A 112,173-nucleotide genomic window follows, 5' to 3' on the forward strand; every position below is an offset into this window, starting at 1 on the left:
CGGAGACGACGGCGGCGTGCAGGCGATCCCCGCTGTAGTCGACACCCTCGGTGAGGGTCCCCCGGAGCGACGTGACGAGCACCTTCGGCGGACCTTCGAAGAACTCGGCCTTGAGCCGCTCGGTGGCCTCGTCGGCGCTCGGCTCGTCTAGCAGGACCCGCTTGTCCACGTCCGCCGCTCCTCTGAGAATGCCCGCGGCCCACTCCGCCTCCGCGTAGGAGGGCATCCCGACGAGGACGTTCCCCGGGAGGGCTGCGACCTGCCGGATCGCGCGGGCGTGGGCGTCCCGGACCCGGTTCGACTCGCCCGGCGGCCCCCGGTTCCCGTAGGTGAACTTCGGGGCCTTCACCGCGAACGAGGCGCGGTTCCCCTCGGGAAAGTCGAGGCCGTAGACCCGTTCGACCACCGGCCGCCCGTCGTCGGCGAGCGCGTCGAGGCCCGTCACCGCCCGGAAGACGTCGAGCGGTTCGAGCGTCGCCGACATCAGCACCCCACCGCCGAACGTCCCCAGACGCTCGCCGATGACGTCGCCCGGGACGCAGTTGTGGAGCGCGAACCGGGCGCTGTACGCCCGCCGCCAGGAGTCGCGCGGCGCGGCGTCGTTCCACGTCCGCTCGAGTTCGACTTCGCGGAAGAACTCCGTGTGGTCCGCGCGGTTCCAGGCGGCGAGCGTCCGGCCGACGCCCGGTGCCAGCCGACGGCTCTCGCCGTCGTCCCCGTCCTCGCCGACGTCCTCGACCCGATCGAGCACGCCGGCGACCGTCGCGCCGACCGCCTCCGCTTGCGCCCAGTCGTCTGCGGTCCACCCCGCGCGCTCGGCCCACTCCGTCAGGTCGTCGACCGCCGGCTCCTCGGGATCACGGAGGGGGATCTCGTCGTCGGGCAGGTCGGCCATCGACTCGCGCCACTCCGGGTGCTCGGCGTCGAGGTGCTCGACCACCCTCTCGTCGAGGTACTCGCGGAGATCGAGCAGGAACTCGCGGGTCCGCTGGAGGTCCTCGACGCCGACGCTCGACTCCTCCAGCTCCGCGCGCACCTCCTCGACCGGCCCCGTCGCCCGGCCGGTCTCCTCGGTGAACGTCAGCGGCTGGACGACCTGGGCGATCTCGCCCGCCGCGTCGCGGAGGGCGGTGTCCGAGACGGCGTCGCTCACGAGATCCCGTACCCTGGGTTCGAGCATGTGCGCCTCGTCGCAGACCAGGAACGTCTCCTCGTCGAGCAGCGCGCCGGTGAACGACTCCACGGTACGAGGATCGAACGCGTGGTAGTAGTTCCCGACGACGACCTCGACGCTGGGGAGCAGCGCGCCCATCACCGAGTGTGGACAGGAACCGGCCTCGACGGACAGCCGGACGAGGTCGTCGGGTTCGACGAGGCCGAGCTCGGTGTGGTCGAAGGGGACGGCCTCGACCGCATCACCCTCCTCGGGGAGGTCGTCGAGGAACCCCGCGTAGAACGGGCAGAACTCCGTATCCTGGGGACCGTACTCGGGCATCTCGCGGGGATAGGGCGATATCCCGCCCGCCGATTCGAGGTAGGTCGCACCGCCGTCGGTCCCCGAATCCGCGAGGCCGACCTGCTGGCTCCGGGCCTCCTGGGCCAGCGCCCCTGCGGTCGTGTCCTCGGTCAGCCCCCGTGTCCGCTCGCGGAGGCTCTCACAGCGATCGTAGACGTTCGTATCGTCGATGCCGCCCGCGCCCTCGCGGTTGTACGGGCAGACGTCGGCCTTCCCGACCAGCGTCAGCCCCGACACCGGCCGCCAGTCCTCGGGGAGGTTCGCGTTGATCGTCCGGAGGTCCTGTTCGAACTGGCGGAGCTGCTGTTTGACGCTCGTCAGGACGAGCACGCGCTCGAACCGCGAGTCGGGATCGCGGACGAGATCGATGCCGGCGGTGAGCGCCAGCATCGTCTTCCCCGTCCCACAGGCCCCTTCGAGGGCCGTGAAACCCGCCTCCCGGGCGGTCCCGACGACCGTCTCGATCCCCTCTGCCTGGTCGTCGTACGGCTCGTCGTGGCCGAACACGTCGCGCCACGCCGGGCTCTCCGCCTGATCGCCGTCCGCAGTCACGTCGGGTGGTCGGGACGCGCCGGCCATAGGACTGTCGAACGGTGGTCCCGCTATCGGACTTGAAGGTTCGTATCGGTCGGGTCGGGGTGTTGGGATACGCAAGAGAAGAATCGGTCGACAGTACCACCTCGACAGCGTACTGGCCGATGCAGTTGATCGGAAGCACACCGGCGCACCCGATCGCGAGATAGCCCATGTCTTCTCCCTGCCGACCCGACAGCCTCATACTCGTCCCGGGAGAACAGGTGCGTCGTGCCGCGGTTCGCATACCCGTGTCCGGGCTGTCGGACGACGAGCAACGTCCACGACGCCGCCTGCGACCACGAGGGGACCGATCGGGCGGCCATCGAGGGGGCGTACCTGGACGTCCTCTCGCGGCTCTCCGCCCGGTCGCTCCCCGAGGACGGACTGAAAGGAGCGGTCGAGGAGTGGACGCCGCTCCACGAGGCCGCGCTCGGTCGACTGCGCGGCGACCGCCGCGTCGAAGAACACGAGAACCAACTCGGACTGTTGACGACCGAGGAGTACAAGGAGCGGGTCGCCCGTCCGACCGCCGAGCCCCTGCGGACCATCTACGAGAAGGGCTCGGTACCGGGTGCCCACGACAACAGCGTCTTCGCGCTGGTGGCGTTCTACGAGATGGTCGGGCTGACCTGGCCCGAAGCCAGGGAGCGAGTCGTCGAGTGGCTCCACGACTCGGGGACGTGGGCTCGGGGCGGGTTCGAGGAGACCTCACCCGAGGAGCTCGTCGACGCGAAGAAGCACGTCTACGACCAGGGGTACGGCTGGAAGGAGAAGGCCCGGGCCGCGAAGGCGGTCATCGACCGGTCGCTGTGACGGTGCTCCCCGACTCACCCGTGCGGGTCGCACCCGGGACCCGTCGCCGCGCGCTCCTGGCGGGGGCGCTCGTACTGCCGCTCACGCTTCTCGCTCCCGCAGCGGTCCTCCTCGTCCCGCTCGCCGTCGTGCTGACCGTCTGGTTCAGCCGGGACCCCTCGCGCACCGCTCCCCGGGAGGGGTTCGTCTCGCCGGCCGACGGCCGGGTCTCCGTGCTTCGCGAGGAGGACCACGGCGGCGAGACCCGAGTGAGAGTAGGGGTGTTCATGAACGTCACCGACGTCCACGTCAACCGCGCGCCCGCCCCCGGCACGGTCGAGTCCGTCGAGCACACCCCCGGCAGGCACCTCCCGGCGTTCACGAAGGAGTCCGACCGGAACGAGCGGGTGGACGTGGACTGTGGCGACTACGAGGTGAGCCTGATCGCGGGTGCCGTCGCCCGGCGGATCCACCCGCTGGTCGCTCCCGGCACCGACCTCGACCGGGGTGACCGCATCGGGCACATCACCTTCGGCTCGCGGGCGGACGTGCTGTTCCCGCCGGGGGTATCGCTCGCGGACGTCCGGGTCGAGCGCGGGCAGAAGGTCCGGGCGGGAGAGACGGTGCTGGCCGACGACTGACGCGTACGTGGAGCCGCCGAGAACGGGCAAGGAGGGTGGAAGGAGGGTACCGCGGGTTGGTCCGGGGTGAGCGCCGTCGGCGTTCAGTCGCTCTGAATGCGTGGGGCTAACATATACGTTACCTGCCCTTTCGCCTCGGCGATGTCGAAGTGGAGCTTGACGGGGAACTCCTGGCCGAGTTCGATCTCGACCTCGGCGTCCTTCGGGATCGCCTTGTTCATGTCCTTGAGGTAGTCGAGCGAGAACAGCGAGCGGGCCTCGCCGGCGACGAGGTCGATGAGGTCCTCGCGGGTGAGTTCGAGGTGGACGTCGTCGGTGTCACCCTCGGCGTCGACGTAGAAGACCTCCTCGTCGGGGTCGACGCCGAGCGCGATGTGATCGCTGACCATGTCCGCGGCCTTCACCGCGCGGTCGATGTCCCGCCCCTCGACGACGATCGTCGCGGGGAGATCCAGGTCGGGGATGTCGGGCTCCTTGCGGATGGACTCGGGGTCGATGAGCGCGAGCGTCCCCTCGAGCCCGTCGATGCGGACGTGGAGCTTGCGGGTCTCCTCGTCGAGTTCGAGCTGGACGAGCTGGTCCGAGTCGGCCATCCCGACGAAGTCCTCGAGCCGGGCGAGGTTCACGCCGATGACGCCGCCGTCGGTCTCGTAGGACTCGAACGCCTCGACCTCCAGTGTCAGGTCGACCATCCCGACGTTCGCGGGGTCGACGGCACGGATCGCGAGCCCGTCCTCGTTGAGGTTGATCTTGCACTCGTCGACCAACACGCTCACCGAGTCGAGCGCCCCCCGTAGCGTCTCGGCGCTCACGATAGCCTTGAACATACGGGGCGTACGAAATGACGTGTTAAAACGATTCCCGTTCGGCGCTTCCAGGTGCCCTCGGGTGCTTCGAGCGCCGTTCGGGCCCGCGGGTCGATCCCCAGTTTCGGCCCGGACATTGCAGGGTCAAGGCCTATCCATCGGACGGGGCTAGCCGACGCCGATGACCGACGACACCTCACGGCCGGTCTCCAGGCGTGGCGTCCTCCGTACGCTGGGTGCGGGCGGCGCTGTCGCCGTCGGCGCGACGGGCCTCGGGGCCGCACAGTCCGGCGGTGCGGACTACACGGCACGGATGGTGGTCCCCGGGGCCGAGGAGTTCACCGACGACTACGCCGGCCTCTTCGTCTACGTCGAAGCCCAGAGCGAGTCGGAACTCACCGCAGAAGACGTCTCCGGCTGCGAGTTCGAGAACTGGTCGCCCGACGGACTCGACTCCTTCACCGGCCGGCTCGTCGACCAGATCGACGACGACCACAGGGATATCCCCACCCAGATATTCACCACGGCGGACTCCGGCATCGAGGCGGGGGCGCTCTACGTCGTCAACCGCGCGATCCCCTGCCCGGACGCGTACGTCGGCCTCGAGGTCGAGCAGATCCGCACGGAGAACCTCGACCAGGGGACGAACGAGGACCCGGAGACCGCGGCCGGCACGACCGGCGGCGACGGTCCCGGGTTCGGCGTCGCGGGCGCGCTCGCCGGCGTCGGTGGACTGGCCGGGCTCGCCCGGGTCCTGCGCGACGGCGAGGAGTGACGACTGTCAATACGACCGTTCGGCGACCGCGTTCCCCTCCGCGTCCCTCACGGTGACGGTGTCGCCTCCGTTGTTCCAGACGGCTCCCGACCGGCCCCAGTAGACCGACGTCGCGGTATCGGAACCGCGTCCGGTGTGGAGGGTGACCCGATCGCCCGGTCCGAGGGTGAACTCGCCGAACGTGTACCGGTGGCCGGCCTCGTCGGTCACCGTCCACCCCGAGAGGTCGAGTGACTCGGTACCCGTGTTCTCGAGGACGACGTACTCGTCGTTCAGGTTCTCGTTGTCGTCCCCCTCGGCGTCGGCGTTGATCGCGACGATCCGGAGCCGCCCGTCACTGCTCCCCGTCTCGGGCGTCGAAGTCACCGTCGCGCCGGCACTGGTGTCCGCCGCACAGGTCCACAGCCCCGCTCCATCCGTGCGAGCGGTCGATTCGATCTCCTCGAACCGCTCGCGTCGGGTGAACGAGGAGTCGTACACCCGGGCGAGACCCTCCTCCAGTAGCTCGCGGTTGAAGTTCTCGCCGTCGACGACCAGGTAGCCCAGCAGCCGGCCGTAGTAGCCCCGCCGGTCGGACTCGGGGTCGAACCGGAGGAGGACTCTCTCGCCGGTGAGGCGCTCCTCGGCGAACGTGCTCGCCCGCTCGCCGTAGCGACGGAGACAGTTCTCGCCCGCCGGCGTCTCCGGGACGCCCTCGAACTCCTCTGGCGTGTTCGCCGAGTGGACCTCCGGAGTGTCCACGCCCAGCAGGCGGACGGTGTCGGCGGTTCCGTTGCCGTAGCTGATCTCCACCGTGTCCCCGTCGACGATCCGGGTGACCGTCACGCGGACGCTCTCGCCCGGAACCGTCGGCGTCCCGACCGGTCTCGCGGTCGTCCCGTCGTCCCCCGGGACTGGCGTCGAGACGCCCGTCGAACACCCGGACAGCACCGCGAGGCCGACGAGACAGAGCGAGAGTACGGCCAGTCGCCGGTCCATGAGGACGGCTCGGCCGCCCGGCGGGTAAACCCGCCGAACGGCTCCCACGGGCGAGCCCGTCGTCTCGTGGGGTGTCCGTTTCGTTCGCCGTCCGCCGTTCGACCGCTCTGCTCTTCGGGGGATCGAGAGCGGATCGGTAGCGAAGGGGGACGTACCGTCGCTCAGACGCCCCGTCCCTGGAGCTTCTCCTCCTCGGGCATGTCGGTGTTCGACTGGCCCTTCATCCCCTTGCCCGTGTTCGTGGCGATCTCGGCCAGCGTCTCGGGGTCGTCCCAGCTGTTGACGGCCTCGACGATGGCCCGGCCCATCGCATCGGGGTCCTCCGCGCCGAAGATGCCCGATCCGACGAAGATGCCGTCACAGCCGTGGTGCATCATGAGCGCGGCGTCGGCCGGCGTGGCGATGCCGCCCGCGGCGAAGTTCACCACTGGGAGCCGGCCCATCTCGGCCGTCTCGTGGACGAGGTCGGCGGGCGCTTCGTGCTCGCGGGCCCACTTCTCGCGCTCCTCGAACGTCTTGCCCTCGAGTTCGCGGATGGCGCTCTTGATCGCCCGCTGGTGGGTGACCGCCTGGTTGACGTCGCCCGTCCCGGCCTCGCCCTTCGTCCGGATCATGGCGGCACCCTCGTCGATCCGCCGGAGCGCCTCGGGGAGGTCCCGGGCCCCGCAGACGAACGGCGAGGTGAACTCGCGCTTGTCGATGTGGTACTCGTCGTCGGCCGGGGTCAGGACCTCGGACTCGTCGATCATGTCCGCGCCCGTCGCCTCGAGTATCTGGGCCTCCTTCGTGTGGCCGATGCGGGCCTTCCCCATCACCGGGATGGACACCTCGTCGATGATCTCCCGGAGCGCGGCGGGGTCGGCCATCCGGGCGACGCCCCCGCGCTTGCGGATGTCCGCCGGGACCGCCTCCAGGGACATCACGGCGACCGCGCCGGCGTCCTCGGCGACGCGGGCCTGCTCTCGCGTGACGACGTCCATGATGACGCCCCCCTTCTGCATCTTGGCGAACCCCCGCTTGACGAGGTCGGTGCCGCGACGCAGTTCCTCTATGTCCGTGGCCTCTGACTCGCTCATACACGAACGGTAGGAACGGATCCACTTAACGGGTGTCGTTCCGGTGGTTGGATCCGCCGACTGCGGCGGTCTCGGCGTCGATATCGCGTCAGGGACGACATTCGGCCCTCGGGTTCGTCCGGACCGAGCGGCGTCTCGGGATCCCCGGCGATAACCCTCGCCCCGGCTGCGGGGCGTGCAGCCCGGCCGGACCCGCGGCGTTTTAGACGACGGCACCGGAACGAGGGGTATGGCAGGCACCGGTGGCGGGGGTCGTACGGGGACCGCACTCGGTCGGCTCCGGCGGCTCTACGACCGACGGTTCCCGCCCGACGACCTCCCGCCCCGCGAGTCGCTCCCGTGGTATCTCGCACCGCTCCCGGGGCCGCTGGAGGACTTCGGCCTCCGGCTGGTCTGGCTCGTCGTCGCGGCCAACCTCGTCGGAACCGCCTTCGGGTTCTGGTTCTACCGCTTCCAGTTCTCCATTACCGACCCGGTGATGTGGCCGCTCACCCCGGACTCGCCGCTGGCGACGCTGTTCATCGCCCTCTCGCTCTCGCTCTGGAAGCTCGGTCGGTCGAACGAGTACCTGAACGTGCTCGCCTTCTTCGGCTGTATCAAACTCGGCGCGTGGACACCGTTCGTCCTCCTCGCCTTCCCCGCCGAGTACCCCTCGGGGTCGTTCGCCGCCCTGGGGCTCGTCGGGTTCGTCTGGGAGTACGGCCTCTACGCCTTCCTCGTGACGAGCCACCTGGCGATGGTCGCCGAGGCGTTCCTGATCCACCGCTACGCCGCGTTCTCCGTGGGTACGGTGGCACTCGCCGCCGCCTGGTACGCGCTCAACGACGTCGTCGACTATCTGGTACCGATCGTCGGCGACCCCCACCACACGCTCCTGAACGTCGAGCCCTACCTCGGTCCCGGTCGCGGCTTCGATCACACGGTGCCGGCACACGACGTCGCCGCGGCCGCGGCCGTCGTCCTCACCGTCGCCTGCGTCTTCCTCGCCCTCGCTACCCGCGTCCACAAGGTGAGGAACGCCAACGCCACGGGGAGGACGTGAACGGGATCCTGTCCACAGCCCGTACCGAACGGTACCGCCCGCGAGCGCATCCACGGAACGTCCCACCACGGCGCGCGTCCGTCGCTCGCTGTCGCGTGCGGCCCCGGTGACGATGGCGACCGATACCGAGACGACGGCGAAGTAGAAACTGTTCAGGAACAGTGCGGGGTCGTTCCCCTCGGTCGCGTAGACGAGGACGACCGCGCCGACGAACAGGAACAGCCCGTTCAGTGCCGCGACGGCGAACGCCAGCGGCCACAGCCGATCGAGGGCGGCCCGGGCACGGTCCGGCAGGCGGTGGGCTCCCAGCGAGCCCTCGATACCGAGACCGGCGATACCGGCCAGGACGCCGAACGCCGACGCGACGGACTACAACGCGCTCGAATCGGAGTCATCCCCGTGCATGACAGCTCTGCCACTCCCAGAGGGCGTGCTCGGGCTAAACCGTTGTCCGTGGGGTACGTCGGGAGATCGTCCCTCAGGACGTGTCGACGCCGGTGAGATCGAACCGGGCCCCGCCCGCTTCGCTGGCGGTCACGTCGATCTCCCAGCCCTGTGCATCGGCGACCTCGCGTGCGATCGCGAGACCGAACCCGGTCCCCTCCCGGTTCGTGGAGTAGCCCACCTCGAACACCGCATCCCGCTTCTCGGGGGGGATGCCCGGCCCGTCGTCGGCGACGTAGAACCCGTCGTCCAGGTCGCCCACGGTCACGGTCACGTTCGTACCACCGTGGTCGACGGCGTTCCGTATCAGGTTCTCCAGGAGCTGCCGGAGCCTGCTGGCGTCGGCGTGGACCGTCCGCTCGGTATCGACGACGAGCGTGGCCCCGCTCGTTTCGACGTTCTCCCAGCAGCCCTCGACCATCCCGGCCAGCGCGATGGGCTGAACGTCCATGGCCGTCTCTCCCTCCTGGGCGTACCGTAACAGGTCGTCGATCAGCACGCGCATTCGGCGATGGGCCCTCTCGACGTCGTCGAGGCGGTCGTTGTCGAAATCCTCGCGAGCCAGATCGAGCATCCCCTCCGCGACGTTGAGGGGGTTCCGGAGATCGTGAGAGACGACACGGACGAACTCCTCCAGGCGCTCGTTCTTCCGTTCCAGTTCCCGCTCGTGGCGTTTGCGTTCGGTGATGTCGCGGCTGATCACCACGAACGGTCCGTCCTTCCCTTCCCCGAGTCGCTGGAGGTGGACCTCCGCGGGGAACGTCAGTCCGTCCCGGCACCGATACGAACCCTCCAGTTCGTGGCGCTCCCCCGACTCTATCGTGTCCCACAGCGCGGCGGCGTTCTCGGGGTCGATCGTCCGGTCGATCTCCCAGACTCGCATCCCCCGGAGTTCGTCCTCGGAGTAGCCGAGCTTCTCGCACATGCGAGGGTTGGCCTCGACGATGGTTCCGTCGGCATCGTGGATGTCGATCATGTTCGGGGAGTTCTCGAACAGCGCTTCGAGCCGGCCCGCGGTCCGTTTCAGGTCGCCCCTGATCCGCAGGGCGTGGCGGGCGTGGGCGATGTCGGCTCCCAGATCGATCAGGATCGACCGGCCGGATCCGTCGAACGCGCCGGGGCGAGCCGCGTACACGTTCAGTACCCCGTGGTCCTCACTCTCGTGGACGAGCGGGACGGCGGCGCTCGACCGGAACCCCCGCTCCAGTGCGAGCTCGCGCCACGGCCCGCAGGGGGAGTCCTCCGCGTCGTGTACGACCCGGATCTCTCGAGCGTCCAGTGCCTCCACGGCGGGGTTCCAGTCGGCCTCGTCCTCCATCGCGGCCGAGAGTTCGTCGGCGAGGCCACCCCCACCTGTGGGCCGGGCCCGTGGCGTGATCCGTCGGGATCCCGGTTCGCGGTCTCCGATCCAGACGAAACAGTAGGGATCGGCGTCGGCGATCACGTCGCACACCCCCTGGTCCAGTTCCTCGCACGTGTCGGCTCGGAGGAGCACTCGACCGACGTCGCGGACGACACCCAGGAGGCACCGGCGCTCGACGGCTTGCCGCCGATCCCGGTACCCCCGAGCGGCGTCGAGGCACCGACCGGCGAGGCGGCCGGGGTTCTCGGTCACGGACCGTTTCGGGAGGTACTCCGTGACCCCTGCCGAGACCGCCTCGCTCGCGACTCCCTCGGAACCGTCGTCGGTGTAGAGGACGAACGGGAGGTCGCCGTGCGTCTCGCGGACGGCCTCGAGGAACTCCAGTCCGTTCCGCCCGGGGAGGTCGTAGTCCGAGACGACGCAGTCGATCGGGTCGCCCGCGAGTCGGCCGAGCCCCTCGTCGACGCTCCGTGCGGTGACGACCTCGATCCGATCGTCAGCGCGCTCGAACGCGCCGGTGACGACCTCCACCGAGTCCTGCTCGTCGGTGACGTGGAGAACTCGGATCGCGGGCGAACGGGCTCGGGTGTTCATGGCCGTGCTGGTAGCCGCTCCTCGTGGAATACGAATACGTGTTCGTCGAATATCGAGAGGAGAACCGGGACGAGGGCGCTGCCTTCGGTGGTCCCACTCTGCCAGGGTCGAACGACACCGTCGGAGCGGCCCACGCGGTCGGTACGCCCGGCGACGAGCACGACGGGAGACCGTAGACGGCACACACGACCGATCGAGGTGCGGATGCGGACCGACCCGCGAGCGTGCGGACGAGGGTTCAGGCCAGTTCCTCGGGGGCGGCGTCGGCGTGGGCGCGCACCCACAGCCGGCCGATCCGCGAGAGCCTCGTTCGATACGAGTTGCCGTGCTCCTCGCGCTCGACGTACCCCTTCCCGCCCGGTCCGAGCCGGTCGACGTTGTAGATCACCTTCGAGCGGAACGCGTCGGTGTACTCCTCGCCGAGCTCCTCGGCGAGCGTCCCCGCGAGCTCGCTCACGGACTCGAACTCGCCGTGCTCGCCGAGCGTGAACAGGACGAGCTCCTCGAACGGCTTGACGTTCGAGAACGGCGCGACGGGCAGTTCGACGACGTGCGAGCCGTCCACCTCCTTGGCCCCGATGGTCGTCCCGCGCTCGTCGAACTCGGCGAGCAGACTTCTTACGGAACGGAGCCGCTCGCGGATCCGCTCGTCGTCGACCGGCTCGTCGGTCAGGAGCGCCTCCAGCAGGTCGACCCCCGCCCGGAGCTCCTCGGCGAGTTCGGTCTCCAGGTACTTCTCGGGGACCGTGTAGTAGGTGTGGACGCGGTCGCGGTCGGCCTCGCGCTCGACCATCACGGAGTGGGCGGCGGTGGCGAACGCGAAGGAGACGGTTCGGGGCATCGCGCTGACGTTGACCCACACCTCACCCCCCGAGTCGAGTTCGGCGTTGATCAGCGAGTAGGCCTGCTCGAACGCCGCGTCGTAGTCGTAGACGTCCTCGACGACGAACCGCTCGGTCTCGGCACCGAGCAGGTTCGAGAAGTCCGCCTCCAGCTTCTCGGCAAGTCTTTGAGAATACTCCACGTTCGTCTCCGAACCCACCGCCCCCTCCAGCAGGACCACCCGGTCCACGTCGACCCGGTCGCGGACCAGCGGCGCGATGAGCCGGTCGTAGTCGAAGCCGACCGGCACGACGTGGGTCTGCATACGCTATACGGGGAGGCTGTGCTTAAATAAGCTATCAGACTCCATAGAGAGCAAAAGCTCGAGTCGGTCATCCTCCACCCAAGTCTGCCCGAGCGAGTACACACAAACGACAACTATAGACGACCTCCTATCGCGTTCCATACTACCTTCTGTGTTCACTCTCCCTGCAGTCGTCGTAATTTCTCCTGTGCCAATTCGCGCACGTGTTCTGTTTCGTCATCCTTTGCGAGTTCCCGAAGCATATCCATCGCAGTTTCGTCCCCAATTCGAGACAATCCCTTTACCACTTGGCGGCGAACGTCAGGGCTGTCATCATCGGCTTTCGAGACGATGAGTTCACGCGCATCTGATGTCCCGATCCGCCTCAGCGTAGAGACGGCGGTAATCCGTTCTAGTTCGGTGAGTCTCGGGAGAACGGATTCGATCGTGTTCACCGCGTCGGTCTCCCGGTCTGGCCACTTGCCCAGGGCATAGAGAGCCCGTCGTCGATAGGTCGTTGATGTCTCCTCGTTCTCAATCAATTCCTGAAAGGTTCCGAAGTCCTCGGGGTCGCCCCGTTCGATGATCTCCTCCAATTCTTCCGGGTCATCCGCTTCGAGCGCGAGCCTCAGGTCCTCTGTTATTCTTACCATGATCTTGGCCCTCTAACAGCTCTCCATATGTTTGTCATCATGAATTCGTTCGCACTGTTTGTCGGTCAGATCGGGCGGAAGGTCCTGGATCGCGCCCGTGTTCGTGAACATCAGATTTTTTGTATCATTCTTTCTGTGTCCATTTCTGCCAACTATATGTGTCAGCTCGTGTATTAGTGTCCACCGGGTAGCGGAGGAACCCACCCAGAAGCCAAGCCGATTTTTCGGATGGGCTGCACAGCCACGGAATCCTGCCATGTCGCTATTGATGTAGTAGCCCACGATTTCGGCCCCCATGTCTCGTCCGAGATCGAAGAGCGCGTCCTCCTCGTCACTGACACTGTGCCCGCTGGCCAAGCAATCGTCCTGATCCAGTTGCACTAAATCACCCAGGAAATCCGTACTGATGACCCGACTTCCCACCGGATACACCCACACACCACACTCATTCTGATAGACGATGTTCGCGCTATCGATGTCGCGCTGTAAATTCGCGTTCTGATCTGCCGGTGAACCGGTTGGCCGAACGGTCACCAGGGCGATCCGAATGAACGGCTGGGTCTGAATCCGGTCCAACCGTTCGACAACCGAGCGGGCCTGAGGATTATCATCCCCGTAAACACCTAGCACGTCTTCACGTACCGAAATGGTTTCACCCGCTTCGCCTTTACCCAGACAGTCCTGAACGACTGTTCGTAAGCTAGTCATCTCCTTCTATCCTGCTTCTTTGTGACGAAATCGACCCTACGGTCGGAATCATCGCTACCGTATAGTCGCCCGTCGAACTCGTCGTGTTCCAACGAGCTGTAGCACTCCCCCCTTTTTGTATCGATAGTCGACATGTATGGGATTATTCGCCTCCATTGAGCGCGGCGAGTTGGTCTTGTAAGTCGGCGACTTCTTGCTCCAGTTCCTGAATCTTTGTTACTAGGCTCTCGATTGGTCCGACAGAAAGATCGCCGCTTTCCCCGTCGATGCTGACCCGTTCATTATTATCACCGTCGCGTAAGGTTAATGCCCCCCCTTGTCCGTCACCACCTAACCGGACACTACCGCTTTCTCCATCTACGTACGCCCGTACCTCGTCGGCTAAGGTCACGCCACTTCCATCGATGCGTACTCTGGGCTCGTCGTCTTCTCCTTTCAGCACGATGTCCCCAGCTACGCCGTCTCCACCGAGCCCGAGACTAGCCGATGATCCATTGACATAAAAGCGGAGATTCCTGTAGAAACTGGCGCGTCTCTCGGCGTCTTCGGGAGCTATCGCCTCCTCCCGGGACGGGGTTATCACGTCTTCGAAAAGTGACGGTCTAATCATGTCCATTACGGACCACTGGGATTCGGCAACCCGACTCGTCTCACGTTCGGTGCCGGGATTGGCTTCCGTACCACTGCTCCGGATCCGGTCTACATTAGAGTTCCAGACTAGACCGAGGACGCTGTTCGATTCAGAAGCCCTCTGGGCGGCCGGTATCTCTTTACCCCCTTCCAGGTACAGCCGCGTGGCAGCCCCTTCGTCCGTCAGCATGAGGCGACCATCTACGCTGTCATCGCCGAGTGTGGCGAGGCCATAGTACCCCCAGAGCGTTATCGGTTCGAGCCCACTTCTATGCCCGTCCGGCTTGAAACGAATTGTTCCAGTAGCCTCGACGTCGTCGTTCAGTCGAGTTTTGCCAATGATGTCGATCTCGTCCTCATCGAATATTATGTCACTTGGCATGAGTTGGCATATAACACAGTTAGTAATTGGAGTCTCTGCATGGCACACAATGAGACTCAAACCATCCGCTGAATTCGCGCCCTCTATTCATCAGAGGGAAACGGTTCCTGTCACCGAATACTCTCTTATCGAACCCCTTCGATTCGGTCTCTGGATCGTGTTTCTCCGGATTTCGGGAACCTCTACCCCAGTACCGATAGTAGCGATATTGTCTACAGAGACGGGTTCAGAGGTAGAGGTAGGTGAATGCTGGACACCACATTTCGATCGTTACGAGCTGCTACCCCGATAGATTCGAGAGCGATAGCATGATGACCCCGAGATCGAACCGATGACGGACTCTGTGTCTACAGATCGGAGCTTTCGAACCCGGTGAATGATCTCTCCGTCAGTGTGGAATCATAGTCCCTGCCGAGGGAGACATGGACATCGTTCCCACTAATTCGGGGGTTACTCTACCGTCGGTTCTCTCGTCTCACCCCTAATACGAGATCTCCGGTAACGCCGTGCACCAATATTCTGTATCGCTCTGTCGTCTGGGGTAGGTCGGGGGGTCGATATCGGGTGTCATACTCGCCTCTACCCCAATGGATGGAGTACGGGGAGAACCGGACATCTGCCGTATCTAGATGTTATACGCCCAATGTCCGGTTTCGGGAATTATGTTTCATTATGTACTGTCGCAAGTGACTTCAGACTAACATCCTTAGGTTCGGGGCTACCGTGTCGCCAACTCAATCACCCTCAGAGACAGTAGTCGTACCAACAGGTGGCGGCCTCTGTTTTCACAAACAAGGATGGTTGTGCTTCGATGCGGCGTGTAAGACGACGTTTCGACGACCGGTACGGGAGATCCCTCTCTCCAGAGCTAAGGAGGAAGACTTTGAGCCCTGTATGAAACCGCCCTGCTTCGGCTAGACCGTTACCGATGAAAGGGTAGAGTGCACCCTCCCCTTCAGTATAAACCCAGGTGTTCGGGAAGATAAGCGTTTAGAAAGGTAGGGGTTCCGAGATGGTAGATATCGACAGATAAAGAGAAAGTTGAATTTGAAAATTAGTATTTAAATATGGGCGTGTACCGATGTTCCACTTCGGTGTAACCCGAAAGTAGCACCTGGCCTGTCGGGGTCAATTGAGAATGTGCACTCACTCCGGCCGGACTACCTCACCACAGGCCGGACACTCGGCCCAGATACCGGTTGTTCCATCGTCTTTTTCGTACTCAATAAGCGCATACCCTGATGGGATCTCCTCGACACACTCCGGGCATCGGCCGAGTATCGACCTGTTCCGGCTCATGGGCAGAGAAGGGTGAGCAAAGCACCCTTTGTTCAATAAACTCTGATGTACTTGTAAATAAGCATTTTGCGTGTCTGGGGGCCTGAAACGAGTGATAATAGATGAATTGGATAGATATGAATTAAATTATTAGTGAATGAAATATATGAGAAGAACTCCATTTCCCAATTCAATTCATTTCTCCAGGCTCGCTCAACAGAACGATCCGTGCAATAGTCGACATCGCTTCAAGAGGTAGAACGTCTCCAAGGCAGGGCCCGTAACATCTTTTTTGCTAAACGGCTCTCGCCTCTGGGTATCGAGTTCAACCGATCTCTGATTCAGTACTGGATTTTCGGGTTTTCTCGACGGATCCTCATCTTATAGAGACAAGTTCGCGCTCACCGCACCCGTCACCGCCGCCTGCCGGGAGGTCCGAGTAGCGGGTCGAACGCCTCCAGGTTGTACTCCAGTTCCGCGTCCTCGGTCGTGACGTACGGGACAGCCTGCTCGTGAACCGACCCGTGGCTCCGGAGGTCGACCCGGTCCTCGGCCCCCCCTTCGACCGGCCCGAACACCGACTCTCGGGTGCCGAGCACCATCGCGTCTCCGATGCGGTCGGTCGGGAGGCCGAATCGTTCGGCGGCCTCGGTGGCCGAGAGCACCTCGTCGACGCCGTCGACGGACGCGAGCCAGCCGAGGTCGTCGCCTCGGTCCTCGCGACGCTCACCGCGCAGGTAGACGTACGCCGCGCCGCCGAGGTTCTGGTGGTGGTAGGTGTGATCGTCCCGGATGAGTCGGACGACCTCGGCGTCGTAGCCCTCGCGTTCGAGGAGTGCGTCGAGGTCCACGCGGTGGGTCTTGTGGTTCATCCCGTGGTCCGCGGTAGCCACGAGGTCGACCCCGCGATCGAGGAGCGCGCCGAGTCGCTCGTCGAGTGCGCGAACCCACTCGCGGGCCGCCGGCTCGTCGGGGGCGTGCTTGTGGGGGACCACGTCCGTCGTCGAGACGTAGAGGACGTCCGGTGCGGCGTCGTCGAGCACGGAGAGCGCCGCGTCGAGCAGCCACCGGCTCGCCTCCCCCGAGTAGATCCCCGGGCCCTCCCCGATCTCATGTTCGATCCAGTCGGGAGCGTCCTCCGCGCTCAGGGCGACCGAACAGCCCCGCCCGACGATCCGTTCGAGTTTCCGCTTGGCGACCAGGGCGGCGACCGACCCGCCCGCCGCCGCGAGCCCCCGAAAGCGGGTCTCACAGCGCAGGAACGACGGGTCGTTCATGTACACCAGGCCGTCGCCGTCGGGGTCGTAGTAGCTGTTCCCTGTGATGCCGTGCGTCGCCGGGAACGCGCCGGTGACGATGCTCACGTTGTTGACGTTGGTGAGGCTCGGGACGACACAGCGACACTCACCGGACGTCCCCGCGTCGGCGATACGGTCCCAGTTTGGGGCCTCGACCGCGTCCAGGTAGTCCGGGTCCAGCCCGTCGAGACAGACGACGACGCGCGCCATTTCGAGTGGAGCGTCTCCGATGGCGGTTTGACATCCTCCCCACCCTAAAGGGCGAGGATTCCCGACCGCGTTGGGATATTACGGTTCGCGGTTAGCGGCCTGTTCTCGTGGGGCGAAAACACCTTCACTACGGTCGAACAAGTGAACCGCTGGCTGTGCCAACCAGCCGTTATCCCTATCTTTCTTCAAGGAGAGAATCCCACCGTTTACGGCGGGCGTGAATCCGACAATTCCTCCACGGACCACGTTCTGACGCTAATATGGATATTTAAGTAACCTCACATCGTAGCATGACGTACACCGAGGCGGTCTCACCGCCACCTAAATGCACAATATCGGGACGCCGAGAACCAGAATGTTCGAGACACCCTCTCGAACCGCTGTGGTGTCTCGGTCAAGATACCTCCGAGTCCCCTGCCGGGGATAGGAGTAACGGCGGTGTGGCCCCGCCATCGGCTCGTCATGCCGACGAGTCGTCAACCAGTAAATATCCCAAACCAGCGGTGCGGTGCCGTGGGAAGCCCCGTCGTTTACGACGGGGAGGAGGTCACCTCCCCCATCGCAGGCGAGATTCGGGAGTACCTTTTGCCGAATATTCTCCGCGCCGTTCACATCCGCGTTCGCAACTGTGTCACACTCGTCACAGACGTATAGGCCACGCTCAATCCGCTGATTGTCGTTGGTGTGGCCACACGCCGAACACGACTTCGACGTATCTCGCTCCGAAACCAAATCCACCTCGATACCTTCGGCTTCCGCCTTGTAGTCGAGTATCGAGGTGAAGCGGTCGAACGCCCACCCGTGCAAGTCGAGATTCCCGTGGTCGCCCCAATTCCGAGGTTCGCCGTTCTCGTCGTCTTCACGGATTCCGCCAAGGTCGCCAACGACAAGCGTCCCAACACCTCGTTCGACACACTCGTCTACGATTGCTTTCGAGAGTGTGTGCAAGAAGTGTGTCCGACGGGCGATGCGTTTTCGATCGAGTCGCTTCGCTTCGTGTGACGCCGAATCGTCCGTCTCGGCACGCTTCTTGGCGAAGTAGTATTCGTCCTCTTTGAGTGCGCCACCGGGGTACAACACCGACTCGCCACCGAAGGAGACGGCGGCGAAGTTGCAAATCCCGAGGTCAACACCAGCCACCTCGTCGCCCGGCGGTTCCGGGTCAATAGTGGTTCGACAGACGAATTGAAGCCGCCATTCGTCGCGCTTGTAGACGGCGCGAACCTGTTGAATGTCCCACTCGGTCAGGTCAACATCCGGGCGGGTCTGGTACTCGCACAGGATGAAATCTGAACGGTGTTCCTTGAGGTTGCGGCCTTTCGAGAGACGAACGCGGTTGAACTGTGCGTCCTGCTTGAAGCCAGCCGCTTTGAACGACACAGTTGAACGCGGGTGGGCGTCTCCGTGTTTGCGGTAGCCGGGCGGTCGGGCACGGTCGTCGCCGTTCCGACGCTTGCCGAACCAGCCGTTGAACGCTTCAGCGAGTTCTTCGAGAACGCGCTGACTGGATTGCGAATGCAAGTCCGTGTAGCGTTCGTGACTTTTGAGTTCGGCTTTGAGTTCCCCGTCATCGGGAATCTCGCCCGTTTCGTCCCACTGTTCTTGCGTGTAGTAGCGACCGACGTTCCAGAGTTTTGAGGCGGCCCATCCGAGCTGGTCGAGGTCGTCCCGAACCTGTTGTTGGTTCGGTATGGTGGCCTCAAAGGTTCGGATGGTCCGGCCCATTTCTGGCTTCATAACTGGTTATGAACAGCGTTCTCTTAATAGAGTCGGTTGGCGTGGAATATCCGGCCTTGCCATCGACGGTGGATTGTGTAGGAGTTGTCGGCTGTATCCCCGCCCTGAAGGGCGGGGTTTTAGCCTTGACACTGCAATAAACTCCTCCGGTGGTCCGGTCCGGTCCGGTCCGGTCCGGTCCGGTCCGGCTACGGCCGCCGTCCGAGCGCGAACGTCACGCCGCTGAACCGGCGCTTCACCCGCGCGTCGGTGAACCCCGCCTCTTCGATCCACCCCGTCACCTCCTCGGCCGGGTAGGTGTGCGCGCCGAGCGTCAGCCGATAGGTGGGGTCGACGAAGCGGACCGCCGTTCGGGGGATCGGTGTCCTGCCGTCGCCGGTGAACTGGTCGAGGACGGCGACGACCCCACCGGGGCGGAGGACCTCGAACATCCGCTCGAGGAGCGCGCGGTTCGTCGCCGCGTCGTGGGCGTGGACGACGTTGAACAGGAGCGCGACGTCGTAGCCCTCGCCTTCGACGCTATCGTCGAGGGCGTCTCCGAGGTAATCGGCGGCCCGGAACGCCACACGGTCGGCCACGCCGGGGGCGTCCGCGAGCGTGGCCTCGAACGACGGCTCCGCGGCGGGGTGGTCGAGGACCACCGCGGAGAGATCGGGGTACTCCTCGGCGAACGCGGCGGCGTACAGGCCGTGCCCCCCGCCGACGTCGAGTAGCCGGGTCGCTCCCTCCGGGACCGGGACCGCCGCGAGGGCGTCCTCGCGGGCGAGGCTGGCGGTCGCCCGGAAGCCCGCGTGGAGCGTCGACGCCCGATCCGGGTCCGCCGCAGCCCAGGTGTAGACGTCCGTCGAGGGCTCGCCCTCGCGGAGGACGCGCTCGAACTCCCGCTCCCAGAACGGGAAGACGACCTCGTTCCACGCGGTCAGCCACGGGGCCATGTTCGTGTCGCGGGCGTCCGTGAGCCATCGGGTCGTCATCGCGGTGTTCGCGTACCGGTGGCCGTCGCGCTCGAGATAGCCGGCGGCGGCGAGGAAGGCGAGGAACGATTCCAGCGTATCGGGATCGGCGTCGAGGTCGTTCGCGAGGTCGGCGGCCGTTCGGGGTTCCGCGAGCGCCTCGAACACCCCGAGGTCGACGGCCCGGACGACGGCGTGGAAGCTCCCGGCGGCGAGAAGGTCGAGGAGCGGGCCGGGACCGCGGTTGAGCCGGAGGAGAGCCAGCCGCTCGACGGCGTTCGGGACGACGGGCATCAGGCTACCTCCGGGATCGGCCCGTCCCCGAACAGGTGCCACGCGAGCGGTACTGCCGCGAACGGGGGCTCTCCGGTGACCCTCGCGACGGCGCTCGGACGTCTCGGTACTCGGACGGTTCGGATCGGCGTGGCACGGGGATCTGACATCGTGGTCACTGACTCCGACGAGTCGATTCACGAGATGTCACTCCGGAATAAGAACCTGTCGTGAGGCGGGTCTCGGGCGATCGTGGTCGTCCTCGCACTCTCACCGTCGAGCAACGAACGCCCGAGGACGATCCAGGCGAGATCGAGCGGGCCGCCGAACGCGAGCCAGGCGGCGTTGTAGCCGACGACGCTCGCGAGGGCGTTCAGGACGATGACGCCGCCGACGATGCCGGCCAGTCCCGCGAGGCGGCCCCCGTCGGCCGACCGAAGACGGATCGGGCGGGTTCGGCCGCCCGTAGTTGTCGACGTGTATCTCGGGACTCTTGATAGCAGAATCACCGTCCGGAGGTCCGCCGAGATATTAAACGCGTCAGCTCTCGGGACCGGGACCCGTCACCAAGCGGTACCGACGCCCGCCCTCCCGGGTCTGAGGCGACCAGCGGATTCATATGGGGGCCTCTCAGAGGTGGAGCATGAACGAGTTCGCGGGCGAAACGGGCGGCTGGGAGGACGACGACGAGGGAACACCGGCGGACGAGGTCGTGCGGGTCGTCGCCGAGAGCGAGGGGACGAGCGCGCGGGGCATCGCCACCGCGCTGCGCTACCCCGTCGAGGAGATCGAGGACGTCCTCGAGGACCTCAGAGCCAACGGTGAGGTCGAGAAGGACTCCGAGGGGATGTGGGTGGTACCCGACGCGGCCGGGCCGGACGACCCGTACATCTTCTGAGCCGCGGCGTTCGAGCACTCGTACGGACGGTTGTAGTCTCTTACCGGTGACCGCCGACCCCGTCCAGACGAACCGTCCGTATCAGTCCGCCCGGAGCCCCTCGAAGTAGACCGTACGGTCCTCCCCGAAGGCGGGGGAGGTCAGGAGCGAGACGCCCACGGTGAGCACCAGCCCGAGGACCATCCCGACGACGCTCGCCTGCCAGCCGCCGAGGTAGGTCCCCGGAACGAACGGGAGGAAGACGCTCGCGAGGTAGAACGCCTGGCTGCCGCCGACGCCCGCGAGCATCCCCGTCCTGGTGGTCCTGGCCCAGTAGAGCGCCACCATCACCGGGAGCGCGAGCTGTGCGAACCCGCCGAAGGCGGTGTTGCCGATCTCGACGAGCGTGCCCGGCGCGTAGAGCGACGCGACGAACGAGATCGTGGCGAAGACGGCGACGCCGGCCCGGGCGACGAGGTCCTCTCGACTGGCGTCCGAGACGAGGGGTCGGTAGATGTCCCGCGTGAGGTACGAGGAGCCCGAGAGGAGCATCGAATCGGACGAGGACATCATCGCGGCGAGCGCGCCGGCGATGACGAGCGCGGCGAACCACGCCGGGGTGTACTCGTTCAGGAGTGCGGGGACGACGTTGCCCCCCTCGGGGACCTGCACGCCGAGCCCGACGGCCCAGGAGCCGAGCATGAACGCCGGGACGAACAGGAGCAGGACGAGGACGGGCCAGAGGGTGAACGTCCGCTTGAGGACCGTCTTCGAGCGGGCGGCGAAGAACCGCTGGTTGATCTGCGGGAACATCGTGACGCCGAAGGCGATGCTCACGGCCGTCGAGATCATCCACTCGGGCGAGTAGAGCCCGCCCCCCAGGCTGAGGAACTCGGGATTCGCGTCGGCGAGCGCCGCGGTCGCCTCGCCCGCGCCGCCCACGGCCGAGAGCACCCAGGCGACGGCACCCCACACCAGGACGAGCATGAACGCCCCCTGGAGGGTGTCGGTCCAGGCCACCCCGCGCATCCCCGACACCGCCACGTAGATCACCATGAACAGGGTGATGCCGCCCGCACCGACCCAGAACGGGACCGCGCCGTCCGTCAGCCCGACGAGCGCCTGTCCGGCGCCCATCTGCTGGAGCATCACGTACGGGAAGAGCCAGAAGATCGAGATGGCGGCGACCAGTAGCCGGAGGGGTACGGAGCCGAAGCGGTCGCCGAGCATCTCGCCGAGCGTGACGTAGCCGTGCTTGCGGCCGACGAGCCACTGCTTGTAGCCGACGACGTACCAGAGCAGGGCGAACAGCACGCCGTCCATCAGCCCCATCACGAGGATCCACTCGGGGCCCGCCGAGTAGGCGAGGTTCGGCCCGCCGAAGAACGTGAACGCCGACAGCAGCGTGGCGAACGTCGTGAACAGCAGGACGACCGTCCCCAGGGTGCGGCCGGCGAGGTAGTAGTCCTCGGCGGTGTCGGCCGTGAGGCGGTAGGCCACCAGTCCCACCGCGAGGGCGACCAGGAGGTAGCCGCCGAGCACCGCGACCTGGACGAGTAGCTGGTTCATCTACACGCCCTCCTCGATGCCGATACCCCACGCACGGTTCGCGAACAGCCCGAAGACGGCCGCCGCGAGCGCCATCCACCCGACGTGCCACCAGAGCCAGACCGGCAGGCCGAACGCCACGCTCGCGTCGCGCCACATGAACCACGGGATCGCGAACGCGACCAGGACGAGGGCCACGACGCCCCACAGGGCTTTCTCCGTGTTGCTCACCATGTTGGTGGCGTGTAATTGTCCATCATACCTAAACGTTGCTAAAACTTTGACCTGGTGGCTATATTGAAGAAAAATATTCTTCGAAAGGCCGGTGGGTCCTGGGGGGCGCTGGCGGGAGAGGCCCCCTGAAACAACCCTCCGGTCAGTACACCCGGGAGCCGTCCGGGACCTCGCGTTCGGTCGTGAGGTGGACCACTCCTCCGTCACCGTCGTCGACGCCCGTGACGAGACACTCCGACTCGAAGCCCGCCACGGTCACGGTCCCGAGGTTGACGACGGCGACCACCTGCGAGCCGACCAGCTCCTCGGGGTCGTAGTGGTCGGTGAGTCCGGCGGCGGACTGCCTGATCTCGGTGCCGAAGTCGACGCGGAGCCTGTAGAGGTCCTTGCGGGCCTCCGGGAACGGTTCGGCTTCGACGACGGTGCCCGCGCGCATCTCGACGTCCTCCAGGAACCGACCGGGGTCGATATCGGGTTCGTCGATGCCCATGCCGGCCGGTCGGGGGCCGGGGACTTGATTCGCCCCCCGGCGGGTGACCGGCGTGACCGCGACGGACGGAACGCTCCGAAAAAACAGTCCGTGCGCTTTAACCGTCGAGCGTTCCTCCGTATGTGATGACCATGCGTTCACTCATGGTCGGATCACGATACACGCCCCCCGCGGGGCAGTTCACCCATGCACGACACAGCGAAATACCTCATTCACGCGGACATCACGGCGGACGGGGTGGTCGAGCGCAACGACGTGGTCGGAGCGGTCTTCGGGCAGACCGAGGGCCTCCTCGGCGACGAGCTCGAGATACGGGACCTCCAGGAGTCCTCGAAGGTCGGTCGCATCGACGTCGAGATCGCCAGCGAGGGCGGTCAGTCGTTCGGCGAACTCACCATCGCCACGAGCCTGGACAAGGTCGAGACGGCCATCCTCGCGGCGGCCCTGGAGACCATCGATCGGATCGGTCCGTGCCGGTCGATGGTCGAGGTCCGGAACATCGAGGACGTCAGGTCGGCCCGCCGACGGGAGGTGGTCGACAGGGCGAAGCGACTCCTCCAGGAGTCCTTCGACGGCGCGGTGATGACCAGCGACGAACTCATCGATGAGGTCCGTCAGTCGATCCGTGTCGAGGACATCACCGAGTACGAGGGCTACCCGGCCGGTCCGCGCGTCGACGAGTCCGACGCCGTCATCGTCGTCGAGGGGCGTGCGGACGTGCTCAAGCTCCTCAAGTACGGCGTCAAGAACGCGGTCGCCGTCGAGGGGACCGACGTCCCCGAAGTGGTCGCGGATCTCACCCGGGAGAAGACGGTCACGGCGTTCCTCGACGGCGACCGCGGCGGTGACCTCATACTGAAGGAGCTCGCACAGGTCGGCGACATCGACTTCGTGGCCACCGCCCCGGAGGGCCGGTCGGTCGAGGACCTCGACCGCCACGAGGTGATGGCCGCGCTGCGCGAGAAGGTGACCCACGAGGAGTTCATACAGCGACGCGACACGGAGACAGCCGAGGGGTTCGCCGCGACCGACGGGAGCGCCGTCCCGGCACCCTCGGAGGACTCGTCGGTCGAGAACAGGGAGACACCGGACACGACGGTCGACCCCGGCGGGCCGTCGACGGACGACGATCCGAAGGAGGTGACCGACGGCGCGGAGACGAACGGGAGCGCGACGGGCGAGGGGGCCGAGCCGTCCGGCGAGCAGTCCGGCGAAGGGTCCGCCGAGGAGGCCACGGGACCGACGTCCTCGTCCTCGGACGGGGATCAGGCCGAGGAACCCGAGACGCTCCGGGGACACGTCCGAGCGGTCGTCGAGGGTGGATCCGGGCGCGCACGACTGCTCGACGCGGAGATGGTCGCGCTGGCCGAGGTGGACGCGGACGAGGCGTTCGACCTCGTGCGGGACGCGGAGCGCGTCCCGTCGGTCCTCGTGCTCGACGGCGAACTCGGCCAGCGCGTCCTCGACGTCTGTGCCCAGCGCGGGGTCGAGCAGGTCGTCGCCCGGTCGGAGGGTGACTTCGTGAAGAAGCCCACGGGCGTCCGGGTCAGGACCGCGGACCGGCTCCTCGAACCGGCCGACGCCGACTGATACGGACGGGTGTCGTCTTTTACCGGTGACCGCCCGGCCCGGATGATCACCGGCAAACCGTTACAACAACCCGTACGAGCCTCAGAGCTGCCGACCGTACAGCACGCCGTCGCCGTCGGCGTAGTGGTCCGGAAGCTCCTCGACGCGCTCGAACCCGCTCGCCTCGTAGAACGATCTGGCGCGCTCGTCGTCGGCTCGCGCCGTCAGCCTGAGCTCCCGGTGCTCGGCCACCCGATCGAGGACCGCGGACAGCAGCGCGGAGCCGTACCCCCGCCGTCGGTAGTCGGGGGCGACGGCGAGTTCGGCGAGGTACGCCACCTCACTCTCCCCGTCGCGCATCACCAGCGCGTAGCCGACCGGTCTCTCGCTCACCGTTGCGACGAGCACGAGACCGACGCCGCGGACGGCCACGTCGAGCAGGAGCGGCGGGGTCTCGCGGAGCGACGCCGCGCGTATCGCCCGAAGCCGCGGGAGGTCGGCCGCCCGGGCCTCGCGTACGGGTGGGGACGGCATGGGGAGCTACACCGAGAGCGGGATCGAGAGCGACAGTCGGACGACGCCGACGGCCACGGCGAGAAGCGCGCCGGCGACGGCTCCACAGAGCGTGGCGAGGAGGTTGACCGACTGGTTGCCGAGGGTTCGACCCTCCAGGGTGGCCCCGAGGAGGCTGTCGACGGTCATTCCGATCACCCCGCCGGCGACGACGACCAGCGCCGCCGTCGTCCCGAGGTCGAACGCGACCGCCGCGATGCCGGCGATGACGACCGAGCCGACGATACCCGCGAGTTCACCCTGCCAGGTCACCGCGCCGTCGGTCCCCGGCTCGACCCGTTCGAGCGTCGTCAGGAGCCGGGGGCCGTCGTAGAGGCCGCCGATCTCCGAGGAGAGCGTGTCGGCCATCGCGGCGGCGACGCTCGCGGCGTAGGCGAACAGGAAGAGCGCGGGGGGAAGCCCGACGCTCCCGGAGGCGGCGAACGCGAGGACGGCCACGAGCGCGACGGCCGCGTTGGCGAGGACGTTCCCCGATCCCCGCGCACCCTCGTTGTCCTCGGCGATGCCCCGCGTTCGCTTCTGCTCGTAACGGAACTTCGCGGAGAGCCCGCCGAGGCCGAAGAAGGTTATCAGGAGGACGAACCAGCCGTAGCCCCCGAGCACGACGGCGAGGAAGGCCAGGAGAACGCCGGTGAGCATCCCCTGGATCGAGGCGGTCTCCAGGGCGTAGGCCACGTAGCCAAAGAAGACGCTCACGGCGAGGCCGACGAAGACGCGGGTGGGCTCGACCGTCGGGCCGAGTTCGACCAGCCCCCACAGGAACAGCGAGACCGACAGGAGGACCAGCGGGTCGTCCCGCTCGAACAGCATCGACCGGAGGAGGGCGGCGAACAGCGCCCCCGAGGCGGCGAGGAACAGCAGGGGCTCGACGGGACCGACGGATACAGCACCGCTCGTCGCGAGCGTCTCGCCTACGAGGTGCCCCGCGACACCCCCGAGCGTGCCGCCGACGGCGAACCCGGTCGTCGCCACGAAGGGGTCGCCCGAGCCGACCGTCGCGCGGACCGACTCCTTGGCGAGGTTGCCGACCACGAGGAGGGCGACCCCGGCCACGAAGACATCGGGAGGGAGGCCGAACCGGGTGGCGAGGAGCGCGAGCCCGGCACCGGCGAGCGCGAACCCCGCGAGGCCGTAGAGCCGCCGCTCCTCGTAGTCGCCCGGGCGAGCCAGGAGGTCGAACAGCCGTCCCCCGTCGATCACGTAGAGCGCCACCACCGCGACGAGGACGAACGGGAGCGTCGCCACGGCCATCGCCACGAGCGGGCTCGCTCGACCGGCCACGGCGGGGGAGAGCAACGAGAGCGCCCCCACGGCCACGAACGCCGCCGCCCGCGGCACGTTGCTCGTCACGACCCGCTGATTCCGGCGAGGCGCACTTAACCGTCCCGATACCGCACCTCTCGCCGTCCCGGCGAGACGCCTGGCGCTCCGGCCCGACCGTACGACTTAGGACCCAGCCACACGCACCCCCCCTCGTGGGTCTGTACGACCGGTACCTCGGGTCGCGCATCCGGTTCAGCGACGCCGAGACCCCAGACAGCGTCGTGCTCGTCATCACCGAGCGCGACCTGCTCGAACCCGGCGCGTACGACACGCTCGCGGAGTTCCTCCGGTGGGCGTTCGAGTTCGGTGCCGAGCGGGTCACCGTCTCGGTGAGCGTCCTCGACCAGTCGGTCGTCCCGACGCTGCGGCGGGCGTTCGCCGAACTCGACTCCCCGCGGGAGGTGGCGATCCGCTCGCCCGGGGACGACACCGCCGCCGCCGCCCCGGTCCAGGTCTCGATCGGACTCGGCGGGAAGGCCGAGTTCGTCGCCGCCGTCCGGGGTGTCGCCGAGGAGGTCGCAGCCGGCGAACTCTCCGCCGAGGAGGTCGACGCCGAGGACATCGAGTCCGAGCTCGTCTTCCCCGAGGACCCCGATCTCGTCGTGAAGACCGGTGCCGAACGGCTCTCCGATTTCATGATCTGGCAGTCGGTCTACTCCGAGCTCTACTTCACCGACGTCAACTGGCGTGACTTCAGGCGACGGGACTACCTCCGCGCGCTCAGGGACTTCCAGGAGCGCCAGCGGAGGTTTGGCCGCTAGGCCAAACCCCGTCGGGAAGCGAGGGGCGAGCGGACCGACGATGGTTTGGCCGCTAGGCCAAACCCCGTCGGTCGAGCGTCAGCGAGTCCGACGACGGTTCAGCCGATAGGCCGAAACCCACCGGACGAACGGTAGCGAGCCCGGCTCTCCCCGACCGATAGCGACGGGGGAGCACCCGACGGAGCCGGGGGTCTCTCGTACGGTCGTGCGTAACTGCTTTCGACCGTCTTCGTGACGGTCGGCGTTTCGGGACCGAAGGAGGAACTCGGAGTCGAGAGGCGGGGGGGGAACTACGTACGATCGTCTCAGTCGGCCGGGTCGGGATCGACGGGTTCCGTCCGCTCGGGTTCGACGGGCTTCTCCTGTTCGAATTCGCCGCTCGGGAGGTACTCGCGGAACCGCGAGAGGACGCGCCGCGCCTCGGCGAGTTCGACGTCGCCGAACGCGCGGACGAGCGCGGCCGCCCGCTCGGCACGGCTGCGCCGCCAGGACTCCCGGCGGTGCTGGTAGGTGCGGATGGCCCGGAGGAAGTCGACGCGTCGGAACTCCGGCCAGTACGGCGAGCAGAAGAAGACGGCCGCCTCGTTGCCGTTGGCGTGCCACGGGAGGAAGTTCGAGGTCCGTTCGTCACCCCCGGTGCGGATGATGAGGTCGACGGCCCGGGCCGGACCCTCGTAGAGCCGCTCCTCGACGACGCCGACGTCGACGTCCGCCGGGTCGAGGTCGCCGCTCTCGACCGCCCGGGTGACGTCCCGGGCGGCCGAGAGCAGTTCCGCACGGCCCCCGTACGCCAGTGCGACGTTCAGCGTGAACTGGTCGTACTCCCGGGTCCGCTCCTCGGCGTAGTCGATGGCTTCGCGGACCCGTCCGGGGAGGCGGTCGAGTTCGCCGATGGCACGGATCCGGACCTCCCGGTCGTGGACCTCCTCGCGTTCGGCGAACGTCCGGAGCTTCTCGGCGATGAGGTCGAACAGCTGCTCGCGCTCCTCGGGCGGCCGATCGAAGTTCTCCGTCGAGAACGCGTAGAGCGTGAGTTCCTCGACGCCGAGGTCGGCACACCACTCCAGCATCGCCTCGGTCGTCTCCGCGCCGGCGTAGTGGCCGTCGGTCGCATCCTCCCCCCGGCTCCGGGCGTACCGTCGGTTGCCGTCCTGGATGACGGCGACGTGGGTCGGTCCGCCCGCGAGTTCTCGTTCGAGGAGGCGTTCGTAGACCCGGGTGCCGAGCCGGCTGACCCGTCGGAGCATCTGTCGGGGCCATCTCCGCCGACGCATATGTGCCTTGTGACCGACGACGCGCCGGATATCCGTCCACACGGACGACCCGCAGTCCGACCGGATGCCGGTCCGACACCCCCGGAATCCGGTGGCTCGACGGGTGAGCCGGCGACGGTCCCCCAGGAGACACCAGCTCCGTCGAGCGGTTCCGGGGTCGTTCCGCGGTGGTTCCGAGCCGCTCTCGCTTTCATCCGCAGAGTTTTTATAAAGGCACGTCCTCTGAGGAGCTGTAATGGCGACCGGTACGGTTGACTTCTTCAACGACACGGGCGGTTACGGCTTCATCGAGACCGAGGACGCGGACGAGGACGTCTTCTTCCACATGGAGGACGTCGGCGGTCCGGACCTCGAGGAGGGCCAGGAGGTCGAGTTCGAGATCACGCAGACCGACAAGGGTCCGAGGGCGACGAACCTCACCCGCCTGTAGAGATGGCGACTGGAACAGTAGCCTTCTTCAACGACACGGGCGGTTACGGCTTCATCGAGACCGAGGACGCGGACGAGGACGTCTTCTTCCACATGGAGGACGTCGGCGGTCCGGACCTCGAGGAGGGCCAGGAGGTCGAGTTCGAGATCGTGGAGGCCGACAAGGGTCCCCGCGCGCAGAACCTCACCCGACTGTAACTCACCCGACTGTAACGCTCCCGGCCGGGCCGCGGCGTTCTTCGACCGCCGCGCCGGCCGCGGGGACCACTCCACGTTCGATCAGCCCCGGCCACGTCGTCCACCGCGAGCGGTATCGGTAGCGGTAAACCGTCGCGCGACCGGGGTCTCACATGGTCGATACGATCGACGAGGACCTCTACCAGCGGACGCTGGCGCTCCTGGAGCCCGGCGAGATCGAACTGGTCGGTAGCATCGTTCACACGGAACTCGGAACGGATTCGGAGCCGACGCTCCACCAGGTGACGCTCGAGGTCGGCGACGTGATCGCCGAACACGCGGGGTTCGATCCGGCCGACACGTACGTCCACTCCGGCAACGACGACCCCGACTTCGGTCTGAACCAGCACCAGGGGCTCACCCTCGACGGTGACGAGTTCGTCTGGGAGTGCCAGCAGCTCCTCCGCGAGGGCACCTACGACGTGGTGTTCTACTACGAGGCCTCGGCCGACCAGGAGGGGATCGCCGAGGCGCTCCGCGCCGAGGGGCACCGCGTCACGTCGGTTCCCTGAACGTTCGCTCCGGGAGACATACTTATCTACCAATAGATCGTACCAACCACGTGTGAACAGCCCGGCCGCCGCCGCGTCCGTCTCGACGGGAGGTGAGTGAGCGGTGTCGGACGTGACCGGTGGATCCGATGGGCCCGACGTCGGCGAGTCGGAGGCGGTCCTCGTCACGACCCCGATCACGGACCCGGCAGCGACGCTCGATGCGGCCTCGGTCGGCGCGCCCGGCGGTCCCGTTCTGGCGGTCCTCGCCACCGTCCCCCGGGAGCGGTTCGAGCGGGGGATGATCGGGGCGGGGTACGATCCCGAGACGGTCCGTAGCGTCGAGTTCGGTCCGAACGTCGACACGAGGGAGGGGACGGTACGGGGCGGTGGCGGGAAGCCACACGGCGACATCGCGGGACTCTCGATGGAACTCGTCGGCAGGCTGGACGGACTGGGCGAGAAGGGTGGCGTCGTCTACCTCGAATCCGTCGGGTCGTTCGTCACCGCGGCGGGTCTCGAGTCAACGTTCCGGTTCCTCCTCATCGTCGCGGCGAGGGCGCGGGCGGCCGGGATCCCCCTCGTCGTGCGGCTCGATCCGGAGTCCGCCGGCTCGGGGGTGGCGGAGACGCTGGTGGAGGCGTTCGACCGGACCGTCGATGGGCTGTCCGGCGGGTCGGGCGGCGGGACGGGATCGAGCGGCTAGGTGGGTCGAGACGCCGAACACGTCGAACACGTCGAGGTAACGCCCGCGAACGCGAGCCTTATGCCCGCACCGGCCCGACGTGGGGTATGAGCGAGACAGTCCGTCTCGACCGCGTCGACCGGGCCGTCGTCAACGCGTTCCAGGGGGGGTTCCCGGTCGCCGAGCGGCCGTTCGAGCCGGCCGCTCGCGCGCTCCGCGAGCGCGGGATCGAGGTCACGGCCGACGAGCTCGTAGAGCGGGTTCGACGGCTCGACGAGGAGGGCGTCCTCTCCCGGTTCGGGCCGCTCGTGAACGCCGAGGCCATCGGCGGGACGGCGACGCTGGTCGCGATGCACGCCCCGCCCGAGCGGTTCGACGAGGTGGCCGAGACGGTCAACGCCCACCGCGAAGTGGCGCACAACTACGAGCGCGAGCATCCGCACCTCAACATGTGGTTCGTCCTCAGCGTCGCCGAGCCGAGCGAGGTCGGCCGCGTGCTCGCGGAGATCGAGGCCGAGACGGGCCAGGAGACCTACGACATGCCCAAACAGCGGGAGTTCCGCGTCGAGGCGAAGTTCCTCCTCGACGGGCCGATCTCGTCGGGTGACGTCGACCTCTCGGGGCTCGGTCCGGAGATCGAGCCCACGGACGCGGCGACGCTCACCCCCGCCGAGCGGGACCTCCTCCTCGAGGTCCAGGACGGCCTGCCCATCACCCTCACCCCCTACCGCGACGTCGCCGACGGGCTCGGGGTCGACGTCGAGTGGGTGATCCGGACGCTGAAGCGGTTCGTCGCGGAGGGGAAGATCCGGCGGATCGGCGTCGTTCCGAACCACTACGCGCTCGGCTACACCGAGAACGGGATGACCGTCTGGAACGTCCCCGACGAGATGGTCGAGGAGGTCGGCCCGGCGATCGCGTCGCTGGATTTCGTCACGCACTGCTACGAGCGACCGCGCCACGAGGGGGTGTGGCCGTACAACTTCTTCGCGATGACCCACGGCCGGAGCGAGGCCGAGAGCGAGGCCCGCATCGAGCGCGTGCGCGAGGAGATGAGCGAGTTCTGGGACGTCGGGGAGGACGACTGGGACACGCTGTTCTCGACGCGCATCCTCAAGAAGACGGGCATCCGGCTGGCCGAGCGCGCGGAGGCGAACACCGATTCGGACGCCGGGGAGTGATGGGTGGCTATCAGACCGCCGTAGCGAGAGGGGCCGAGAGCCGGGGCCGGAGTCAGAGCCGACACCGCCTCGGAAGCCCTCGGCGTCTGCACTCGCGCGGACCCCCTGCGCTCCTCGGTTCGGTTCACGGCTCGCTTCGCTCACCGTTCACTATCGAGGCCTCCCTTCGGTCGGCCTCGCACTGCTCACCTGCGGTGCTCGGGGGCTCCGGGCGTCGTGCGGACGCCTCGCCCTTCCAGTCCACCAGGGCCGCGACAGCAGTAGCCACACGCCTCCCCAGCCGACTCCCTCGGTCGGCTCGCTCCCCGTGGTCGCTCGCCTCTCTCGGTCGTCCCTCGCGCGGCGCTGCTCGCCCACGGGCGGGCTCGCAGCGCGCGCCCACTGTTCGAGCTCCGAGATCGACCCAGAGACACCCCCGTTTCCCGTCGAACGCACCCACCGAGAGCGAGGACGGTCGCGCGTGATCCCCCTGCTCCACGACTTCACGGGGGAGGTCGTGCTCGTCTTCGGCGGCGGGCCGGTCGGGGCGCGCAAGGCGAGGCGATTCGGACAGGAAGCGCGCGTGGTCGTCCTCAGCCCGGCGTTCGCCGACCGCGAGTTCGAGTCCGACGAACGCCGCGACCCGGATGCGGGCGTCGAACTCGTGCGGGCGGCACCCGCTCCGGACGAGGTGGGGGTCTGGTTCGACCGCGCAGAGCCGGCGCTCGCGGTGGCCGCGACGGACGACGAGGCGGTGAACGAGGCCGTCGTGCGGGAGGCGCGCGAACGCGGCATCCTCGTCAACCGGGCGGACCGGTCGGGCGAGCGCGAGGCGGGGAGCGTCGTCGTCCCGGCGACGGTCCGCGAGGACCCCGTCGTGGTGGCGCTCGCCACCGGCGGGTCGGCACCGGCGCTCTCGCGGCACCTCCGCGAGCGGGTCGGCGAGGAGATCGACGGCGCGGGCGAGCTAGCGTCGATCGTCTCGGAGATACGGACGGATCTGAAGCGCCGAGAGGTCCAGCCGGAGGCACGCCGTGCGGCGGTTCGGGCGGTCGTCCGTGACGAAAACGTATGGAAGCATTTAGGTTCGGACACCGACAAGGCCCGACGAACGGCGGACGGTATCGTCGCCGACGAACTGGACAACCCACAATGACAACGCCGACCGGACTACTTGCGGGCGTCAGCGTCTCCCACCGACGGGCGGGCATCGACGACATCGACCGGGCTTCCGACCAGTCGCAGGCCGAGACGGTCGCGTCGCTGCTCGAGCGGGAGGGGGTCCGCGAGGCGTTCGTCCTCCAGACGTGCAACCGGGCCGAGGCGTACGTCGTCGCCGCCGACGCCGAGACCGGGCACGAGGCGCTCTCGCCCTACACCGACGGGATCCCAGGGGAGTCGGTGCTGGAACTCGACCACGAGGCGGCGCTCCGGCACCTCCTCCGGGTCGCCGCCGGCCTCGAGTCGCTCGTCGTCGGCGAGGACCAGATACTCGGACAGGTCAGCACGGCCTTCGAGGACGCACGCGAGGCCGGGGGTATCGGCCCGATCCTCGAGGACGCGGTGGTGAAGGCGCTCCGCGTCGGCGAGCGGGCACGGAACGAGACGGCGATCAACGAGGGCGTCACCTCGCTGGGGTCGGCCGCGGTGGCGCTCGCGCGGCGCTCGTTCGACGCCGACCTCGCCGAGACGACCGCGCTCGTCGTCGGTACCGGCGAGATGGGGACGCTCACCGCGCGCGCCCTGGAGGGGTCGGTCGAGCGTATCCTGCTCGCCAATCGGACCACCGAGACCGCGGAACACCTCGCCGGGACGCTCGATACGGACACCGAGGTCCTCGGGCTCGGGGAGTTGGACGGGGCGGCCCGGCGGGCCGATCTGGTCGTCACCGCGACGGGTAGCGGGACGCCGATCCTCGACGAGGAGACCCTCGCGGAGGCCGGGCCCACGCTCGTCGTCGACCTCGCCCAGCCCCGCGACGTCCCGGCCTCGGCCGGAGAACTCGAGTCGGTGACGCTCCGGGACCTCGACACGCTGGAGTCGGTCACCGACGAGACGCGCGCCCAGCGCCGGGCGGCCGCCCGGGAGGTCGAGGCCATCGTCGAGGAGGAACTCGACCGGCTCGCCACCCAGTACAAGCGAAAGCGCGCCGACGACGTCATCGCCGCGATGTACGAGGGTGCCGAGGAGCTCAAGTCACGCGAACTCGACACCGCCCTCTCGCGGCTGGAGGCCACGGAGGGGGAGTTCTCGGCGGACGAGCGGGCCATCGTCGAATCGCTGGCCGACGCCCTCGTCGGCCAGCTGCTCGCGCCGCCGACGCGGAGCCTGCGCGACGCCGCCCAGAACGACGACTGGGCGACCATCGACACCGCCCTCGAACTGTTCGGCCCCGGCCTGCGCCCCGATCCGGATCAGGTGGCGCGGTTCCTCGACGGCGTCGACGAAGCCGACGACGGCGGCGAAGCCGACGACGGAGCCGGGGCCGAGAGCGGGGAGCCGGACCTCCCGGTCGATCTGCCCGACGACGCCTCCCCGGAGGACGTCCCCGAGAGCGTCCGACGGCGGATGCCCGCGTCGGCGCTGGAGCGACTCGAGGACTGAACTGCACCCAACTACGGCCCGACTCACCGGATCCGACAGCTCCGGGCAGGCCCGTACGGTCCCAGTGTCTCCGCATGGATTCCGGCGGGGCGAACGCCCCGGCCGACCGTCGGCCTACTCCCGCCCCTGTCGCTGTCCCCACCAGCGGAGCCACTCGGCGACGTGGCCGCGCATCCCGTCGACGCTGACGCGGACGCTGCCGTCGAGCCCCCACCGTGCGTGCTCGGCGTCGTCGCCGTAGCTGAGCGGGACGTCGATCGTCAGGTCCTCGAAGGTCGCCTCGAGGTCAGCCTCCTCGTCGATCGAGGCGTCGATCACCTCCTCGATGGCGTCCATCCACGTGTACCGCTCGGCCGGGAGGTCGGTCCGAACGGTGGGGGACTCGGAGCTGTTGGACATGGTCGCTGCCGGGGTGTTGACTACCCACGGGGTAAACCGTTTCGACGGTTCCTCGATCGCGGGAAGAGACCGAGAACGGCGCTCGGAGCACCGAACGGGACGCACTCGTCCCGTGGAACGGCGCGGGGAGCCCACCTCGGGGCGGAGCGGAGAACGGACCGTCCAACCTCGTGGGCGGTCTCCGGGACGACTCCGAGATGGGGGCGGGGAAGGGCGATCAGAAGGAGACGTCGCTCTCGGACTCCATCCCCTCGGTCGCCTCCTCGAGGCCGTCCTCCTTCACGTTGGAGGTCATCTGCTCGGAGAGCTCGGCGTCGGTGAACTGGTCCTCGAACTCGGCGCGGAAGCGGTCGGAGACCTGCCGGGCCTCGTGCTGGGCGCGGAGCACCCGGCGGTAGCGCCGGACGGTCGACTCGCTCGCGTCGAGCTCCTCGGCGATCTCGGAGACGGGCACCTCGTCGACGAGCAGGCCACGGAGGTCGGCCATGTCGAACGGGGCGTCCGTGTCGCGGTCGCGGAGCAGCTGGAGGTCGAGCCGGGCCCGGAAGACGTTCCGCCGGTCGGTCCCGATGGCCTCGGCGATCTCCGTGTCCGAGTCGCCCTCGAAGTACCCCCGCACGACACGGACGAACGCCTCGTCCCCAAGGTCGGTATCGAACGTGTAGCGCTCGCGCATCTCCCCGACGACCGACCGGATACCCGCCTCGACGTCCTCCTCGGACTGTTCGTCCGCGAGCGACCCGCGACCCTCCTCCTGACGCTCGGTCACGGTGTCCTCGTCCGTGACGTCCATGAATATGTCGCGGAGCTCCTCGGTCTTCTCGTCCATGTCGCTAACCATGAGTCGGTATGGCTATTTCAACGTTTGGGGCGCAGCTGCCATTGTCGGCGGCCCTGCGGGCCGCTACGGTGCATTATCACGGGTACCGCATCCCGCGGCGGATCGTCAACCGGTAGCTTGAGGTGGGTTTACGAGCACCTCGAAGCCATGAGCACGGACACCTCGCAGGTGGACCTCGTGGGCGACGCGGTGGTCGAGAACGTCGCGCGCGCGGCGCTGCTCGCGGCACTGACCGGCGCGTTCGCCTACGTCTCGTTCCCGAACCCGATCCCGGCGGCGGGCGTCCCCGTCACGCTACAGGTGCTCGGCGTCTTCCTCGCGGGTCTCCTCCTCGGACCGGTGTGGGGGGCGACGTCGATGGTGCTCTACCTGCTGGCCGGGGCGGTCGGAGCACCCGTGTTCGCCGGCGGCTCGGCGGGACTCGGCACGCTGCTGGGATCCAGTGCGGGCTACCTCTGGTCGTACCCGCTCGCGGCGTTCGCCATCGGCTACGTCGCCCACGGGGGGCTCGACCTCGCCGACCCCGCCGACGCGGGCGTCGGTCGACTCGTCGGAGCGACGCTCCTCGGTACGGTGATCATCTACACCCTCGGCGTCGCCGGCCTGATGGTCGTCCTCGGGCTCGGCCCCGTGGAGGCGTTCCTCGCCGGCGCGGCCTCGTTCGTCCCCGCGGAGGCGTTCAAGATCGCCGCCGCGGTCGGCATCGTCCGGAGCGACGCGGTCGCCGCGGCCTGACCATGATCGAGGTACGGGACCTGATCCACCGCTACGGGGAGGAGCGGGCGGTCGACGGCGTCTCGCTCGAGGTCGCCGACGGGGAATGTCTCCTCCTCGCGGGCGCGAACGGATCCGGAAAGACGACGCTCGTCCGGCACTTCAACGGCCTCCTCGAACCCGACGAGGGATCGGTGCTGGTCGACGGGCGCCCGGTAGCGGAGGACGCCGTCCGGGCGCGGACGCGCGTCGGGATGACCTTCCAGGACCCGCGGGACTCGTTCGTCTCGGCGACCGTCGGGGCCGACGTGGCGTTCGGGCCCGAGAACCTCGGACTCACCCGCACGGAGATAGACCGGCGGGTGCGCGAGTCGCTCTCGGCGGTGAACCTCGACGGCCGGGAGGAGGCACGGATCGACGCGCTCTCGGGCGGCGAGCAGGCCCGCGTCGCCGTCGCGGGCGCGCTGGCGATGGAGCCCGACCACCTGGTGCTCGACGAGCCGTTCGCGGGGCTGGACTGGCCCTCGCGCCGGTCGGTCGTCGAGCGCCTCCGCCGGCTACACGCCGACGGGACCGGATTCGTGGTCGTCACCCACGACCTCCGTGATCTGGGATGGGCCGACCGGGTGGTGGTGATGCGGGACGGACGGATCGCCGCCACCGGTGCGCCCCCGGAGATCGAGGAGCGGCTCCCCGACCTCGGCGTTCGCCCGCCCGGCTGGAACGAGGGGGAGGGATCGACCGGCGTCGGCCGTGAGGACGCCGCCGCCAGGTGAATGGTCCTCCGGTACGACCCCGGCGACTCGCTCGCCCACGCGCTCGATCCGCGGACGAAGCTCGCGGTCCAGCTCGCGTTCGCCGTGGCCGCGTTCTCTCACACCACCGTCCCGGGGCTCGCGACCCTGACCGCCGTCACGGGGCTGGTGCTGTACGGCGCGCGGACCGCTCCCCTCCCGGTGCTCCGGGAGGTGTGGATCCTCCTCCCCGTCCTCGTCGCCGGACCGCTGCTCCAGGGGTTCACCCTCTCCGCGCCGTACTTCTCGGTCGCCGAGGCCCGCTTCCCGGCGCTCGCGGCCTACCGTACACTGCTGGTCCTGCTCGTCGCCGCCGCGTACGTCCGAACCACCCCCGTCCGGGAGTCCCGTGCGGCCATCCAGCGGACGATCCCCGGGAGGGCGGGCCAGTTCCTGGGGATGGGCGTCGCGTTCGTCTTTCGCTTTCTCCCGGTCCTCAGGCGGGACCTCTCGCGGATACGCGAGGCCTCGCGGGCGCGGCTGGGCAACCGTCGTCGACTCGACGAGCGGATGCGGGTCGTCGCCCTCGGGGGGCTGTCCCGCGCCTTCTCGCGGGCCGACACGTTCGCGCTCGCGCTCCGGACCCGGTGTTTCGCCTGGAACCCGACGCTCCCGGCGCTGTCGCTCTCGCGGGTCGATCTGTCCGGGCTGGGACTGGCGGCCGCGCTCGGCCTCTACGCCGTTCTCTGAGGCGTCGTCGGCACATTCGATATCTCGATTGATACGTATAGGATGCTCGCCACGTACTGTACGGCAGATGAACGGTTTCCGGTTCGTCCACCGGTGGGATCGGCCTCGTTTCCGGGAGACGGCGCGGCGACTGGGGTATGCGGACCGTAACAAAACTTAAGCGCGTCCCTACCCGCGTTGGGGTATGTCCACGACGCTCCCCCTGCAGGCGGGCGAGCCGGTCACGCGCGAGACGTTCTGGGGTATCTCGCCCGTCGGCGAGGTGGTGTTCTACTTCCTGGCGGTCGTGACGATCTGGGTGTTCGCCTACGGGGTCTACAAGCGGTTCGCCCGCTACACCGAGGGCAGGAGCGACCCGATGGACCGTCTTGAGGACCTCCCCGGGCGGGTGCTCGAGGCGGCGAAGATCGCGGGGTCGAACCAGAAGCAGTTCAATCGCGACCTGTTCGGTGGGCTGATGCACGCGTTCATCTTCTGGGGGTTCCTGACGCTCCTCATCGGGACGACCATCCTCGCCATCGACATGGACTTCTACCGCCGGCTGACCGGCGAGTCGTTCTTCGTCGGCGACTTCTACCTCTCCTACTCGTTCGTGATGGACGCGATGGGGCTGCTGTTCGTCGTCGGCCTCGGTGTCGCCATCTACCGGCGGTACATCCGCAACATGGATCGGCTCTGGGGCAAGCACACCTCCTGGGAGGACGGCTTTCTCGTCTGGTCGCTGTTCCTGCTCGGCGTCGGTGGCTACCTCCAGGAGGGCCTGCGCATCCTGGGGACGAGCGCCGAGCGCGACGTCTCCTTCGAGACGGTCTCGTTCGTCGGCTGGTTCGTCAAGGACGTCTACGAGTTCGCCGGGATGACCCCCGAACTCGCCGGGGCGATCTACCCCGTCGCCTGGTGGTCACACGCTCTCCTCGCGTTCCTGTTCATCGCGGTCATCCCCTACGCCAAGCCGTTCCACATGATCAGCTCGTTCGCGAACGTCGTCACCCGCGACGAGAAGGCCGGCCAGCGCCTCCCCGGTGTTCCTTCGGACCTCGATGCGACCAACGCCGAGTCGATCGACGACTTCACCTGGCGCGAACTGCTCGACCAGGACGCCTGTACGAAGTGCGGGCGCTGTTCCTCGGTCTGTCCGGCGAAGGCCTCCGGCCGACCGCTCGACCCACGCGACGTCATCCTCGACCTGAAGTCCTACCGTGAGTCGGTCGACGACGGCGGCGAGGAGAAGCCGATCGTCGCCGACGGTGGGGGCGTCATCGACACCGAGACGATGGAGTCCTGCATGGCGTGTATGGCCTGCATGGACGCCTGCCCGGTCGAGATCGAGCACCTCAACTCCTTCACGCGGATGCAGCGACAGATGACCGACGAGGGGATGATCCCCCCGAGCCTCCAGGACGTCTTCCAGAACGTCATGCAGAAGGGCAACACGTTCGGCGATCCCAACCGCGATCGGGGGAACTGGACCGAAGAGTTAGACTTCGAGGTGGCCGACGCCCGCGAGACGAGCGTCGAGTACCTCTGGTACGTCGGTGACTACCCGAGCTTCGACGACCGGAACAAGAAGGTCGCCCGCTCGCTCGCGAAGATCTTCGAGTACGCCGACTGTGACGTCGGGATCCTCTACGACGAGGAGGTCTACGACGGCAACGACATCCGCCGGGTGGGCGAGGAGTTCCTCTTCCTCGAACAGGCGGGGACGCTCGTCGGCTCGTTCGAGGAGTGCGACTTCGAGAAGATCGTCTGTACGGACCCCCACTCGTACAACACCTTCCTGAACGAGTACCCGGAGGTCGACTTCGAGGAGTTCGCCGACGACCCGATGATGCCGTTCGAGCGTGAGGAGCCGTGGAACCCCGACGGCGAGATCGGGATCTACCACTGGACGCAGGTCGTCGAGGAGCTCGCCACCCGGGGGGCGCTCGGCCTCCGCGGGAACGAACTCGACTACACGGTCACGTACCACGATCCGTGCCACCTCGGCCGGTACAACGACGAGTACGAAGCACCGCGCGAACTCGTGCGGATGACCGGCTGTGAGCTCCACGAGATGCCGCGCAACCGCGCCGACTCGTTCTGCTGTGGCGGCGGTGGCGGCGGCCTCTGGCTCGACCACGACGAGGACGTCAAGCCGAGCGAGGAGCGCCTGCGTGAGGCGCTGGAGGACACCGACGCCGGCGCGAGCGTCGAGAAGTTCGTCGTCGCCTGCCCGATGTGCATGACGATGTACGAGGACGGTCGCAAGACGGGTGGTTTCGAGGAGGCGATCGAGATCGTCGACGTCGCCGAACTCATGGTCGAGGCACTCGAATCCGGCGACGCGACCGTGACGACGGGGGCGGACGACGCCGCGGCACCCGCCGACGACTAGCCACTTTTTCCTCCTCGGGTTTCCTCGGCCGCGCGGAGCGCGGCCTGCGGAACCACTCGTCGCAAAAACATGGGGAAAAAGTGCGCCCCTCGGCCCTTCGGGCCTCGGGGCGGGTGGGTGTGCTGGTATCTACCGCGGTCAGCACCGCTCGCGGGAGTATCCTGTACGATAGTGGTGCTTCAAATCTCGACTTGTGAGTCCATCCCCTTGGTTAGCCGTGAAGAACCCCGCATTCTGATAGAAATGGCCTGCGAGATATTGAGGGTACATCTCGCATGGAGACCTCGTTTATACAGTCTCATCGGTGCTTGACTAACCGCTCAAGTAGGATTGCTTAGGTACCGGCCGAGTAACGACCGTACTGGTAGGCGAGCCACAGGAGGACCGCCGGGATTGCAACGAATTTCACGACGTCGAACAGCAGGCTATAGAAGACAATCGTCCCACCGATTGATCCAAGCTCAGGGAGCCACACCGGGAACTCCGCCGATCCGTGGCGAACACCATCGACCGCGATCGTGAGCAGCCGCTCACCGATCAAGACCATGGTCAGTAGGCCGAGAAGGGCGATTCCCGGCCGACGGAGGGACGGTTCCTCACGGAACGACGCTATCAGGGCCATCGGAGTAAAAACGGTCATCTTTCGGGATGTGCTTTGTGGTGCTTCTATCGTTCTTCTCATCCCGATGGTATCGCTATGGACTGTACTGAACGATTCAGTTCGGTCACGTCGAGCATAGAACCGCTGACCGAGGCGCGCGCTACATCTTGCACGCCTCAAAAGACGCGCCTGCTATTCGACAGATGAGAGGTCGACTCGGAACTCACAACTCTACGGTTGAAGCACCACTAGTGATCGACGGGACCCGTCCAGTCGTGGTGGACGGTTCTCGACTGCCCACAGCTTCAAGTATCGGAACGGGGCCAGACCCCCCGATGCACGCCTTCACCGACCTCGAGACGGCGGCCTACTGCCCCCGCAAGCTCTACTACCGGCGGATGCGCGGGGACGAGGAGCCCCCGGCCGAGGCGGCCGAGGCCGCACGACGGGTCCGCGAGGTCGCCCTTCGGTACGCCGAACTGCTTGAACCGGGGAACGAGCTACCCCCGGAGGTCGAGGCCACGCCCACGCAGTTCCGAACGCGGCTCTCCTGTGCCCGCGCCCGGTTCGACGGGGACGTGTGGGCGGGGCTGATCGATCCCCGCGCCCGCGACGTCTTCCTCGAGGGGAAGGAGGCTCGCGGAATCGCCCACAAGCTGTTCGGCGACCCGCCCACCGTGTCGCTGGTGTTCGCCGGCGAGCCCCCCGATCGGGGTATGTGGGAGCCACAGGGTGTCCGAGCGGTCGCGGCCGCGAAGGCGCTCGCCTGGGAGCGCCAGCGACCCGTCGAACGGGCGTTCGCGGAGTACCCCGCCCACGGGATCGTCCGGGAGGTCAGGCTGACGACCCGCCGGAAGGCCGCCTACCGGCGGGCGATCCGAGCCATCGAGTCGATGGACGGCCCGCCGGCCCGCGTCGAGAACGACGCGAAGTGCCGGGCGTGTGAGTACCGGGCGACCTGCGGGACGCGGACCCGCTCGTTGCGCTCGCTGCTCGGATTGTGACAACAGCTAACAGGGTCTGCGGGAGAGAGGGGGGTATGCCCTCGCTGGAACACCGGCTCAGGGACTTCGTCGAACGTCTCCGTCACCTGCCCGAGACGCCGCTCGCCTCGCTCAGGCGCTCGATCTGGTGGATCAGAAAGACCTTCTTCACGAGGCCTCGACCGGGGAACGCCGGCTACGTCGTCCCGCTCACGGAGGCGGAGGCCACCCGGCTCCTCGGGCGACACTACTTCGATCCCGGCTGGGAGTTCTCCTACTCCTACCGTCACGAGATACTCAACCTCAGGCGGGTGGAGTTCTACGACCACCCCGACTACCCGGAGTACGAGTGGTGGCAGGTCCACGTCCGCGGGTACGACCACCCCGACGGCATCGAACTCACCGCCCACTTCGAGACGGAGCCGACCGAGAACCCCGACGCCCACATCGAGGAGGTCGGACTCGAACTGGACCGGGGGATGGACGCGCTCCGGGGAGTGCTCGAGGACGGGGGGATCGAGTACCACCTGCGGGATACGGGAATCGGGACCTAGTCGCGGAGCCACTCCCGAACGTCGTCGGCCACCGCTCCCTCGCGTATCACGGGATCGGCGAGCGAGGGGTCGACGACCGTGCTCTCGGTCCCGGGGGTCTCGCCGGCGTCGAGGACGACCGCCGCCTCCCGGACGGAGCGGTCGATCTCGGCCACGGTGCGGGCGCTTCCCTCCCCGGAGCGGTTCGCGCTCGTCGCCGTCACGGGGCGATCGGCCGCCCGGTAGAAGGCGAGCGAGACGTCGTGGTCGGGGATCCGTAGCCCGACGCGGTCACGGCCGGCGGTCAGGGCGTCGGGGACCGGCTCCCGTCGTTCGACGACCACGGTGACCGGCCCGGGGAGGAACGCCCGCATGAACCGCTCCTCGCGGTCGGTGGGGTCGGCGTACTCGAGCGCCGTCTCCACGTCGGGGACGCCGAGCGACAGCGGCCGATCCCGCGAGCGGCCCTTGGCCTCGAAGACCTGCTCGATCGTCTCCGGATCGAGCGCGTTCGCGCCGAGGCCGTACACCGTGTCGGTCGGGTAGACGACCAGCCTGCCCTCCCGGATCGCCTCCCCGGCCCGTTCGATGGTCTCGGCGCCCACGCTTCCGTCTGGCCGATCGGGCATCCTACAGCGACTCGACGGCCGCCTCGACCTCCTCGTACCGTGGGAAGTCGGGGTACTCCGTTGCGGCCCAGGCGTACTCGATCGTGCCGTCGGTCCCGACGACGAAGACGGACGGTCGGGCCTCGCTCACGCCCGCCATTCCGTCGAGGTCGTGGACGACACCGTAGGCCTCCGCGACCCCGTTACCCGGATCCGAGAACAGCTGGAACCGATCGAACCCGCGCCACTCGCGGAGGAACGTCTCGTGCTCGTAGGGGGTCGAGACGCTCACGCCGACGACCTCGGCGTCCCACTCGTCCCAGCCGCGATCGCGTATCTCCTGCCAGGTGTAGGTCGCGGGGAAGTCCCCGTCCATCGCGTGGAAGACGAGCACCACGGGCCCGTCCTCGAGGAGTCCCGAGAGCGAGACGTCCTCCCAGTACTCCTCGTTGACGAGCGGGCGGGTGAACTCGGGGGCCGTCTCGCCGGCCTCGACGTGGTCGGTCGGTCCGAGTTCGGTCACCTCGAAGTCGAGCCCCATCGAGGACATTCAGTCACCACCGCCCGCGTGTGTGGCGGCCTCCTCACCCGTCGCCCCGTCGCCCGAACCGTACGTCGCTTCGAGGTACTCGACGATGTTGGCGCTCTCGGACATCGTCACGCCCGTCCGCTCGTCGACCAGCGCCGGGACCGTCCGCTTTCCGGACACCCGCTTGACGACGTCCCGCCGGGAGTGCCGGGCCTCGACGAACCGCGAGCGGTACTCCAGCCCGAGGTCGTTCAGCTTTCGGATCGCCCGCTCGCAGTACGGGCAGGCCTGCAGTCGATAGATCGTGAGGTGTGGCTCCGGTGATTCGGACATACCAGCGGGTTCGGCCGACACGTGCCTAAAGCTTCTCCTCGCGTGCGTCGGTGGGGCCCGGCGGTCCACGACCCCCGACCACCGGCCTGAGCGGGACCGTCGCTCCGATCCCGGGGAGGAACGCGGGACGTGAGCGCCGGCCATGACAACTCTTAATCCCCGGGACGGACAAGACAGGGTGTTACAATGGGTATACAGGCGTCAGTGCTGCTCTCTACTGCTCCGATCGTGCCGGCACAGGTCGATATCCTCGGCTTCTTTTCCCTGAGCGAGACGGCGTTCGTCGCCATCGGCGCGTTGACCATCCTTCTCCTCATCGGGCTCTCGGCGTTCTTCTCCTCGTCGGAGATCGCGATGTTCTCGCTCGCCGAGCACCGCACCGAGTCGCTCGCCGAGGAGGGCGCGCCGGGAGCGGCGACGCTCAAGGCCCTGAAGGACGACCCACACCGCCTGCTCATCACCATCCTCGTCGGGAACAACCTCGTCAACATCGCGATGTCCTCTATCGCGACGGGGCTGCTGGCGATCTACTTCACCCAGGGAACCGCGGTCGCAATCGCGACGTTCGGCATCACCGCGATCGTCCTCCTGTTCGGGGAGTCCGCGCCCAAGAGCTACGCCGTCGAGAACACCGAGTCGTGGGCGCTGACCATCTCCCGGCCCCTGAAATTCGCCGAGCAGGTGCTGCTCCCGCTGGTCGTGCTGTTCGACTACCTCACCCGGATCGTGAACAAGGTCACCGGCGGCCGGTCGGCCATCGAGACCTCCTACGTCACCCGCGACGAGATACAGGACATCATCGAGACGGGCGAGCGCGAGGGGGTCATCGAGGAGGACGAGCGCCAACTGCTCGACCGCGTCTTCCGGTTCAACAACACCATCGCCAAGGAGGTGATGACCCCGCGGCTCGACATGGACGCGATCGGCGTGGAGTCCTCGATCGAGGAGGCCATCGAGACCTGCGTCCAGTCCGGACACGCCCGTATTCCCGTCTACGAGGGGTCGCTCGACAACGTCGTCGGCGTCGTCAACATCCGGGACCTCGTCCGCGACCTGAACTACGGCGAGCGCGAGAGCGACATCCGGCTCGAGGACCTCATCGAGCCGACGCTACACGTCCCCGAGTCGAAGAACGTCGACGAACTCCTCGCGGAGATGCGACAGAACCGGATGCCGATGGTCATCGTCATCGACGAGTTCGGCACCACCGAGGGGCTCGTCACGACGGAGGACCTCACCGAGGAGATCGTCGGCGAGATCCTCGAGGGCGGCGAGGAGGAGCCGATCGAGTTCGTGGGCGACCTCGAGGTGCTGGTCCGCGGCGAGGTGAACATCGAGGAGGTCAACGAGGCCCTCGAGATCGAACTCCCCGAGGGCGAGGAGTTCGAGACCATCGCCGGCTTCATCTTCAACCGCGCGGGACGCCTCGTCGAGGAGGGCGAGGTCATCTCCTACGACGGCATCGACATCCGGGTCGAGGAGGTCCAGAACACGCGCATCATGAAGGCCCGCATCACCAGACCCGTCGAGCCCGAACCGGAGGCGATCGAGGACGAGGAGGCCGTCCCCGACGAGGTCGAGGTCGACTGACCGCGCGGGTCGAACGCGACCGTTCCCGGCGACCCGCCCGAACCCGCCCGTCCTATAGTCGCGTTTGGAACCGATGACACACGCCGGACGGGGACGTTCCCCCGTCGATGAGTAGGGACTTCCAGACGCTACATCCACTGGGAGAGCCCTCGTGGTTCCTCTACGACCGACCGACGCGCTCCGATGGATCCGATAGCGCCGGCCCGGTCGGCACCTCGATTCCCGCCCGCACCGGCCGTGGCTCTCCGGGGAAGTGTACGGAGCAAACGGGGGCTACGACCGCATCGTGGGCGACCGCCCGGTCCGGCGTCGAACGGTGCCATAACGCTTCGGGATCCGTGAACTGGACGGCTCCGAGTGGCCCTATGCGGTCGACTCCGTCCCCGACGGCGTCTCGGACTCGCTCTCGCTTTCGCCCGTCCGTCCATGCTGGATCGCGCTCTCGATGGTGTCCGCCAGGACCTCGTACTGTTCGACGCCCGGTGCCTTCACGACGTGATCGGTGGCACCCGCCCGTTCGGCCCGGTCGGCGACGTCGGCCCCGCGCTCGCTCGTGAACAGGACGACCGGCAGGTCGGGGTGTTCCTCGCGGATCCGCCGACAGAGTTCGAACCCGTCACACCGGGGCATCCGCACGTCGCTGACGACGCAGTCGACGGTCTCGGCGTCGAGCCTGTCGAGGACGGTCAGCGGGTCGGTCTCGCTCCGGACGGTCACCCGGTCGTCGAACCGTTCGAGGAACTCCGCCGTGAGGTCGAGCAGCGCCGGGTCGTCGTCGACGTGGAGCACCCGGAGGTGACCGGGCGGCGTGACCGAGCCGGCGCACCTCGCGGTCCGCGACACGGGGATCACCCCTCCTCCGCCATCTCGCGCTGGATGGCCTCGTGGCACGTCTCACAGAGGAGTACTGCCTCGTGGTTGTTGCTCCGCACGAGCAGGTCGTACGGTTCGGCGTCCGGTTCCCCACAGTTGATACATCCCCCGTCACCCATACCCGGTCGAACGGCCCGTACCCATATATAAGCGGAGCAGCCTTTTCAGATCCTGAAGAGACGACGAAAAGTACAACTAACGAGGGCGTCCGTGTCGTCGTGCCGCGTTCTCCGGATGGTCGGTACGGATTGTTGTAACGACTTGCCGGCGATCACCCGAACAGGGTCAGTGATCGCTGGTAAAAGACTACAACAATTCGTAGGATCGCTACGCGACCGCCGTCCAGAGGCGGTACGCGCCGTAGCTCACCCCGCCGGCGAGCGCGAGCGATCCGAGCCACGCCAGCACGGTGTATATCATCTTGCGTCCGGAGACGCCGGCCCCGCCCGCGGCGTAGCCCGACCCGATGATGGCGCTGACGATGATCTCGTTGAACGAGACGGGGACGCCGAGGAACACGGCGGTCTGTGCGATGACGAACGAGGGGATGAGCGCGGCGATCGAGCGGCGCGGGCCGAGCGAGGAGTAGTCCTGTGCGAGCGCCTTGATCATCCGTGGAGCGCCCGTCCAGGACCCGAGCAGGAGGCCGACACCGCCACCCAGGAGCAGCGTCGTGAGCGGGATCGCGAACGGGCCGTCGTCGAGCAGCGGGAGCAGCGGCCCGAGCGCGAGGCCGACCTGCGAGCCGCCGGCGGAGAACGCGACGAGACCGCCCATGACGAGCAGGAACCGTCGCTGGCCGCGGGCCTGGTCGCGGGTCATGTCGCCGTAGAGCGCCACGGCGACGACGGCGGCGAACAGGACGGACACCGCCGCGACGGCGATGGGTCCGCCGGGGAGCCCCCCGGCGGCCACCGCGGCCAGCGAGGCGCTCTCGCCCGCCGGACCGAGGAGGACGAACTCCACGTTGGCGAGGACGAGGCCGACGACGCCGGCGAGTAGCGGCACCGCCACCCGCTCGGGGACGCCCTCGGTGCGGAGGAGACGGGCGGTCCCGTAGGCGATGCCGCCGCCGACGAACGGCACGGCGACCCAGAGCGCGACGATCTCGCGGTACTTCGCCCACGCCGGATCGCCGCCGAGGGCGAGCCCCACGCCGACGACCGCGCCGGTGACGGTGAACGCGGTGGCGATGGGGTAGCCCGTGAAGACGCCGATGGCGACGAGTATCGCGGCGGTGAGGAGGCCGACGATGGCTGCGGTCGGCGAGAGCGTCACGCCCCGGATGAGCTCGCGACCGACCGCCTCGGTGACGTTCGCGCCCTGGAGGACCGCCCCGGAGAGCCCGAGGACGCCGACGACGAGCGCCGCGCGCATCACGCCGATGGCGTTCGCGCCGACGGCGGGGGCGAACGGTGTCGACCCCGAGGAGCCCGCACCGATGGCCCAGGCCATGAACAGGGAGGCCAGCGCTGCGACCGAGAGCGTCACCAGCGTCGTCGTCGCGACCATCTGCCGGACACTGGCGGTCACCGCCGATAAGTCCCCCGTCAGCGGCGCGACGACGTCGCCCGGTAGCAGAGTACATGCCCGCTCGGGGAGCGTGACGCGCCGGCCCGGCGAGAAGCAAGGCTTGTTACAGCCCGTGCCGCACGACCGGACATGATACTCCCGGGGTCGGCGTCACAGTCGCTGGGGGCGGCGCTGGCGGCCGAACTCGACGAACCACTCGCGGCGGTCGAGTACGACCGGTTCGCCGACGGCGAGCTACTGGTCCGCACGACGGAGCCGTCGTCGACCGACAGGGCCGTGATCGTCGCGAGCACCGTCTCGGGCGACGCGCACGTCGAACTGCTCCAGCTCCAGGACGTCGCCCGCCAGTACGCCGAGGAGGTCGTGACGGTCCTCCCCTACATGGGCTACGCGCGGCAGGACGACGCGTTCCGCGAGGGGGAACCCGTCTCGGCCCGCGCGGTCGCCCGCGCGCTCTCGCCGGGGACCGACCGGGTGGTCTGTGTCGATCCACACGAGCCGTCCATCGAGGAGTTCTTCGACGTCCCGTTCGAGGCGGTCTCGGCCGCCGACCGCCTCGCCGCCCCGCTCCCCGACCTCGCCGACCCCCTCTTCCTGGCCCCGGACGCCTCCGCCCGCGGGCTCGCACGCGAGGTGCGGGACGCGTACGGCACCGGGACCGTCGATCACTTCGAGAAGCACCGCGACCGCGACACCGGCGAGGTGTCGGTCGCCCCCTCGGAGACCGCGGCGAGGGATCGGGAGGTGGTGCTCGTCGACGACATCGTCGCCACCGGCGGGACGATGAGCGAGGCGATCGTCCAACTCGACGGCCCCGCGAGAGTGTTCGTCACGTGCGTCCACGCGATGCTCGCCGGCAGCGCCCGTACGCGGCTGGCCCGCGTCGGCGTCGACCGCGTGTACGGGACCGACACGCTCGAACGGGCGGAGAGCGCCGTCAGCGTCGCTCCCACCGTCGCGGACGCGCTCTGAGACCGCGGACCGCGCGCGATCGCGCTTCCGGCCGCTCACGACCGGACGTCAACGCTTTGTCGTCGGATACGCTTCCCCCGGGTGACACTCCCATGCTCGGCTCGCGGTTCACTCCGATCGACGGGTCGCCCTGGAGGGACGTCGCCGCCGTCGCGGCGGTGCTGTTCGTCGGGTCGGCCCTTCCAGCGCCGTTCGGCCGACACCCGGAGTTCGCGCGGTTCGGCCCCGACAAGCTCCTCCACCTCCTCGGGCACGGCGGGTTCGCGGCGGTCGTGGCAGATTCGCTCGGCTCCGGTCGGCTCGACCCCCGGTCGGCCTGCACGCTCGCGGCCTGTCTCTCGACGGGCTACGCCCTCCTGCTCGGACGGCTCCAGGAGTGGATTCCGGGGCGGGAGCCCGAGCGGGCGGACCTCGCGGCGAGTACGGTCGGATCCGTCCTCGGGGCGGTCTGGTGGTACCTGTCCGTCGAACCGTCCCCTCCCGAGGCGTGACCGCTCGCGGAACGGGCCCGAGGCAAGCAGTCGTCGTGCGAGGCGGGTGGGACGAGCGGTCAGTCCGAGGCCGACGGCGCGGCGAGCGGCTCGACGGCGATCTCCATCGTCACGCCCTCGACGTCCCACTCCTTGCGGTGGCCGTCGGTCACCTCGCCGAACTCGGCGGCCCGGACCTCGCCCGCGATGAGGTCCTCGTGCCGGCGGACGAGGTCGGCGACGCGCTCGTCGCGCACGTCGAGTTCGACGCGGACCTCCGCTTCGAGGTCGAGGTCGAGGTCCTTTCGCATCTCCTGGACCCGGCGGATGACCTCACGGGCGTACCCCTCGGACTCGATGTCCTCCGTCAGCGCCGTGTCGACGTAGACGACGCCGCGCTCGCTCCCGTCGACGCGGAAGGTCGTCCCCTCGACGCCCTCGGGGGTGCGGGTGACGAACTCGACCATCTCGTCGGTCAGGTCGACGTCGCGGCCGAGCGACTCCGACACGGCGTCCTCGAGGGCCGCCACGGACTGCTCGCCGACGCTCGCCTCGTTGAGCGCGTTCATCACCTCGCTCGCCTCGCTCCCGAATTCGGGTCCCAGGACGGACATGTCCGCGCGGGCCCCGTAGGCGAGCTCCTCCCACGCCTCGCCGGGCTCGACGAGTTCGATCTCGCGGGCGTTGAGCCGGTCGCACAGGAGGTCACGGTGGCGGTCGACGGCGGCGGCCGTCCCGTCGTCGTCGGCCGCGACGACCACGCGCGCGACGGGCCACCGGAGCTTCCGCTCGGCCTGCTGGCGGGCGTTCGCGCCCGCCTCCTCGACCCCGCGGAGGACCGCGACGTCCGTCTCTAGCTGGGGATCGCGGAGCGACTCGTCGGGTTCGGGCCAGTCACACATGTGGACCGTGTCGTACCCCGTATCGCCGGTGAGCTTCCCGTATATTTCCTCGGCGACGAACGGCGTGTAGGGTGCGAGCAGCGCGACTACCTCGCTCAGCACGCGGTAGAACGTGGCGTAGGCCGCCCGCTTGGAGTCGCTGTCCTCCTCCTCCCACATCCGCTCGCGGACGACCTGGATGTAGAACCGCGAGACGTCCTCGACGACGAACGAGAGGAGCGTCTCGAGCGCGCGGTCCTGCCGGAACTCCTCCCACGCCTCGGTCATCTCGGCCTCGACGGTCTGGAGCCGCGAGAGTATCCACTCGTCGACCGTCTCCAGTTCGAGGTCTTCGACCGTCTCCTCCTCGGGATCGAACCCGTCGAGGCGCATGTACGGCAGTGGGAACCGGAAGACGTTCCAGAGGATGTTCAGGTCGCGCTGGCGGTTCTCCAGTTCGTCCCAGGAGAACCGCATGTCGTCGCTCTGGGGGGTCTGAGCGAGCAGGAACGCCCGCATCGGGTCCACGCCGTACTCCTCGATGACCTCCTTGGGGTCGACGAGGATCCCTCTCGACTTGGACATCGTCCGGCCGTCGGGCATGAGCGCCCAGCCGTGCATCAGCACCTGTCGGTAGGGTATCTCGTCGAGCGCCGCGGTCCCCATTCCCAGCTGTGACCAGAACCAGCCCCGCGTCTGGTCGTGGGCCTCCATGATGAGGTCGGCGGGCCAGAGCTCCTCGAAGTCGCTCTCCTCCTGCGGGTAGCCGAGGGTGCCCCAGGAGGCGACCGAGGAGTCGAGCCAGACGTCGAACACGTCCGGGACCCGCGTGTAGGTGGTCCCGTCGCGGGTGATCGTCAGATCGTCGACCGTGGGGCGGTGGAGGTCGACCTCCTCGGGGTCGACGTCCTGGTCCGCCAGTTCGGCGAGCTCCTCGCGCGTGCCGACCACGATGGCGTCGTCCATCTCACCGCTCCAGTCCTCGGGCGTCCAGATGGGGATGGGGATGCCCCAGTAGCGCTGTCGGGAGACGTTCCAGTCCGGCGAGTTCTCGACGAACTGCCTGAACCGCTTGTCCCGTGCCTCGGGGGGATACCACTCGCTGTCCTCGATGTTGGCGAGCAGTTCGTCCTTGATGTCGGTGACCGTGATGAACCACTGGTCGGTGACGATCTGGACGATGTCCGTGTCACACCGCCAGCACTGGCCGTAGTCGTGGACGTACGTCTCGTCGGCCAGCATCAGGCCCTTCCGTTCGAGGTCCGCGCGGACGTCGTCGTTGGCGTCGCGGACGAACTGCCCGGCGTACTTCCCCCCGCGCTCGTCGTAGACGCCGTCGCCGCCGACCGGACAGAAGATCTCCAGACCGAGCTCGTGCCCGCGCTCGAAGTCCTCCTCACCGTGCCCGGGTGCGGAGTGGACCAGCCCCGTTCGATCGACCTCCACGTAGTCGGCGGTGTAGACCTCCAGTGCGCCCTCGAAGTCGGGGTGCTCCGGTACCTCGTCGGTCAGCGGGTGTTCGTAGGTCCAGCCGACCATCTCCTCGCCCGACAGCTCCTCCTCGACCTCGTAGTCCGCGTACCGGCCCTTCTTCAGCACCTCCTCGACGACCTCGCGTGCGACGTAGAGCACCTCCTCGTCTCGCGGGTCGCGTTGCTCCCCGCTCGACCTGTCCGAGGCGCTTCGCGCCTCGCGCGTCGCACGCACCTTCGCGTAGGTGACGTCCCCGCCGACGGCGACGAAGGTGTTTCCGGGGATCGTCCACGGCGTGGTCGTCCAGATGACGAGCGAGCCTTCCCGGTCGCGGAGCGGGAACTTCACGTAGATGGAGGGGTCCTCGACCTGGTGGTACTCGACCTCGTTCTTGGCGATGGCGGTCTCACAGCGGGGACACTGCGTGATCGAGCGCATCCCTTGGGTGACGAGTCCGCGCTCGTGGGCCCGCTCGAACCCCCACCAGGCGGCCTCCATGTACTCGGGGGAGACCGTCTTGTACGGGTCGTCCCAGTCCATCCAGACGCCGAAGGACCTGAAGTCCTCCTGGAGCCCTTCAAGTTGCTCCTCGGCGAACTCCTTGCACTCCTCGATGAAGTTCTCCATCCCGAACGCCTCGATGTCCTTCTTGTTCTCGAAGCCGAGGCGCTCCTCCACCTTCGTCTCGATGGGCAGCCCGTGCATGTCGTAGCCCGGGCGGTCGGTCACGTCGTAGCCGCGCATCCGGAGATAGCGGATGTAGGCGTCCTTCAGGGTCTTGTTCCAGGTCGTCCCCATGTGGGCCGCCCCGGAGGTGTACGGCGGCCCGTCGACGAAGAAGTAGTCCTCCCCGTCGGCGCGGTGCTCCTTCGCTTTCCGGTAGGCGTCGACCTCGTCCCAGTGATCGAAGGTCCGCTCCTCGACCGCGCCCGGGTCGTACTGGTCGTCCACCTCCGCGAAGCGGTTCATACACGGGGGGAAGAACGCCCGCCACTAAAGGGGAATCGGTCGGGCAGGCGGCCGTGTCGCACCCGTTCGCGGTGTCGGGTCCGTCCCCGGTAGCAGTCTGTCGGACGGTGGCGGCCCGTTCGCGGGGTCAGGCCCGCGAGGCGAGCCCGACCAGCCGCGGGAGCAGTCGGCGGCGGCCCAGGAGTTCGAGTCCGAAGAAGAGCGCGACCGCGCCCATCACCAGCAGCCACGCCCCGACGGCGAACTCGCCGGCCGCGAGGTCGGCCACGGCGAGGAGCTCGGCCTCGACGCCGAGATAGGTGAGGACGACGGTTCCGACGAGGTCCAGGGCGGCGACCGCGAACGCGGCGAGGGCTTCTAGCGTGTTGATTCGCATGAGCTACCTCTCGGGAGCCCCCTGTATGTCGTTTGCGTGATTCACCGTCACACACCCTCACGGAACGACTAAGCCCGGCTCGGGCGTTCGAGAGAGTATGGGTCGATACGGTAACCTCGACTATCCGAAGCTGACCAAGCGTGGGTTCCTCCTCGGGCTGACGATGCTGCTCGTCGGCGCTGCGGGCGAGGCCTTCCTCCCGGCGCTCGTCGGGCCGCTCCCACCCTGGGAGGACACGCTCCTGCTGGATCTGGAGATGCTCGGCCTCGTCATCGCCTTCTTCTCCCCCATCGTCTTCGGGTTCGCGCTGCCGCTGACCGAGTAGTCGGCCTCCTTCCGGACGCTCGGGGCTCCTCCGTCGTATCCTCTCCTGTCGTCACGACGTGCCCCCGAACCGAGACAGGATGGACTCCCGGCCCCCGCCCGGTGTCCCGTCGAAGGCCCCCTGCCCTCGGGTCCTACCGTTCGATGTCGACAGTAGTGGACGACCGGAGCCACACGTCGGGGTCCCGCCGGTCGAACACCACGAAGTCGCCGTCGGTGAGCGTGAACGATCCGTAGCGGTCCCGCTCGATCGGCAGGTGTCCACTCCCTTCGGCCCGTTCGTCTATCCGTGCCACGCCCTCGCCAAGGGGAAAGAGCGACCTAACGCTTGCGGTAAAAGTCTGACGATGGTTTCGAGATATGAGTGGTGCATACAATCCGGGGACGGCCGGAGAGTGGTCTTCGACCGGCGTCACGCTTTCGTTCGTGCCCGCCGACGGTACGCCCGTGACGGCTCCGACGGAGGTCCCCTATCCCGATCCTGACGAGCGCAACGACTACGGCGGGTGTCGGCGGTGTCCCGCGCTGGTCGACTGCCGCGAGCGCATCTCCTGGGGGGTCGGCCCACGCGATGCGGCCGTGGTCGTCGTGGGCGAGGCACCCGGCGCGGGCGACCCCGACGCCGAGCGGTGGAAGGGCGGTAACTGGACCGGGATGGCCTACACCTCGCGGGCCTCGGGTCGGAAGGTGAGGGCGATGGTCGCCGACCTCGGGTACGCGGACGAGGCGTACTACACGAACGCGGTCAAGTGCTTCCCGTGCGAGGGACGGGCGGCGCACGGCGACGACGAGACGCCGACGAACCGAGAGCCCACGACGGAGGAACTGGCGAACTGCCGGCCGTACCTCCTGGACGAGATCACGACGGTCTCGCCCGACTGGGTGCTCGCGACCGGGAAGCACGCCACCAGCTCGCTGTTCGCCGCCGCCGACCGGGCGGTGGACGGGTTCCTCGACCGGGTGCTCGAACCGGTGGTCGTAGAGGGGATCGAACCCCCCGTACTTCCGCTGTTACACCCGTCGTATCAGGAGGTGTGGCTCACCCGTCTCGGTCACAGTCGCGAGTCGTACCTCGAGGAGATACGGTCGGTGCTCGGCGGTCGCGACTAGTCCTCGACGGCCTCCGCCTGCGTTTCCGTGGCCGACCCGCTCCCGTACCGGAGGTAGAACCAGGTCAGGCAGGCGAGCGAGAGCAGCCCGGCGAGGGTGGCGATGCCGAACGCGACGCGGTAGCCGAGCGCGGTGTAGATGCGCGCGCCGGCGACGGTCTCGCCCGTCCAGTAGGCGTCGAGGACGGCCCCCATCGCGGCGGGGAAGACTGCCGCGCCGAAGTAGCCGATACTGTTCACGGTGCCCGTGACGGTCCCCGAGGCGGCGGCCGAGTGGCGCTCCTTCACGACGGCGTAGGCCAGCAGGTTCCCGCCGGCGGTGAAGTTGGCGGCGAAGAGGACGAGGCCGACGACGGCCAGCGGGGGCGTGACCGTCAGGAAGATCACCGCGTAGGCGAGGACGAACGTGCAGACCGCGGCGAACATGAGCGACACCCGTCGGCCGAGGCGGTCCGAGAGCCAGCCGATCGTCGGCCCGCCGACGAGCAGCCCCAGGTTACCGAGCAGGACGTAGTTCGAGGCCAGCGGGACCGAGACGTCGTAGAGGTGGACGATGTACGGCACCCCCCAGAGGCCGAGGACGGTGAAGTTCGTCCCGAGGAGGAAGAACAGCACGAACCCCAGGAGCCACGTCGACGGCGCGGCGAGCACCCGTCGTGTGTTCGCCGCGACCGTCCCGAGGTCGGGGAACCCCTCGGGGGGTGTGACGCCGTCGATGGGGTCGAACCCCGCGTCGGACGGGCGGTCGCGGACGAGAACCCCGACCCCGAGGGTGAAGGCGAAGCCGACGAGGGCCGCCGCGAGCATCGAGTCGCGCCACCCGGTCGCCTCGACGGCGAGCGCGAGCGGCGTCGTCGCGAGCACACCGCCGACACCGGCGGCCGCGGCCGTCAGGCCGGTCATCGTGGCGAACTCGCGGGGGCGGTACCAGTTGGCGAGGAAGCGGAGCGTGGCGATGAACAGGACGCTCCCGCCGAGACCGACGACCGCCCGCGAGAGGAAGGCCGCGAGGAACGACCCCGAGACGGCGAAGCCGACGACGCCGGCCGACATACAGAGGAGGCCGACGGCGGCCACCCGTCGGCTCCCGAACCGGTCGACGAGCAGGCCGGAGGGGAGCTGGAGCGCCGCGTAGATGTAGAAGAAGGAAGCGTGGAGGAATCCCAGCTCCGCGCCGGTCGTGTCGAACGTCCGGGCGAGCGGTCCCGAGAGGACGCCCGTCGAGACGCGGTGGAAGTTGACCAGGAGGAAGCCGCCCGCGAGCGCGGCCCAGAGCACCCACCGCCACCGGGTCGGCGCTCGGAGCGTGGAGGGGAGACGGGCGGACGGCGACATGGCGGACGCTCCGGGTCCGGGGGTAATACGCTGTCGGTCGTTCGAGCGACCCACCCGGCGGGGTGAGGGTATTTCGGGGTGGTCCCCGTCCGGGCGATATGGACACGAGCCGGCAGCTCTACGAACTGGGAGCGACCGGGTGGCGGCGCGGGCTCTACGACGACGTCGAGCACACCTTTCGGGCCCCGATCGTCAACTGGATCTTCCGGACCGCTACCGCGAACCTCCCCGGGTTCACCCGCTACGCGTGGGGCCAGGTCAAGCCGCTGTTCGAGACCCGTGCGTTCGCCGAGTGCAGCGTCGCCTACCGCGACGCGGTTCTCTCGGCGCTCGAAGCGGAGGAACGAGGGCCGCTCCCGACGCTCCGCAAGCCGACGACCGGGCTCTCGCCCGCGGAGTACGCACAGCTCCGCGGGCAGGTCGCCACGTTCGACGTCGTGGCCCCGCGGCTCGCCGTCCTGTTCGAGGTGATGGACCGGGCGCTCCACGAGGAGCCCCTGGGAACGGACGTGGCCGACGACCGGGCGACGACCGCCCCGTTCCCCGAGCACCTGGACCGGGACCGAGGAGTCGCGCCGACGATGGCCGACGACGTGCCCGGAGAGATCGTGGAGACGGTCGACGAGATCCGGGCGTTCCACGGGTTCGAGGGCGAGAGCCTGCCGAGCATCTACCGCTGTCTCTGTCAGTGGCCGGGCTACCTGGAGCCAGCGTGGGAAGCCCTCGAACCGCGCTTCGAGGGGTCGGGGTTCGAGGCGGCCCTCGAACGGGGTTCGGCGGTCGTCGAGTCGTTCGTCGACGGCGCACCCTACCGACCGGCGCTCGGGCCCGGGGCCCTCGACGCCGCGGGGGTCGGCGACGCCGGCGAGGACGCCCGGGAGCTGTTCCGGTCGTTCAACGGCGGCCCCGTCGAGACGGTGCTCCCGGCGCTCCCGGTGTGGGCGGCGACGGTCGGATCGGAGGGCGAGCGGTCGCTCTGACGACGCTGTCAGCCGACCATCGTCAGCCCGCCCGAGACCGAGAGCACCTGTCCGGTGACGAATCCGGCGTCGTCGCTGGCGAAGTAGGCGACCGCGCCGGCGACGTCCTCGGGTTCGGTCATCCGGCCGAGCGGGATCTGCTCGCTCATCGCGCCGAGTATCCGCTCGGCGAGGTCGGACTCCTCGCGCATCTCGCGGGTGAGCGGCGTGTCGGCGGGGCCGGGACAGACCACGTTGCACCGGATGCCGTCGCGGGCGAGTTCGCGCGCCATCGTCTTCGTGAACGCGACGATCGCGCCCTTCGTCCCGGCGTAGACGGCCTCGCCGGAGGACCCCACGCGGCCGGCGTCGGAGGCGACCGAGACGACGGCCCCGCCCTCGCCGCGCTCGGTGAGGACTTCGGCGGCGGCCCGGGTGCAGTTGAGCGTCCCCCGGTAGTTGACGTCGATGATGCGGTCCCAGATCTCGGGATCCTGTTCGAGGAACCACTCGATGCGGTCCCAGCCGGCGTTGTTGACGAGGACGTCCATCCCCGCCCTGTCCGCGACGTCGTCGACGACCCCTCGCATCTCGTCGAGGTCGGTGACGTCGCCGACGGCCGGGAAGGCCTCGCCGGGGAGGTCCGACTCGTCGACGGCCTCGACGGTGGCTTTCGCTCTGTCGGCGTCGATATCGTTGACGGCGACGGTCGCCCCCGCTTCGGCGAGCCGGTGGGTGATAGCCGACCCGAACCCGCCGCCCGCACCCGTCACCAGCACCGTTTTGCTGTCGATTCCGTGCATAGGCCGATGTGGTGTGGTCGACACTTGACTGACGGGGGTGTGGGGTGCCCTTCGTACCACCGGAGCGGTGTGCGGGGATGCGGGCTCTCGTTTCGCGTCGAACTCGTGCGGTGAGGTCCCCGTATCGCCCGTCCGCTCCACGGAGAGCGAGATGGTTCGGAGCGGGCGAGCGCGTCCGTGGTAGAGTCGCGCCGGCCGCTCGCGGGACCGACTTCGGTCCCGTCTCTCGAGAACGACTCCGATACGGCCCCGCGTCGCTACACCAGCGGCGTCCCGTCCGCCCGTGGACCGAGCATCGGGCCGTGTGGGCCGTCGCCCTCGACTACGCGGCGGGTCTCGTAGTCCGTCGAGCGCTCGACCGGGACGCGACCGATGGCCCGGATCATGTCGACGTACTCCTCCACGGAACGGAACTCCCCGTGCTCCCCGCCCGCGCGCTTGGTGATCTCCTCGGAGAGGATGGTCCCCATGAAGTCGTCGGCACCGCAGGAGAGCAGCTTCAGCCCGCGGGCGTCGCCGTACTTCACCCACGAGGACTGGACGTGCTCGACGTTGTCGAGGTAGAGCCGCGAGACGGCGATCATCAGCTCGTCCTCGGCGTGACTGGCCCCATCCGAGACGAGCCCGCGGTCGTACAGCGGCGTGTCGTGGTGGACGAACGAGAGCGGAACGAACTCCGTGATCGCTCCCGTCCGGTCCTGTAAATCCCGTATCCGGTCGAGGTGCATCACCCGGTGCATCTCGTTCTCGACGTGGCCGTACATGATCGTCGAGGTCGTGGGGAGCCCGACGTTCGCCGCGGCCTCCATCGCCTCGAGCCACTCCGCGGTGTCGATCTTCCCCGGACAGATGACCTCGCGCACCTCGTCGACGAGTATCTCCGCTGCGGTACCTGGAACGGAATCGAGTCCGGCCTCCTTCAGCGTCCCGTAGATCTCCTCGTAGGAGCGGTCGGTCCCCCGGCGGGCGTGGTAGGCCTCCTCGGGCGTCATCGAGTGGAGGTGGACGCCACCCACACTCATCGCCTCCATCTGCTCGACGTACGTCCCGGGGTCGACCTCGTACGCCTCCGGGGGTCGGTAGTTCGGCGGGTCGGCCATCGATTCGAGCCACTCGCGGTGGTCCGAATCGAGGACGAACGCGGGGTGGAGCCCCGAGACCGACGTCACCTCGTAGATGCCCCGACCGAGGTGTTCCTCGACGATCTCCCGGGCCTCGGCCGGCGTCTTCGTGAACCCGCCGTCGCCGTGCTCGCCGTCGTACCCCTCCTCGAACGAGCCGGCGGGGTCCTTGAAGTTACAGAACAGACACCCCGTGTTGCAGGCCGTGGTGACGTTGTTGTTGAGGTTGACGACGAACGTGACCTCCTCGCCGACGACCTCGGCCCGCCGGCGGTCCGCGGCCTCCAGAACCCGTTCCTTGCGTCGCGGATCGATCCCCTCGACGTCGGTTCCGGTGGTCATGAGTTCGACGCCGTCGGCGACGGTCAGCCGCTCGCCCGCGCGGGCCCTCGCAAGCGCGTCCTCGAACGACTGGTCGGTCTCGGGGACGTGTTCGAAGTCGAACTCCCCCCGCGGAACGTTTGTCCGTGCCGACGTCTCGAACGCGTCCATACCCCCTCCGTTCACCTGAAGGGTAAAAACCCACCGGCGTCGGCGAGCTCGTTCGTGGGTCCCCGCTCACCGTCGCTACTCCGCGCCGGCCTCCCGGTAGCAGTCGAGCCACCGCTCGGCGATCGCCCCCCGATCGAACGCCTCGAAGGAGTCGTCGAACGTCCACTCCGGATAGTCGCCCGCGTCGACGATGGCGTCCTCGATCTCCTCGGGCGTCGTCGCACGGAACCCCCGCTCGCGCCGCTCGACGAGTTCGTGGGCCGCCGAGTCCTCCTGGTACTCGACGATACCCACGCAGCCGCAGGCCATCGCCCACAGCAGCTCCGTCGCGAACGGCTCCCACGTCGCGGTGTGGACGAAGACGTGAGCGGCCCGGTAGCGCGCGATGCGTTCCTCCCGCGAGAGGTCGCCGACGAACGTCACGCGGTCGTCGATACGGAGGTCCGCGACCTGCGCCTCGTAGGCCTCGCGCTCGGGACCGTCGCCGATCACCGTCGCCGTCCAGTCCCGACCCCGGAGTTCGGCGAGCGCCAGAAATAGCGATCCGAGGTTGGCCGACCCGTCGAGGTGTCGTCCGGCGACGATGTCGGTCCCGCCGGCCGGCTCGGTCGAGTGGATCAGCGAGGTGTCGAGCATCTCCGGGACCACCCGGGTTCGCTCCTCGCCCGCGCCGAATTCGCGCACCCACGTCTCGACCAGCCGCGAGGGGGCGACGACCCGGTCGCCGGCCCGGGCAGCCCGTCGGATCAGTCGGCCGGTCGGATCGTCGCCGTACCAGTCGACGATCAGGGGGGCCCGTGCCAGCCGTGCGCCCGCCCTGGCGGCGAGGACGGCCGCCGGCGGGGCCGGCCGCGCGTGGACGACGTCGGGACGGTCGACGGCGAGCAGCCCCGCGATCCGCGAGACGAACGAGACGTCCGCCGGCGAGACCGTGACCGCCCGGTAGCGGACGCCCTCGCGCTCGCGGTACTCGTCGTAGCCATCCCACCACCCCGTACAGTAGACGGTGACCTCGTGGCCCCGTTCGGCGAGCTCGCGGGCCACCCGCTCGGTCCGGGCGACGCCGTCCCGGTCGACGTACCGGCCAGTCCGCGAGGCGACGACGACGACCTGCATGCCGGTGGCTCCGAGGGGTCGGACAAAAACCCAATCGACCGGCCCCGATCGAACGTCACCGCCTCTCGGAACGGCGTGCTGGATAGGGGGTGTTCGGCACGGGAGAGCGGTCCGGGTCTCTCACCGGTGTCGACGCTCGCCACCGAGCCCCCGAGATGAACGTCTCGGGGGCTGTGAGACGAGCTCACCCGGTCCCTGCAGGCCGTGCGGGTTTCCGTCTCCCGACCCTCGGTGTCACGTATGTCCGGGTTGATCCAGCGAACCGCACAGTCGATCGACAGTACGTGGCAGTCGATATGGCACGAGTCTAGTCGTGTCGAAAAGGTGGTGGTCGCCGTCGTGCTCCTGGCCACCGGACTGGCCATCCCGGTGATCCCGATCGTCTGGATCGCCCGGATCGTCGCCAACTGATCGGTGACGCGATCGGGGATGGATGCGCGACTCGTGTTCGGCGGGTTCCCGGAGTTCGACGCCGGGAGACGGGTTCGTCGGAGCAGCGCGACCCGTCTGTGAGCGTCACCGTGTCCAGTCGGGTGGTCGACCCGCTCCCCCGTGGTCGGTGGTGTCGTCCGCGGAGGCGGGCACGTCCGCAACGACGATCTCTATCAGAGTACCCCTCGCCCGCCGGCGATCCCGAAGGTCGCCCGCGCCTCGAACGGTCGGTCCTCGCCGCTCGCCGGTCCGAACTCGCAGACCGCGTTCGCCGACCGGACGTCGCGGGCGATCCCCTGCCACGCGACGCCGAACCGACCGTCCCCTCCCGTTCGCCCCCCGTCGTCGGGAGCGATACCGCCACCGTGGAGCGGCGTCCGACCGGAGGGCCCGCGCTCGCCCAGCGAGACCGGGACGGGACCCTCGCGGAACGCACCCCGGGGCGCGTAGCCGTCGAGGGTCCATCCACGACCGGCCGCCGCGCCCACCGAGACCCGGGTCACGCTCGCCCGCCCGAGGCCCCCGTCCGGCTGGTCGGCCCGCGCTCCGGCCCAGAGCCACACCCGGTAGGCGTGCTCGTCGCCGTCGAGGCGGTAGACGACCACGGCGACGTCGGCGCTCACCCACGACTCGGGAACTCCGCTCCCGTCGTCGCCGGGCACCGAGATCGAGTCGCGGTACGCCCCCACGTAGGTCGGTCCGTCGACTCCCGGTTCCTCGCTCTGCCCCCAGACGCCGTGCTCGCCGTAGGTCCCCGCGAGCGAGGCCACCTCCGGTCCGAACCCGTCCTCGAACGCGAGCCGCTCGGTCGTGAGGGCGACGTCGGCGTTCGACTCCCCCGAGGAGCCGAGCGCGGAGAGACAGCCGGACGTGGCGGAGAGCCCGCCACCAGCGAGAGCAAGCAGGGCACGGCGCGAGCACGCCGACGGCGACGACGTGGTGCGGGGGTCGGGCGGCGAGTCCGATCTGACACGAGGACCGGACGCGTCGGAGGGGCTGGAGGGCTGGCGCGACACGTCAGCGATCACGGTGCGGTCGGCTATCGGCCTTTCGACCGCGCTCTCCCCCTTTTCCCTACCGGGCGCAACGACTTTCCACCGCGCGCGGCAGTCCCCGGTACATGAAACAGCTCGAACGGTACCTCAACGTCCGGAGTGCGTACGGGGCGTCGGTCGCCCCCGACGGTACCGTGGCGTTCCTGATGGACACGACCGGCACCCCGCAGGTGTGGACGCTCGATTCACCGGGGGCGTGGCCGGAACAGCGGACCTTCTACGACGAGCGGGTGACGTTCTGCAGCTACTCGTCCGCTCGACCGGAACTCGCCTTCGGGATGGACGACGGCGGCAACGAGCGCGAGCAGCTCTTCCGGCTGGACCCGGACGGATCCGTCGTCGATCTGACGCGGCACCCCGACGCCAAACACTACTGGGGTGGCTGGTCGAACGACGGCGAGCGGTTCGCCTTCGCCTCCAACCGGCGCGACGAGTCCGTCTTCGACGTCTACGTCCAGGACCGCGACGCCGTGGGCGAGAACGCCGAACTCGTCTTCGAGGGCGACGGTATCTACTCGGTGGGCGGGTTCTCGCCCGACGACCGTCACCTCGTCCTGCTGGAGAGCCACTCGAACTTCGACGCCGACGTCCACGCCCTCGACGTCGAGACCGGCGAGAAGACCCACCTCACCCCCCACCAGGGCGACGTCCGCTACGGCGGCATCGAGTGGGGTCCCGACGGGTCGCTCTACGTCGTCACCGACGACGGGACGGACCTGCTCTACCTCGCCCGGCTCACCCTCGACGCACACCTCGACACGGTAGTTCGGGACGAGGCGTGGAACGTCGACGGGGTGGCCATCGATCACGACACGGGGCGGCTGGTCTACTCGCGGAACGTCGACGGCTACACCGACCTCACGGTCGGCGAGTTCTCGGACCCGACCGAGATCGACACCTTTCCCGCGCCGGACCTCCCCGAGGGCGTGGCGGGCGGCGTCTCGTTCGGCTCGGAGGGCGAGCGGTTCGCCTGCTCTGCCTCCGGGTCGACGACGAACACGAACGTCTACGTCGTCGAGGTCGAGAGCGGGGAGACCGAGCCGTGGACCCGTGCCTCGACCGCTGGCATCGATCCCGGAACGTTCCGCCCGCGCGAACTCGTCCGCGTCGAGTCGTTCGACGGACGCGAGATCCCCGCGTACCTCTCGCTCCCCGCCGAAGTCCCGGAGGGGGGTGCCCCCGTGGTGGTCGACGTCCACGGTGGGCCAGAGTCACAGCGCCGACCGTCGTTCGGTTCGCTGGGACAGTACTTCCTCTCGAACGGCTACGCGATGTTCGAGCCGAACGTCCGGGGCTCCACGGGGTACGGGAAGGCCTACTCCCGGCTCGACGACGTGAGAGATCGGATGGACTCGGTGAAGGACCTGAAAGCGGGGGCGGAGTTCCTCGCCGGCCACCCGGATATCGACGGCGACCGCGTGGTGGTGATGGGCGGCTCCTACGGTGGATTCATGGTGCTCGCGGCGCTCACCGAGTACCCCGACCTGTGGGCCGCGGGCGTCGATATCGTGGGTATCGCGAACTTCGTGACGTTCCTCGAGAACACGGGGTCCTGGCGGCGCGAGCACCGCGAGGCCGAGTACGGCTCGCTGGAGGTGGACCGGGAGTTCCTCGAATCGATCAGTCCGCTCCACGGCGCGGATCGCATCCGCGCGCCGCTGTTCGTCATCCACGGCGCGAACGACCCGCGGGTGCCGGTCGGCGAGGCCGAGCAGATCGCCGAGGCCGCGAGCGAACACGTCCCCGTCGAGAAGCTGATCTTCGAGGACGAGGGCCACGGCCTCTCGAAGCGCGAGAACCGCATCGAGGCCTACACGCGGGTCGTCGAGTTCCTCGACGAGCACGTCCGAGCGGGATCGTAGAGTCCCTCCGGGGCGTGTCCGGTCCCGGCCGCTCGACTGAAGATTGACAACCACCCGCCCGCTACCGGTGGTCGATGCTCTCGCCCGTGGGTGCCCTCCTCTCGCACCTCGTCCTCGCGCTCGTCTGCCTCTCGGGGGTGCGCCTCGTCGCCGCCTCGGCGGGGCCCGATCCCCGCGTCGCCCGACGGCTCCGCCGGGGCGGGGCGTTCCTGGCGCTCCTCCTCGCCACCGGCTGGGGGGTCGGCGTCGGCACCGACGCCCACGTGGCGGCGTGGACTGCCAGCGCCGTCCCGGGGCTCGGTGCCGATCTCTACCCGACGCTCGGGACGTTCGCGCTGTTCTGCGGGCCGGTCCCGCTCGCGACGTACGCGGCCTACCGCGGCGCGGACGCCGCCCTCACCGCTGCTCCCGACGCCGCGGCTCACAGCGGCGGATCGCCCCGGGGGTTCGCCGAGGGGTACGCCCTGGCCGTCGGTCCGGCGCTCGTCCTGACGGCGCTCGCGCCCGCGGCCCCCGACGGCTGGTGGCTGGTGGCCGGGGTCGCGCTCGTGGGCGTCCTCCTCGCCGCGGGGTCGCCGCTGCTCGTCCGTCGGATGGTCAGCTCGCGGCCGCTGAGCGCCGCCGAGCGTGCGGCCATCCCCTCGGAGGTCCCCGTCCTCGTCCTGCTGACGGGACGCGACGGCCCGGTGAACGCGCTCGCGGCGGGCGTGCTCCCCGGCCTCCGATGCGTCTACGTCACCGAGCGGCTGCTCGACTCGCTCCCGTCTCACGAGGCCGCGGCCATCGTCACCCACGAGGTCGGCCACCACCGCCGCAGACACGTCCCGCTGCGGCTCGGGGCGGTCGGCGCGTACGTCCTCCCGTGGCTCGGCGCGACGACGCTCGACGTCCCCGGCGCGTTCCTCGCTGGGCTCGTCCTGCTCGTCCCCGCGACGCTCGTCATCTTCCGGATCGTCCGCTGGACCGAGTACGACGCCGACGCCTACGCCGCCCGGCGGACCTCCCCGGGGGCGCTGGCCGACGCGCTCCGCCGGCTCGGCGAGCGCGGGCTACTGAGCGGGACGGGCGGCCCGCTCGCGCTCCACCCGCCGCTCGCCGTGCGTATCGCCCGTCTCGATGACCTCGATCGCGAGCGGCCCGATCCCCACCGGGAGGGCCGCCAGCCCCGGCCCGAGGGCCACTCGGGAGACTGAGCGACCTCCCGCACACTACTCGCCGGTGAGAACTATCTGCTGGTTTTATCCATCTCCACGGGACTCTACCCGCACGTGACACCACCGTCCCGCGACCGGGCCGAGGCCGCGCTCCGCTCGTTGCGGGGGGCCTACGACTCGTTCGACGTCCACCAGACCTCCGTCTCGCTCGACCCGGGGGCCTACGACACCGCGCTCCACGACGGGCTGATCGACGCCGCGATACGGGTCGAGAACGACGCCGGGGAGGTGCTCGTGGTCGAGGACCGAAGCCGGTGCGAGCCGCGCGTCCGGTTCGATCACGAGGCGGGGAGCGACCTCGCCGAGACGGCGCGGTCGGCGCTCGCCGACACGACCGGCGTCGTCTGCCGGGTGACCGACCTCCGGAGGGTCTCGGTGCTGGCGATACACGACGAGACGGACGCGAGTCGTCCCGCGAAGTTCGCGCTGGACGTCCGCCTCTCGGGTCTGTACGAGGGCGGCGAACCGGGGAACGGGTTCGACTGGTGCGACGGTCTCGAAGTCCAGGCGATCGAGTGAGCCGAGGTCGGCCAGAGCGGTCGTTCCCACCGTCAGGAGCCGGCTCCGGCGGTCCCGGCTACTCGATTATCTCGCCGACCGCGAAGTTCGACTTGACCTCGGTTATCTCGATCTTGACGCGCTCGCCGACCTCGCCGCCCGGGACGATGATGACGTAACCCCGTTCGACCCGCGCGATGCCGTCACCCTGCTTGCCGAGGTCCTCGATCTCGACGTAGCGTATCTCGCCGCGCTCGACCGGCGGCTGTGGCTCGTCCGGCGGACTCGATCCCTCCGCCGACTCCTCGACCGCCTCCTCGGTGCTGATGAGCGCCACCCGGTAGGTCTCGCCCGCCGCGACCGACCCGGTGTCTATCTCCCGGCGCGGCACCTCGACGACGAACCGGTCCTCCTCGGACTCGATCTCGGCACTGAATAGACACAGCAGTTTCTCGGAGATCTCCATGAGACTCTCTGACTCGCGGCAAGGCCGCCCAGCGGTATAGAACTACCGACGGGGCGGCGACGGGGGGACGGGACGGCTACGGATCGTCCCCCGAGAGCGGGGTTCCGTCGGGCCGTTTCGCCCCCTCCGAATCGTGGACCACGACGCCCTCGACGCCCGCCGGCTCGTAGTTCTCGCGGAGCGCGATGGCCTCCTCGACGTCGCGGACGGCCCGCTCCTTCAGCGCCCGGGCGAGATCCTCGGCGTCCTCGCGGGAGATGTCGCGTCCGAGCCCCTCGCACTCGTGGGCGCGTACAGGACCCTCGCGGTCGACGGCTTCGCCCATCGGCTGGCTCGCGGTCGCCAGGTCGACGCTGAACGGGTAGGTCCGACAGACCAGCGGCCGGGCGTCGTGGACGGTACACGCGCCGGTTCCCTCGTCCTCCGTGTAGAACGTACAGTCCCCGCAGGCATCGGTCTGGAGCGCCCACTCCAGGGTCTCGCCCTCGGGGCCGTCGGCCCCTTCGTGGAGGCCGTAGGGCATCGGGCGGGCGACGTCCCGCCAGTCGTACTCGTGTTCGAACTCGGGGCTCTCGGCGGTGGCCCGCTGGAGGTTTCGTACTTCCTCGGGAAACACGGTCGCGGTGTGTTCGTCCCCAGCGTGGCCCTTGCAGCACGCCCCACAGCGCGTACACTCGAACCCGATGGTCTCGATGGCATCCGCGAGTTCCGAGACGTCGAGGTCCCGCGCCCGTTCGAGTTCGGCTTCGAGGCTCTGACCCGACACACCCTCGTTTCGGGTCGAACGCGAAAAGAGGTGTCGGGTGGCGAGTGGACGTGGAGTGTCGGGTGGGACTGAAAGGGGCCGGCGGTTCGGGGAAGGCGGGCGACGTAAGCACCGAAGCGGAGTGAGCGAAGCGAACGGAGCGAGGAGCGCAGCGAGCTCTGCTCGCGGGCCGAAGGCCCGCTCGCATGGTCCGCGGCGGCTTCGCCGCCGCGCTACCCCCGACCCGAACCGTCGGGGGCTTTCGGGGTGTTCTCATCGTTGGCAGCGGGGGAGACCACGACCACCTCGAAAGCCCCCGGTGGCTGGACTCGCGCGGAACACTCTGCGCTCCTCGGCCTTCGGCCTGCGGTGCTTGAGGCTCCGTGCTTCGTCCAGTCAGCGCGAGGCCGGCGGAGCCGGCCTCGAATGGTCGCGGCGGCGAAGCCGCCGCGCACGGCCCCTTTCAGTCCCTCCCGACATCGGAGGCTATCGAACGCCGTCGCTGACCGAGACGACACGCCAAAAAAGTGCGGAAGGTCGAAACGCCGTCTAGTTCGACGCGATGACGTCGTCGATGCGGGCGATCATGGTGGCGGCCTCGGTGGCGCTCTCGATGGCCTCGCGCTTGACCGCCGCGGGGTCGAGGACGCCGTGCTCGACGGGGTCGCCGATCTCGCCGGTCTGGCCGTGCGAGATGATGCCGGCGATGCCCTCGTTATCGTGGCGCGAGCGCAGGTCGACCAGCGCGTCGATGGGGTCCATACCCGTGTTCTCGGCGAGCGTGCGCGGGATGATGTCGATGGCGTCGGCGAACGCCTCGACGGCGAGCTGCTTGCGGCCCTCGATGCCGGCCGAGCCCTGACGGATGTGGTCCGCGATGGCGATCTCCGTCCCGCCGGCCCCGGGGACGACGCCGCCCTTGTCGAGCGCGGCGGTGACGACGTCGAGCGCGTCGTTGAGCGCGCGCTCGAGCTCGTCGGCGACGTGTTCGGTGCCGCCGCGGGCGAACACCGTCACCGATTCGGCGGCCGCGCCGCCCTCGACGAACGCGAGTTCGTCGTCGCCGAACTTCTCGACGCGGATGTGGTCGGCCCGGCCGAGGTCGTCGGATTCGAGGTCGTCGACGGAGCCGATGGTCTTCGCGCCGGTGGCCTTCGCGATGGACTTCGCATCGGAGTCACCGACCGACTCGAACGCGAGGATGTCCTGCTTGGCGAGGTAGGAGGCGACGCGGTCCTCGATGTCACCGGTGACGAACGCGACGTCGACGCCCGCGTCGGCGACCTTCTCGGCGTAGCTCCGGAGCTCACCCTCCTCGGCCTCGATGGCGGCCTCGAGCTGGTCGACGCTCGTGATGTCGTACTCGGCGTCGATGTTGGATTCGCGAATTTCGAGGTCGAGGTCGAGCACCGCGACGGTGGCGTCCTCCACCGAGCGGGGCATGTCGTCGTGGACGGGCTCCTCGTCGACGATGACCCCCTGGACGAGTTCGGTCGCCGAGGACGAGGCCCCGGTCTGGGTCCGGACGGTGATGCTGTCGCGGTCGACGCCACTGTCGGTTCGGACCTGCTGGACGGCGGCGACGATGGTTTCCGCGAGCGCGTCGGCCTCGATGTCGCCCGTGCCCTTGCCGGTCATCGAGGACTCGGCGACGGACTCGAGGAGGTCGTCGTCGAGCTCCTCGTCGAGGGTGACGTCCTCGATGGCCTCCAGCGCGAGCTGTGCGGCCTCGTTGTACCCCTCGACGATGGTCGTCGGGTGGACGTCGTCCTCGAGGAGGTCCTCGGCCTGGACGAGGAGCTGACCCGCCAGCACCGACGCCGTGGTCGTCCCGTCGCCGACCTCCTCCTCCTGGGAGTCGGCGACCTCGACGATCATCTGGGCGGCGGGGTGCTCGATGTCCATCTTGTTGAGGATGGTCGCGCCGTCGTTCGTGATGACGACGTCGCCCGAGTCCGAGACGAGCATCTTGTCCATCCCTCGGGGGCCGAGCGTGGTCCGTACGGCCTCACTGACGGCTTTCCCGGCCTGGATGTTCGAGGACTGTGCGTCCTGCCCGCGTGTCCGCTGGGTGTCCTCCGCGAGGATGAACATCGGCTGACCGCCCATGCGCTGACGCTGTTGTGCCATAATCGGTTCTTAATCGCCAGCGGTTCTATATAAAACCTTCTGAAACTGCCCCGGAGAACGACGGACGGCGGCGTGTGCCGACTGTTGGCACGGGACGGAACGACCCACGGAAGGGGCCCGGAACGGGTCGTCTCGCGAGACGGGCGAGTCGCCTTACGGCTCGACGATCTCGACCGGTTCGATCCCCCGCTCGGACAGTTCGGACTCGATCCGGTCCACCCGGGGGCCGATAGCGTCGGGTTCGTGGCTGTCCGTCCCGACCGTCACCTCGACACCGGCGTCGAGGAGGGCGTCGAGGAACGGGCTGTTCGGGTGGAGTTCGCCGTACTCGTCGAGCGCCCGGCCGGCGTTGATCTCGGGGACGGTCCGCGAGTCGGCGAACGCCTCGGCCGCCCGCCGGTAGTGCTCGTCCGTCGCGAGCCCGCGGAACGCGGGGTTCCGTTCGAGGAGGTCGGGGTGGGCGGCGATCTCGAACAGTTCGGCGTCGGCGAGCGCGACCAGCTTCTCGAAGTAGCGGTCGACGAGTTCGCGGCGCTCGGCCTCGGGCTTCTCCGCGAAGTACGACTCGACGTGGACGTTCACGCCGTCGAGGAAGTGGACGCTCCCGATGGCGTAGTCGAAGCCCGCCTCCTCGAGAAACGCCTCGATGGTCCCCTCGTCGTCGGGCTCGTAGTCCATCTCCACGGCGTCGAACACCCGGAGGTCGAACCGCTCGCCGATCCGCTCGATACCCTCCCGTCGGCGCTCGTAGGTCAGGTCGAGGTTGAACCCCATCGCCTTCTTCCGGCTCGCCCGGCCCTCGTCGGTCGAGACGTTGCAGTGATCGGCGATGCCGACCGCGTCGAGGCCGGCGTCCTCCGCGGCGCGGCACATCGACCAGAGGAACGAGCCGTCCGAGTAGGTGGAGTGGGTGTGGTAGTCGGCGTTCACTGATCGTCGGGAGGGTCGGGACGGTTACGTACCTGTCGGCTTCCCGGTGGAACGGGCCACGCATAGCGAGATCCGGACGGATACGGGAGCTCCCGTTCGAGCCACGGTAACACCGGGCAAAGGTTCTATACCGGTCTCTCGCCTACGGACGGGCGTGCTCCGGAACCGGGAGGGGACGGCCGTCGACCCGGTGCCGTTCCTGGTCGTGAGCGGGCTCTCGCTCCTCGGGAGCCTCTCGTTCGTCCCGGTCTACTGTCTCACCCTGGGGCTCTCGATGCCCCTGTCGGTCGGTGTCGGCGGGGCGGTCTTCCTCTGTCTCTCTGCCGCCGCGTACTACCGGATGGTGTGGCGGGCCCTCCCGGATCTCCGGGGGGAGGTTCCCCCCGCTGTTCGCCTCCAGCGGCTCGTCTACGGCGCGCTCGCCGTCGCCGGCGTCCTCTCGCTGCTCACCCTCCTGCTTTTGTCGCGGTGACCGGTACGGGAGGTATGCGCGAGGTGGAGGTGTCGCGGTTCGTTCAGGCCCCGCCGGCCGCCGTCGAGCCGCTGCTCTCCCCCATCGGCCTGATGGACGCCGAGGGGAGCTTCGAGGTCCGGAACGTGAGCGACACCGACGGGGGGACGGAGGTCACAGTGGGAGGCTACGGGCTCGAACTCGTCTTCCGGTTCACCGAACGCGAGGACGGGATCGCCTACGAACAGGTATCGGGGCCGCTCGACGTCCTCGAAACGACGGTCACCTGTGCCCCGGAGAACGAGGGGACGCGACTCACCGCCCGGTCGCGGGTGGCCGTCGGCGGTCCCGAACTGATCGACCGACTCGCGGCGTGGAAGCGCCGCGGGGAACTCCGGCGGGCGCTCCGGGCCGTCGCGGACGCGGCCTGAACTCCCCGACTCGACCTCCTCTCGCTGGCACTCCCTGCGGAGTCCTCTTTCCGTGGTTGTGCGTACGCCCCGCCCGTTCGCCCTGGTGTTTCAGGGCTGGAGAGGGTTTCTCCGGTCATGGGCGTCCTCAGCACGCTGAAGGAGACCCTGCAGGCGTCGACGCAGTCGGGGAACCGCGGCGACGTCACGGAAGGCGAGTCGAAGGGTGCCTACTGGTGTCACGACTGCGACGAGCGCATCAGGGACGTGGACGCTCCCGGCGAGGGACCGCCTAACTGCCCGGACTGCGGCGGGGAGATGACGTTCGAGCGGTCGGTCGGGTCGACCGGCTGCGCCTGCTAAGTCGCCCACTCTACTCGAACGCCAGTTCCTCGCCCTCCGATTCGGGGAAGGGGTTCTCGAAGTCCGACCAGTCGGCGTCCATCTCGGCGTCGGTGAGCACGCAGTTCGCGAGCCGATCCCGGAGGCCGTCTTCGTCCATCCCGCGGCCGATGAGCACGAGTTCCGTCCGTCGGTCGCCCCACTCCTCGTTCCAGGGGAGGTCGGGTCGCATCCGCCGCTGGGTCTCCCGGCGCTCCTCGGGGAGCGCGGCGACCCAGTTCCCGCGCACCGTCACCGCCCGGTACGACGGACCGACGCCGCTGTACCGCAGGGCGACGTCCTCGCGCCCGGCGACCCAGACGATACCCTTCGAGCGGATGACCGACTCCGGCAGGTCGGAGAGGAACGACGCGAACCGCCCGGGGTGGAGCGGCCGCTCGGATCGGAACGGGAACGACGTCACCCCGTAGGTCGACTGGGGATCGTGGTCGGCGTGGTCGTGGTCGTGTCCTTCCTCGTGGGCCTCGGCGTGTTCGAGCGCCCGCTTCCAGCCCTCGGTCTCGCTCACCGTGTCGTGGTCGAACAGCCCGGTATCCAGTACTGCGTCGAGGTCCACTTCCCCCCGGGTGACCCGGTACTGCCGGGCCTCGGGGTTGAGCGCCTCTAGGAGGTGCTCGGTCTCCTCGATGCCCTCCTCGTCGGCGACGTCGCACTTGTTGACGAGGAGGACATCCGCGCACTCTACCTGCCCGACGAGCAGGTCCGACAGCGGCCGGACCTCCCCCTCGCGTTCCGCCTGTCCCGGTCGCGTTCTCCGGATATCCTCGGTCGTGACCACCTCGTCGTCGGCGAGCGTCGACCGGAAGTTCGCCGCGTCGACCACGGTGACGAGCGTGTCGAGCCGGTACGGCGCGCTCGCGGGGCCGGTCGTGAAGAGCCGGGCGACCGGCGCGGGTTCGGAGATTCCCGAGGACTCGACGACGAGGTGGTCGAAGTCCCGGCGGCGGGCGAGTCGGCTCACCGCCACCTCCAGGTCGTCCCGGAGGTCACAGCAGATACACCCGTTCGAGAGTTCGGTGATGCCGTCCTCCCGAGCGTCGATCAGTTCGGCGTCGACGTTCACCGCACCCATGTCGTTGACGAGCACCGCGAGACGTCGGCCGTCGGCGTTCGACAGCAGGTGGTTGAGCGTCGTCGTCTTCCCGGCCCCGAGCGCCCCGCTGAACACCGTCACCGGGACGCCGTCGCCACCCGTCAGGCTCATGCTCGTCGTTCGGGCCTCGCTCACTTAGTGCTCGCGACCGGCGGTCGTGCGCGGCCCGCGGGCGGTCGACACGCTTTTTCGCCGAACGCCCCACGGGCGGGCATGGACCTGGAAGCGCGTATCCGGGCGTTCCGGGCGGACCTGGAGGAGTGGCTCCGGGGGCTCTACCACGGGATGATCTCGCATCCGGCGTACGAACTCATCGAGAAGGAGGCCGAGGACCAGGAGGACGCCTTCCTGCTGGCGTGCTTCCCCGACGCGTTCGGCATCCCGAGTCCCGTCTCGTACTACACCGCCGAACTGCTCCCGTACCTGGGCGAGGAGTTCGAGGGGTGGGAACGGCGGATGTGGGACCGCGAGTCGATGCTCGAACGCAAGGGCCAGCAGTACCACTTCTGATGGACGGGACGGCGACGAACGAGGACGACGGGATCGAGAAGTTCGTCTTCTTCGGCGGGAAGGGCGGCGTCGGCAAGACCACCGTTTCGAGCGCCTACGCCCACCGGTGTGCGACCAGCGGTATGGAGACGCTGCTGGTGTCGACGGACCCGGCACACAGCACCGCGGACGTGTTCGACCAGGCGTTCGACGACGACCCGACCCCCGTGGAGGGGTACGACTCGCTCTCGGTCATGGAGATCGACCCCGACGAGGCCGTCGACGAGCACCTGATGGAAATAAAGCGGACGATGGGCGACCAGGTGAGCCCCTCGATCGTCAACGAGATCGACCGACAGATCGAGCTCGCCCACCGGACGCCGGGTGCCCACGAGGCGGCGCTGTTCGACCGGTTCATCGAGGTGATGCGCGGCGCGGACGAGTACGACCGCGTCGTCTTCGACACTTCGCCTACCGGAGGAACGCTTCGATTGCTCTCGCTCCCGGAGTACCTGGGCGGGTGGATCGACCGGCTCCTGAGCAAGCGCGAGGAGAGCGTGAGACTGTTCGAACGGGCGGCGCTGGGCGACCGCGAGCCACGGCGCTCCCGCGTGGGCGATCCCATCATCGCCCGGCTCCAGGGGCGAAAGGAGAATTTCGAGTTCGCGGGGGAGGTCCTCCGCGAGCGGGCGTCGTTCTACCTCGTCCTGAACCCCGACCAGCTCTCGATCCGCGAGACGCGGCGGGCGATCGACTCGCTCCGCGAGCAGGACCTCGTGGTGTCGGGGCTGGTGATGAACCGGCTCACCCCCGAACCCGACGCCGAGGAGGACGGTCGCGGCGCGCGCTACCTGCGCGAGCGGGTCGAGACCGAGACCGAGCGGGTCCGGGAGGCCCGTGAGACGCTCGACCCGCCCGTCGTCGCGACCATCGAGACGCGCGTCCGCGAGGTCAAGGACGACCTGCTCGGAGCGGTCGCCGACGAGCTCGATATCGATATCGGCGTCGTCGCCAACTGAGGCCGCCACGGCGAATCGCCATGTAAATGTAGGTCCCTAGAACACCCGCAAGAAACCCCGAGGAAGGGGTTCACACCTCAGAATTACCAAATTTTAAGTGGGAGTTTTCGTATGGTCTCGGTACGTCATGGTTCAGATAGCCGTACTGGTGGTGCTTTCGCTGGTAACGTTCACGATCGGGTATCTCGGGTACTCGAGGTATCTCGCCGGCTTCGTCGAACTCGACGACGAGAAGGAGACGCCAGCACACAAGTACGAGGACGGCCAGGAGTACGTCCCGGCGAAGAAACCCGTGTTGCTGGGACACCACTACTCCAGCATCGCGGGTGGGGCACCCATCGTCGGGCCGATCACGGCCGGGGCGGCGTTCGGGTGGCTCCCCGCCATCCTGTGGATCGCCATCGGCAACCCGCTGTTCGGCGCGGTCCACGACTTCATGTCGCTCTCGGCGAGCGTGCGCCACGAGGGTAAGTCGATCGGCTACATCATCGGCGAGTACGTCGGCAAGCGGGGGAAGGACATGCTGCTGTGGTTCGCCTTCCTGACGATCATCCTGGTCATCGCCGTGTTCGCGCTGGTGGTCGCCGTCGTCTTCAACGCGTTCCCGTCCTCGGCGACGGCGAGCGCCATCTACATCGCGCTCGCGCTGGTCTTCGGGGTCTACCTCTACCAGCTCGACCTGCCGTTCCTGCCCGGCGCGGTGGCGTTCGTCGCCATGGTGTTCGCCGGCGTCTGGGTCGGCCTCCAGTACCCCATCGCGATGGTCGCCTCCGAGTCGACGGCCCCCGACGTCATCGTGCTGCTCGGCTCGGCGTCGAGCTGGGACTGGCTCCCGCTGGCGAGTTCGCTCGGCGCGAACGTCGCCGCCTGGGTGCCGGTCGTCTGTATCTACGGGTTCATCGCCAGCGTCCTGCCCGTGTGGGTGCTGCTCCAGCCCCGCGACTTCCTCACGTCGAGCCTGCTGTACGTCGGCGTCGGCGGGATGCTCCTCGGGATCCTCGTCGCCACGGGCATCTCGCTGTTCGGCGGCGGCTTCTCGGTGGTCTACGACGGGACGACGTACACGTCCCTGGAGACGAGCCTCCCGGCGTTCACCGGGTTCACCAGCGCGCTCGGACCCATCTTCCCGTTCCTGTTCGTCACCATCGCCTGCGGGACCATCAGCGGGTTCCACTCGCTGGTCTCCTCGGGCACCTCCGCGAAACAGCTCAACAAGGAGACCGACGCCCGCGCAATCGGCTACGGCGCGATGCTCGGCGAGGGGCTACTGGCGACGACGGCCGTCTCGGCGCTGGCCATCGTCGGCGTGACCTCCTGGCAGGGCGGCGGCATCGTCGGCGCGCTCGCCAACTTCCCCGTCGGCGGGGCGATCATGCTCGGTGCCGGCTTCGGCATCCCCACGGCCGCGGGCGCGGCGTTCATCGGCCTCGTGTTCGTCAGCTTCCTGCTGACCAGCACGGACACCGCCGTCAGGCTCGGCCGGTACATGATGGACGAGATCGTGGGCGTCCCCGAGTCCGGTGCCGGGGAGTTCGCCACGAACAAGTACGCCAACGCCGGCATCCTGCAGGTCATCCCGGCGTACCTGCTCGTCGGCAGCGGGACGTGGTCGAGCCTCTGGCCGCTGTTCGGCGGCGCGAACCAGACGCTCGCCGCGCTCGCGCTTCTGGCCGCGACGCTCTGGCTCGCCAACTGGGACGAGAAGAAGCAGCTCATCAGCACGGGGCTGCCGATGGCGCTGATGCTCGTCATCACCGTCACGGCGCTGCTGTGGATCGGCCTCTACCGCGCGCCGCTCGCGTTCCTCGGCGCGACCGACCTCGCCTCGCAGATATCGTTCGCCATCCAGTCGATCATCTCGCTGGTGCTGGTGGGACTCGCGGTCTCGGTGGCCTGGATGGGCTACAAGAACATCCGGAACGTCCGGGACAGCTACACCGGCGCGGTCACGAGCGACGACTGAACCCGAGCAGCGACCTGAACCGTCCGAGCACTCCGCTCTCGCCGTCTCCCTTCTCCCCTCCCTCGGACCACAGCCGGAAGGCGGCCGCCACGTCCGCCCCCGGACTCGCCACGACGGTCTCGTTTTCCGGGGAGACGACGACGAACCGGAGCCAGTAGTGGCCGTGGTAGCCGTACGAGAGCAGCGTCCGCGACTCGAGGTCGACGACCCGCTCTCCGACCTCCTCCGGGATCTCGGGGACGACGAGCGCGAAGACGAACTCCGTCTCGTAGTGGCGCTCGTCGGGGTCGATCCACTCCTCGGCCAGCGTCTCGCCCAGGTCCGCGAGCCGGTCGAGGTCCGCGGCCGTGACGCCGTCGGCCCGGCGGACGAACAGGTGTCCGACCTTCTCGTGGTGGCCGTAGGAGATCGACGGGTGGAGGAACTGCTTGTGGTTCTCGACCTCCAGCCGCCCGTAGAGCCCGAACCGCTCGCCGTCCACCCGTCGGTCCTTCTCGAGGTCGTAGCTGTACATCAGCCGGTCGCTCACCCGGTCGAGGTACTCGTCCTCCCAGTCGGGCACCCCGGAGACCGTCCCCCCCCGCCGGACGGGCGTCACCGTCACTCATACTCCCGAGTCCGCGCCCGTTCGGCAAAACCCCATCGGGGTTCCGCAACCGGTGTGGGGTGGCCCATCGGGTGGGACTGAAAGGGGCCGCGCGTGGCGGCTCCGCCGTGGTACGAGAGACGCGAAGCGTCTCTCGTCACTGAGCGAATCGGAGATTCGCGAGGTCTGCGAACGCGGCGCGTTCGCCCGATCACGAAACGGCTCCGCCGTTTCGAACGACCGCGACCGTTCGAGGCCGGCGTTGCCGGTCTCGCGCTGGCTCCGGTCGCGCGGCTCGCGGCGCTCCTCGCCTTCCTGCGGTCGGCTGCGGTGCTTACGTCGCCGTGCTTCCCGGAGCCAGCGGGGGCTTTCGAGGTGCTCCTGTCTGAAGTGAGATTGCTGGAAACACCTCGGGAGTCCCCGACGCGACCTACTGTGGGCTCGGACGTTCGAACCCCCCACGAGGGCCAGAGCTAAGTTCCCACGCGAATTGATAGCGCGTATGGGCAAGACCGAGGAGAACACCGAGACCTGCGGTCGGTGTGCGATGAGTTCGGTCGCGGGCGTGATGGAGGGGGGAGCACGACCCGTTCGCCGAGGGCGGGATCGAGGTCGACGACCGCGAACTGCGGACGGTCTCGCCGGGGGTCTGGCTCGGGCGCGTGAAGACCCGGCTCGACGACTGGGCGACCCGTCTCACGTACGGTCGGTGAGACGGACGTCGGACAACCGTTCGGTGATCGACACGCGACAAGACGTATTACCCTTCGTACCGTAATCCCGTCAACCGAATGGAAGAGAGCGTCTCGGGATTCAAGGAACGCGGGTCGTGGGCGGACATCGTCGAACACGGCGAGCGGGTCACGCGGGCACTGAAGGACCTCGCCGGCGAGGACCACCACGTCCCCGGCGGACCCCTCGCGGAGTGGGACGAGTGGCGTCCGAAGGTCGAGGAGCGCCTCGACGAGGACGTCTCGGAGAAGACCGCCGAACAGGCCGCCGTCGCCGAGGGCGAGGGCGAGCGCGCCGGGAAGGAGCCCAACGAGGACGTCCAGACCGCCGGCGAGAAACTCACCGAGTCCTACGAGAGCCTCGACGAGCCCGACCAGGCGGTCGAGAAGGCCGGCGAGTCGATCGACTACATCAAGCGGGCCGCCGATTCGGCCGGTCGGCGGGCGATACGGGCCGTCGAAGGCACGGTCTACAAGACGGTCATGACGCAGGTCTCGCCGTACTACTTCGACAACGAACTCGTCAGCGCGAACGTCCGCCGGGCCGGCCGGGACGACTACGTCTTCGAGGTGAACGTCAACGACGACGACCTGAAGATCCACGTCTCGAACAGGCTGGCCGACCTCGAACAGTCCGTCGAGCGCTGGCACGTCGACACGGAGAAGGAGGTCGAACACGCCGCCGTCGCCGAGGGGGCCGAGGAGGTCCTCGACGACGCCGGGACCGACGGTCGCTCGCGTCCACACTCGAACTGAGCGGTCGCGGCCCGCCGTCCACCCCGCGCTCGTCCTCGCGGGTCGGCGTAGCGAACGGTTGCAACCACCGCGCTTCTCGCGGGTCGCTTCGCTCCCCGCTCGCTATGTGGAGACTCTCCCTTCGGTCGAGTCTCCCGCTTCCGAAACCTGTTTCCACCGACCACACGACGTGGTGAGCATGGACCCGCGCATCCGCGAACACGCAGAGGTCATCGTCGACCACTCCGTCGACCTGCAGGAGGGGGACAACGTCGTCGTCGTCGCGCCGTCGGTCGCCGAGGACCTCGTCGTCGCGCTCCACGAACTCATCGGGGACCGTGGCGCGAACCCGGTGTCGCTCGACGGCTCCACCCGCGCGGCCCGGGCGTTCATGCGGGCTTCGGACCCGGAGGACTTCGAGCTTCCGAGCCACCAGATGGCGCTCTACGAGGAGATGGACGCCTACATCGCCATCCGGGGGCAGACGAACGCGACCGAGACCAGCGACGTCGATCCCGAGATCATGGCCGCCCGCCAGCGGGCCCACCAGCCGATGCTCGACGAGCGTCTGGGGAAGCGCTGGGTCGGCACGCAGTTCCCCACGCAGGCACAGGCCCAGCTCGCCGAGATGTCCACCGAGGGCTACGAGAACTTCGTCTGGGACGCCACGATCAAGGACTGGGATGCGGTCCGCGAACACCAGGAACAGCTGGTCGAGATCCTCGACCCCGCCGACGAGATCCGGATCGTCTCCGGCGAGACGACCGAGGTGACCATGAGCATCGCCGGCAACCCCTGTCTCAACGACTACGGCGAGAAGAACCTCCCCGGCGGGGAGGTCTTTACCGCACCCGTCCCCGACAGCGTCGAGGGCGAGGTGCTGTTCGACAAGCCCGTCTACCAGCAGGGTCGGGAGGTCAACGGTGCGAGGCTCGTCTTCGAGGACGGCGAGGTGGTCGACCACTCCGCCGAGAAGAACGAGGCGGTCCTGACGAGCATCCTGAACACCGACGAGGGCGCTCGTCGACTCGGGGAGCTCGGTATCGGGATGAACCGCTCGATCGATCAGTTCACGTACAACATGCTGTTCGACGAGAAAATGGGCGACACGGTCCACATGGCGACCGGCAGAGCCTACGAGGACACGGTGGGCGAGGGCAACGAGCGCAACGACTCGGCGACCCACGTCGACATGATCGTCGACATGAGTGAGGACTCGTTCATTGAGGTCGACGGCGAAGTGGTGCAACGGGACGGGACGTTCGTGTTCGAGGAGTGAGTGGCCGTAGCGACCGTAGGGAGCGAGGCCTCTGTACCGAACGGGGAGCGGAGCGACCCGCGAGAAGCGTGAGGCGCTCGCTCCACTCGCGCCTCGGAGATACGAGCGGCGACCAGCGGGAGCCGCGAGTATGGATTCGAGGAGTAGAGTGGCCCGAGCGAAGCGAGTGAGGCCCTCACCGAACGGCGAGGCGTCGCTCGGCGCGTCAGTCCTCTTCTATCGCCCCGCTCTCGGCCATCAGTTGCGCGGATCTGAGGCAGTCCTCGGCGACCCGCTCCAGCGGGTAGTCCTCGAAGTACCGGTGCATCAGGAGCATCTGCATCCCCACCAGGTTCGCGTAGGGCGTGTTGTCGTCCGCGGACCCGACGTGGCTCTGGATGGAGAGCTCGTCCCCGGAGCCCTCGACGGTCTCGCTCGCGACGAAGACGAAGTCGTCGTCCTCGTCGAGCTCCTCGATCGTCTCGATCACGTTTCCTTTGGCGTCTTCGAAACCGGACGACATTGTGCGGTCGATGGTTCGGGGAGTGAAACGGCTTGTGGTCGGCAGCGCAGTGAGCGAACGCCCCGGGACGAGCACGGTGGGATTCGAACCCACGGCCATCGGATTAGAAGTCCGACGCTCTGTCCTAGCTGAGCTACGTGCCCTCGGCGCGTCGTAGCGCCGCCGCGGTCAAAAGCGGTTGGGATTCCCCCTCCTAGCGACGTCGGTCTCCGTCCACCTCCTCGACGCTCTCCGGAGTATCGGAGCCCGGGACCGCAAGCCACCTAACCCGTCCCGTCGACCCCTCTCCCGTGCAGACCACCCACGAGGTCCACGTCGGGGACGCCCGCGATCTCTCACTCCCCGACGACTCGATCGAACTCGTCGTCACCTCGCCGCCGTACCCGATGATCGAGATGTGGGACGCGTCGTTCGCGGCGCAGGACTCCCGGATCCGCGACGCGCTCTCGGCGGAGGAGGGCGACCGGGCGTTCGACCTGATGCACGACCTGCTCGACGACGCGTGGGCCGAGGTCGCCCGTGTGCTCGTCCCCGGCGGAATCGCGGTCGTGAACGTGGGTGATGCGACCCGGACGGTCGGTGACACCTTCTCCCAGTACCCGAACCACGTCGAGATTACCCGGAGACTCCGCGGACACGGGCTCTCGGCGCTCCCCGATATCGTCTGGCGCAAGCCGACGAACTCGGCGGCGAAGTTCATGGGCAGCGGGATGCTCCCGCCGAACGCCTACCCGACCCTCGAACACGAGCATCTCCTGGTGTTCCGGAACGGCGACACCCGCTCGTTCCCGCCCGGCGACGACGCCCGGTACGGGTCGGCCTACTTCTGGGAGGAGCGAAACGAGTGGTTCTCGGACCTCTGGGAGATCACCGGGACGCGCCAGTCCCTCCCCGGCGAGGTCCGGGCACGCTCGGGGGCGTTCCCGCTCGACCTCCCGCTGCGGCTGGTGCTGATGTTCTCCGTCTACGGCGACACCGTACTCGACCCCTTCTGGGGGACCGGGACGACCTCGATGGCGGCGCTCGTCGCCGGACGGAACTCCGCGGGCGTCGAGCGCGAACCCGATCTGGTGGGGGCGTTCGCCGAGCGGGTCGGCGAGGCTCCCCGCATCTCGGAGGCGTTGGCGACCGAGCGACTGGATCGCCACCGGGAGTTCGTGACCGAGCGGCGGTCGGACGGTGGGGAGCCGGGATACGAGGCCGAACACTACGACTTTCCGGTGGTCACGAAACAGGAGCGGTCGATCCAGCTTCGGGTCGTCGAGTCGGTCGGGCGAGAGAACACCGATGGCGAGGAGGACGCGACGAACCGATGGGTGGCCCAGCACGTGACGATGTAGGGGCCAGTGCGTGCTACTTCGGATACGTCTGCAACACCTCGAAAGCCCCGAGTCGCTAGGGGAAGGCGGACGACGCGGGGACCGCAGGCCGAAGGCAGAGGAGCGCAACGACCCGGAAGCCGAGCGAGACGGCTTTGCCGTCTCGCTGGCCGTGCGAACGGGCGGCTTTGCCGCCCGTGAGCAGACGTAGCCGTCGGGGGCTTTCGAGGTGTTCCCAACTGCTGTCGCGGCTCACGACTCGTAGGCGATGCACCACCCTCACGAAACCCCACGCGCTTTAGTCGGGACCTCACGAAACCCACCGTACATGGACCTCTCGTTCGACGAGTTCGTCCTCGCGGCGGCCACCGCCGACCTCTCCGAGGAGCCGGCGGCCCGCGAGCACGCCGACTGCGTCGAGTTCCGGATGGACCTCGCCGGAGGTGACCCGCTCGATGCTCTCTCGGGATACGACGGGGAGCTCCCGCTGCTCGTCACCGATCGCCCGGAGTGGGAGGGTGGCGAGGCGGCCGACGAGGGCCGGATCGAGGACCTCGTCGCGGCGGTCGAGCACGAGGCCGTCGCGGCGGTCGACGTCGAACTCCACGAGGTGGCCGGCGGGGACGGCCTCGACGTCGTGGAGGCCGCCCGGGAGTCGGGGACGAAAGTGGTCGTCTCGGTCCACGACTTCGAGGGGACGCCGCCACGGAGCGAGCTCCGGCGGCTCGTCGAGCGGGCGAGCGAGTACGGCGACGTCGCGAAGCTCGCGGTCACGGCCGAGAGCCCCGACGACACGCTCGCGCTGCTGGCGGTGACGCGGGCGCACGCCTCCGCGGGGCGAACGCTGGCGACGATGGCGATGGGCGAGGCCGGTCGGCACACGCGCGTCGTCGCGCCGCTGTACGGTTCCCGGATCGGCTACGCGCCGGTCGACCCGTCGCGGGCGACCGCGCCCGGCCAGTACGAGCTCGGGACGCTCTCGCGGCTGGTCGACGAACTCCGCTGAGGCCCCCATTCAAGAGGGGTCGTCTACACCCGCAGAAGGCCTATGTGCGGCGGGCGGGAATCATCCGGGAGTGACCGGGCGACCGACCTACAAGCGGCCGTGGCTGGCCGCCATGCTGGCGTTCCTCCAGCCCGGACTCGGGCACCTCTACCTGCGGGCGTGGATGCGCGCGCTGCTCTGGTTCGCCCTCTGGATCGGTACGCTCGCCGTGACGGTCCCGTCGGTCGGGTCCGGGAGCCTGCTCGCGATCGTCGAGCGGACGCTCGGGGCGCTCGCCGCGCTCCCGACGGGGGCCGCGCTCGCGCTCGGGTCGATCACCCTGTTCAGCACGCTCGACGCCTACTGGCTGGCCTCGCGGCTCAACGAGCGCTCCCGCAGGACCGAGCGCGGGGCCGCGAACTGCCCCCACTGCGGCAGGGAGGTCGACGCGTCCCTCGACTTCTGTCACTGGTGTACCGAACCGATCGACGTCGGCCCCGGGTACGGTGACGGCGAGGAGTCGATCGTACGGTAGCAGGGTCCCGGTGAACGACGGGCGAGCTGATACCTGCTCGCATCGGTCGTTCGAGGAAAGGTCGAGACGGTGTGTTCAGTTCGCCGGCTCGATGTTCTGGTTCACGTGGAAGACGTTCTCCGGGTCGTACTCGGCCTTGACCTCCCGGAGTCGCTCGTAGTTGTCGCCGTAGGTGGCGTGGATCCGGTCCTCTCCCTCTTCCATCATGAAGTTGACATACGCACCGCCCGCCGAGTGCGGGTGGAGCGCCTCCCAGTAGTCCCGGGCCCAGTCGGTTATCCGCTCGGTCTCGTCCCGATCCGAGGCGACGCCAGCCATGACCATCGACCAGGTGGCGTCCCGGTAGCGCCAGGCGGTCTCGTCAGCGTCGACGTCGTGGACGGCACCGTCGATGGGGTAGAGGTGCATCGTCGACTGGGGGGTCGGCACCTCGGCGAAGCGCTCGTGTGCGGCGATGGCCTCGTCGGTCAGTTCCCGGACGAAGTCGCCCTTCCAGTACCAGTGGTCGCCCGGCGGATAGAATCCATCGAACATCGCCTGGAGCGCCGGGTAGGGCATCTCCCCGACGTGCTCGAACAGCGGTTCCGCGACGTCGCGGGCCGGCCCGAGCACGTCGTCGACGTCCCCGTCTCCCAGGTAGCACCACATCAGCCCGCAGACCTTCTCGCCGTGGATGTCGGTCGGGAATGGGTCACCCGGGACCTCCGCGACCAGGTAGAAGGCGTAGACGTCCTCGGGCTGCTGTGGGAGCCACTCGCGGTACCACTTCATCGTCGGTTCGAGCTGATCGAGGGGCCAGAACATCGGCCCGGCGACCACCGTGTCGACGGGGTGGAGCTGGAACTCGAAGCTCGTGACGACGCCGAAGTTGCCGCCACCACCACGCAGCGCCCAGAACAGGTCCGGGTTCTCCGTCTCGCTGGCGTGGACCAGGCTGCCGTCGGCGAGCACTACGTCCGCGCTCACCAGGTTGTCGCAGGTCAGGCCGTACCTGCGGGTCAGATAGCCGTGGCCGCCGCCGAGGGCCAGGCCGCCGACGCCGGTCGTCGAGATGATCCCGCTGACCGTCGCCAGCCCGAACCCGTGGGTCGCGTGGTCGACGTCGCCCCACGTACAGCCGGGCTCGACGGCCACGGTCATCGCGTCGAGGTCGATGCGGATTCCCGTCATCTCTGACAGGTCGACGACCAGGCCGTCGTCCACCAGGGACAGGCCGGGGCCGTTGTGTCCCCCGCTACGGATGGCCGTTTCGAGCCCGTGTTCGCGTCCGAAGTTCACCGCCGCGGCGACGTCGGTGACGTCCTCGCACATGGCGATCAACGCCGGCTCCCTGTCGATCATCGCGTTGTAGATCGCGCGCGCCTCGTCGAACTCGGGGTCCTCCGGTCGGATCAGTTCCCCCCGAAGCGCCTCGTCGAACTCCTCGATCGCCGCTTCGTTCGCGTCTCCTGTTGTCGCTGACATAGTGATCTCCGTCTCCCGCGCTCGTCTCCACAGGTCCTCGCCCGCTCTACTCGGCACGGCGAGCGCTACTTCTCACTTCATAATTATCTATAGTTAATGTTTTCGTGTCGTAGAATATACTCGATATTTCGGCGCAGGCACAAAGGTTCGTGCGAAGGGGGGAGGCCGGAGAGTCCTCGAGCCCTCTCCGGTGTGCTCAGGACGAAACCGCGGTGGGCCGCTCGCTCGCGACGCGACCGGCCAGATCCGGCGCTCCGAGCGGGAGTTCGACGGTGAACGTGCTCCCGTCCGGGCCGGTGTCGGTCAGTTCGATGGTTCCGCCGTACGAGTCGACCAGTACCGACACGAGGTAGAGGCCGATCCCGTGGTCCGCGCCGCCGAGGTCCGGTCGAGTGAACAGGGTGTCGGCGGCCCCGTCGGGGATGCCGGATCCGTCGTCGGTGATCTCGACGGCGACCGCGTCGATGGCCGCCTCGACGACCACGGAGACGTGCGGCGTGTCGCCGCCGTTGTGCTCGACCGCGTTCGAGAGCAGGTTCCAGAACACGCGCGGGAGCAGTGCGTTCGCCCGGACACGGACCCCGTCGGGGACGTCCGTCTCGACTTCGACCCGCTCGTACCGCTCCTCCAGCTTCTCTACCTCCTCGGCGAGCACGTCGCCGAGATCGACCGACTCCAGCTCTGACTCGCCGGCCATCGCGTTCAGCAGCACTCGGACGTCGCGTATCACGGCGGCCATGTCCTCGCTCTGGCGGTGGATCGTCTCGCTGTAGTCGTGGGTCCGGTCGCCCGGGGAGTGCTCGTCCATCAGGGTCGCGGCGTAGCCGGAGACGACGTTCGCGGCGTTGATGACCTCGTGTCGGAGGAGGCCGTTGAGGTACTCGAGGAGGTCGCGCTGGGATTCGAGGTGCTCGGCCTCCAGCGCCGCACGTTCGGCCTCGATGGCACTGTGGATCGCCCGCTCCTCGGAGACACCCACGAGGACGCCGATGCCGCCGCCGATGGCGACCGCCCAGCGCGCCCAGGCGACGGCGATCCACGGGTCGACGGGGATGACCGCCATGAGCGCGAGGTTGATCGCGAGGAAGCTGATCGTCCCACCGGCGGTCCACGCCCCGACCCGGGAGTAGCGTCCGGGGCCGAGGTCGCTCCGTTCGAGCCAGTAGCCGGCGTATCCGAGCAGGACGACGAACGGTACGGTCGTGAGCAGGCCGATGAGGAACTCGTCCGCGAAGACCGCCGGGGCGTTCGGCCCAGCGACTCCGAGGGCACGGAGGAGGATCTCACCGGCGGTGACGAACGCGAGGGCGACTGCGAACCCCAGGAGGTACCGGGGGGTACGGTGGTCCGCCGATAGAAGCGCGTTCGCCATCTGCTTTTCCGGTTTCCTGCCGCCTCGTATATACGTCCGCTTCGTCTCACGCAACGTGTCTCGCGCGGACGAACCCGAACCGACCGGCGTACCGCCCGACGTCCGGTGACGATCCCGCTACTTCTCGATGATGTTCTCCTCGACGGCCTCGCCGAAGTGCCGCGCGGTATCCTCGTAGTAGACGAGCATCTCGTCGCCCACCTCGAGGTCGGTCACCGCCTTGCGACCCTCCCGGGTGGCCACCTTGATCGTCTCGGCGTTCTGGAGCAGCGTCTCGATGCGGTCGCCGCCCTCGGTCTCGGCCTGGACGCGGAACATCGGTCGTCGCTCGATCTTCACCCGTCCCACGAGCGCCTCGCGGGTCTTCCCGGACGTGTCGACGACCTGCACCTCGTCGCCCGAGCCGAGTTCGGCGAGGTACTTCGTCTCGCCGCCGGGCGAGCGGACGTAGGCGTGGACCGCGCCCGCGTTTACGCGGAACGGGCGCGAGGCGACGTACGGCGACTCCGCCGTCTCGGCGTGGACGAAGAACAGCCCCCGCGCCATCGACCCGACGAGCATCCCCTCGTCCTCCGCGAACATCGAGGCCGTATCGACACAGACCCGGTCGGCGCTGCCCGTCTGCTCGATCTCGGTGACGGTGGCGTACTCCAGATCGAGCGTCTCGCGGTCGGCCTCCTCGCGCAGACGGACCGTCTCCCGTATCTCGTCGGCGTCGTCCGTGTCGAGGAGGACGCCGTCGGCACCGAGTTCGAGCGTCTCGAACGCCGTCCGGGCCTCCTCGGCCGACCGGACGCCCGCCACGAGGCTCGTCTCCTCGCCGATGCGCGCGATGAGGTTCTCCAGGGGGATGATCTTCCAGTCCTCGCCGACGACGAGCGTGTACTCGGCGTCGGCGGCCGCCGCCTCCGCGAACGCCTCGTGGTCCGGGCTCGTGATCCGAACGTAGGATCCCTGCGCGGCCTGGTCCGACCGCCGGAGGGTGGTCAGATCGGCGCTCCCCGAGAGATCGCTCGGCAGGTCGATGGTGCCGTCGCCCTCCCCACCCTTGCCGACGACGAGGAGATCCGGTTCGGCCTCCTCGCCACCCTCGGCGTCCATCACGTGGACGTCGTCGCCGGCGAACGCCGCGACGTTCACTCGACCCAGTTCGCGGACCTTCGCCACGTCGTGCCGGTCGACGAGAACCCAGTCGACGCCCGCCTCCAGTCCGGCGGTGATGCGCCGCTTGCGGGCCTCCCAGTCGCCCACCTCGTCGTCGGCCTTCAGCCAGACGGTCCGATCTGTCATGTCTGTCCGGGGGGTCGAGGGGTCCCGTATTTAAGGTGGCGAACGCACTCCCCGAGGTCAGGTCCGGAACGGGGCCGTCGGAGGCAGCTTCACCGCCCGCACGTACGGCGGCTGTTCCGCTCGCCCGCCACGTCGTCTCGATCACCGAGAGTGCCAGTTCCCGACGGTCCGCCCGCGGAACGGCGCGCGCGGTGGCCTGCGCCGACCGTAAACCCCCTCGGTGCCAACTCTTATACCCGTCTTCTCCGTACGTCTACTATGCTCATCCCGTTGCAGACGGGTATCGCCCTCCCCGTGGTCGCGCTCGTACTGCTGGCCATCGCCATCGTCGCGGTCTACCAGGCGGTGGAGATCGTCAACGCCTACGAGAAGCGCGCGCTGACGGTGTTCGGGGAGTACCGCAAACTCCTCGAACCCGGCATCAGCTTCATCCCGCCGTTCGTCTCCCGCACCTACGCGTTCGACATGCGGACCCAGACCCTGGACGTCCCGCGCCAGGAGGCCATCACGCGGGACAACTCGCCGGTGACCGCCGACGCCGTCGTCTACATCAAGGTGATGGACGCGAAGAAGGCGTTCCTCGAGGTCGACGACTACAAGCGCGCCGTCTCCAACCTCGCCCAGACGACCCTCCGGGCGGTGCTGGGCGACATGGAACTCGACGACACGCTCAACAAGCGCGGTGAGATCAACGCCCGCATCCGTCGCGAACTCGACGAGCCCACCGACGAGTGGGGGGTCCGCGTCGAGAGCGTCGAGGTCCGGGAGGTCAACCCCTCCCAGGACGTCCAGCAGGCGATGGAGCAGCAGACCTCCGCCGAGCGCCGCCGCCGTGCCATGATCCTCGAGGCGCAGGGTGAACGCCGCTCCGCCATCGAGACCGCCGAAGGTGACAAGCAGTCGAACATCATCCGCGCCCAGGGTGAGAAGCAGTCCCAGATCCTCGAGGCGCAGGGTGACGCCATCTCGACGGTCCTCCGGGCGAAGTCCGCCGAGTCGATGGGCGAACGGGCGGTCATCGACAAGGGGATGGAGACGCTCGCGGAGATCGGTCAGAGCGAGTCGACCACGTTCGTCCTGCCCCAGGAGCTCACCTCGCTCGTCGGCCGCTACGGCAAGCACCTCACCGGAAGCGACGTGAAGACCGACGGCCAGCTCCTCGACAGCATGGACTTCGACGAGGAGACCCGCGAGATGCTCGGCCTCGACGACATCGAGGAGATCCTCGGGCAGATCGACGAGGAGGCCGAGATCGACACCGAGGCGATGGAGCAGGAGGCCGAAGCCATCAAGCAGGGTGCGGACCCGACGGATATCCGGAGCGCCGACGAGGTGATCGAGGAGATGGACGACGAGATGCCCGAACCGGACGTCCCCGAGCCCGAATCGGAGTCGGAGCCCGAACCGGAGTCCGGGACGGACGACACGGCCGCCGAGGACGGCGCGGCCGACGGGGAGGAGTCGAAGCGCGAGCCCGAACCGGAGTGAGCCGGCCCGACCGAGGGCGGCGCGCGAACAGGCAAAGGGGTTTTACCGCGGAGCCCGAATAGGCGGACGTATGGGAGAGGAGCGGGGGGTAGACGAGTCCAAGCGGTCGACGCTCCGGCGGTTCGCGGCGCTCGGAGCGGCGAGCCCCCTGACGCGACTCGCCGGCGACGGATCGAGCGGTAGCGCCTCGAGTTCGAACGTCCGCGACGCCATCCTCGGTTACCTGGCGACGACGCCCGGCGCGCACTTCTCGAAGCTCCGCGACGACCTCAAACTCGGGACCGGCGAGACCCAGCACCACCTCCGCCGGCTCGAGGAGCGCGGGACCGTCGAGTCCAGACGCGACGGCGACTACCGCCGGTTCTTCCCCGCCGGGCGCTTCTCGGCGTTCGAGCAGGACGCGCTCGGCTACCTCCGGCGCGGGACCGCCCGGGGGATGGTGCTCGCGCTCCTTCGCGACCCGGACGCCTCGGGCGGTGACCTCGCCGAGACCCTGGACGTCTCGCGCTCGACCGTCTCGAAGTACGCGGCCGAACTCGACTCGGCGGGTCTGCTCTCCCGCGAGGACGGCTACGCGCTCGAACGGCCGGAAGCCCTGCTGATGCTCGTCGTCAGGTACGCGGACTCGTTCGGACCCGACGCCGTCGCGTTCGCGAGCGAGGCCGCCGAGTACGTGAGATACGACGGCTGAGGCGTGCGATCACGCGGGACGGTCGAGCGTGCGGGGGAGGGCCGAATCGGGGATGGAGGCGGACTGTACGGACGGTTGTAGTCTTTTACCGATGACCGCCGACCCGACCGGACGATCATCGGTACATCGTTACACCCGTCCGTATCAGACCGTCACCTTCCAGGTCGTCCCCGAGGAGTAGCCCCACTTCTCGACCTCGACGTCGAACTCGCCGTCGCGGATAGCGGTCATGTTCGTCCCGACCTCCTTCGCCGAGAGCCCGAGCTCCTCGCCGATGAGCCGTGACTTGAAGTAGGTCTTCATCGCCGCCTGCTCCCGCAGGTACTGGAGGATTCGTCGCTGCTTGTCGGTCAGGTCCCCGCCGGTCGCCGCCGCGGTGGCGCTCATGGAGATACGGTGGGGACGACCACACCTATACGGTTTGGTACGTCGGGTAAAACGCCGCGCAGTCGTGCGATTTCGTCCGAAATACCGCAGCCAGTCACCCCTGCATCCCGCGGCTCCCCGGTCGGACGGGGGGGCTTGGTACGGCAGGGAAACGCCCGATCCGACGGGTGCACGGTCGGGGTTCGGGACCGGTCCGAGCGGATCAGATGACGTCGGTCACCGTCGCGGCCTCGACGGCCGCCTCCTCGCTGACGCCGTCGCCGAGGATGGTGTAGCGGTCGCGGATGGAGTGTGCGGTGGTCATCGCCTCGACCATCGTCTCGGGATCGACGCCGAGCCCCTCCGCGGTGGTCGGCGCGCCGATGCTCCGCAGGGCGTCCCGCACCTGTCGCCACTCGCCGTCCTCGCCGCTGTGGAGGTACTCGGTGAGTATCGATCCGACGCCGACCTGGTGGCCGTGGAGCGCCTGCCCGGGCGCGATGCGGTCGAGCTGGTGGGAGATGAGGTGCTCCGCGCCCGACGCCGGCCGGGAGGAGCCCGCGATGGACATCGCCACACCCGAGGAGACCAGCGCCTTGACGACCACCCACGCGCTCTCCTCTAACCCCTGTTTGATCGAGTCCGCGTTGCCGACGAGCATCTCGGCGGTCATCTGCGAGAGCGCGCCCGCGTACTCGGAGTACTCGACGTTCTTGAGCCGGTGGGCGAGCTGCCAGTCCTTCACCGCGGTGTAGTTCGAGATGATGTCCGCACACCCCGCGGTCGTGAGCCGCCAGGGGGCGTCGGCGAGCACCTCCGTGTCGGCGATGACGGCTACCGGTGGGTCGGCCGCGACCGAGTGGCGGGTGTCCCCCTCCGGGACGCTCCCGCGCCCGGAGACGATGCCGTCGTGGCTCGCCGCCGTCGGGACGGAGACGAGCGCGCGGTCGACGCGGTCGGCCGCCATCTTCGCGATGTCGATGGGCTTGCCGCCGCCGATGCCGACGAGGAATCCCACCTCCTCGCGCTCGGCCCGCTCGATGACCCGCTCGACCTCCGCGAACGAGGCGTCCTCGACGACGATCCGGACGGGGTCGTGGCCGGCGTCGGCGAACGCCGCGGCCACCCGGTCGCCGGCGAGCTCGTTCGGCGTCGGCGAGGTGACGACCAGCGGCCGGCCGTCGAGGTAGAGGTCCTCGACCGCCTCGACGGTCCGGTCGAGGACGCCGTGACCCACCACCACGTCCCGCGGGAGGCGGATCCACGTCGATTTCCGGAACATACCCGAGATGACGGCGGCACGCGTTTAACGGTTCCCTCCCCTCGCTCCGTTCGTCCGTCACGAGGGGTCGCTACGCGGTCCCTCGAACGGCTCCGATCGCTCACCGCCACTCGACCGAACCGAGCGCGACCACCGAACACGCCGTCTCGCCCTCCAGTCGGCCGGCGAGCGCCCGTGCCGGCCGAAAGCTGTTAGTAGTCCTACCTTTGATGCTAACGTGCCGGGCGTGGTCTCGGGGGGACGCTCCACGACCGGGGGGAACGTGGAGGAGAACGAGAACGATCGGCAGGTGTCGGGACGGAGGACGGCGCCGGGAGCCCTCTACGCCAGTGCGGACGCCGTCGCGGTCGACTTCACCCGCGACGGGTACCGTACGGTGTTCGTGGAGGTCGGACCGGACGCCGACGAGGAGTGGCGACTGGTGGCCGAACGGCTCGGGTACACCGTCGAGGGGCCGGGCACGGACGTCTACCGGCGGTGGCGGGTCGAGGAGTGGTGGGAGGGTTCGGCCGAGGCCGTTCACGTCCTCCGGCTGGACCCCGACCGCGAGCCGCTGCGGCTGTAGTCACGGCGCTCGTACGGACGGCTGTAGTCCTCTACCGGTGACCGTCGGCCCCGCCCGGACGAGCCCGGTGGTCACTTGGTAGATCGCCACGACCGTGCGTATCAGACGGTGTCGAGTATCGAGAGCACGCCCTCCTCGGCCTCGCGGTCCGGGCCGTTCTCCCGACCCGTCCGCTCGGAGTCGCGGTGGTCGGCGACCGTCGCCGCGAGCGCCGTCCCGTGGTCGGTCGAGCCCCACCCGAGCGACCGGAGCTTCGTCGTCGAGAGCAGGTGGGGATACTCCCGGTAGAGCGGGAAATCGGCGAGTTCGAGGTCGGCGGCCGCCAGTTCGCGGGGACCGGCGAACACCCGCTCGACCGCCGTGTCGCAGGCCTCCGCGATACGATCGACCCACTCGCCGAGCGTCGGGGCGTGGCCGTCGCCGACGTTGTACGTCTCGCCCGGCTCGCCCGCCTCGGCGACCGTCCGGAGCGCACGCGCGACGTCCCCGACGTAGACGAGGTGCCAGAGGTTCGTCCCGTCGCCCGGGACGACCACCCGGTCGAAGTTCTCGACGCGGTCGATCCAGTAGTCGAACCGCTCGGTGTAGTCGTGCGGGCCGTAGATCACGGGCGGTCGGACGCTCATCGCGTTCACGCCCCGCTCCGCGGCCTCGTACACCGCGCGGTCGCCCTCGGCCTTCCGCGGGCCGTAGCTGTCCCAGGAGTCGTCGACCGCCTGCTCGGGCGTGCAGTCGTGGAGCGGCGTCTCGTCCTCGCGCTTGGGGATCCGGTTCGCGCCGTAGGCGGCCCCCGAGGAGACGTAGACGTAGGCGTCGGCGTCCGCGAACGCCTCCGTGGCGACCCGGACCTCCCGGGGGTGGTAGGCCACGCAGTCGATGACCACGTCCGGGTCGACCTCCATCGACAGCCGCTTCACCTCCCCCTCGACCGTCCGGTCGCCCTCGACGCGTTCCACCCGGTCGTCGTCGGCGAACGGGTTCTCGCTGTTCCCGCGGTTGAATATCGTCACCTCGTAGCCGGCGTCGAGGAACTCCTCGACGGTGTGTCGACCGACGAACCGCGTCCCGCCGACGACGAGCGCTCGTGTCATACGCCCCCCTCCCCCGGCGGGGCAAAAAACACCACGGGACGGTCCGAACTGTCCGACTCCGCGCGGCCTCCAAGGTTTATTACGCCGCTTTGCGTGCCGGACGCGTGAGGACATGAGTCACGGCCCGCGGGATCACCTCGACGACGCGCCGCCGGAGCGGGTCCCCGGCGGGCTCAAGGACGGGACGGCCGACGGGACGACGATGGACGACGGGGGCGACGAGGCGGCCGACGGGCCCCGGGACGACGGAGGGGCCTGACGGCCGTCGCCCGGAGATGGCGACGCTCCCCGTCCCGAGCCAGATCGTCCTCGCGCTCGTCCTCCTTCCCGGGTACGTGCGGTTCCGTGTCGCCCTCTACTTCGCCCGGTACGCCGGCCCCGTCGACTGGTCCGAGTACGAGAAGGCCGCCCTGAGCCTCGTCGCGAGCGCGGGGCTCCTGGCGGGAACCGGCGTCGCCTTCCCGGGCGTCGTCGCCGTCCGTAGCGTCGACGGCGAACTCGCCGTCGTCACCGACGTCACCCTGGAGGGGTACGTCGCGCTCCTGGTCGTCGCGGTCCTCGTCGGCGGGGCGCTCGGTCACGGGCTCGTAGTGCTCTACGGCCGGGTGTACGGGCTGACGCGCCTCCGGGTCGATCCCCGGGAGTACCTGCTCCGGCGGCTGGAGGTGCCCGTCACGGCCCGCGTCGTGACCGACGACCGGGAGATCGTCGGCGGCGTGCGCTACACCGACAGCGAGGGGACGCCCGCGGTGATCAGCGGCCCGCGGCTCCTCACTACTCGCGATGGGGTGCCGTACCGCGAGTGGATGGGGCGGTACGCGTACGTCGACCCCGAGACCGTCGAGAGCGTCCACTTCGGCTCGCCGTTCGGGCCCGAGAGCGAGCGAGGTGGCCCCCTCGCCCGGGCGTGGCGGGACCTCCGATCGCGTCTCGGCTCCGGCGTCGAGACCGGAGCCGGGAGCGAAGCCGCTACCGCCGGGCTGGAGACCCCCGGGGGGCGCGAATCGACCCCGCCGGTGACCGTCTCGGAGGGGCCGCTCGACCGCGGGGCCGATCGCGTGGGCGTCCGGGGAGCGGTCCGGAACGAACTCGACGAGCGGATCGCGTTCGTCCAGGTCAGAGTCGAGTTCGAGGACGCCGACGGGGCGATCGTCGGGACGGCCGTCGACAGTTTCGAGCGGCTGGGCGGAGGGGACGCCTGGCGGTTCGAGGCGAGTTACGCGACCGACGACCCCGGGGAGGTCGCGTCGTACTCCGTCGGGTGGCACGCCGCCCCGTCGCTGTAGCCGGGTCGGACTACCTGAACCGAGGTGAGAGTCCTGCCCTTCAGGGCGGACGTGAATCGGACAACAGAGACGCAACCGCCGGTATTAACCCACCTGACAGTGTATTGGCGACAAGCTCAACGCGGAAAATTGGAGGTGGTTTGGCGTTCCTCCGTCATCAAAAACGCGAGCCTCCCGCGATTGAGCCTGCCCATCGTGGTATGAAGGGCAGGCAGGCCGATGGCACGGCCCGTATCCACCCACCGTCCAACCGTGGGGGGTCGGTCGATGCGGTATCGACCGCAGTGCAAGGAGATACCGCGTCCGACGTGGACGCGCAACTCGCCACACCGCGCACGCGGCTCACGCACCGTGTACGAACCCGGTACTCTCCACGCGGGGAGAGGAAGTTGCCTTCGGGGACGTGGGACCGGCCCGCTGTCCTGCGAGGGAAACCCCGCCGTTCATGGCGGGGAGGACGTCATTCCGCCCAGACCTGCCCGAAGGCCTCGAAGAACTCGGCGTCGGTCCCGAGGAGTTCGTGGCGGGCCCGGAGGGTTCTCGCGCGCGCGGCCACGTCGTCCACGTGCGCGTCGAGGCGCTGGCGGTAGCTCTCGCGCCGGCGGTTCCCGAGGTGCGTTCGGAGGGTGCGCTCCTCCTCGAGCCCCTCGACGACGGCGTCGCCCGAGACGGGGAGGTCCCGCTCGACGGGATCGATGACCCGCGCGAGGACGAGCTTGTTCCGCGCGAGCGCTTCGAGCCCCCGTTCGATCTCGTCGGCCGGTTCGAGGAAGTCGCTCGCCACCAGCACGAGCGAGCGCGAGCCGATGGTCGCGGCGTAGGACTCGAGCGCCCGCCCGAAGTCGGCGTCGCCGGCCGGTTCGATGGCGTTGAGCGTGTCGACCAGCCCGAGCACCTCCCCCCGGTTCGAGCGGCCGCGGTCGAGCCGGTCGTACGTCTCGTCGAACCGGACGAACCGGAAGTCGTTGTGCTCGCGGGCGACGAGGTAGGCGAAGCCCAGCCCCAGTTTGGCGGCGAACTCGAACTTCGTGGGGAGGCCCTCCTCGCCCGCGAAGTCCATCGACGCCGAGGAGTCGAGCAGGACGTGGACCGTGAGGTTGCGCTCGGCCTCGTACTCCTTGACGTAGAACTCGTCGGTGCGGGCGAACAGCTTCCAGTCGATCCGCCGGGTGTCGTCGCCCGGGGCGTACCGCCGGTAGTCCGCGAACGTGAGCCCCTCGCCGCGCTCGGCCGAGCGCTGCTCGCCCTGGAACTGCGAGGCGACGTTGCGCTTCTGCGAGCGGGCGTAGCGCTCGATCTCGTCGAGGAACCCCGGTTCGATGGTCATGGCCGGAGTGGTCGTCTCACAGCAGTTCCTCGACGGCGTCGTCGGAGGTCATCCCCTCGCGCTCGGCCCGGAAGTCGACGATGATCCGGTGGCGGAGCACTGGCTTTGCCATCGCCTCGATGTCGGCCTCGCTGACGTACGAGCGGCCCTCCAGGAGCGCACGGGCCTTCCCCGTCACGACGAGCGCCATGCTCGCCCGCGGGGAGGCCCCGTACTCGATGTGGTCCGCCTCGCGGGTCTCGCGGACGAGCCCCACGGCTCGGTCACGGATGTCCTCGGCGATCGGTACCTCGCGGGTGAGCTCCTGGGCCTCCCGGAGCTCCGCCCGGTCGAGCACGGTCTCGACGGGGATCGTCCGGTCGAGCCGCGAGGTGTAGCGGTCGACGACCTCGATCTCCTCCTCCAGCGAGGGATAGTCGACGAGGATCTTCAGCAGGAAGCGGTCGGACTGCGCCTCGGGCAACGCGTAGGTGTTGTGGTTGATGCCGCACGCGCCGAGCCCAGCGAGGTAGTTGTGGGTCTCCGGGACGCTCAGCCCAACGACCGGCCCCTCGTAGGGTTCGCGTTCGATGCTCGTCACCCGGTCGTAGAACACGTCGCCATCGACCAGTCCGCGGAGGTACTCGGTCAGCTCTGTGGCCTCGTCGATACGGTCGGTGTACTCCTCGACGACGTACGAGACGGCCTCGCGGGGTCGTTCCTCCGACTCGTAGGCGCTCCAGACTTGGTGTTTCGTCAGTCCAGATCCGTCGACGACGTCGGTCAGCGACAGGCCACACGCCCTCGCGGTGTCGCCGAGGTCGTCGACGATGCTCGTCCGGAGGTCCCGTCCTCGCCGGTCGGCGAGCGTCCGCTCGGCGTCCTCGAGGAACGACTCGAAGTGGCTCGTCGCCATCCGGTCGCGTCGTTCCCCGAGCCACCGGTAGGAGTTATACCAGTCCCGCTCGGAGAGCGGCGAGTCGTGTTTCATCCCGAGCCGGTCGACGACTCGATCGACGGGCTCGGCCGGAAGCGGGGTCGTTCGGTGAGCCGACTCGAACGCCTCGACGTCGGGCTCGTCCCCGCGCCACTCGAACCGGTCGAGGTACCGCGCGACGTCCTCGCCCTGTATCCGCACCTCGAAGCGGTCCTCGCGCTCGTACAGCCACGGGACGATGCCCTCCCCGAGGAGGAGATGAGCAACGAGGTTCGTCAGGGTGCGGTCGGTCTGGACGAACGTCACGCGACGCTGTTCCGCGTCGTAGTGGGACTCGGTGAGCAGGAACGTCTCGAGGAACGGACGCTTGAACGCCTCGGGGGCCGAGAGGAGTCGTTCGGGCTCGTGAAGGTGGTAGCGCTCGGCGAGGTAGTCGACGAACGGCTTCGAGTCGACCGTAGCCTCGCGTCCGGTGTCGTCCTCGCGGATGCGCACGTCGAGGCCGACGCGCTCGACGATGTCGATCCATCGGTCGAGGAGGTTGGGGAGGTTCTTCTGGCGTACGGCGACGCTCGAATCGGTTACGTGGCCCTCGGCGAGGACGAGGCCGAGGAGGAGACCCGCCTCCTCGTCCGTGAGCTCGTCATCGATTCGGTGTCTCGCGTGCGATTCGGTGTGATCGCCGCCTTCGACGTTGGCGCTACGGAGTGCCTCGTGGAGTGCCTCGCCGACACCGTTCTCCGTCCCGGAGAGGTAGGAGAGCACCCGATCGTAGCTGGTGCCCGCCCGGTCGGCCAGTTTCCGCTTCGTGAGCCCCGCTGCGATACGGAGGTCGTCGATCTCGTCGGACGAGAGCAGTTCGCCCTCGTCGAGTCGTTCGTCGAGTGCGGCGACCCGCTCGCGTCGAACGACGTGGTGGCCGTGCTCGGATTCGAGCCGCTCCATCGCTTTACCGTGGGACGGGAACGGCTCCGTCGGCAGGTCCATCTCTCGTGGCGCGACGAGGTGGTCGTCCTCGTCCAGTTCGCGGGCCTTCACCCACTGTATCGCCCCGGTCCGGTTGACGAGGAACGGGTGGTCGGCCGAGACCCGAATGGTCCGTCCGGTCTTCGTCTCGACGGTGTACGTCTCGCCCTCGTAGTCCACCTCGTAGACCATGCAGGGCGTTTCTCCGAGTTCGCCACCGGGACCGAGCGTCTGCGTCGTCCCGCCGACGTCGTACATCCGGGTGTCGTCGCTCTCGTGGACGAGTTCGCCGTGCTCGCGGGCGTGTTCCAGCGCGTCGCCGGCACGCCACAGCCGGCCGTCCATGTAGAGCGACTCGTCGGGATGGAGGCTCCCCTCCTGGTCGATCGGGTTCTGTGTCGCCAGGAGGAAGAACGGTTCGGGGAGCCGGTAGGTCTCGCCGGCGGCAGTCACCTGCTTCTCCTCCATCGCCTCGAGGAGAGCGGCCTGGGTCTTCGGCGTCGCGCGGTTGATCTCGTCGGCGAGGACGATGTTCGCGAAGATCGGCCCCTTCTCGAAGACGAAGTCCCGACCGCCCTCGCCCTCCCGGATGATCTCGGTCCCGGTGATGTCCGAGGGCATCAGGTCGGGCGTGTTCTGCACCCGCGAGAACGAGAGGTCGATGACGTTCGAGAGGGTGCGAACGGTGAGCGTCTTCGCCAGCCCCGGGTTCGATTCGAGGAGGGCGTTGCCATCACACAGCAGACAGATCAGCAGGTCGTCGAGGACCTCCCGCTGGCCGACGAGCCGCTTGCCGACCTGCTCGCGGACCTCCTCGAGTCGCTCCTGGAGGGTGTCGATGTCGATGTCCGTGGTTCGCGCCGCGGTGTCGCCGTCGTACTGTACGTCACTGCCGTCGGTCGGGGTCGTATCGGAGCGGTCGTTCATGCGTCTTCGTCGTCCTCTCGTCTGTCGTTCATGTCTCCTCGTTCTGGCGGATGCGGACGTTGTACTCGCGGATGATGTCGGCGTTCTCGACCTCGTCGGCGGGGGCGAACCCCGACTGCTGGGCGTCGTACGAGCCCGAGGCGGAGAATCCGCCGCCCTCGTAGGAGCGGTCCTGGGTCTCGCTGTCCTCCTCGCCGCCGGCCGAGCCGCCGATGACCGCGTCGAGATCGTCGTCACCGCCGTCGACGTCGGTCTCCTCGCCCAGGATCTCCTCGCCGTCCTCGAGCCCGCTGTAGTCGTCCTCGTCCCGGTCCTCGTTCCCGGTGTCGAGGTCCTCTGGGCCGCCCGTCAGGTCGATCCCGACGACGCTCGCCTGGACCGTCGCCGCCGAGAGGACGATCACGAGGACGACGCCGCCGGCCACCCGGCGGGTCGAGACGAGGTCGGCGCTGGACGCCCGGCGGAGCCCCGCGAGGACGTCCTCGTAGAGGCGGGCGGCGACGCGGGTCTCGGAGCCGGCCCGGGCGGCGTCCCGGGCCGTCCGGAGCGCCTCGCGGACTTCCGGATTGACCTCCTCGAACCGCTCGACGAGCGGCACGCGGACCCGGATGACGAACTCGACGACGCCCACGAGGAGGCCCACCCCGGCGGCGATGGCCTGGGGGGTGTACTCCGGGCCGGGGAGGTCGAGGCCGAGGACCGTCAGCCCGAGGTTGACCGCGAGCGTGACGACCGCGAGGTCGACGACGGCCTGGATCGCGGCCGCCTTGTACCCCTCGCGCCGGACCCGGCCGACGGCCCGTTCGACCCGCTCGCGGGCCTCGCCGACCGGGAGGCGCTCGTCGGTCGTCCGACTACCCTCCGCCACGGTTCAGGGCCTCCTCGACGGCTGGGGCTCGTCCCGCGAGGACGAAGACGAGGACGAGGAGCGTGCCTCCTCCAGCTGCTGTTCGAGCTGCTCGATCCGGTTCTCCTGATCGCTTACGGTCTGCTGGAGCGACTCGATCTGGTTCTCCTGTGCGGTGACGGTCCGGCGGAGCTCCGTGTTCTCGTCCTCGAGCTGGTTCACCTCCTCCTCCAGTTCGGCCACCTCCTCCTCGAGGTCCTCGCGCTGCTGTTCGAGGGTGTCGACCTGGTTCCGGAGCCGGTTCCGCTCCTGTTGGAGCTGGTTTACGTCCTGCTCCAGGCGGTCGCGCTCCTGTCTCGCCTGCTGGAGCTCCCCGCGTGCGGTCTGGAGCGAGTCCTGCGTCTCGGCGAGTTCGCTCTCCGCCTGACTGAGCTGCTGTTCGGTCTCCCGGAGGTCCTCCGTGACCTGCTGGAGGTCCCGCTGTCGGGTCTCTATGCTCTCGTTCACCTGCTCGAGCTCGTTGCGCGCACTCCGTAGCTCCGAGCGGGTCTCGGAGAGGTCCTCCCGGAGCTGCTGGTTCTGCGTGCGCAGCTGATCGTTCTGCTGGCGCATGTCCGACACCGACTCCTGGTAGAACATCGTCGCGCCGGCCGTCCCGGCGACGCTGACGGCGATGAGCAACACGAGCGCGAGGTTGATGCTGCTTCCGATGAGTTTCATTGTGGGTCTCCAGTTCCCGGACGGACATACTTCTTGTCCGTGCGGCCGCAGTCGACTGTCTCAGTCGTTCTCACTCTCCACCCCCCTCCCGGTCCGCGTGGTCGCCCGACGCCCGCTCGCGCGCCGGTAGGCCCCGAGCCGGCGCGCGACGACCTCGAGCAGGAACACGATCAGCGCGGCCGTCAACAGGACCCACCCCCACTCCTGCCTGACGTCGCGGGTGCTGATGGCCCGCTGGGTGACGACCTCGGCGATCCGTTCGGCCTCGCCCGACAGGAACCGCTCGCCCCCGGTCATCCGTGCGAGCGACGCCAGTCCCCCGGCGGGGCCGAGCGGCGCGTACTCGTCGGGGTAGTTCACCGCGTAGGTGGTGTTCACCACCGTCTCGAACCCGGTCCTGGTCGGCGTCACCGTCGTCTCGTAGGTCCGGGGGCCGACCTGGCGGAACGTCGGCGGACCCGCCGGGCGATCCTCGCCGACGTACTGGATCCGGGTGGGCTGGCCGACGCGGGTGTCCGGCGCGGAGACTACCCCGGTCGCGCCCCGCTCGGGGTCGCCGATGGCCCAGTTGACCGACTTCGTGAGCAGCAGCGAGTCCGGCTCCTGGAGCAGGCCGTCGAGCGTCCCGTCGTTTCCGTAGGCGGTGATCGAGACCACGCGGCCGAGCCCGTAGCGCCACTGGGCGATCGCGGGCGTCCCGTCGCCGGCGGCGACGAGGAAGTCCGCGCCCGGCCGCACGCTCACGTCGTGGACCAGCGGCGGGTTCGCGGTCGTCTCCACGCCGGCGGTGATGAAGTGATTCCGGTCGACGATGGTGAGTTTGTCCGAGGCGAACGTCCGGGAGTCACCGCCGAACAGCAGCCGCAGGCGGTCGGTCTCGTCCGCCCGGAGGAACTGCCCGCCGGTCACGCCCGCGACCTCCGTGAGCAGTTCGTCGTTCACGGGGTTGCCGACGCCGACGGTGATGACCTGGGTGCCCCGCGCGCCGAGCCGCCGCGCGGCCTGGACGGCGGTGCTCCCGCGGTCGTTCCCGTCGCTGATGACGATGACCGTCCCGGGGCCGGAGAGCAGGTCCGAGGCCCCCCGGAGCCCCACGCCGAGGTCCGTCCCGCCGCGGCTGTTCAGCCGCCTGATCTTCGACTGGAGCTGCGATCGGTTCCCCCCGAGCTCGACGACGTCCTGCACCCTGAACGCGCGGGTGTTGAACCCGACGATGCCGACCTCGTTCTCGTCGCCGAGCTGTTCGAGGACGTCGAGTGCGATCGACTTCTGGACCCGCATCCCCGACTGGGCGCTCGATGAGATGTCGACCAGCAGGGTGATGCGGGCTGTCCGGCCGCCTCCCTCGCCGAACGAGACCGGGAGCGTCGAGGCCAGCGCGGAGCTCTGGTAGCCGCCGCGCTCGTAGGCGCTCGGCCCGCCCGCGACGACCAGGCCCGTCCCGTTGATGACCGCCTGCTGGAGCGCCGAGACGTTCCCCAGCGCCAGGTTCGGCACGTTCTGGAGCACGACCGTCTGGTACGGCGAGAGGTCCGACGGGATCGAGTCCGCACGCTCGACGTCGTAGAGCCGCTCCAGGAGGTCACCGAACGGGTACTCCCCGCGGGCGACGTAGAGCACCCTCGGCTTCGGGACCACCCGGACGGACTTGTAGTAGACGTCGTTGGCTCCGAATCGGTCGTCGCTCTCGAGCCGAACCGTGAGTTCGTGGCTGCCGATCTCCGAGAAGGTGTAGGTGAACTCGTAGGCCCCCTCACCCGCCACCTCCCCGGTCGCGATGGGTGTCCCGTCCGCCGAGACCGTGACGGTCGCGGAGCCGTTCCCGATCCCCGCGCCGCCGACCCTGACGAGGAAGGCGTTCTGGACGCCCACGCTCGTCTTCGCCGGCCCCGCGAGGCTGACGTATCGCTCGGGCGAGCGGACCGAGAGATCGAGCGTGTGGACCGTCGCGTTCGCGCTCCGGGCGATCTCGGCGGCCTCGTCGAGCGAGCGTCCGCCGGTCACCCGCCCGTCGGAGACCAGCAGCACGGACGACCCGCGGTCGACGTTCGCGACGACGGCGTCGCCGATGCGGGAGGTGTTCTCCGAGGCGATCACCGACCTCGTCACCGGGACGCCCTCCGCCTCGATGTCGCTGGCGAGGTCGGCCGGGTCCGCGCCCGTCACCCCCATCGACCTCGACTCGTCGACGAGCATCTGGACCTGCGGGTCGCCCGGCGTCGTCCGAGAGACGACGGTGTACGGTCCCGCCGCGGCGAGCACCAGACAGATCACGACGACGACCCGGGTGGTGAACAGGAGGACGCGACGGCGGCGCGGCCAGTCGCCGCCCGACCCCCGGAACCGGAAGGTGAGCCAGGCGGCGAGCGCGAGCGCGACCGGGAGCGCGAGGAGGACCCCCGGGAGTTCGACCCCGACGGTCACCCCGCGAACGGTGGTCTCGAACGACGACCAGAGGTCCGAGAGCGCGACCGCCATCAGAGGTCACCCCGCCACCGCAGGTACGACAGTTCGGCGAGGACGAACAGCAGCGCCCCGCTCGCGGCGAGCGGCGAGAAGTCGAGCGGCCTCGGGACCTCCTCCTCGCGCTCCTGGACCATCCCACCCGGACCGGTCGAGAGCGCCGGGGCCGAGACGTTCGACTCGGACTCGCTGAGCAGCGACGCGCCCACCCGACGCTCGCCGTAGCTGTAGAACCCCGTCTCGGTCAGGACGAGCGTCCCGGACTCGGGCGTCACGCTCCCCGCCGGCGTCTCGACGGTCGTCCCGTTCGGGACCGGCAGGCGTGCCCCCGTCTCGTAGTTGGTCGCCGGGAGCGGCTCGCGTCCCGCCGCCTCGTAGACCGCCCGCTTCCAGAACACCGGATACTGGTAGTGGAACTGGAACGCCGAGTCGTCCTGGAGGTAGCCGTAGTAGAGCAGCCGCCCCTCGCCGAGCGGCGCGCGGGCGATGAACGGCGAGCCGTCCGCGGTGACGATCGCCTCGGCGTCCCGTTTCAGCTCGGCCCGCTGGTACACCTGCGGCGGCGGGAGCTGGATCCCCCGGACCAGCGGGTCGCTGTCGACCCGAAGCGAGGGGTTGGTCGCGGTGCCGTTCGGCTCCACCGCGAGCAGTCGGCCGTAGCTGATCGAGCCCAGGTTCCCCTGCGCGCCGACGATGACGCCCCCGCCGTTCCCGGCGATCTCGACCGCCCGGTCCCGCGTCGACTGGAGCAGGCGGTCCCCGTCCACGCCCGAGAAGATCACCACGTCGTAGGACCGGCTGATGGTCGTCGGCGGGTTGTCGACCGTCAGGTCCACCTCGTCGAGCACCTCCAGGGCCGTCCGCAGGTACCGGTTCTCCTCGTTCGTGAGCAGGAGCACCCGTATCTGGGCCTCCCCGGGGCCGGCGACGTGGAGCCGGTCGTCGACGGGGAAGCTATCGCCGGGCGAGAGGCGCACCTCGCTGTTGCCCGTCGGCACCGGGAGCGTCGCGGTCCCGACGTCGCCCGGCTGGAGCGTGAGCCGTTCGCGCTCGCCCCCCAGGCTCACCGTCCGCTCGACCTCGCTCTCCCCGTAGTTCTTCACCGAGACCGTGACGTCCGTCCGCCCGTACTCGGCGGCGATGAGGCCGACGTTGTCGACCCGCCCGCCGACCTGCCTGACGTCGACGGTGTAGCCGCGCCCCCGGACGGTCTCGACGGCGGTCCGCCAGGCGTCCGAGCCGGCGAAGTCCGAGGCGACGACGATACGCGCCTCCTGGTCGCCGACGGCGGCCGCCGCCGTGATCGCGGCCGCGAGGTCCCCGTCGACGTCCGTGACGCCGGCCTCGTCGATGGCGGCCGTGGCGTCGTCGCTGCTCCCGCGTCTGAGCACCACCTCCGGGCTCTCCCTGGCGACTACGACCGAGGTCGTCCCCGTGACGACCTCCTGTGCGATGGCCTTCGCGCGGGCGAACCGTGTCCCACCGTCGGCGTCGCCGATCGTCATGCTCGCGCTCGCGTCGAGGACTACGACCGTCTCCTCGACCGTCTCGGTGCCGCTGACGGTGACGTACGGCGAGGCGAGCGCGAGCGCCACCGCGACGATGACGAGCGCCTGGATCAACAGCAGGAGGTTCCGCCGGAGCTTCTCGAGGGCGGGGCTGTCCGTGCCGGCCTCGTCGCCCGACTCGAGGAACTCCAGGGTCGGCAACCGGAGCCGGGTCGGCTCCGGCCGCACTAGGTAGAGGAGGGCGAGCGGGACGAGGGCGGCGAGGGCGGCGAGGCCCAGCGGGGTGAGGAAGACGTCCGCGAGTCCTGCCATCATTCGGTCCAGCGTGTGGGTGGATAAGGGTCTTTCCACCGTCGTCCGCGTTAGGCCGGGCGTAAGTCACCCCCTCGGACACCCGCCCCACTCGATCCGTCGTGGGCGACCGGACCACCGGGTGCGGTGACGACCTCGCCACGGTGTTCCGGGCGCTACGTCCGGGCCCCTCGGGAGGTGTCGTCGACGGCTACGGGCTCACGACTTCGGGACGCAGACCGTGCCGTTGGCCTCCGCGGTGAACGCGCCGTTCTCGTCGGTGTCCCCCCAGAAGAACAGGATCCCGGTCGCTCCCTCCCACCGGCCCGTTCCATCGGTGACCCGTCCCCGGCTGGTGAACTCGCCGTCGGAAGCCAGGTCGGAGTCGAAGATCCCCACGTCCTGTAGCGTCAGGGTCCCCCAATTGGTGGCTATCTCGAACACACCCCTGTAGGAGACGGTGTCGGAGGGTACTGTAGACAGCCCCGCCGACGGCACGAGTTCCTCGATGGCGAGGGCGGTTGAGCCGTTGAGCGGGCCCGCGCCCCTGAGGATCCCCTCGGTACTCGGAAGCGACTCGGGCGTCGGGGGCGGGAGTATCCGGCCGGCTATCTTGCCGCCGTTGATCGTGAAACACCGCTCGTCCGGTGCGGCACGGCCGGGAGAACTCGCTATTGCTCCCACCGTTCCCAGCCCGAGCAGGCCGAGCGCGGTCCGCCGCGAGAGCCCGCCGGGGCGGTCCGTTCGTGCGTCGGTGTCGGTGTCGGTCGTCTCGCCGAATGTGCGTGTTTCCATCGGAACTACCCGAGGATAATTATAGCTATTAACTATTAAATTAATACGTTCGTCCGTCGACCCTGCGCGACGGTGTTCCCGGGCGAGGACGCCCCGGCGGTGAAGGTGAGCGCGGCGTTTCCGAACGCCGATCCGATCGGTCGCTGTCCTCAGTCGTCGGTCGAGACGACGCCCTGGTCCTCGGAGCCGGCCGCGCCGGCCGCACCGGCGGCGTCGGGGAGTCGGTTGCGGACGTCGGCCTCCTCGCGCTCGGCGATGACCTCCGCGTAGGCGTCGGGCATCACCTTCACGAACTTCCCGAGCTCCTCCTCCCAGTGCTCGAGGACGTAGTTCCCGCGGTCCGAGTCGGTGTGGGCGACGTGGTTCTCGACCAGCCGGCGGAGCATCCGGCGGTCCTTCTCGTCGAGGTCACGCGAGGTCGAGACCATCCCGTGGTTGACCTTCGACTCGAAGTCGCCCTCGCGGTCGAGCACGTAGGCCACCCCACCACTCATCCCGGCGGCGAAGTTCTTGCCCGTCTCGCCGAGGACGGCCACACAGCCGCCGGTCATGTACTCACAGCCGTGGTCGCCGACGCTCTCGACGACCGCCTTCACGCCGGAGTTCCGGACCGCGAAGCGCTCGCCGGCCATCCCGTTGACGTAGAGCTCGCCGCCGGTCGCGCCGTAGAGCGCGACGTTGCCGACGACGATGTTCTTCTCGGCCTCGTAGGGGGCGTTCTCCGGCGTCTCGACGACGATCCTGCCCCCGGAGAGCCCCTTGCCGAGGTAGTCGTTGCCCGAGCCGGTGAGCTCCATCGTCACGCCGGGGGCGAGGAACGCGCCGAACGACTGGCCGGCGACGCCCTCGAAGTCCACGCGGATGGTGTCGTCGGCGAGACCGGCCTCGCCGCGTGCCTGCGAGATGCGGTTCGAGAGCGTCGCGCCGACCGCGCGGTGCCGGTTGTCGATCTCCATGTCGAGCGAGATCGGCTCGCCGCGCTCGATCGACCCCGCCTCCTCCACCGCGTCGAGTATCTCCCAGTCGAGCTGCTCGTCGACGTCGTGGGTCTGGGGGTCGACCTTCGTCCGGGCCTCGCCGGCCAGCGGCGCGATGACCGCCGAGAGGTCGAGCTTCCTCGCCTTGGGGTGCTCGACGTCGTCGCGCTGGCGGAGACACTCGACCCGTCCGATCATCTCCTCGACGGTCGTGAAGCCGAGCTCGGCCATGATCTCCCGGAGCTCCTGGGCCATGAACGTCATGTAGTTGATGACGTGCTCGGGCTGGCCGGGGAACCGCTCTCTGAGGTCCTCGCGCTGGGTGGCCACGCCCACGGGACAGGTGTTCTCGTGGCACTGGCGGGCCATCACACAGCCCGAGGTGACGAGCGAGGCGGTGCCGAAGACGTACTCCTCCGCGCCCAGCAGCGCGGCGATGGCGACGTCGCGGCCCGTCTTCAGCCCGCCGTCGGTGCTCACCTTGATGCGCGAGCGCAGACCCGTCGCACAGAGCATCTGGTTGGCCTCGGCGAGACCGAGCTCCCACGGCAGGCCGGCGTTCTTGATGCTGGTCTTGGGCGAGGCACCCGTCCCGCCGGAGTGTCCCGAGATGTGGACCGCGTCGGCGTTGGCCTTGGCGACGCCGGCCGCGATGGTGCCGATGCCGGCCTCGCTCACGAGCTTGACGTTGATGTCCGCGTCGGGGTTGCCCGCCTTCAGGTCGTGGATGAGCTGTTTCAGGTCCTCGATCGAGTAGATGTCGTGGAGCGGCGGCGGCGAGATGAGCCCGACGCCGGGCGTCGAGTAGCGGACGTGGGCGATCATCTCGTTGACCTTCTTCCCGGGGAGGTGCCCGCCCTCGCCGGGCTTGCTCCCCTGGGCCATCTTGATCTGCAGTTCGTCGGCGTTCGTCAGGTAGTTCGAGGTGACGCCGAACCGCCCGGAGGCGACCTGTTTCACCGAGGAGTTCTTCTCCGTCCCGAACCGTTCCGGTGGTTCGCCGCCCTCGCCGGTGTTGGCCTTCCCGCCGAGCCGGTTCATCGCGATGGCGTTGTTCTCGTGGGCCTCCGGCGAGAGGCTCCCGAGGCTCATCGCCGCCGTCGAGAACCGCTCGACGATGGACTCGACCGGCTCGACGTCCTGGACCCTGACTGGATCCCGATCGGAGACGAACTCCAGCAGCCCCCGCAGGCTCTGGAGGTTCTCCGTCTGGTCGTTCATCATCTCCGCGAAGTCCCCGTACCGCTCGTAGTCGCCCGTGCGGACCGCCTGCTGGAGCGTCCCCACCGACTTGGGGTTCCACTCGTGGAACATCCCGTTCGAGCGGTGCTCGTACTCGCCCTGGTGTTCGAGGGTGACGTCCTCGTCGAAGGCGACCTCGTGGCGGCGCTCGAGATCGGTTTCGAGGTCGCCGATGTCGATCCCCTCCGTCCTCGCGGTGGTCCCCTCGAAGTACTCGGAGACGAGCTCCGAGGAGAGGCCCACGGCCTCGAATATCTGGGCCCCCTGGTAGGACTCCACGGTCGAGATGCCCATCTTCGCCATCGTCTTGAGGAGGCCGTCCTCGACCGCTCCCACGTAGGAGTCGATGGCCTCCTCGACGTCCGCGCCGTCCGGCCCGGCGACGATGTCGGCGATGGACTGGTAGGCGAGGTAGGGGTTGATCGCTCCCGCGCCGTAGCCCACGAGCGTCGCGAAGTGGTGGACCGCACGCGGGTCGCCCGACTCGAGGACGAGTCCGACGTGGTTGCGCAGGCCGTTCCGGACGAGGTGGTGGTGTACCCCACCGACGGCGAGCAGCGAGGGGACGGGCACCCGATCTTCGCCGGCGTTCCGATCCGAGAGCACGAGGATGTCGTGTTCGTGGGCGGCCTCGGTCGCGTCGGCCCGCACCCGGCGAACCGCGTCCTCGAGCGTCGGGACCTCCTCGGGATCGTAGGTGATGTCGACGACGGCCGTCGAGAGCCCGGTAGAGCCGTCGAGGTCCTTGATCGCCGCGGTTTCGGCGTCGGTCAGGACGGGCGAGTCACACACCAGCTGGCGGGCGTGTTCCGGCGTCTCGCCGAGCAGGTTCCCCTGGGGGCCGAGCCGGGTCTCCATCGACGTGACGAGCTCCTCGCGGATGTAGTCGATCGGCGGGTTCGACACCTGCGCGAACAGCTGCTTGAAGTAGGTAAAGAGTGGGCGGTTGAACTGCGACAGGACGGACAGCGGCGTGTCGTCGCCCATCGAGCCCACCGGGTCCTTCCCCTGCTCGACCATCGGCTCGATGAGGTGGTTCATCTCGTCCTGGGTGTAGCCGTACAGCGCCTGGTGCGAGCGGAGCCCGCCCACCTCCTCGTGGGGCGTCCGATCGGTACCGTCGTCGAGGTCGCCGAGCGAGACCTGGTTCCCGCGGACCCACTCGCCGTACTTCGAATCGAGCAGGCCCTCGAACACCTCATCGTCGGGCACGATGCGGCCCTCCTCGGGGTCGACGAGGAAGAGCTGTCCCGGCTGGAGCCGGCCGCGCTCGACGATCTCGGCGGGGTCGTGGTCGAGCGCGCCGGCCTCGCTCGCCATCACGAGCGTGCCCTCCTCGAGGACGTCGTACCGGCAGGGTCGTAGCCCGTTCCGGTCGAGGACGGCTCCGATGCGGTCGCCGTCCGTGGCCGCGACCAGCGCGGGGCCATCCCACGGTTCGACCAGCGAGGCGTGGTAGTCGTACCACTCCTGGCGCTCCTCGCTCACCCGGTTCTCGGGCTTGCGCCACGCCTCGGGGATGAGCATCCGGAGCGCGTGGGGCAGGTCGCGGCCGCCCTTCATCAGCAGTTCGAGCGCGTTGTCGACGCTCGCCGTGTCGGACTGCTCGGGGTCGTCGATGATCGGCTTGACCGTCTCGATATCGGAGCCGAAGTCGGGGTGGGCGATGTCGGTCTCCCGGGCCCGCATCCAGTTGATGTTCCCCTGGATGGTGTTGAACTCGCCGTTGTGGATGATGGTCCGGTAGGGGTGGGCGAGGTGCCACGCGCCGAGCGTGTTCGTCGAGAACCGGGCGTGGACCATCGCGAACGTCGTCTCCATCCGCTCGTCGGTGAGTTCCGGGAAGTAACGTGGGAGCTGATCGGCCTTCAGCAGCCCCTTGTAGACGACGGTCTTGCGGTCGAGCGAGCAGACGTAGAAGCGCTCGCCGCCCGAGATCCCCTCCTCGTCGATCCGGTTCTCGACGTCCCGTCGCGCGACGTAGAGCGCCCGGTCGAACGCCTCCGCGTCCATCCTCTCCTCATCCTCCGCTCCTCCCTTCGAGAGCCCGCCCTCCGGACGGACGAAGACCTGGGCGACGCGGGGTTCCGACTCCCGGGCCGTCCGGCCGATGTCGGCGGCCTCCGCGTCGGTGGGGACGTCCCGCCAGTGGAACGCCTCGAGCCCGTGCTCGGCGAACGCCGACTCGAAGACCCGCCGCAGTCGCTCGCCCGCCTCGCGGTCCTGGGGGAGAAACAGCGTCCCGACGGCGTACGCCCGGGCCGGCGGGAGGTCGACGTCGAGCTCCTCGGCGAAGAACCGATGTGGGGTCTGGAGCAGCACTCCGGCGCCGTCACCGGTGTTCCGCTCCGCCCCGGTCGTCCCCCGGTGTTCGAGGTTCTCGAGCAGTTCCAGTCCGTCCGCGAGCACGTCGTGGCCGCCGTCACCGTCGAGGTCGTAGACGACCCCTACGCCACAGGACCCGCGGTAGTCGTCCGGCGACGCGAGCCCGGCTACGCCCGCGTCGGCGTCCCTTCGGTCTGACATACCACGATCTAGCCACAGGCTTCTTATGAGGCTTCGCTTCAAGGACTAATGGTTCATAAAACGCAACTTAGGCTATTAATACAGAATGAGGTCTCCACAGGGGGGTAAACGACCGTCCAGTGGGAGCACGACTCGTGGCCTGTTTGATTGTTTAACCCGCTCGAGTACACCTGAGGTTACCGATTCCGGCGGTATTTGACAGGATTCCTCATCGGATGGTCCGAATCCTGACGGTCCGAAACAGTGTACTCACGATAGACAGGACGCATCGCCCCGGGCACGACCGCTCCCGGACCGCGAGGCCACGGGGGTACCGGGGCCAGTTCGACGACCGATCCCCGGAATACCATCACCGCTCGAACAGCAGGCTCTCACGGCTACTCGAACGCCCGGGCCTCACAGCGCACCCTCGAACACAGGAGGGGAGCTAAACCCCCGTACCGCGAGGCGGCCTGACGGCCGCCTCACGGGCACTCCGCGCCCGCTCGACCATTCCCCGACGCTTCGCGTCGCGCGCCGAGCGGCCTTTTTCACCCATGTTTTTGGACCGGGGTCCACAGCGAGCGGAGCGAGCGAGGACCCCCGGCTGGAAAAAGATGGTCGCTAGTAGTTCCGCGCGAAGTAGGCCGTCTCCACGGCCTCCTCACCGCAGATCCCGCAGGTGTCGTGGACGGGTTCCTCGTCCTCGTCGAGCGGGAGGAGCACGATCTCGGCGGCGACGTTCTCCTTGATCTCCGCCTCGCAGTCCTCGTCGCCACACCAGCCGGTCTTCACGTAGCCGCCGTGGCGGCCGACGGTTCCGAGGATCTCGTCGCGGCCGTGAACTTCCCGGATGTTCTCCTCTAAGTTCTCCTCGGCGGCGGCGTAGAGCTTCGCGTAGACGGTGTCGAGCGCCTCGTCGACCGTGCCTCCGATGTCCTCCCGGTCGGCGACCTCGCGCTCGCCGTCCGGGCGGTGGACGAGCGTGGCCTCGCCGTCCTCGACCTCGTTGGGGCCGACCTCGATCCGGAGGGGCACGCCCTTCAGCTCCCACTCGTTGTACTTGAAGCCGGGGTTGCGCTCGTCGCGGTCGTCCAGGTTCACGCGGAACTCGGCACCGAGGTCGTCGGCGAGGTCGCCGGCGTACTCCAGCACGTCGTCCTTCGTCTCCTCGTTCCAGATGGGGACGATCACGACCTGCGTGGGCGCGAGCGTCGGGGGCAGGACGAGCCCCTGATCGTCGGAGTGGGTCATGATGAGCGCGCCGAGCGCCCGCCAGGAGAGCCCCCACGAGGTGGTGTGCGCCACCTGTTCCTCCTCGTCCTCGTCGGTGTAGTAGACGTCGTAGGCCTCGGCGAACCCCGTCCCCAGGTAGTGGCTGGTACAGGCCTGGACGGACTTGCCGTCGGGCATCAGCGCCTCGATGGTGGTCGTCGTGTCCGCGCCGGGGAACTTGTCGTGGTCGGGTTTACGACCCTTGAGCCCGGGGATCGCCATCACCTCCTCGTAGAGGCGGTGGTACTGGTCGAGCCGGGTCATCGTCTCGTCCCAGGCGCCGTCGCGGTCGCGGTGTGCGGTGTGGCCCTCCTGCCAGAGGAACTCCTTGGTGCGGAAGAACGGTTTGGTGTCCGTCGCCTCCCACCGGATGACCGAGCACCACTGGTTCACGCGGAGGGGGAGGTCGCGGTGGCTCCGGACCCACTGGCTGACGAACGGGGTGATGATCGACTCGCTGGTCGGCCGGACCGCGAGTCGTTCGTCGAGCTCCTCCCGACCGGCGTGGGTGACCCAGGCGACCTCGGGGTCGAACCCCTCAACGATCTCGGACTCGCGTTCGAGGTAGCTCTCGGGGATGAGGACGGGGAAGTAGGCGTTCTGTACCCCCGTCTGCTTGAACATCCCATCGAGGTTCTCCTGGAGCCGCTCCCAGAGGGCGTATCCTCTGGGCCTGGTGACGATGAACCCGCCCATGGGGGCGTAGTCGGCCAGTTCGGCCTTCCGCACTACCTCGGCGTACCAGTCGCCGGTGCTGTGCTCCTTGGACTCGGTGATCCCGAGTTCTTGGTCCTGATCCGTCGCGTCGCTCATGGTCGTGAGTGTGTCAGCGTGGTCTTAAACACGGCGCGTTCGTCGCCGGGGGCCGCCCGAGAGGGATCAGGAGGGTTCACCCTGCGGACCCGGACAGGAGAAGACTACCGACGGCCCGGGAGCGGACAGCGGCGGAAAGGTGATAAGGGATGGAGGCCGACCGACACCCGAGAAGGATGACGAACGAGCCCCCCTCTAGCGCGGACCTCGACGTGGTCCTCGGGGTCATCTCCGAACGGGAGCGCCGGTTCGCGCTGTATTACCTGCGCGAGCGCGAGTCGACGTCGGTCCGTCGGCTGGCCGACGTCGTCGGGACGTGGCTGGCCGTCGAGGACGGGACGGCTCCCGCGAACGTCGAGGAGCGCGACCGCCTTATCGAGGCGCTCCGCGGGACGCACCTGCCGGCGCTCTCCGACGTCGGACTCCTCGAGTTCGACCGGGAAGCCGACGAGGTGACGCTGGTCCCGCCGTGTGGGGTCGTCGACCCGCTCCTCGAGACGACGGCGTCGCTGGAACAGGCGACGCGGGTGCCACCGTCGGCCGAGGCGGCGGCCGCCCGGAACGAACGAACGCTGTAGGCCATGAGCCTCGCGGAGTTCGTCGACCAGGTCGCCGACCGCCGCAAGCGGATCACCGTCTACGGGCCCGAACCGCCGGAGGACGTCGCCGACCTGTTCGAGACGTGGAACGTCACCGTCGACTACGAGCACCTGCCGACGGCCCCGGAGGACGCCTTCATCACGGTCCACGAGGGCGAGGAATTCCTGGGTGGGGTGAGCGCGGCCGCGCTGGCGACACTCACCACCCCCACCGTGGGCGAGCCCTGGGGGGAGTCCGACCGCGAGGAGAGCTATCGCGAACTACTGGAACTGCTCGACGACACGCTGTTCTTCTCGCAAAACCGCCGTCAGCTGCTGGCGACCTCCCGGGAGTTCGAGGAACGGGCCTGGCGACGCGGCACGGGAGCGCTCCACGCGACGTTCCAGTCCGAGGACGCCTTCGGTCCGCAGGTCAGCGTGTACGGGCGACTGGCCGGACAGTCCGACCTCGGGGTCCACGTTTACGCACCCGAGGCGTGGCGGCCCGTCGAGGCCGCCCCCGAGTGGGCACCCTCCACCGACGGCGTCCACTGGCACCACGCCGACGCCGAGGAGCTCCACCGGACCTGGCTCGTCGCCTACGACGGCGGTGAGGACCCCGAACAGAAGTGCGCGCTGGTCGCCTTCGAGGAACGCGAGGACGAGTACGAGGGGTTCTGGACGTACGACCCGATGCTCGTCGACGATATAATCGACTATCTCTGGCGGAACTACCGATAGCACCCCCCGTCGTGGTTGCCGTGCGGCGAACGAGCAGTCATGCCCGGTGAGGCCGTAGTCGGGCCCATGTACTCGACGATACTCCACCCGACCGACGGCAGCGAGGCGTCGACGGCGGCCGCCGACCACGCCATCGAACTGGCGAGTACGAACGACGCCACCCTCCGTCTGCTCTACGTGGTCGACGTGAGCACGCTCGCGGCCGACGACTTCGGAACGGTCCTGCTCGACAGCCTGGAGGAGAACGGCCGGGCGGCCCTCGACGACCTCGCGGCGCGTGCCGAGGCGGCCGGCGTCGAGTGCGTCACCGTCGTCGAGACGGGCACCCCCCACCGCGAGATCGTCGCCGACGTGGAGGGCTCGGACGTGGATCTCGTCGTGATGGGGACGCACGGACGAACGGGCCTCGACCGGTTCCTGCTCGGGAGCGTCGCCGAGCGCGTCGTCCGCACTGCCGGCGTCCCCGTGCTCGTCGTCCCGCCGGAACGGGGCGGGGAGAGCGAGGGGACGGACGAGACGAGCGAGGCGGGCACGGAGTAGTCCAGAGGACCGCGCGAGTCCTCGAGGGCACCGATCACGCCGTCACCCGGCCAGGAGCGACTGTTGCACGATTTATAATGTCCGCTGGCTTAGCCGTACGGATGGGTGTCGACCG

General features: G+C 68.6%; 106 protein-coding genes, 1 tRNA gene and 3 pseudogenes (2 of these 110 only partly in view). 49 read left to right on the top strand and 61 right to left on the bottom strand.

All coding sequences use genetic code 11. The features are described from left to right. Positions 1-2,095, bottom strand: the 5' portion of a protein-coding gene (locus tag WDJ58_RS05750; protein ID WP_380660330.1) for an ATP-dependent DNA helicase. Its footprint begins 299 nt before the window's first position; the window shows 2,095 of its 2,394 coding nt (coding positions 1-2,095); the start codon lies at positions 2,093-2,095; its stop codon lies beyond the left edge, outside the window. A gap of 225 nt (positions 2,096-2,320) precedes the next feature. Between WDJ58_RS05750 and WDJ58_RS05755 the strand changes: the two genes are divergently transcribed. Next, positions 2,321-2,905, top strand: coding sequence for a DUF7474 family protein (locus WDJ58_RS05755; RefSeq protein WP_338916685.1), 585 nt, complete (start codon positions 2,321-2,323; stop codon positions 2,903-2,905). A gap of 20 nt (positions 2,906-2,925) precedes the next feature. Then, a complete protein-coding gene (locus WDJ58_RS05760; RefSeq protein WP_380661568.1) occupies positions 2,926-3,525 on the top strand; it encodes a protein sorting system archaetidylserine decarboxylase in 600 nt (199 codons plus the stop codon). A gap of 83 nt (positions 3,526-3,608) precedes the next feature. Here WDJ58_RS05760 and WDJ58_RS05765 read toward each other — a convergent pair whose 3' ends face one another. Then, positions 3,609-4,352 carry a DNA polymerase sliding clamp gene (locus WDJ58_RS05765; RefSeq protein WP_338916687.1) on the bottom strand — a complete coding sequence of 248 codons (744 nt, stop codon included), beginning with the start codon at positions 4,350-4,352 and terminating at the stop codon, positions 3,609-3,611. A 160-nt stretch (positions 4,353-4,512) separates the two neighbouring features. Between WDJ58_RS05765 and WDJ58_RS05770 the strand changes: the two genes are divergently transcribed. Continuing rightward, the gene (locus WDJ58_RS05770; RefSeq protein ID WP_338916688.1) at positions 4,513-5,106 is read left to right on the top strand and encodes a hypothetical protein; all 594 of its coding nucleotides are present in this window, start codon (positions 4,513-4,515) and stop codon (positions 5,104-5,106) included. A 6-nt stretch (positions 5,107-5,112) separates the two neighbouring features. Here the strand turns inward: WDJ58_RS05770 and WDJ58_RS05775 are convergent, their stop codons facing one another. Next, positions 5,113-6,084: a lamin tail domain-containing protein gene (locus tag WDJ58_RS05775; RefSeq protein WP_338916689.1), complete on the bottom strand. Its 972-nt coding sequence runs from the start codon at positions 6,082-6,084 to the stop codon at positions 5,113-5,115. Positions 6,085-6,245: 161 nt separating this feature from the next. Then, complete coding sequence (pdxS, locus tag WDJ58_RS05780; protein WP_338916690.1) at positions 6,246-7,160, bottom strand: pyridoxal 5'-phosphate synthase lyase subunit PdxS; 915 nt, start codon at positions 7,158-7,160, stop codon at positions 6,246-6,248. A 229-nt stretch (positions 7,161-7,389) separates the two neighbouring features. Between pdxS and WDJ58_RS05785 the strand changes: the two genes are divergently transcribed. Continuing rightward, positions 7,390-8,202 carry a DUF1405 domain-containing protein gene (locus WDJ58_RS05785; RefSeq protein ID WP_338916691.1) on the top strand — a complete coding sequence of 271 codons (813 nt, stop codon included), beginning with the start codon at positions 7,390-7,392 and terminating at the stop codon, positions 8,200-8,202. A gap of 478 nt (positions 8,203-8,680) precedes the next feature. Here WDJ58_RS05785 and WDJ58_RS05790 read toward each other — a convergent pair whose 3' ends face one another. From WDJ58_RS05790 to WDJ58_RS05825, 8 genes are all read right to left on the bottom strand, one after another. Then, positions 8,681-10,603 carry a PAS domain S-box protein gene (locus WDJ58_RS05790; protein WP_338916692.1) on the bottom strand — a complete coding sequence of 641 codons (1,923 nt, stop codon included), beginning with the start codon at positions 10,601-10,603 and terminating at the stop codon, positions 8,681-8,683. A gap of 238 nt (positions 10,604-10,841) precedes the next feature. Next, a complete protein-coding gene (locus tag WDJ58_RS05795; RefSeq protein ID WP_338916693.1) occupies positions 10,842-11,750 on the bottom strand; it encodes a DUF6293 family protein in 909 nt (302 codons plus the stop codon). A gap of 155 nt (positions 11,751-11,905) precedes the next feature. Continuing rightward, positions 11,906-12,382: a HEAT repeat domain-containing protein gene (locus tag WDJ58_RS05800; protein ID WP_338916694.1), complete on the bottom strand. Its 477-nt coding sequence runs from the start codon at positions 12,380-12,382 to the stop codon at positions 11,906-11,908. 12 nt (positions 12,383-12,394) lie between these two features. Beyond that, on the bottom strand, positions 12,395-13,090 hold the full coding sequence (locus WDJ58_RS05805; protein WP_338916695.1) for a hypothetical protein: 696 nt from the start codon (positions 13,088-13,090) through the stop codon (positions 12,395-12,397). 142 nt (positions 13,091-13,232) lie between these two features. After that, entirely contained in the window at positions 13,233-14,102 is an 870-nt protein-coding gene (locus WDJ58_RS05810; protein ID WP_338916696.1) for a hypothetical protein, read from the bottom strand. Positions 14,103-15,793: 1,691 nt separating this feature from the next. Further along, a complete protein-coding gene (locus WDJ58_RS05815) occupies positions 15,794-16,888 on the bottom strand; it encodes an alkaline phosphatase family protein (RefSeq protein WP_338916697.1) in 1,095 nt (364 codons plus the stop codon). Positions 16,889-17,209: 321 nt separating this feature from the next. Beyond that, a complete protein-coding gene (locus WDJ58_RS05820) occupies positions 17,210-18,613 on the bottom strand; it encodes an RNA-guided endonuclease InsQ/TnpB family protein (RefSeq protein WP_380661570.1) in 1,404 nt (467 codons plus the stop codon). 200 nt (positions 18,614-18,813) lie between these two features. Further along, on the bottom strand, positions 18,814-19,872 hold the full coding sequence (locus WDJ58_RS05825) for a methyltransferase (protein WP_338916698.1): 1,059 nt from the start codon (positions 19,870-19,872) through the stop codon (positions 18,814-18,816). Positions 19,873-20,494: 622 nt separating this feature from the next. On the opposite strand from WDJ58_RS05825, the gene WDJ58_RS05830 reads away from it, so the two are divergent. Continuing rightward, the gene (locus WDJ58_RS05830; protein ID WP_338916699.1) at positions 20,495-20,749 is read left to right on the top strand and encodes a hypothetical protein; all 255 of its coding nucleotides are present in this window, start codon (positions 20,495-20,497) and stop codon (positions 20,747-20,749) included. Between the two features lie 81 nt (positions 20,750-20,830). Here WDJ58_RS05830 and WDJ58_RS05835 read toward each other — a convergent pair whose 3' ends face one another. From WDJ58_RS05835 to WDJ58_RS05845, 3 genes are all read right to left on the bottom strand, one after another. Next, the gene (locus tag WDJ58_RS05835; protein ID WP_338916700.1) at positions 20,831-22,297 is read right to left on the bottom strand and encodes a sodium:solute symporter family protein; all 1,467 of its coding nucleotides are present in this window, start codon (positions 22,295-22,297) and stop codon (positions 20,831-20,833) included. Further along, entirely contained in the window at positions 22,298-22,510 is a 213-nt protein-coding gene (locus tag WDJ58_RS05840; protein ID WP_338916701.1) for a DUF3311 domain-containing protein, read from the bottom strand. 142 nt (positions 22,511-22,652) lie between these two features. Then, the gene (locus WDJ58_RS05845) at positions 22,653-23,000 is read right to left on the bottom strand and encodes a tRNA-binding protein (RefSeq protein WP_338916702.1); all 348 of its coding nucleotides are present in this window, start codon (positions 22,998-23,000) and stop codon (positions 22,653-22,655) included. Between the two features lie 186 nt (positions 23,001-23,186). Here WDJ58_RS05845 and dnaG point away from each other — a divergent pair, with 186 nt between their 5' ends. Further along, positions 23,187-24,590, top strand: coding sequence for a DNA primase DnaG (dnaG, locus tag WDJ58_RS05850; protein WP_338916703.1), 1,404 nt, complete (start codon positions 23,187-23,189; stop codon positions 24,588-24,590). An 81-nt stretch (positions 24,591-24,671) separates the two neighbouring features. Here dnaG and WDJ58_RS05855 read toward each other — a convergent pair whose 3' ends face one another. Then, the gene (locus WDJ58_RS05855) at positions 24,672-25,103 is read right to left on the bottom strand and encodes a GNAT family N-acetyltransferase (RefSeq protein WP_338916704.1); all 432 of its coding nucleotides are present in this window, start codon (positions 25,101-25,103) and stop codon (positions 24,672-24,674) included. A gap of 6 nt (positions 25,104-25,109) precedes the next feature. Further along, on the bottom strand, positions 25,110-26,492 hold the full coding sequence (locus WDJ58_RS05860; protein ID WP_338916705.1) for a DUF92 domain-containing protein: 1,383 nt from the start codon (positions 26,490-26,492) through the stop codon (positions 25,110-25,112). A 125-nt stretch (positions 26,493-26,617) separates the two neighbouring features. Here WDJ58_RS05860 and WDJ58_RS05865 point away from each other — a divergent pair, with 125 nt between their 5' ends. Further along, positions 26,618-27,226, top strand: a complete 609-nt coding sequence (locus tag WDJ58_RS05865; RefSeq protein WP_338916706.1) for an undecaprenyl diphosphate synthase family protein — start codon at positions 26,618-26,620, stop codon at positions 27,224-27,226. A 305-nt stretch (positions 27,227-27,531) separates the two neighbouring features. Here WDJ58_RS05865 and uppS read toward each other — a convergent pair whose 3' ends face one another. Continuing rightward, the gene (gene uppS / locus WDJ58_RS05870) at positions 27,532-28,473 is read right to left on the bottom strand and encodes a polyprenyl diphosphate synthase (RefSeq protein WP_338916708.1); all 942 of its coding nucleotides are present in this window, start codon (positions 28,471-28,473) and stop codon (positions 27,532-27,534) included. 262 nt (positions 28,474-28,735) lie between these two features. Between uppS and WDJ58_RS05875 the strand changes: the two genes are divergently transcribed. From WDJ58_RS05875 to hemA, 7 genes are all read left to right on the top strand, one after another. Next, positions 28,736-28,930 (top strand): cold-shock protein, encoded by a 195-nt coding sequence (locus tag WDJ58_RS05875; RefSeq protein WP_338916710.1) that lies wholly within the window; start codon positions 28,736-28,738, stop codon positions 28,928-28,930. 2 nt (positions 28,931-28,932) lie between these two features. After that, positions 28,933-29,127 carry a cold-shock protein gene (locus tag WDJ58_RS05880; protein WP_338916711.1) on the top strand — a complete coding sequence of 65 codons (195 nt, stop codon included), beginning with the start codon at positions 28,933-28,935 and terminating at the stop codon, positions 29,125-29,127. Between the two features lie 152 nt (positions 29,128-29,279). Beyond that, positions 29,280-29,678 (top strand): DUF5778 family protein, encoded by a 399-nt coding sequence (locus tag WDJ58_RS05885; RefSeq protein WP_338916712.1) that lies wholly within the window; start codon positions 29,280-29,282, stop codon positions 29,676-29,678. A gap of 103 nt (positions 29,679-29,781) precedes the next feature. Then, positions 29,782-30,363 (top strand): DUF7504 family protein, encoded by a 582-nt coding sequence (locus tag WDJ58_RS05890; RefSeq protein WP_338916713.1) that lies wholly within the window; start codon positions 29,782-29,784, stop codon positions 30,361-30,363. 86 nt (positions 30,364-30,449) lie between these two features. Then, entirely contained in the window at positions 30,450-31,523 is a 1,074-nt protein-coding gene (locus WDJ58_RS05895) for an Lrp/AsnC family transcriptional regulator (protein WP_338916714.1), read from the top strand. Between the two features lie 460 nt (positions 31,524-31,983). After that, positions 31,984-32,658 carry a precorrin-2 dehydrogenase/sirohydrochlorin ferrochelatase family protein gene (locus tag WDJ58_RS05900; RefSeq protein WP_338916715.1) on the top strand — a complete coding sequence of 225 codons (675 nt, stop codon included), beginning with the start codon at positions 31,984-31,986 and terminating at the stop codon, positions 32,656-32,658. Further along, the gene (gene hemA / locus WDJ58_RS05905) at positions 32,655-34,106 is read left to right on the top strand and encodes a glutamyl-tRNA reductase (RefSeq protein ID WP_338916716.1); all 1,452 of its coding nucleotides are present in this window, start codon (positions 32,655-32,657) and stop codon (positions 34,104-34,106) included. Before WDJ58_RS05900 ends, hemA begins: the two co-directional genes overlap by 4 nt. A 114-nt stretch (positions 34,107-34,220) precedes the next feature. On the opposite strand, the gene WDJ58_RS05910 is transcribed toward hemA, so the two are convergent. Both WDJ58_RS05910 and WDJ58_RS05915 read right to left on the bottom strand, forming a co-directional pair. After that, positions 34,221-34,505 carry a hypothetical protein gene (locus tag WDJ58_RS05910; RefSeq protein WP_338916717.1) on the bottom strand — a complete coding sequence of 95 codons (285 nt, stop codon included), beginning with the start codon at positions 34,503-34,505 and terminating at the stop codon, positions 34,221-34,223. A 217-nt stretch (positions 34,506-34,722) separates the two neighbouring features. Then, positions 34,723-35,334, bottom strand: a complete 612-nt coding sequence (locus tag WDJ58_RS05915; protein WP_338916718.1) for a hypothetical protein — start codon at positions 35,332-35,334, stop codon at positions 34,723-34,725. Positions 35,335-35,493: 159 nt separating this feature from the next. Here WDJ58_RS05915 and WDJ58_RS05920 point away from each other — a divergent pair, with 159 nt between their 5' ends. From WDJ58_RS05920 to WDJ58_RS05935, 4 genes are all read left to right on the top strand, one after another. After that, on the top strand, positions 35,494-36,081 hold the full coding sequence (locus tag WDJ58_RS05920) for a biotin transporter BioY (RefSeq protein ID WP_338916719.1): 588 nt from the start codon (positions 35,494-35,496) through the stop codon (positions 36,079-36,081). A gap of 2 nt (positions 36,082-36,083) precedes the next feature. Continuing rightward, a complete protein-coding gene (locus WDJ58_RS05925; protein WP_338916720.1) occupies positions 36,084-36,836 on the top strand; it encodes an energy-coupling factor ABC transporter ATP-binding protein in 753 nt (250 codons plus the stop codon). Next, a complete protein-coding gene (locus tag WDJ58_RS05930; RefSeq protein WP_338916721.1) occupies positions 36,837-37,544 on the top strand; it encodes an energy-coupling factor transporter transmembrane component T family protein in 708 nt (235 codons plus the stop codon). A 184-nt stretch (positions 37,545-37,728) separates the two neighbouring features. Continuing rightward, positions 37,729-39,918 (top strand): heterodisulfide reductase-related iron-sulfur binding cluster, encoded by a 2,190-nt coding sequence (locus WDJ58_RS05935; RefSeq protein WP_338916722.1) that lies wholly within the window; start codon positions 37,729-37,731, stop codon positions 39,916-39,918. Between the two features lie 334 nt (positions 39,919-40,252). Here WDJ58_RS05935 and WDJ58_RS05940 read toward each other — a convergent pair whose 3' ends face one another. After that, positions 40,253-40,540, bottom strand: a complete 288-nt coding sequence (locus WDJ58_RS05940) for a hypothetical protein (RefSeq protein WP_338916723.1) — start codon at positions 40,538-40,540, stop codon at positions 40,253-40,255. 314 nt (positions 40,541-40,854) lie between these two features. On the opposite strand from WDJ58_RS05940, the gene WDJ58_RS05945 reads away from it, so the two are divergent. Together WDJ58_RS05945 and WDJ58_RS05950 are read left to right on the top strand one after the other, a co-directional pair. After that, complete coding sequence (locus WDJ58_RS05945) at positions 40,855-41,523, top strand: CRISPR-associated protein Cas4 (RefSeq protein WP_338916725.1); 669 nt, start codon at positions 40,855-40,857, stop codon at positions 41,521-41,523. 35 nt (positions 41,524-41,558) lie between these two features. Beyond that, a complete protein-coding gene (locus tag WDJ58_RS05950; protein WP_338916726.1) occupies positions 41,559-42,056 on the top strand; it encodes a hypothetical protein in 498 nt (165 codons plus the stop codon). On the opposite strand, the gene WDJ58_RS05955 is transcribed toward WDJ58_RS05950, so the two are convergent. From WDJ58_RS05955 to WDJ58_RS05965, 3 genes are read right to left on the bottom strand one after another with little or no spacing between them, the layout of a single operon-like run. After that, positions 42,053-42,664, bottom strand: a complete 612-nt coding sequence (locus WDJ58_RS05955; RefSeq protein WP_338916727.1) for an L-threonylcarbamoyladenylate synthase — start codon at positions 42,662-42,664, stop codon at positions 42,053-42,055. The two genes, WDJ58_RS05950 and WDJ58_RS05955, sit on opposite strands and share 4 nt — an antisense overlap. Position 42,665: 1 nt before the next feature. After that, entirely contained in the window at positions 42,666-43,184 is a 519-nt protein-coding gene (locus WDJ58_RS05960; protein WP_338916728.1) for a redoxin domain-containing protein, read from the bottom strand. Positions 43,185-43,193: 9 nt separating this feature from the next. Next, positions 43,194-43,505: a glutaredoxin family protein gene (locus WDJ58_RS05965; protein WP_338916729.1), complete on the bottom strand. Its 312-nt coding sequence runs from the start codon at positions 43,503-43,505 to the stop codon at positions 43,194-43,196. 186 nt (positions 43,506-43,691) lie between these two features. Here WDJ58_RS05965 and WDJ58_RS05970 point away from each other — a divergent pair, with 186 nt between their 5' ends. After that, positions 43,692-45,095, top strand: a complete 1,404-nt coding sequence (locus tag WDJ58_RS05970) for a hemolysin family protein (RefSeq protein ID WP_338916730.1) — start codon at positions 43,692-43,694, stop codon at positions 45,093-45,095. A 363-nt stretch (positions 45,096-45,458) separates the two neighbouring features. Here the strand turns inward: WDJ58_RS05970 and WDJ58_RS05975 are convergent, their stop codons facing one another. The 3 genes from WDJ58_RS05975 to WDJ58_RS05985 all read right to left on the bottom strand — a co-directional run bounded on the left by WDJ58_RS05975 (position 45,459) and on the right by WDJ58_RS05985 (position 47,480). Beyond that, positions 45,459-45,938, bottom strand: coding sequence for a response regulator (locus WDJ58_RS05975; RefSeq protein ID WP_338916731.1), 480 nt, complete (start codon positions 45,936-45,938; stop codon positions 45,459-45,461). 5 nt (positions 45,939-45,943) lie between these two features. Then, complete coding sequence (locus WDJ58_RS05980; RefSeq protein WP_338916732.1) at positions 45,944-46,087, bottom strand: hypothetical protein; 144 nt, start codon at positions 46,085-46,087, stop codon at positions 45,944-45,946. Positions 46,088-46,295: 208 nt separating this feature from the next. Then, complete coding sequence (locus tag WDJ58_RS05985; RefSeq protein ID WP_338916733.1) at positions 46,296-47,480, bottom strand: inorganic phosphate transporter; 1,185 nt, start codon at positions 47,478-47,480, stop codon at positions 46,296-46,298. Positions 47,481-47,630: 150 nt separating this feature from the next. Here WDJ58_RS05985 and prs point away from each other — a divergent pair, with 150 nt between their 5' ends. Both prs and WDJ58_RS05995 read left to right on the top strand, forming a co-directional pair. Further along, positions 47,631-48,473, top strand: coding sequence for a ribose-phosphate diphosphokinase (gene prs / locus WDJ58_RS05990; protein WP_338916734.1), 843 nt, complete (start codon positions 47,631-47,633; stop codon positions 48,471-48,473). A gap of 92 nt (positions 48,474-48,565) precedes the next feature. After that, positions 48,566-48,964, top strand: a complete 399-nt coding sequence (locus tag WDJ58_RS05995; protein ID WP_338916735.1) for a VanZ family protein — start codon at positions 48,566-48,568, stop codon at positions 48,962-48,964. A gap of 59 nt (positions 48,965-49,023) precedes the next feature. On the opposite strand, the gene ileS is transcribed toward WDJ58_RS05995, so the two are convergent. Further along, positions 49,024-52,266, bottom strand: a complete 3,243-nt coding sequence (ileS, locus tag WDJ58_RS06000; RefSeq protein ID WP_338916736.1) for an isoleucine--tRNA ligase — start codon at positions 52,264-52,266, stop codon at positions 49,024-49,026. A 127-nt stretch (positions 52,267-52,393) separates the two neighbouring features. Then, the gene (locus tag WDJ58_RS06005; RefSeq protein ID WP_338916737.1) at positions 52,394-52,642 is read right to left on the bottom strand and encodes a hypothetical protein; all 249 of its coding nucleotides are present in this window, start codon (positions 52,640-52,642) and stop codon (positions 52,394-52,396) included. A gap of 97 nt (positions 52,643-52,739) precedes the next feature. On the opposite strand from WDJ58_RS06005, the gene WDJ58_RS06010 reads away from it, so the two are divergent. Then, the gene (locus WDJ58_RS06010; protein ID WP_338916738.1) at positions 52,740-52,967 is read left to right on the top strand and encodes a hypothetical protein; all 228 of its coding nucleotides are present in this window, start codon (positions 52,740-52,742) and stop codon (positions 52,965-52,967) included. A 133-nt stretch (positions 52,968-53,100) separates the two neighbouring features. On the opposite strand, the gene WDJ58_RS06015 is transcribed toward WDJ58_RS06010, so the two are convergent. Next, complete coding sequence (locus WDJ58_RS06015; RefSeq protein ID WP_338916739.1) at positions 53,101-53,262, bottom strand: DUF7331 family protein; 162 nt, start codon at positions 53,260-53,262, stop codon at positions 53,101-53,103. A 130-nt stretch (positions 53,263-53,392) separates the two neighbouring features. Between WDJ58_RS06015 and WDJ58_RS06020 the strand changes: the two genes are divergently transcribed. Further along, positions 53,393-54,076, top strand: a complete 684-nt coding sequence (locus WDJ58_RS06020; RefSeq protein WP_380661572.1) for a uracil-DNA glycosylase — start codon at positions 53,393-53,395, stop codon at positions 54,074-54,076. On the opposite strand, the gene WDJ58_RS06025 is transcribed toward WDJ58_RS06020, so the two are convergent. Beyond that, the gene (locus WDJ58_RS06025; RefSeq protein ID WP_338916741.1) at positions 54,073-55,410 is read right to left on the bottom strand and encodes an MFS transporter; all 1,338 of its coding nucleotides are present in this window, start codon (positions 55,408-55,410) and stop codon (positions 54,073-54,075) included. The genes WDJ58_RS06020 and WDJ58_RS06025 overlap by 4 nt on opposite strands. A 98-nt stretch (positions 55,411-55,508) precedes the next feature. On the opposite strand from WDJ58_RS06025, the gene WDJ58_RS06030 reads away from it, so the two are divergent. After that, positions 55,509-56,390 (top strand): halocarboxylic acid dehydrogenase DehI family protein, encoded by an 882-nt coding sequence (locus WDJ58_RS06030; RefSeq protein ID WP_338916742.1) that lies wholly within the window; start codon positions 55,509-55,511, stop codon positions 56,388-56,390. Positions 56,391-56,398: 8 nt separating this feature from the next. Here the strand turns inward: WDJ58_RS06030 and WDJ58_RS06035 are convergent, their stop codons facing one another. The 3 genes from WDJ58_RS06035 to WDJ58_RS06045 all read right to left on the bottom strand — a co-directional run bounded on the left by WDJ58_RS06035 (position 56,399) and on the right by WDJ58_RS06045 (position 59,901). Continuing rightward, entirely contained in the window at positions 56,399-57,172 is a 774-nt protein-coding gene (locus WDJ58_RS06035) for an SDR family NAD(P)-dependent oxidoreductase (protein ID WP_338916743.1), read from the bottom strand. A 257-nt stretch (positions 57,173-57,429) separates the two neighbouring features. Next, positions 57,430-58,785 (bottom strand): 7,8-didemethyl-8-hydroxy-5-deazariboflavin synthase subunit CofH, encoded by a 1,356-nt coding sequence (gene cofH, locus WDJ58_RS06040; RefSeq protein ID WP_338916744.1) that lies wholly within the window; start codon positions 58,783-58,785, stop codon positions 57,430-57,432. Positions 58,786-58,860: 75 nt separating this feature from the next. After that, complete coding sequence (locus WDJ58_RS06045; RefSeq protein ID WP_338916745.1) at positions 58,861-59,901, bottom strand: glycosyltransferase; 1,041 nt, start codon at positions 59,899-59,901, stop codon at positions 58,861-58,863. A 240-nt stretch (positions 59,902-60,141) separates the two neighbouring features. Here WDJ58_RS06045 and WDJ58_RS06050 point away from each other — a divergent pair, with 240 nt between their 5' ends. Then, positions 60,142-60,312 carry a hypothetical protein gene (locus WDJ58_RS06050; RefSeq protein ID WP_338916746.1) on the top strand — a complete coding sequence of 57 codons (171 nt, stop codon included), beginning with the start codon at positions 60,142-60,144 and terminating at the stop codon, positions 60,310-60,312. Positions 60,313-60,506: 194 nt separating this feature from the next. On the opposite strand, the gene WDJ58_RS06055 is transcribed toward WDJ58_RS06050, so the two are convergent. Beyond that, complete coding sequence (locus WDJ58_RS06055; RefSeq protein ID WP_338916748.1) at positions 60,507-61,361, bottom strand: hypothetical protein; 855 nt, start codon at positions 61,359-61,361, stop codon at positions 60,507-60,509. Between the two features lie 92 nt (positions 61,362-61,453). Here WDJ58_RS06055 and WDJ58_RS06060 point away from each other — a divergent pair, with 92 nt between their 5' ends. From WDJ58_RS06060 to WDJ58_RS06070, 3 genes are all read left to right on the top strand, one after another. Next, positions 61,454-63,250, top strand: coding sequence for a S9 family peptidase (locus WDJ58_RS06060; RefSeq protein WP_338916749.1), 1,797 nt, complete (start codon positions 61,454-61,456; stop codon positions 63,248-63,250). 74 nt (positions 63,251-63,324) lie between these two features. Then, the gene (locus tag WDJ58_RS06065) at positions 63,325-64,443 is read left to right on the top strand and encodes a M48 family metallopeptidase (protein WP_338916750.1); all 1,119 of its coding nucleotides are present in this window, start codon (positions 63,325-63,327) and stop codon (positions 64,441-64,443) included. 75 nt (positions 64,444-64,518) lie between these two features. Then, on the top strand, positions 64,519-64,983 hold the full coding sequence (locus tag WDJ58_RS06070) for a hypothetical protein (RefSeq protein WP_338916751.1): 465 nt from the start codon (positions 64,519-64,521) through the stop codon (positions 64,981-64,983). Between the two features lie 58 nt (positions 64,984-65,041). Here WDJ58_RS06070 and WDJ58_RS06075 read toward each other — a convergent pair whose 3' ends face one another. The 4 genes from WDJ58_RS06075 to WDJ58_RS06090 all read right to left on the bottom strand — a co-directional run bounded on the left by WDJ58_RS06075 (position 65,042) and on the right by WDJ58_RS06090 (position 69,233). Continuing rightward, a complete protein-coding gene (locus WDJ58_RS06075) occupies positions 65,042-65,428 on the bottom strand; it encodes a TRAM domain-containing protein (protein ID WP_338916752.1) in 387 nt (128 codons plus the stop codon). 76 nt (positions 65,429-65,504) lie between these two features. Next, positions 65,505-66,194: a YkgJ family cysteine cluster protein gene (locus tag WDJ58_RS06080; protein ID WP_338916753.1), complete on the bottom strand. Its 690-nt coding sequence runs from the start codon at positions 66,192-66,194 to the stop codon at positions 65,505-65,507. A gap of 528 nt (positions 66,195-66,722) precedes the next feature. Continuing rightward, positions 66,723-68,282, bottom strand: a complete 1,560-nt coding sequence (gene thsA, locus WDJ58_RS06085; RefSeq protein ID WP_338917818.1) for a thermosome subunit alpha — start codon at positions 68,280-68,282, stop codon at positions 66,723-66,725. Positions 68,283-68,456: 174 nt separating this feature from the next. Then, complete coding sequence (locus WDJ58_RS06090) at positions 68,457-69,233, bottom strand: PHP domain-containing protein (RefSeq protein ID WP_338916754.1); 777 nt, start codon at positions 69,231-69,233, stop codon at positions 68,457-68,459. A gap of 154 nt (positions 69,234-69,387) precedes the next feature. Here WDJ58_RS06090 and WDJ58_RS06095 point away from each other — a divergent pair, with 154 nt between their 5' ends. The 3 genes from WDJ58_RS06095 to WDJ58_RS06105 all read left to right on the top strand — a co-directional run bounded on the left by WDJ58_RS06095 (position 69,388) and on the right by WDJ58_RS06105 (position 70,457). After that, entirely contained in the window at positions 69,388-69,705 is a 318-nt protein-coding gene (locus tag WDJ58_RS06095) for a hypothetical protein (RefSeq protein ID WP_338916755.1), read from the top strand. Positions 69,706-69,719: 14 nt separating this feature from the next. Continuing rightward, positions 69,720-70,115: an SRPBCC family protein gene (locus WDJ58_RS06100; RefSeq protein WP_338916756.1), complete on the top strand. Its 396-nt coding sequence runs from the start codon at positions 69,720-69,722 to the stop codon at positions 70,113-70,115. 117 nt (positions 70,116-70,232) lie between these two features. Beyond that, positions 70,233-70,457, top strand: a complete 225-nt coding sequence (locus tag WDJ58_RS06105) for a zinc-ribbon domain-containing protein (RefSeq protein ID WP_338916757.1) — start codon at positions 70,233-70,235, stop codon at positions 70,455-70,457. Positions 70,458-70,467: 10 nt separating this feature from the next. On the opposite strand, the gene WDJ58_RS06110 is transcribed toward WDJ58_RS06105, so the two are convergent. Further along, positions 70,468-71,700: a CobW family GTP-binding protein gene (locus WDJ58_RS06110; protein WP_338916758.1), complete on the bottom strand. Its 1,233-nt coding sequence runs from the start codon at positions 71,698-71,700 to the stop codon at positions 70,468-70,470. A 102-nt stretch (positions 71,701-71,802) separates the two neighbouring features. On the opposite strand from WDJ58_RS06110, the gene WDJ58_RS06115 reads away from it, so the two are divergent. The 3 genes from WDJ58_RS06115 (at position 71,803) to WDJ58_RS06125 (ending at position 75,060) form a co-directional block, all read left to right on the top strand. Continuing rightward, positions 71,803-72,099 (top strand): hypothetical protein, encoded by a 297-nt coding sequence (locus WDJ58_RS06115; protein WP_338916759.1) that lies wholly within the window; start codon positions 71,803-71,805, stop codon positions 72,097-72,099. 32 nt (positions 72,100-72,131) lie between these two features. Then, positions 72,132-73,097: an ArsA family ATPase gene (locus WDJ58_RS06120; protein ID WP_338917819.1), complete on the top strand. Its 966-nt coding sequence runs from the start codon at positions 72,132-72,134 to the stop codon at positions 73,095-73,097. Positions 73,098-73,224: 127 nt separating this feature from the next. Next, a complete protein-coding gene (locus tag WDJ58_RS06125) occupies positions 73,225-75,060 on the top strand; it encodes a carbon starvation protein A (RefSeq protein ID WP_338916760.1) in 1,836 nt (611 codons plus the stop codon). On the opposite strand, the gene WDJ58_RS06130 is transcribed toward WDJ58_RS06125, so the two are convergent. Further along, positions 75,044-75,664 carry a hypothetical protein gene (locus WDJ58_RS06130; RefSeq protein WP_338916761.1) on the bottom strand — a complete coding sequence of 207 codons (621 nt, stop codon included), beginning with the start codon at positions 75,662-75,664 and terminating at the stop codon, positions 75,044-75,046. The two genes, WDJ58_RS06125 and WDJ58_RS06130, sit on opposite strands and share 17 nt — an antisense overlap. Positions 75,665-76,437: 773 nt before the next feature. Between WDJ58_RS06130 and WDJ58_RS06135 the strand changes: the two genes are divergently transcribed. Together WDJ58_RS06135 and WDJ58_RS06140 are read left to right on the top strand one after the other, a co-directional pair. Continuing rightward, positions 76,438-77,133, top strand: a complete 696-nt coding sequence (locus WDJ58_RS06135) for a DUF5828 family protein (RefSeq protein ID WP_338916762.1) — start codon at positions 76,438-76,440, stop codon at positions 77,131-77,133. A gap of 178 nt (positions 77,134-77,311) precedes the next feature. Next, positions 77,312-78,391 carry an aminopeptidase gene (locus WDJ58_RS06140; protein WP_338916763.1) on the top strand — a complete coding sequence of 360 codons (1,080 nt, stop codon included), beginning with the start codon at positions 77,312-77,314 and terminating at the stop codon, positions 78,389-78,391. A gap of 205 nt (positions 78,392-78,596) precedes the next feature. Here the strand turns inward: WDJ58_RS06140 and WDJ58_RS06145 are convergent, their stop codons facing one another. Together WDJ58_RS06145 and WDJ58_RS06150 are read right to left on the bottom strand one after the other, a co-directional pair. Then, a complete protein-coding gene (locus WDJ58_RS06145) occupies positions 78,597-78,893 on the bottom strand; it encodes a hypothetical protein (protein ID WP_338916764.1) in 297 nt (98 codons plus the stop codon). 68 nt (positions 78,894-78,961) lie between these two features. Next, positions 78,962-79,036: transfer RNA gene (locus WDJ58_RS06150), tRNA-Arg, on the bottom strand. 147 nt (positions 79,037-79,183) lie between these two features. On the opposite strand from WDJ58_RS06150, the gene WDJ58_RS06155 reads away from it, so the two are divergent. The 3 genes from WDJ58_RS06155 to WDJ58_RS06165 all read left to right on the top strand — a co-directional run bounded on the left by WDJ58_RS06155 (position 79,184) and on the right by WDJ58_RS06165 (position 81,732). Further along, entirely contained in the window at positions 79,184-80,233 is a 1,050-nt protein-coding gene (locus WDJ58_RS06155) for a DNA-methyltransferase (RefSeq protein WP_338916765.1), read from the top strand. Between the two features lie 307 nt (positions 80,234-80,540). Then, entirely contained in the window at positions 80,541-81,218 is a 678-nt protein-coding gene (locus WDJ58_RS06160; RefSeq protein WP_338916766.1) for a type I 3-dehydroquinate dehydratase, read from the top strand. Positions 81,219-81,288: 70 nt separating this feature from the next. Continuing rightward, entirely contained in the window at positions 81,289-81,732 is a 444-nt protein-coding gene (locus WDJ58_RS06165) for a zinc ribbon domain-containing protein (RefSeq protein WP_338916767.1), read from the top strand. A gap of 75 nt (positions 81,733-81,807) precedes the next feature. On the opposite strand, the gene WDJ58_RS06170 is transcribed toward WDJ58_RS06165, so the two are convergent. From WDJ58_RS06170 to WDJ58_RS06180, 3 genes are all read right to left on the bottom strand, one after another. Further along, a complete protein-coding gene (locus tag WDJ58_RS06170) occupies positions 81,808-83,196 on the bottom strand; it encodes an FAD-binding oxidoreductase (RefSeq protein WP_338916768.1) in 1,389 nt (462 codons plus the stop codon). Between the two features lie 196 nt (positions 83,197-83,392). Next, entirely contained in the window at positions 83,393-84,568 is a 1,176-nt protein-coding gene (locus tag WDJ58_RS06175) for a sensor histidine kinase (RefSeq protein WP_338916769.1), read from the bottom strand. A gap of 117 nt (positions 84,569-84,685) precedes the next feature. Further along, positions 84,686-85,858 (bottom strand): 3-dehydroquinate synthase II, encoded by a 1,173-nt coding sequence (locus WDJ58_RS06180; RefSeq protein WP_338916770.1) that lies wholly within the window; start codon positions 85,856-85,858, stop codon positions 84,686-84,688. 258 nt (positions 85,859-86,116) lie between these two features. Between WDJ58_RS06180 and WDJ58_RS06185 the strand changes: the two genes are divergently transcribed. Together WDJ58_RS06185 and WDJ58_RS06190 are read left to right on the top strand one after the other, a co-directional pair. Continuing rightward, complete coding sequence (locus WDJ58_RS06185; RefSeq protein WP_338916771.1) at positions 86,117-87,346, top strand: SPFH domain-containing protein; 1,230 nt, start codon at positions 86,117-86,119, stop codon at positions 87,344-87,346. Between the two features lie 70 nt (positions 87,347-87,416). After that, positions 87,417-88,037 (top strand): winged helix-turn-helix transcriptional regulator, encoded by a 621-nt coding sequence (locus WDJ58_RS06190; RefSeq protein ID WP_338916772.1) that lies wholly within the window; start codon positions 87,417-87,419, stop codon positions 88,035-88,037. Positions 88,038-88,181: 144 nt separating this feature from the next. Here WDJ58_RS06190 and WDJ58_RS06195 read toward each other — a convergent pair whose 3' ends face one another. Next, positions 88,182-88,424, bottom strand: a complete 243-nt coding sequence (locus WDJ58_RS06195; protein ID WP_338916773.1) for a DUF7123 family protein — start codon at positions 88,422-88,424, stop codon at positions 88,182-88,184. A gap of 202 nt (positions 88,425-88,626) precedes the next feature. Continuing rightward, the gene (locus WDJ58_RS06200; RefSeq protein ID WP_338916774.1) at positions 88,627-89,685 is read right to left on the bottom strand and encodes an NAD(P)-dependent glycerol-1-phosphate dehydrogenase; all 1,059 of its coding nucleotides are present in this window, start codon (positions 89,683-89,685) and stop codon (positions 88,627-88,629) included. A gap of 217 nt (positions 89,686-89,902) precedes the next feature. On the opposite strand from WDJ58_RS06200, the gene WDJ58_RS06205 reads away from it, so the two are divergent. After that, entirely contained in the window at positions 89,903-90,250 is a 348-nt protein-coding gene (locus WDJ58_RS06205; protein WP_338916775.1) for a hypothetical protein, read from the top strand. Positions 90,251-90,351: 101 nt separating this feature from the next. Here WDJ58_RS06205 and WDJ58_RS06210 read toward each other — a convergent pair whose 3' ends face one another. Beyond that, entirely contained in the window at positions 90,352-91,341 is a 990-nt protein-coding gene (locus tag WDJ58_RS06210; protein WP_338916776.1) for an NAD-dependent epimerase/dehydratase family protein, read from the bottom strand. Between the two features lie 112 nt (positions 91,342-91,453). Between WDJ58_RS06210 and WDJ58_RS06215 the strand changes: the two genes are divergently transcribed. Beyond that, complete coding sequence (locus tag WDJ58_RS06215) at positions 91,454-91,600, top strand: hypothetical protein (RefSeq protein WP_338916777.1); 147 nt, start codon at positions 91,454-91,456, stop codon at positions 91,598-91,600. Between the two features lie 16 nt (positions 91,601-91,616). Next, the gene (locus WDJ58_RS06220; protein ID WP_338916778.1) at positions 91,617-92,627 is read left to right on the top strand and encodes an FxLYD domain-containing protein; all 1,011 of its coding nucleotides are present in this window, start codon (positions 91,617-91,619) and stop codon (positions 92,625-92,627) included. A gap of 460 nt (positions 92,628-93,087) precedes the next feature. Here WDJ58_RS06220 and WDJ58_RS06225 read toward each other — a convergent pair whose 3' ends face one another. From WDJ58_RS06225 to proS, 11 genes and pseudogenes are all read right to left on the bottom strand, one after another. After that, the gene (locus WDJ58_RS06225; RefSeq protein ID WP_338916779.1) at positions 93,088-93,954 is read right to left on the bottom strand and encodes a DUF58 domain-containing protein; all 867 of its coding nucleotides are present in this window, start codon (positions 93,952-93,954) and stop codon (positions 93,088-93,090) included. Between the two features lie 16 nt (positions 93,955-93,970). Continuing rightward, positions 93,971-94,426, bottom strand: a pseudogene (locus tag WDJ58_RS26325) (AAA family ATPase); the annotation flags it as partial. A 12-nt stretch (positions 94,427-94,438) separates the two neighbouring features. Next, positions 94,439-96,181 (bottom strand): annotated as a pseudogene (locus tag WDJ58_RS06230) (LAGLIDADG family homing endonuclease); the annotation flags it as partial. Between the two features lie 24 nt (positions 96,182-96,205). After that, positions 96,206-96,763: pseudogene (locus WDJ58_RS06235) on the bottom strand (AAA family ATPase); the annotation flags it as partial. A gap of 28 nt (positions 96,764-96,791) precedes the next feature. Then, positions 96,792-97,631 (bottom strand): DUF7502 family protein, encoded by an 840-nt coding sequence (locus WDJ58_RS06240; RefSeq protein WP_338916780.1) that lies wholly within the window; start codon positions 97,629-97,631, stop codon positions 96,792-96,794. A gap of 3 nt (positions 97,632-97,634) precedes the next feature. Continuing rightward, entirely contained in the window at positions 97,635-98,330 is a 696-nt protein-coding gene (locus WDJ58_RS06245; RefSeq protein WP_338916781.1) for a chromosome partitioning protein, read from the bottom strand. Positions 98,331-98,390: 60 nt separating this feature from the next. After that, complete coding sequence (locus WDJ58_RS06250) at positions 98,391-100,808, bottom strand: VWA domain-containing protein (protein WP_338916782.1); 2,418 nt, start codon at positions 100,806-100,808, stop codon at positions 98,391-98,393. Continuing rightward, positions 100,808-102,613: a BatA domain-containing protein gene (locus tag WDJ58_RS06255; protein ID WP_338916783.1), complete on the bottom strand. Its 1,806-nt coding sequence runs from the start codon at positions 102,611-102,613 to the stop codon at positions 100,808-100,810. The genes WDJ58_RS06250 and WDJ58_RS06255 overlap by 1 nt, the downstream gene beginning before the upstream one ends. A gap of 198 nt (positions 102,614-102,811) precedes the next feature. Next, a complete protein-coding gene (locus tag WDJ58_RS06260) occupies positions 102,812-103,387 on the bottom strand; it encodes a hypothetical protein (protein WP_338916784.1) in 576 nt (191 codons plus the stop codon). A gap of 149 nt (positions 103,388-103,536) precedes the next feature. After that, positions 103,537-108,132: a glutamate synthase large subunit gene (gltB, locus tag WDJ58_RS06265; RefSeq protein WP_338916785.1), complete on the bottom strand. Its 4,596-nt coding sequence runs from the start codon at positions 108,130-108,132 to the stop codon at positions 103,537-103,539. Between the two features lie 603 nt (positions 108,133-108,735). Further along, the gene (gene proS, locus WDJ58_RS06270) at positions 108,736-110,199 is read right to left on the bottom strand and encodes a proline--tRNA ligase (RefSeq protein ID WP_338916786.1); all 1,464 of its coding nucleotides are present in this window, start codon (positions 110,197-110,199) and stop codon (positions 108,736-108,738) included. Between the two features lie 176 nt (positions 110,200-110,375). Between proS and WDJ58_RS06275 the strand changes: the two genes are divergently transcribed. The 3 genes from WDJ58_RS06275 to WDJ58_RS06285 all read left to right on the top strand — a co-directional run bounded on the left by WDJ58_RS06275 (position 110,376) and on the right by WDJ58_RS06285 (position 112,058). Further along, positions 110,376-110,777: a DUF7344 domain-containing protein gene (locus WDJ58_RS06275; RefSeq protein WP_338916787.1), complete on the top strand. Its 402-nt coding sequence runs from the start codon at positions 110,376-110,378 to the stop codon at positions 110,775-110,777. A 3-nt stretch (positions 110,778-110,780) separates the two neighbouring features. Further along, positions 110,781-111,518, top strand: a complete 738-nt coding sequence (locus tag WDJ58_RS06280) for a DICT sensory domain-containing protein (protein ID WP_338916788.1) — start codon at positions 110,781-110,783, stop codon at positions 111,516-111,518. 66 nt (positions 111,519-111,584) lie between these two features. Then, positions 111,585-112,058: a universal stress protein gene (locus WDJ58_RS06285; RefSeq protein WP_338916789.1), complete on the top strand. Its 474-nt coding sequence runs from the start codon at positions 111,585-111,587 to the stop codon at positions 112,056-112,058. A gap of 89 nt (positions 112,059-112,147) precedes the next feature. On the opposite strand, the gene WDJ58_RS06290 is transcribed toward WDJ58_RS06285, so the two are convergent. Next, positions 112,148-112,173: the end of a hypothetical protein gene (locus WDJ58_RS06290; RefSeq protein ID WP_338916790.1), read on the bottom strand. Its footprint extends 454 nt past the window's final position; only the last 26 of its 480 coding nucleotides appear in the window; the start codon falls outside the window, past its right edge; its stop codon occupies positions 112,148-112,150.

The sequence above is a fragment of the Salinirubellus litoreus genome (genome assembly GCF_037335815.1).
GTDB lineage: Archaea > Halobacteriota > Halobacteria > Halobacteriales > Haloarculaceae > Salinirubellus > Salinirubellus litoreus.

Coding starts and splice junctions, on each gene's coding strand:
- WDJ58_RS05765 (WP_338916687.1), bottom strand. CDS start 4,352: ATGTTCAAGGCTATCGTGAGCGCCGAGACGCTACGGGGGGCGCTCGAC.
- WDJ58_RS05770 (WP_338916688.1), top strand. CDS start 4,513: ATGACCGACGACACCTCACGGCCGGTCTCCAGGCGTGGCGTCCTCCGT.
- WDJ58_RS05775 (WP_338916689.1), bottom strand. CDS start 6,084: ATGGACCGGCGACTGGCCGTACTCTCGCTCTGTCTCGTCGGCCTCGCG.
- pdxS (WP_338916690.1), bottom strand. CDS start 7,160: ATGAGCGAGTCAGAGGCCACGGACATAGAGGAACTGCGTCGCGGCACC.
- WDJ58_RS05785 (WP_338916691.1), top strand. CDS start 7,390: ATGGCAGGCACCGGTGGCGGGGGTCGTACGGGGACCGCACTCGGTCGG.
- WDJ58_RS05790 (WP_338916692.1), bottom strand. CDS start 10,603: ATGAACACCCGAGCCCGTTCGCCCGCGATCCGAGTTCTCCACGTCACC.
- WDJ58_RS05795 (WP_338916693.1), bottom strand. CDS start 11,750: ATGCAGACCCACGTCGTGCCGGTCGGCTTCGACTACGACCGGCTCATC.
- WDJ58_RS05800 (WP_338916694.1), bottom strand. CDS start 12,382: ATGGTAAGAATAACAGAGGACCTGAGGCTCGCGCTCGAAGCGGATGAC.
- WDJ58_RS05805 (WP_338916695.1), bottom strand. CDS start 13,090: ATGACTAGCTTACGAACAGTCGTTCAGGACTGTCTGGGTAAAGGCGAA.
- WDJ58_RS05810 (WP_338916696.1), bottom strand. CDS start 14,102: ATGCCAAGTGACATAATATTCGATGAGGACGAGATCGACATCATTGGC.
- WDJ58_RS05815 (WP_338916697.1), bottom strand. CDS start 16,888: ATGGCGCGCGTCGTCGTCTGTCTCGACGGGCTGGACCCGGACTACCTG.
- WDJ58_RS05820 (WP_380661570.1), bottom strand. CDS start 18,613: ATGGGCCGGACCATCCGAACCTTTGAGGCCACCATACCGAACCAACAA.
- WDJ58_RS05825 (WP_338916698.1), bottom strand. CDS start 19,872: ATGCCCGTCGTCCCGAACGCCGTCGAGCGGCTGGCTCTCCTCCGGCTC.
- WDJ58_RS05830 (WP_338916699.1), top strand. CDS start 20,495: ATGAACGAGTTCGCGGGCGAAACGGGCGGCTGGGAGGACGACGACGAG.
- WDJ58_RS05835 (WP_338916700.1), bottom strand. CDS start 22,297: ATGAACCAGCTACTCGTCCAGGTCGCGGTGCTCGGCGGCTACCTCCTG.
- WDJ58_RS05840 (WP_338916701.1), bottom strand. CDS start 22,510: ATGGTGAGCAACACGGAGAAAGCCCTGTGGGGCGTCGTGGCCCTCGTC.
- WDJ58_RS05845 (WP_338916702.1), bottom strand. CDS start 23,000: ATGGGCATCGACGAACCCGATATCGACCCCGGTCGGTTCCTGGAGGAC.
- dnaG (WP_338916703.1), top strand. CDS start 23,187: ATGCACGACACAGCGAAATACCTCATTCACGCGGACATCACGGCGGAC.
- WDJ58_RS05855 (WP_338916704.1), bottom strand. CDS start 25,103: ATGCCGTCCCCACCCGTACGCGAGGCCCGGGCGGCCGACCTCCCGCGG.
- uppS (WP_338916708.1), bottom strand. CDS start 28,473: ATGCTCCGACGGGTCAGCCGGCTCGGCACCCGGGTCTACGAACGCCTC.
- WDJ58_RS05875 (WP_338916710.1), top strand. CDS start 28,736: ATGGCGACCGGTACGGTTGACTTCTTCAACGACACGGGCGGTTACGGC.
- WDJ58_RS05880 (WP_338916711.1), top strand. CDS start 28,933: ATGGCGACTGGAACAGTAGCCTTCTTCAACGACACGGGCGGTTACGGC.
- WDJ58_RS05885 (WP_338916712.1), top strand. CDS start 29,280: ATGGTCGATACGATCGACGAGGACCTCTACCAGCGGACGCTGGCGCTC.
- WDJ58_RS05895 (WP_338916714.1), top strand. CDS start 30,450: ATGAGCGAGACAGTCCGTCTCGACCGCGTCGACCGGGCCGTCGTCAAC.
- hemA (WP_338916716.1), top strand. CDS start 32,655: ATGACAACGCCGACCGGACTACTTGCGGGCGTCAGCGTCTCCCACCGA.
- WDJ58_RS05910 (WP_338916717.1), bottom strand. CDS start 34,505: ATGTCCAACAGCTCCGAGTCCCCCACCGTTCGGACCGACCTCCCGGCC.
- WDJ58_RS05915 (WP_338916718.1), bottom strand. CDS start 35,334: ATGGACGAGAAGACCGAGGAGCTCCGCGACATATTCATGGACGTCACG.
- WDJ58_RS05920 (WP_338916719.1), top strand. CDS start 35,494: ATGAGCACGGACACCTCGCAGGTGGACCTCGTGGGCGACGCGGTGGTC.
- WDJ58_RS05925 (WP_338916720.1), top strand. CDS start 36,084: ATGATCGAGGTACGGGACCTGATCCACCGCTACGGGGAGGAGCGGGCG.
- WDJ58_RS05930 (WP_338916721.1), top strand. CDS start 36,837: ATGGTCCTCCGGTACGACCCCGGCGACTCGCTCGCCCACGCGCTCGAT.
- WDJ58_RS05935 (WP_338916722.1), top strand. CDS start 37,729: ATGTCCACGACGCTCCCCCTGCAGGCGGGCGAGCCGGTCACGCGCGAG.
- WDJ58_RS05940 (WP_338916723.1), bottom strand. CDS start 40,540: ATGGCCCTGATAGCGTCGTTCCGTGAGGAACCGTCCCTCCGTCGGCCG.
- WDJ58_RS05945 (WP_338916725.1), top strand. CDS start 40,855: ATGCACGCCTTCACCGACCTCGAGACGGCGGCCTACTGCCCCCGCAAG.
- WDJ58_RS05950 (WP_338916726.1), top strand. CDS start 41,559: ATGCCCTCGCTGGAACACCGGCTCAGGGACTTCGTCGAACGTCTCCGT.
- WDJ58_RS05955 (WP_338916727.1), bottom strand. CDS start 42,664: ATGCCCGATCGGCCAGACGGAAGCGTGGGCGCCGAGACCATCGAACGG.
- WDJ58_RS05960 (WP_338916728.1), bottom strand. CDS start 43,184: ATGGGGCTCGACTTCGAGGTGACCGAACTCGGACCGACCGACCACGTC.
- WDJ58_RS05965 (WP_338916729.1), bottom strand. CDS start 43,505: ATGTCCGAATCACCGGAGCCACACCTCACGATCTATCGACTGCAGGCC.
- WDJ58_RS05970 (WP_338916730.1), top strand. CDS start 43,692: ATGGGTATACAGGCGTCAGTGCTGCTCTCTACTGCTCCGATCGTGCCG.
- WDJ58_RS05980 (WP_338916732.1), bottom strand. CDS start 46,087: ATGGGTGACGGGGGATGTATCAACTGTGGGGAACCGGACGCCGAACCG.
- WDJ58_RS05985 (WP_338916733.1), bottom strand. CDS start 47,480: ATGGTCGCGACGACGACGCTGGTGACGCTCTCGGTCGCAGCGCTGGCC.
- prs (WP_338916734.1), top strand. CDS start 47,631: ATGATACTCCCGGGGTCGGCGTCACAGTCGCTGGGGGCGGCGCTGGCG.
- WDJ58_RS05995 (WP_338916735.1), top strand. CDS start 48,566: ATGCTCGGCTCGCGGTTCACTCCGATCGACGGGTCGCCCTGGAGGGAC.
- ileS (WP_338916736.1), bottom strand. CDS start 52,266: ATGAACCGCTTCGCGGAGGTGGACGACCAGTACGACCCGGGCGCGGTC.
- WDJ58_RS06005 (WP_338916737.1), bottom strand. CDS start 52,642: ATGCGAATCAACACGCTAGAAGCCCTCGCCGCGTTCGCGGTCGCCGCC.
- WDJ58_RS06010 (WP_338916738.1), top strand. CDS start 52,740: ATGGGTCGATACGGTAACCTCGACTATCCGAAGCTGACCAAGCGTGGG.
- WDJ58_RS06025 (WP_338916741.1), bottom strand. CDS start 55,410: ATGTCGCCGTCCGCCCGTCTCCCCTCCACGCTCCGAGCGCCGACCCGG.
- WDJ58_RS06030 (WP_338916742.1), top strand. CDS start 55,509: ATGGACACGAGCCGGCAGCTCTACGAACTGGGAGCGACCGGGTGGCGG.
- WDJ58_RS06035 (WP_338916743.1), bottom strand. CDS start 57,172: ATGCACGGAATCGACAGCAAAACGGTGCTGGTGACGGGTGCGGGCGGC.
- cofH (WP_338916744.1), bottom strand. CDS start 58,785: ATGGACGCGTTCGAGACGTCGGCACGGACAAACGTTCCGCGGGGGGAG.
- WDJ58_RS06045 (WP_338916745.1), bottom strand. CDS start 59,901: ATGCAGGTCGTCGTCGTCGCCTCGCGGACTGGCCGGTACGTCGACCGG.
- WDJ58_RS06050 (WP_338916746.1), top strand. CDS start 60,142: ATGTCCGGGTTGATCCAGCGAACCGCACAGTCGATCGACAGTACGTGG.
- WDJ58_RS06060 (WP_338916749.1), top strand. CDS start 61,454: ATGAAACAGCTCGAACGGTACCTCAACGTCCGGAGTGCGTACGGGGCG.
- WDJ58_RS06065 (WP_338916750.1), top strand. CDS start 63,325: ATGCTCTCGCCCGTGGGTGCCCTCCTCTCGCACCTCGTCCTCGCGCTC.
- WDJ58_RS06075 (WP_338916752.1), bottom strand. CDS start 65,428: ATGGAGATCTCCGAGAAACTGCTGTGTCTATTCAGTGCCGAGATCGAG.
- thsA (WP_338917818.1), bottom strand. CDS start 68,282: ATGGGCGGTCAGCCGATGTTCATCCTCGCGGAGGACACCCAGCGGACA.
- WDJ58_RS06100 (WP_338916756.1), top strand. CDS start 69,720: ATGCGCGAGGTGGAGGTGTCGCGGTTCGTTCAGGCCCCGCCGGCCGCC.
- WDJ58_RS06105 (WP_338916757.1), top strand. CDS start 70,233: ATGGGCGTCCTCAGCACGCTGAAGGAGACCCTGCAGGCGTCGACGCAG.
- WDJ58_RS06110 (WP_338916758.1), bottom strand. CDS start 71,700: ATGAGCCTGACGGGTGGCGACGGCGTCCCGGTGACGGTGTTCAGCGGG.
- WDJ58_RS06115 (WP_338916759.1), top strand. CDS start 71,803: ATGGACCTGGAAGCGCGTATCCGGGCGTTCCGGGCGGACCTGGAGGAG.
- WDJ58_RS06125 (WP_338916760.1), top strand. CDS start 73,225: ATGGTTCAGATAGCCGTACTGGTGGTGCTTTCGCTGGTAACGTTCACG.
- WDJ58_RS06135 (WP_338916762.1), top strand. CDS start 76,438: ATGGAAGAGAGCGTCTCGGGATTCAAGGAACGCGGGTCGTGGGCGGAC.
- WDJ58_RS06140 (WP_338916763.1), top strand. CDS start 77,312: ATGGACCCGCGCATCCGCGAACACGCAGAGGTCATCGTCGACCACTCC.
- WDJ58_RS06145 (WP_338916764.1), bottom strand. CDS start 78,893: ATGTCGTCCGGTTTCGAAGACGCCAAAGGAAACGTGATCGAGACGATC.
- WDJ58_RS06160 (WP_338916766.1), top strand. CDS start 80,541: ATGGACCTCTCGTTCGACGAGTTCGTCCTCGCGGCGGCCACCGCCGAC.
- WDJ58_RS06170 (WP_338916768.1), bottom strand. CDS start 83,196: ATGTCAGCGACAACAGGAGACGCGAACGAAGCGGCGATCGAGGAGTTC.
- WDJ58_RS06175 (WP_338916769.1), bottom strand. CDS start 84,568: ATGGCGAACGCGCTTCTATCGGCGGACCACCGTACCCCCCGGTACCTC.
- WDJ58_RS06180 (WP_338916770.1), bottom strand. CDS start 85,858: ATGACAGATCGGACCGTCTGGCTGAAGGCCGACGACGAGGTGGGCGAC.
- WDJ58_RS06185 (WP_338916771.1), top strand. CDS start 86,117: ATGCTCATCCCGTTGCAGACGGGTATCGCCCTCCCCGTGGTCGCGCTC.
- WDJ58_RS06190 (WP_338916772.1), top strand. CDS start 87,417: ATGGGAGAGGAGCGGGGGGTAGACGAGTCCAAGCGGTCGACGCTCCGG.
- WDJ58_RS06195 (WP_338916773.1), bottom strand. CDS start 88,424: ATGAGCGCCACCGCGGCGGCGACCGGCGGGGACCTGACCGACAAGCAG.
- WDJ58_RS06200 (WP_338916774.1), bottom strand. CDS start 89,685: ATGTTCCGGAAATCGACGTGGATCCGCCTCCCGCGGGACGTGGTGGTG.
- WDJ58_RS06210 (WP_338916776.1), bottom strand. CDS start 91,341: ATGACACGAGCGCTCGTCGTCGGCGGGACGCGGTTCGTCGGTCGACAC.
- WDJ58_RS06215 (WP_338916777.1), top strand. CDS start 91,454: ATGAGTCACGGCCCGCGGGATCACCTCGACGACGCGCCGCCGGAGCGG.
- WDJ58_RS06220 (WP_338916778.1), top strand. CDS start 91,617: ATGGCGACGCTCCCCGTCCCGAGCCAGATCGTCCTCGCGCTCGTCCTC.
- WDJ58_RS06225 (WP_338916779.1), bottom strand. CDS start 93,954: ATGACCATCGAACCGGGGTTCCTCGACGAGATCGAGCGCTACGCCCGC.
- WDJ58_RS06245 (WP_338916781.1), bottom strand. CDS start 98,330: ATGAAACTCATCGGAAGCAGCATCAACCTCGCGCTCGTGTTGCTCATC.
- WDJ58_RS06250 (WP_338916782.1), bottom strand. CDS start 100,808: ATGGCGGTCGCGCTCTCGGACCTCTGGTCGTCGTTCGAGACCACCGTT.
- WDJ58_RS06255 (WP_338916783.1), bottom strand. CDS start 102,613: ATGGCAGGACTCGCGGACGTCTTCCTCACCCCGCTGGGCCTCGCCGCC.
- WDJ58_RS06260 (WP_338916784.1), bottom strand. CDS start 103,387: ATGGAAACACGCACATTCGGCGAGACGACCGACACCGACACCGACGCA.
- gltB (WP_338916785.1), bottom strand. CDS start 108,132: ATGTCAGACCGAAGGGACGCCGACGCGGGCGTAGCCGGGCTCGCGTCG.
- proS (WP_338916786.1), bottom strand. CDS start 110,199: ATGAGCGACGCGACGGATCAGGACCAAGAACTCGGGATCACCGAGTCC.
- WDJ58_RS06275 (WP_338916787.1), top strand. CDS start 110,376: ATGACGAACGAGCCCCCCTCTAGCGCGGACCTCGACGTGGTCCTCGGG.
- WDJ58_RS06280 (WP_338916788.1), top strand. CDS start 110,781: ATGAGCCTCGCGGAGTTCGTCGACCAGGTCGCCGACCGCCGCAAGCGG.
- WDJ58_RS06285 (WP_338916789.1), top strand. CDS start 111,585: ATGTACTCGACGATACTCCACCCGACCGACGGCAGCGAGGCGTCGACG.